We start from the raw sequence: 112,839 nt of genomic DNA, 5'->3' as shown, positions 1-112,839 counted from the left end.
CTCCTCTCCCTCCGGCGTCCAGCCGAACAGGTCAGGCTTGGCCCTTGCCTCGATCAGGTGCAGGCAGGTCACCACGATCTGCTTGACGCGCGGCACCTTCAGCTTGCGCTCACACTGCGCCCACAGGTCATCGGAGGCTTCCAGCATGCGAAAACTGTCCGAGGTCACGGCGAAACGCGTGGCCGCCTCCAGCCGCTCGCCATTCGCACCGCGCAGGTATAGGTGCAAGCCACCGCATTTATAGCCCATACGCCGCAGCCGTGATCCACACTTGGCCGTCAGCCGCCGGGCCACGCCGCGTGCGTGCTCGGCCGGCCGCAATTCCTTTGCCAGCACATGACCGTGGGTGATACTGGCCCGGTGAGTTTCGATCTCCGGCGGATCGGTGCCATGCAGCGCATACCAGAAGTTTTCTCCCATGATACCGCGCCAGAGCTGACGCATCCGCGAGGGCGACAGATCCCACAGCTGCCGGACCGTATGAATACCCGCGGTGTTGAGCCGGGTCTTCATCGAGCGTCCGATGCCTGCGAATTCGTCGATCTCCAGATCGAGCAGCGCCCCTGGCAATTCATCTTGACGCAGCACGGTCAGGCCCAGCGGCTTCTTCATGTCCGCCGCCGTCTTGGCCAGCAGGCGCGACGGCGCAACGCCGATGGAGGCCGTCAGGCATTCACCGACATTTTCCAGGATGCGCCGCTGGATGCGATGGCCCAGAGCCCGCGCCGGCGCCTCCAGCCGTTGCGGGCCCATCAGCCGGCACGCCACCTCGTCGATCGAGCAGACTTTCTCGACGGGGATGACCTGATCGATCTGTTCCAGGATCTTGTTATGCACATCGACATAGCGATCCGGCCGGGCTTCGCGGACAATCAGGCCGGGGATCTTCTCCCGCGCCTCCTTCACCTGGGTGCCGGTCTTAACACCGAACGCCTTGGCTTCGCGGCTGGCAGCGATGGCGCAGGTGTAGTCCGACATGACCGGCACCACGATCACCGGCCGGTTGCGGATCTCTGGCTCATCCTGCTGGGCGCAACTGGCGAAGAAGCTGTTCATGTCGAGATAGAGCCAGCGCAAGTCGCCGCCATCTCTCCAGCGAGGATCAAGATCCGTCATGTCTGCTTTCTGCGCCATAACGGAACATAACAAGAACATTTTAAAAGAGTCAAGTCACAGGCTTCACGCACTCGCGATAAAGAAACTGTCGCAATCGACGGCAAATCATTTATAACCCCCGTCATGGCCAAACCCGATACCCGCATTGCGTCCACGGACGAGTCCTTGCTGTCCGAACCGGATCAACTGCGCCTTGTCGAAGAAGATGCCCAAGAAAACGCCAAAGAAGACGAAAGCGATACGCGCACCTTTTTTCGCGGCCGCCTGCTGCGCAAGGTACGCCTGTTCCTGAATGAAAACGGCCCCCTGGCCGCCATGTTCGCCGTGGTTTTCGTCAATCTGGTCGGCTTCGGCATTGTCGTGCCGCTGATGCCCTTCTTCGCCCAGAGCCTGCAGGCCCAGGCATGGCAGGTGACCCTGATGTTCACCACCTACTCGCTCGGCCAGTTCTTCGCCGAGCCCTATTTCGGCCGGCTTTCCGACCGCATCGGCCGCAAGCCGATCCTGATCGTCACCACGGCGCTCAGCGTTCTCTTCTATATATTGCTGGCCTTCGCACCGAATATCTGGATCGCCATCCTGATCCGCTTCTTCAGCGGCCTCAGTTCCGGCAATATCTCGACCATCCAAGGCTATGTCTCCGATGTTTCCCCGCCGGATAAACGCGCCGGCCGCATGAGCCTGATCGGCGGCGCCTTTTCGCTCGGTTTCATCATCGGGCCCTTTATCGGCGGGATACTGAGCCATGAAACCACCGCCGGCGGCAACCAGTTCCGCCTGCCGCTGATGGGCGCCGCCACGCTTTCGGCCTTCGCCACGCTCGGCGTCATGCTGTTCATTCGTGAAAGCCGTCAGCGAAAGACCAAGGTCGAGGCCGCGCAGCCCAATATCCTGAAAACGGCGCAGGAGGCCCTGCAGAGCCCGGTAATCCTTCGGCTGATCCTGTCCACCCTGTGCTACATGATGGCCTTCGCAGGACTGGAATCGACCTTCGGCCTGTGGGCGGAAGCGCGCTTCCACTGGGGGCCGAAAGAAATCGGCGCCATCTTCCTGCCGCTCGGCATTGCTGCGGCCCTGATGCAGATGGTCTTCATGCGGCCGCTAACCCGGCGCTACGGTGAAAGCCGGGTGCTGGCGGCAGGGCTGTTTGTCTTCGGCCTGAGCTTCGTCCTTCAGGGCATGAACCCTTTCGGCTGGCTAATCACCCCCATTGTCATGCTGGGCGCGCTCGGCCAGGCCGTCATCTTCTCCTCGATCTGCGCCATCATTTCGCTGTCGACCCCGCCGGACAAGCAGGGCGCCATGCTGGGCCTGAACATGTCAACCGGCGCCATCGCCCGCATCACCGGCCCTATGTTCGCCGGCTATGCCTTCAGCCTGTTCGGCCCGGACGCCTCGGTGTGGATGGGCGCGATTACCACCCTGCCCGCCGCTTTGCTGGCCCTGCAGCTCGGCAAGTACCAGAAGCGAAAAGCGCATGGATAATTTTGAAGCCGACTGGCTGCGTTTTCATCCCAACAGCCAGCCGGTCGGGCACCTGCTGCGCGAGGCCGAAGGCTGGAACCTGACGCGCTTTCACTTCCTGCCCAATGACCGCCGACTGGCCGCCGACCATGACGAACTGCGCGCGGTGCTGGAGCGTTTCAACCGGGTCGCCACCGCCACGCTTGGCGAAGACGCACCCTGCTGGCTCGTCATCCTGCAATCGCCCAACCAGGATCGCCGGCTGGGCCAGCGCCTGGAACGGATCAAGTCACGCTACAGCCTGACGCCTGGCTGGTCCTTCTTCAATCCGGTCGATAATCTCAGCTATCAGGCCTGCGCCGGCGAAATCACCTGGCGGACGGATGGCTTCAATCGCCTGCTGCTGCATGTTTACCAGACCGAGCTGTGGGACGTGATGTGGATGAATAAGGAAACCGGCGCGGTCTTCAGGCCCTATGACGCCGGCGCCGATATCTCGCAACCGACGCCCAATGACCTGATCGCGCGCATTGCCAGCTTCTACGGCTGGATGCCGACCGATGGCCGGGGCTATATCCATTTCAATGCCGCCCAGATGGCGACGGCGAAATTCCAGGTCACCAAGCCCTGCGCCGAAGCGATCCAGAAGGTTATCGCAGCGGAGAAGAGGTAAGGCGGCACTCTCTTTGCGATTCAGTCCTTGCGCTGCCAGGCCTTTTCCTGTAACAGCCTCCGTTCTTGCGCGGCGCTCTACCGCTCCGCTGCTTGAGAGCTTCGACCCGCCGGGCCAAAAGGCATGCCTGGGCGAGTCTCAATCCTTATAGAGGGCGGCTTTAATCCAGCCGTACATGAAATGCCCAAGCTGAAGACCAAGTCGGGCGCCAAGAAGCGCTTCCGCATCACTGCCTCTGGCAAGGTGAAGGCCGGCGTCGCCGGTAAGCGTCACCGTCTGATCTCTCACAATTCGAAGTACATCCGTCAAAACCGGGGTACCGAAGTAATGTCCGGCCCGGACATCGTGAAGATCAAGTCCTACATGCCGTACGCCTAAGGAGACAGTGAACAATGGCTCGCGTTAAAAGAGGCGTAACTTCCCACGCCAAGCACAAGAAGGTTTTGAAGCTCGCCAAGGGTTTCTATGGCCGTCGCAAGAACACCATCCGCACCGCCAAGGCCGCCGTCGACAAGGCCGGCCAGTACGCTTACCGTGACCGCAAGGTCAACAAGCGTAACTTCCGCGCCCTGTGGATCCAGCGCATCAATGCCGCTGCCCGCCTGGAAGGCTTCACCTATTCGCAATTCATCCATGGCCTGAACGTGGCCGGCATCGACATGGACCGTAAGGTTCTGTCCGATATCGCCATGCACGACGCCGACGGCTTTAAGGCCGTTGCCGAAAAGGTGCGCGCGGCTCTGGCCTAAGTCTCTGGGTTGATCGCAGATCGGTCCTGAACAAAAGAACCCCGCACCTTTACCGGTCGCGGGGTTTTTTGTGCTTTATCCCCGGCGGCCTTTCGCCTAAACACACCCATCCGTTTTCTGTGAAGATAAGCCTGATGACCGCCTATACCGACCTCCAGACCGAAATCGAAGGCGAGATCGCCGCCGCCTCAGACCTGGCCGCCCTTGACGCCGTGCGCGTCTCGGCCCTGGGCAAGACCGGCCGCATTTCCGGCCTGCTCAAGACCCTGGGTGCCCTGCCGCCGGAAGAGCGCAAGACCACTGGCGCCGCCATCAATGCCGTGCGTGACGCTGTTTCCGCCACTCTGGAAGCCCGCAAGGATGTGCTCGAAGCCGCGCACCTGGCCGAGCGCCTGGCGAAGGAACGCATCGATCTCTCCCTGCCCTCGGCCCCGCGTCCGAAGGGCGGCGTCCACCCGACCCTTCAGGTCATGGACGAAATGATCGCCATCTTCGCCGACATGGGTTTCGAAGTCGCCGAAGGTCCGGATATCGAGGACGACTTCCATAACTTCACCGCGCTGAACTTCCCGGAAAAGCATCCAGCGCGCGAAATGCACGACACCTTCTTCTTCAACCCGGATGAAAACGGGGTCAGGAAGCTGCTGCGCACCCATACCTCACCCGTGCAGATCCGCTCGATGATCTCCGGCAAGCCCCCCTTCCGCCTGATCGTGCCGGGGCGCGTCTTCCGCTGCGACTCAGACCAGACCCACACGCCAATGTTCCACCAGATCGAAGGCCTGGTGATCGACAAAACCGCACACATGGGCCACCTGAAATGGGTGCTGGAAACCTTCATTTCGCGTTTCTTTGAAACGGACAGCGTCACCACCCAGTTCCGCCCGCACCACTTCCCCTTCACCGAACCCTCGGCGGAGATGGATGTGCGCTGCTCGTGGGAAAAGGGTGAGCTCAAGGTCGGCACCGGTGACTCGTGGCTGGAAATCCTCGGCTGTGGCATGGTCCATCCGAACGTGCTGCGCGCCTGCGGCGTCGATCCGGATGAATACCAGGGCTTTGCCTGGGGCATGGGCGTCGATCGCCTGACCATGCTGAAATACGGCGTGCCGGACCTGCGCGACATGTTCGCCGCCGATACGCGCTGGCTTCAGCATTACGGCTTTAGCGGGTTCAATGCGCCGAACAGCGCTTCCGGCCTCTCCTAAGATTTAAGGCAAGGAGGCCCATTCTTCTTAGGAAAGATTGGCTCCTTGACCTCATGACAAAGACAAGAACATGAAATTCTCGCTCTCCTGGCTTAAAGACCACCTCAAGACCGACGCCACCATCGATGAGGTGGCGGCCGCCATGACCATGGCCGGTCTCGAAGTCGAAGACATCCATGATCCCGCCAAGGCGCTTAAGCCCTTCTCGGTCGCCAAGGTCATCGAGGCCGCCCGTCACCCGAACGCCGACAAGCTTCAGGTGCTCCAGGTCGATACCGTCGACGGCCGCAAGGAAATCGTCTGCGGCGCTCCCAATGCCCGCGCCGGCATGACCACCATCTATGCCCCGATCGGCGCCTATGTGCCCGGCCTCAGCGTCACGCTGGTCGAAAAGCCGGTGCGCGGCGTCGTCTCCAACGGCATGATGTGCTCGGGCGCCGAACTGGAACTCGACAGCGACGCCGACGGCATCCTCGACCTGCCCGACAGCCTGGCCGTCGGTACGCCGGCCGCCGAGGTCTTTGGTGCCGAACCGGTCATCGACTTCGAAGTCACCCCCAACCGTCCCGACTGGCTGGGCGTCCACGGCATTGCCCGCGATCTCGCCGCCACGGGTCTTGGCACTTTCACCGAGAAGACGATTGCGCCGGTTGCCGGCACCTTCCCCTCCTCCATCACCGTCAAGGTCGATGGCGACGGCTGCCGCCATTTCACCGGCCGCGTTATCCGCGGCGTGAAGAATGGCCCCTCGCCCAAGTGGTTGCAGGACAAGCTCAAGGCCATCGGTCTGAAGCCGATCTCGACCCTCGTCGACATCACCAACTACCTGTCTTACGACCGCGCCCGCCCGCTGCACGTCTATGATGTCGCCAAGCTGTCCGGCACCACGCTCGAAGCGCGTCTCGGCCACCACAACGGCGTGCATGACGAACAACTGATCGCGCTCGATGGCAAGACCTATGACATCGGCCCGGACATGTGCGTCATCGCCGACGCCGATGGCCAGCGCCCGATCGGGCTGGGCGGCGTCATGGGTGGCGAGTCGACCGGCGTCGATGAGACCACCACCGAGGTCTTCCTCGAATCCGCCTGGTTCGATCCGATCCGCATCGCCCAGACCGGCCGCACCTTGAGCCTCAATTCTGATGCGCAGTACCGCTTCGCGCGCGGCGTCGATCCGCAATCGACCCGTCCGGGTCTGGAACTGGCCACCCAGTTGATCCTCGATCTCTGCGGCGGGGAAGCCTCTGAGGTTGTTGAAGCCGGCACGCCGGTTGAAGGTCGCGCCGATGTGAGCTTCGATCCGGCCTATGTTGGCCAGTTGACCGGCCTCGATGTCCCGACCGACAAGATCGCCGAAATCCTGACCGCGCTGGGCTTCGGCGTGACCAAAGGCACCCCATGGACCGTTACCGTGCCGTCATGGCGCCGTGATGTCGATGGCAAGGCCGATCTGGTCGAGGAGGTCGCCCGCATCTACGGCTTCAACCAAATCCCGGCCACGCCCCTGCCGGTCGTAGGCCTGCGTCCCGGTGGCGTGCTGACCGGCCAGCAGGCCAAGGCCCGCATCGCGCGCCGCGCTCTCGCCGCCTTTGGCTATAGCGAAGCCGTCACCTGGTCGTTCATGCGCCAGGACTGGGCGAAGCTGTTCGGCGGCGGTGACGATACGCTCGTCCTTGCCAACCCGATCGCTTCGGAACTGAACTGCATGCGGCCCTCCAGCCTGCCGAACCTGCTGGAAGCCGCCGGCCGCAATGCCGCGCGCGGGTTCTCGGGCGTGCAACTGTTCGAGATCGGGCCCATCTACCAGGGCCTGGAACCGAACGACCAGAAGACCACCATCACCGCGATAAAAGCGCCGGACAAGTCGCGCCATTGGTCCGCCCGTGGCGAAGACGCCCTGTTCGCGCTCAAGGGCGACCTGATGGAACTGCTGGAAGCCATGGGCGCGCCGGTGGTCTCGCTGCAACTGGTTCAGGGCAACAACAATGGCTGGTGGCATCCCGGCCGTTCAGCCCGCCTGCAACTGGGCCCGAAGCAGATCGTCGCCGAGTTCGGCGAACTGCATCCGGCCGTGCTCAAGGCGCTGAATCTCGACGGCGCTCACGTCGGCTTCGAAATCCGCCTCGACCTGCTGCCCTCGCCCAAGGCGAAGTCCGGCAAGTCCAAAGGCGCGCTGACCCTCTCCAACCTGATGCCGCTGACCCGCGACTTCGCCTTCCTGCTGCCAGCCGAATCCGCTTCCGGCGATCTGGTTCGCGCCATCAAGGGCGCCGACAAGGTGCTGATCGGCGATGCGCAGGTGTTCGACGTCTATACCGGCGCCGGCGTCCCCGAAGGCCAGAAATCCCTGGCCGTCGAGGTGACCCTCACCCCGACCGACAAGACCCTGACCGAACCGGAGATCGAGGCCGTCAGCGCCAAAATTATCGCCGCCGCCGGTAAGGCGGGGGCCATTTTGCGCGCATAAGGCGAAACGCCAAAGCCTTTTGCACCAATTTGCATATATGCAGATGGCCTTGGCGATCACGATTCTGTTTTTGGGAGAACAGAGTTTCGCGATTTAGGAAAACGTTAACACCTGGACAACATAGGTTTGTTTCACGCCCGACACAGGGCCTGTAACAAAGTAACCTCTTGCCGGGGCACAGACACGTGGATTTACAGGATACGCGACCCGAAACGCACGATGAACCGATCCCTGTCCCCGCCGCGGCACAAACGCCCGCCCCAGATCCCGTAACCACTCCGTCCGTCGCCGGGCTTGGCCTGCTGGGTGCCCTGTCGGTGGCGCTTTCCGCCTGCGGTGGCGGCGGTGGCGGCAGCAGTTCCAGCGGTGGCGGTTCGACCACGCCGGTCAGTTACAACTATCCGCAAGCCGAAGCCGCCCGCTTTCTGCTGCAGACCCAGTTCGCCTTTGAGGACAGCGACCTCACCACGCTCAATTCCAAGGGCTATGACGGCTGGCTGACGGCCCAGTTCAATACGTCAGCCACCCAGACCGGCGTGGCCTGGCTGAATTCCCAGGGTCATAATGTACCCAATTCCGGCGGCAATTATTTCGATTCAACGCCCACCGACTACATGATCTGGCACGCGTTGATGACAGATACCGACCAGTTGCGCAAACGTTGCGCCCTGGCCGTATCGGAAATGATGGTGGCTTCGGTCAATCCGATCGGCGGCTGGTGGCCCGCCTATGTCATCACCGGCTATTGGGACATGCTCAATGCCAATGTGTTCGGCAACTTCCGCACGCTGCTTGAACAGGTCACGCTCAATCCGGCCATCGGCACCTTTCTGAATACAGCCGGCAATCTCAAGGAAGATACCGCCACAGGCCGCGAGCCCGACGAAAACTACGCCCGCGAGGTGATGCAGCTCTTCACCATCGGCCTGTATGAGCTGAATACCGACGGCACCCCCAAGACCGACCTTTTGGGCAACAAGACGGAAACCTACAAGCAAAGCGATATCTCCAACCTGGCCCGTGTCTTTACCGGTTATGACTGGGACTGGTCGAAAGTCACCTGGACGGATGTCAGCTGGCTCGATTACGACGTGCCGTCGACCGAGTTTGCCACAACGCCCATGACGTTCAACGCCGATGACCATTCGATGCTTGAAGCCACCTTCCTGGGCGTAACCATCCCCGCCAATACCTCCGGTCCGGATGCCCTCAAGATCGCCCTCGACACCCTGTTCAATCACCCGAACGTCGGCCCCTTCTTCGGCAAGCAGATGATCCAGCGGCTGGTGACCTCCAATCCGTCACCCGCCTATGTGTCCCGCGTCGCGGCCAAGTTCAACGACAATGGCTCCGGCGTACGGGGCGATCTGAAGGCGGTGTGGCGGGCCATACTGATGGATGACGAGGCGCGCACCCTGCCGACCAACACCACGGCGGGCAAACTGCGCGAACCGATGATCCGTTTCGTGCAGTGGGCGCGGACCTTCGATATCTACAGTTCGGACGGCTATTGGCAGATCTATGACCTGTCCAGCTCCGACTGGGGCCTGGGCCAGAGCCCGTTGCATTCGCCTTCGGTGTTCAACTTTTTCCGGCCAGGCTATGTGCCGCCGCAGACCGAAATCGCCGCCGCCGGGGATGTGGCGCCGGAATTCCAGCTGCACAATGAGACCACCGTCGCGGGCTATATCAACTTCTTCACCTCCACGATACGCGACGGCTACGGCAATGTGAAACCCGACTACACGGCCATCCTGGCCAAGATCAGCGACTCGCAGGCCCTGCTCGACTGGATGAACCTGCGCCTGAGCGCCAACCAGGTTTCCGCCGCCACCATTGCCCGCATCAAGACGGCGATTGACGCCCATCCGATCACTTCCACCAGCACGGATGACGACAAGCTGGACCGCATCTGCAACTGCGTTCTGCTGCTGATGACCTGCCCCGAATATTTGATCCAGAAATAGGGAATTCACATGTACAACAGCCGAATTCCCGACCTCAGCCGCCGTGCCTTCCTGAAAAGGGCTGCCGCAATGGCCGGCCTGGGCGCCGCTGCCCCAATGGCCATGAATCTGGCCAGTGTCGGCGAGGCCGCGGCCATGACCGCCACCGATTACAAGGCGATCGTCTGCTGCTTCTTCTATGGCGGTAATGACTATGCCAATACCGTTATTCCCTACGACCTGACCAATTACGATCTCTACAGCGCCATTCGCGGCGGCGCGGCCGGCCGCCAGCGCGGCGGGGTGGCGCTCGGCCGCAGCGAACTGGACGGCACGGCCCTGACCACCCTGACTTCGCAGACCCTGACCAATAATATTCAATACGCCCTAGCGCCGGAACTGACCGGCGTGGCCTCACTGTTCAATTCCGGCAAGGCGGCCGTGCAGCTCAATGTCGGCCCGCTGGTCGTGCCGCTCACGCTCGCCCAGTATGAAAGCGGCAGCAAGTCCTATCCCCTGCCGCCCAAGCTGTTCTCACACAACGACCAGCAATCAATCTGGCAGTCGCTCAGTTCCGAAGGCTCGACGGTCGGCTGGGGCGGCCGCATGGGCGATCTGGCCCTGTCGTCCAACGGCCAGAGCCTGATGACCTGCATCTCGGCCTCCGGCAATGCGGTCTTCGTCTCCGGCAATAACACCCTGCAGTACCAGATCAGCACCGATGGCGCGATCCCGATCTGGGCCTCCAAGGGCTGGATGTTCGGCTCCGCCGAAGCCTCCAACCTGCTGCATGACCTGATTACCGAGACGCGCACCCACGTCATGGAAAACGCCTTCAATGCCGTGACCAAGCGGTCGATCGACATGGAGACCGTCGTCAACGCGGCGCTGGCCCCGATTACCCTGACCACCACCTTCGACCAGACCAACTACCTGGCCCTGCAGTTCCAGATCATTGCCAAGCTGATCGCCGCGCGCAACACGCTCGGCAGCAAGCGGCAGGTTTTCTTCGTCTCTATGGGCGGTTTCGACAATCATGACGGCCTGATGACGGACCATCCTGCCCTGATGGCGGCCTTCAATTCGGCCGTGACCTCCTTCTATAACGCCACTGTCGAACTGGGCGTCGCCGACAAGGTCACCACCTTCACGGCTTCCGATTTCGGACGTACCCTGGCCTATAATGGCGATGGCTCCGATCACGGCTGGGGCGGCCACCATTTCGTCATTGGCGGCGCGGTCAAGGGTGGCCAGTATTACGGCACGGCGCCGCATATCTCGCTGGAAACCGATGATCAGGTTGGCCAGGGTCGCCTTCTGCCCTCGACCTCGGTCGATCAGATGGCCGCTACGCTTGGCAAATGGTTCGGCCTGTCGAGTTCGGAAATCACCTCGGTCCTGCCCAATATCGGCAACTTCGCCACGGCGGATATGGGCTTTCTCGGTTAACGACGCTTAACCGCATTTCTAAAAAAATCCTTAATTTTCAGCGCGCATACTGTGGATATGTCCGCTATCAGCACCGCCACATCCGGGATGATTTCCGCCTCGCAGCGTTTCGATCAGGCTGCCACGAATACCGTGCGCGACGCATCGAACAACCAGGATGTGCTGTCGGATCTGGTGGCGCAGATCAATTCGCGTAATGCTTTCGAGGCCAATATCAGCGTCATCAAGACCGCCGATGAGATGCTGGGTAAGGTTATCGATATCAAGGCCTGAATTTCCAGGCGTGTTCCTCCCGCCCCTGAACTGAAAAGCCCGCCGGTTGTCCGGCGGGCTTCTTTGTAAGCTTTGGGGAAGATATCAATAATCTTCGTCTTCTTCCGGTTCCGAGCGCTTGCTGCTGCCGGCGCCGAAAACGTCCTCGACCGACAGGTCGCCCTTCTTGCCGTAGGGGCTGTCCTCTTCCTCGTCAAAGGCCGGCTGGACGGTGACGGCCGGCTTCAGCGACGGATCGTCAAGCGGGATACCCAGCTTTTCGGCCTGTTTGCGCTTAACTTCCGCGGCCTTGCGCACGGCGGCATCGAGTTCGATCTGGCCGATCAGGCCCAGCGTCACCGGATCGACCGGCTTGATATTGGCCGAGTTCCAGTGCGTGCGGGCACGGACCTGCTCGATGGTCGACTTGGTGGTGCCGAGCAGCTTGGAAATCTGCGCATCGGTGACTTCCGGATGGTTCTTGACGAACCACAGGATGGCGTCCGGACGATCCTGGCGGCGCGACACCGGCGTATAGCGCGGCACCTTCTTCGAAGGCTTCAGCAGTTCGGCATGGCGCGACACCTGGGCCTTCATGCGGTACTTCGGATTTTCCTCGGCACGGGTCAGTTCTTCGCGCGTCAGCTGGCCATTGGCGATCGGGTCGGCGCCGCGGATATCGCGCGCCACTTCGCCATCGGCGATGCCTTTGACTTCCAGCGGATGCAGGCCGCAGAACTCGGCGATCTGGTCGAAGGCCAGCGAGGTGTTGTCGACGAGCCAGACGGCGGTCGCCTTCGGCATCAGGATATCGGACATAGGCTTATCCTTTATTCGGGGTCTGCGCCCCTCCAGAAATGGCTACGCCCGGCCTTTTCGGCCGGGCGCGGGTGTTGTGGGGGATGGTATAGAGCGATTTCGAGCCGAAGGGAAGCCTGTTTGATGGCCCCACTGGTGGTTGCGCAAAATCATGCCTATCTAAGGGGTTATGAGCGACCTGCCCGTGCCCCACATCGACCTGACGCCGCTGTTTTCGGCCTTCGACCTGATACCCGAACGCCGGGGGGACTGGTGGCTGGTTGATGGCCTCTATCCCGCGCTCCGGGTCCAGGTCACCGGCCGCGCCCTGACCATAGATCTGGCCCTGACCGAAGACATGCAGGTCAGCGAAACCTATCCGGCGGAGGACGGCCTGTCGCTGTTTCGCGACGGCGCCCTGTCGCTACTGCTCAGCGCCTTCTGGAGCCGGCACAATCCTGGCCAGGTGACACGCCAGATCATCCGGCGCGCCGATGGCCCGTGGCAGGTCCTGACCGGCCGATATCTGCGTCAGGTGGAAAGCGGCGAACGCCCGCCCGTGCCCTATCTGCTGTTCGGCGCCATAGAGGCCTTCCTGAAGGATGCGGTTCTGGCGGGCGATATTCACTGGCTGTCCATCGGTGTGTCGGTGGATGAAGACGGCGCCTATGCCGATGCCCGGCTCAATGGGGCCCGCCAGCCGGAACTGGAAGCCACCCTCCGCGCGCTCGACTGGCTGTACGACGATCGTGACTACAGGCTGCGCCTGGCCGTATTGATGATGAAGGTCTAGGGATAAAGCGGACTGTGAAAAGCAACCGCAATAGAAAGGACTTTGCCACTAACCGACATTGAGCAGAGCGCTCGAAGTCCTATGGCACGTATCCTCTTCCTGATAATCCGGAAGGTGGAGGCAGCGAATGCAGCCCATCGATATTGGCGGCACTTTTGTCAGGCCGAGCGCCCTGAGATCAGTCCGACATAGGAGAGTACACGTTCAAATTCTCCGGCGGGGACGGGTTTGCCAAACAAGAAGCCCTGACCTTCCTCGCAACCCTTGGCCTTTAACCACTCTCGTTGCTTAACCGTCTCGACGCCCTCAGCGACAACGTCGAGACCGCAGCCACGCGCCATGGCGATCAAAGCTGAAACGATGGCGTCGTCCTTTGACGCTTCGCACATTGTGCTCACAAACGACCGGTCGATCTTGATGCGAGTCAAAGGGTAGTGTTTGAGAAGACTCAACGAGCCATAACCGGTGCCGAAGTCGTCAAAGGCCACGCCCACGCCCGATGCGCGGAGTCTTTGCAGAGGCTCAAGCACCAGATCATCACGATCGAGTATGATGTTTTCCGTAATCTCAAGCTCCAGCAGGTGCGGCGGAAGCGCATATGTTCTGAGGGCCGCCATGACCCTAGAGACGAGATCATCGGCGCGGAACTGAGCCGCAAAGAGATTGATGCCCATGCGGATCTGATGACCCTGTCGCTGCCACAGCGCTGCCTGAGCACATGCCGTTTCAAGGACCCAGGTGCCGACCGTTGCCGCAAGGGGGCTCACCTCAAGAGCGGGCAAAAACGCGGAGGGAGGCAACAACCCGCGTTCTGGATGCCGCCAGCGTATGAGCGCTTCCGCGCCAACCAGCTTTCGGTCGCTGAGGCGGATCTGTGGCTGATAAAACAATTCGAACTCGTCATTTTCAACCGCGCGATGAAGCTCAACATCGTACATGCGCCGCGCCTGTGCGGCCATCCGCATGGCGGTTACAAAGACGCTAATCGATCCATGGCCGTTCTTCTTCGCCTCAAACAATGCCAGGTCGGCGTTTGCCAGCAGCTCGTCCGGATCGTTCGAATGGGCAGGATAGATGGCCACGCCGCAGCCGGCAGTGACACGAACCTCATTTCCGTCGATCACTATCGGCTCAATGAGCGCCGCCATGACGTCATTTGCACCCGAGGTGGCGCTAAAGATATCCCCGACACCGGACAAGAGGACGCCGAATGTATCGCCGCTCATACGGGCAACGAGATCGCAATCTCTGAGAACATTATTTAGCCGATCGCCGACTTCCTGAAGAATGGCGTCGCCGATGCCGTAGCCAAGCGTGTCGTTGATGTCTTTGAAGCCGTCAATGTCGATCACGAGAACTGATGCAGGCATGGCTGCCTTTACATGATTGGCCAGTGTATCGACGAAAGCCGCGCGGTTGGACAATCCGGTCAGATCGTCGAAAAGCGCAATGTGACGCAAAGCGTCAGCCTGCCGGCGGCGTTCGCTAACGTCCAGCAACATGGCTCCAAAATGAAGTCCGTCCGTCTCCTCCCAGCAAGACGGCGAAAACTCGATCGGGAACTCCGTACCATCACGCCGAAGCCCGGTCACTTCCTTGACAGCGGCGTCGACGGCGGCGACACCCGACGCAACGATCCGGTCGATATCCTGGTGGAAAGATAGGTGGTCGTCTTTAGGCATAAGGATCGTGACGTCTTGCCCGATGGCCTCGGCCTCCTGGTAGCCGAACATGAGTGTGGCGGCTTTATTCCAGGCTGTAATTACGCGGTTTTGATCAAAGCAGACGATGGCGTTCGGCGAACTCACCGCAATTTTTTCGAAGTTGGACTTTCCCGTCTCAGTGGCGACTTCAAGACGGCGGAGTTCAAGCTTGTCGACGGCAAGGCCCGCCAGGCTCTTCAGGTTTTCGCGTTCCTGCGGAGACAAGGGTTTGCGCGGTTGCCCATCGATGACACACAATACGCCGATGGCGTGACCATCGGGCGAGCGCAGGGGCACACCGGCGTAGAAGCGGATGTTGGTAGGGCCGGTCACAAGCGGATTGTCATGGAAGCGTTCGTCGAGACGGGTATCTGGCACCACCAGCACATCGTCCTGTGTAATGGCGTGAGCGCAAAAGGAGACATCCCGGCTGTTGTCGAAGGCGCCAATGCCATGATTAGCTGCTAAAAAGACTGTTTCACTGCCGATCATGTTCACCGCGGCGGCGGGAATATCGAACATCTGAGCAGCGATACGGACGACCGAGTCCAGGCTTGGGAGCAAAATGCCATCGGCAAGGCCATATTCCTTAAGCGCCAGCAGGCGGTAAGCCTCGTCTTCGATTTCGACCGGACAGCGCATTGTTGACCTCCGCTTTTTTGCATCATCCCCTGCGACGCCGCTGCTGGAAACAGGGGTCTTATCAAACCTTAGCGTGAGTTTATGATTGACGAATTAACAACCAGGGCGGATACAAATATTTACCTTGGGTTGTCAAAACGGATCGCATCCGTTGAGTCGGCTGACATGGCAGAACCGAAATAGGTCATCGCGTGGTCTTTGCTACCAATCGTTTCTAATGACCGCCTTGGGAGCAAAGCCGAAAGTGTATTATTCTAGGCCTGATGGCTGATGCGACCCTATATGCGACAAACCGCGCGCCGATCGCTAATGGCTTGCGTCTGCGATAATCTTTGCCAGTTGCGGAAGGGCCTTGTCGCTTTCAAGGATTAACAGGACTTCGGAAATCCAGCCTTGATCATTGCGTGTGCCGAAGACCTGGATCTGGACCTTGCCACCAAATGGCAGCAGCGCCCGGCTATCGATGATTTTATGACTCGCTGTGTTGATGCGTTCTATATCCGACACGACGATAAAATAATCGTCCAGCGCATGCAGAACCCTGGCGATCTTCTCTCGCCCCCGAAGGGGCGCCTTCAGCAGGTTTGATATCAATATCGCATCGTCCGTCAGTTCGGGCAGGACGGCCAGCCCATCGACTTGAGGCGGTTGCATGGCGCGGTGTTCCTCTGGCGAGTGACGGGCTCAGTGTGCGCCTGAATAAATCAGTATGCCATTCGAACGTCTGGATGACGCGCCCAACCCCACACGGGTCAACCTGATTTACGATCCGAACGCGGCGCGTGCCCGTTTTCTGGCCTTGAATGACAGATCGTGGTCAACGATCAGTTCGCTGATCCAGCCGCTCTGATCCCGCAGGGCGACGGTAATGGTTTCCAAGGGCTCATTATCGCCAACGGAGCCGTGGCAGATCAGAATGTCGCGCCGGTCGTCGTGATATTCGAACACAATCTGCTGCGCGCCGAAAAAGCGGTTCATGCGCTCCAGGGTGGACATGATCGCTTCGGCCCCTGTGACCGGCGCCTCCAGTATATCGGTCTTGAGCCGACAGTCGTCGTTCGTTTCGGAAAGGAAAGCGATACTACTGACCTTGAGCGGGGCCATGGCACATCTCCCTATATTACCTTTTTCCGCGCTTACGCCCATACGTTGTAAAAAAGCGATATCGGTCTTTGCCGTTGAAGACGGCGACCGGCGGGTCGATGAACGATGCCCTCAGATGGGCCGGCGGTCCGCACCGGTCGACGCTTGATCTGTTAAAAGGCGGGCAATCCTGGCTATGAGCCGCCCACTCAGTACTGACATTGCTTTTGCACCCAGTGACCGCCACTGTTGATACAGGCGTCATGCGGGTCGAACACCTTCGCCATACCCGCCGCCGCGCCGGCGATAATCACCACAGTCAGGCCCAGCCAGATCATCCATTTCTTCATAGCGCACCAAAATTGAACAATGTTCAAATCCTTATATCATGAGGAAACGCGGAGCACAACCTTGCCCTTATGATCGCCCGCCTCCATCCAGGCATGGGCCTGGGCCGCCTCGGCGAAATCGAACTCGGCCGCCAGGATCGGCCGGATGGCGCCGCTTTCGATCAGGGGCCAGACGCGTTCATGCACCTTCGCCGTGATCCGCGCCTTCTCCTCCGGCGAACGTGGCCGCAGCATGGAGCCGGTGACAATCGCCTGCTTGGCCATGATGCGGCGCAGGTCGATCTCAACGACGGCGTCCTTGCCAAAGCCGACCTGAACAATGCGCCCGCCCATATTGAGGGCGGCCAGGTTTTTGGCGAAGAAATCGCCGGCGACGATATCGAGCACCACATCCGCTCCGCCCACCGCCTTGACCGCGGCCACGAAATCCTCGGCATCGCTGTCGATCACCAGATCGGCGCCCATCTCCTTAGCAAAGGCGCACTTGTCCGCGCCGCGCGCCGTGGCGATGACCCTGGCGCCAAACGCCTTGCCCACCTGGATCGTCATGGCGCCGATGCCGGAATTGCCGCCATGAACCAGCACGATCTCGCCCGCCTTCAACGCGCCATGCTCCATCAGATTGGCGTAAACGGTCAGGATATTCTCCGGCAGCGAGGCCGCCTGCGCCATAGATAGCCCCTTCGGGACAGGCAACAAATGACGAATATCAACCGCCACATATTCCGCATAACCGCCGCCATTGACCAGGGCGCAGATTTCATCCCCAATTTTCCAGCCAATATCATCCCCATAGTTCACGGGCGGGTTCAGGCTTTCAATCACACCCGAAACCTCCAGCCCCAGGATCGGCGAGGCGCCCGCTGGCGGCGGATAATGGCCGCGCCTTTGCAGGATATCCGGGCGGTTTACCCCGGCGTAACGCGTACGGATCAGGGCCTGGCCCGGCGCCAGATCAGGCCTTTGTGTATCATTCAGGTATAGATCGGACGGGTTTTGTCCGTCTGCGCGGATGGCGATGGCTTTCATGACTGATTCGTTTTCCTTGATTTCTTCGCGCAAGAGGCGTTTCATCTGTGGCCGGACGATGGCGCGGATCGCGGCCTGGTGTCCAGACAGGATAGATAAGCATGGCGATATTCGATGACAATGAACCCTTGGCGCCGCGCAAGGCCGGTGCGTTGCAAACCCTGGTGCGCGAGGACCTCGATCCTTATAGCGTCGAGGACCTGGTCGTGCGCATAGACTTGCTGCAAGCCGAGATCATTCGCGCCACCGAGGCCATGGACCGCAAAAAAAATCGCCGTTCCGCGGCCGATGCTTTATTCTCTTTTAAGGATAATTAACGCTTAATAACCGTCATGCGATCTTGATAATGGCACAGGCGTTGCAGGTGCTTATGAAAGGTTTCCATGATGGCACGCCCGGCAGCAAGGTCTGCCAGGCCCCGCAGGTCAGAAGAGACCTCCGCCGTAAGTTTTCAGCATAAGGCTTTTCGTATATGTCCGACAGCACCGCTCCCGCCAATATCCGCGTCTCCATCGTGCGGGATTTCGCCTCATCCGATCTGTTCGATCGCACCTTCAAGGAAGGCATGGCGCTGGTCGAGGAAACGGCCGCCTATCTCGATGGCGACGGTCGCCGCGATTCCCGCCTGCTGCCGCGTGAAGACGCCCTGCTCTATGCCGGCGAAAGCATGCGCCTGACTACCCGCCTGATGCAGATCGCCTCATGGCTGCTCGTCCAGCGCGCCGTGCGCGAAGGCGACATGCCGGCCCAGGATGCCTGCGATGAAAAATACCGCATTGCCGCCCTCAAGGCCGAAGCCGCCGATGCAGCCGCCACCCTACCCGGCGGCCTCCTGAGCCTGCTGGACCGCTCCAACCGTCTCTATGAGCGCATCTCGCACATGGACAAGCGCATGTTTGTCGATGGCGAAACCGAGGAACTGGAAATCAATCCGGTCATGAACCAGATGGCCATGCTGCAAAACGCCTTCTCCGCAGGCGGCCTGGCCGGCGGCTTTGGCAGCCCGGAAGCCTGATCCCGTTTACAATCTTCAGGAAAAGCGCGCATCATCCGGTGCGCGCTTTTTTGCTGCACCGCATCACGATTATTTGACAGCGCTGTTGCCAGTTCCCCTTTTATCGCCTGTGTGACGGGCGTAAAATACCGGGCAGTCCCAAGTCGGACCTGAGGGGATTTCGGGCAAGGCCCTTACCGCAACACGTCTTCACCACACATTGCCGCGCCTGCCCCGCCGACTGCCCGTCCCTTGTCGTCAAACACCACCAGAGACACCGCCCGTGCTGTCGCGCGCTGCCGTGTGCGGCTCTGGAGGCAACCATGGCTATCGCCGACACTTTGCACGGCTATATCGACAAGATCACCGATGGCACCCTGCGCACCACGCACGATCTGTGCGCGGCAGATCGTGAACGCCTGGGCTATCTCTGCAACGAAACCCGCACCGGCTTCCTGCAGATCGCCAATACGGACCTGCCGGACAAGACGATCGATGACTATAAGCCCATCGTGATGGATGACGGCCAGTGGGAGGCCTTTCGCCAGGCGCGGCTCGATCCCTTTTTCGCCGAAACGATCGACCTGTCGCCCGGCAGCCGCCAGATGACGCCGGAAACCCTGATCCGCCTGTCGCTGGGCCGCATCGAAAGCCAGTTTCCCGGCGGACTGGAAACGGCGGCCGACGCAATCGCCGCCTTTGGTGACCAGGATGTGCGCGATCTGATCGCTGCCAAGGGCTTGGTCGTCTATGCCAACCATATCCATCTTCACCGCTCGCGCCGCGACAATATCCGCAAGCTTTATCGCCATGCGCTCGTAACCGCCGCCGGCCTCCTCGCCTGGACGCTGGTGATAACCCTGCTTGGCGACCCGCTGGCCGCCTGTGGCCTGTGGGCGCTGGCGCCCGTGCCCGCGGTCCTTGTGCTGTCTGTGGCCGCTTTCCATATCCGCAGCGTACTGATCCGGCGCCGCCACAATGCGCTGGCCGACCAGTTCAACGCCGCCACGCGGCTCTCCTGTGCCACCGTCAGCAAGTGTGCCATTCTCCGGCAGGATCACCTGATCCATGCCTGCCACGCCATGCTGGAACTGACCAACAGCGGCAAGGAAGATTACTGGGCCGAAGGCCGCCTGCGGCGCTGGACCGAGGTCAACGCCAAATGGTGCGAACTGATCTTCTGGCTCAATGGCCGGATCGCCGCCAATGCCGCCTTCGCCTTCCTGCGCGCCAAGATGATCGGCATGACGCTGGAAGGCCTGACGGCGCAGGCCCGCTTTCTGGCCCTGAAAATGACGGCCGGCGCCCTCGCCGCCCTTGGCCTAATGGCGCTGGCCGGTTTGGGGCTGCTATTCGTCAGCCTGTGGCAAAATATCCTGCCGATTCCGGCACTTGGCCTGCTGATGGGTTGCGTCTATCTGGGTTGGCAAACCCTGCGCCTGCATGCCCTGCTGCGCCCGGGCGAGCCCCCGCAGGCCGTCAACGAAATCCTGCACGGCGATTCCCTGCAACGCATGAAAAGCGACAAGGACGCCCGCCTGCACGAGGACATGGCACGCTTTATGAAGCGCGAGAAGCTGAAGCAGCTCTATGCCGAGCGCACCCGGCTCTATTCAGGCGTGACCCAGGATCTGGGTCAGGAAACCGTCATGACATAATTCCCCTGCACGCCGACTTATCAACGCCTGTTTAAACGTGTGGCACGAGTTGTGAAACCTATAAGGCGAGCTGTTTCACATTGAGACAGCGCCACGTATCTGTTTAGGGGTTCCATCCATGGCCACCGATATCGATCTGCATCTGGGTAAGCGTCTGCGTCGTCGCCGTCGTCTGCTCGGTTTGACGCAACAACAACTCGCGCTGGCGGTCGGCATCCGCTTCCAGCAAATCCAGAAGTACGAATGCGGCGCCAACCGCATCTCGGCCGCCCGCCTGTTCCAGCTGGCCAAGGCGCTGGAAACGCCGATCAACTATTTCTACGACGGCCTGTCCGATGACAAGACCGAAGTGGCCGCCATCAATAACGAAGGCATCGAAGTGTTCTCGCGCAAGGAAACGCTCGACCTCATCCAGGCCTATTACCGCCTGTCGGAGCGTCCGCGTCGCCGCCTGCTGGACCTGGCCAAGTCACTGAACGGCGATAACGAACAGGCGGCTTAAGCCGCCTGATTCTTCCATAAGAGACTGCCTCGCAACAGCTCGGGCGCGCACGACCTCCCGCAGGTGTGGTGGCGGGGCTTCTTACATCTCCGGCCCCATAAACATCTGGACCCGCATGGCCGCGCAGGCTATGCGGGTCTTATGTCTGAAAATGCCCCCGATTACACCGCCCTCGAAGCCTTCGCGCTGGATCTGGCCGCCGCTGCGGCCGCTGTCGCCGTGCCGCTGTTCCGCCAACGAGACTTAAGCGAGATCAACAAGGGCAATGCCAGCCGCGCCGATGTCCATTTCGACCCGGTGACCGAGGCCGACAAGGGCGCCGAACGCGCCATCCGCGCCCTGATCAACCAGCATTACCCCGACCACGGCATCATCGGCGAGGAATATGGCAGCGAGAATGCCGATGCCGATTTTGTCTGGGTGCTCGATCCGGTCGATGGCACCCGCGCCTTCATTGCCGGCCTGCCCGTGTGGACCACCCTCATCGGCCTGCGCTACAGGGGCAAGGCCATGCTGGGCGTGATCGCGCAGCCGGTCCTGCAAGAGGTCTATCTCGGCTCCCCGCTCGGCTCGCGCCTGGTAACGCCCATGGGCAGCACGCCGCTAAAGGTGCGCCCCTGTGAGGCACTCGACAATGCCGTGATCGGCACCACCGACCCGCATCTCTATGCCGGCGCCGAGGTCGAGGCCTATGCCGCCCTGCGCACCGCCACCAAGCTGGTGCGCTATGGCTGCGACGCCTATGCCTTCGCCATGGTGGCGGCGGGCACCATGGATATCGCGCTGGAAACCGGCCTCAAGCCGTGGGATATCGAGGCCATCATCCCGGTGATCGAAAATGCCGGCGGCGTGGTAAGCAACTGGCGCGGCACCGCCATCGGTCCGGAAGCCGGACAGGTCATCGCCGCCAGTTCACAGGCCCTGCTCGAACAGGCCCTGGCTCATCTGACGCCTGCGGCAAACTGACGACACTTTTTTCAGGCGCTCTTTTGGCCTTCCGGATCGGACAGGTCTGGCGTGCCTTCCTCCGCGATCAGGCTTTCCGGCGAAATCTCCTGCGGCAGCTCGGACGCCACCTCGGCAACATCGGCCGCCATCAGGCCAAAGGCCTGGCCGGCATGGTTATCCTGCACGGTATTCTGCGCCGCCTGGCCGATCATGTGGGGCGCCACGAAATTCGCCAGTTCGTCGAATTCGTTCATCGCCTGCACGCGATACTCGTCCATCTCGATCAGCACCTCATGCTCGGCGCCGGCCACTTCGATATACTGCCCGCTGCCCAGCTTCTTGGTGAAGGCGCGCGACGGCTGCTTATTGATGACATGATCATCGCCGGAACAGACGATGCTGATCGGCATTTTCAGCTTCTTCAGCACCTTGGCCTTGTCGAGCAGCAGGCTCTCGCCAAGCTTCAGCGCGAATTGCAGCCAGCCCCAGGTCGGAGACCCCACCGCCAGGTGCGGGCAAGCGAACAGCTGCTCGTGCCAAACCGCATAGCGGTCGCGGTCGTGCGTCAGGGCATCGTCCTCGAAGGTGTGCATGAACGGGTCGTCGAACAGCTCCGGCACATATTCCGAACCGCGGCCGTGATTGACCTGCCAGTTGACCTGGAAATTGACCGACCACAGGCTGTGCTTGCCCGTCTTTACCCGCAGCATCGGATTGGTGAAGAAGGCGCCGGAGATGCGCTGCTCGCCCTTAGCCAGGGTGGCGAGATTGAGCGCCGCGCCCATGGAATGCCCCAGCATGAGCCACGGCTTGGGGGCGCGGTCCTCGAAGGTATCGAGCAGGCGCTGGTAATCGTCGAGAAATTCATCGGCCGAACGCGCGTGGCATTTCAGCCGGTCAGGCAGCAGGCGGGCGGAAAGCCCCTGCCCGCGCCAGTCATGCGCCACTACGCAGAAGCCGCGCGCCATCAGATCACGAATGATCTCGTAATATTTTTCAATCGGTTCGGAACGCCCCGGCGAGATAAAGACCGTGCCGCGCACCGAGCGGGAATCGCGCCTTGGCGGCTGCCAGAAGCCGAGGCGCAGGCGAAGGCCGCCCGCGCCGCGATACCATTCGCCCACACCGCCTTCGGGCACGCGCGATTCCGGCGTGAACATCAGCGGTGCGCTGGTTGAAAGGGCGGCTATCCGGCTCACGTGTGCAATTTCCCCATTGATCGCAGTCCGATAAGGTGGATACCACCTTTCGGATAAATTGCGCGACAAAATCTATTGCGGCTTCCTGAACTTTAGCGTCATGCGGTCGCTCTCGCCAATCGATTCGTACAGGCTGCCATCGAATTCCGGATTAGGCGCCTGTCCGCGCGGCGCTGTCAATCTCTGAGGCGGCAAAGTCCACACGCCGAACGGGTGATCCTTGTCATCCTTGGGATTGGCGTTCATCTCGCTTTCGGCCACGAACTGAAAACCGGCTTCGGAGGCCATCTGCTTGACCAGCGGTTCCTGAACATAGCCCGTGGTGGCGCCGGGGTCCTGCACATTGCCGATATCGGCGCGATGCTGCTCCACCCCCAATATGCCGCCGGGCCGCAGGGCGGCAAAGGCATCGGCGAAGGCCTTTTCGGCAATGCCCTTGGCGATCCAGTCATGGATGACGAGCAGGAACAGCACGCAGTCGGCGCTGCCGGCCTCGACCAGCGGGCCACTGGTTTCACCAAAGGCGGCATAGGTCAGATCGCCATAGAGCTTGTGATCGCCGTCGAAATGCGCCTTGTAGGTCTGTTCCAGCGAGGCTGCGGCCGCTTCGGGTGGATCGCCCGGCTGAATCAGGGCCGCCACGTAATTGCCCTTGCCCTCGTTGAGATAGGGCGCCAGGACCTCGGTCATGTAGCCGGCGCCCGGCCACATATCGACCACCGTATCCTTCGGCTTGACCTCGAAGAAGTTCATCATCTCCAGCGGATGACGATACTTGTCGCGGGCCTTGTCGACCGCGCTGCGCCAATGACCGCTGACCGCCCATTCCAGCGTGCCAGCCTGCGCGGCCAGCTTCGGATCGATGGCCTCGCCGGGGGCGGCATCCGGATCGATGATCACGTCTTCGTCGGACTTGCGGCCGCAGGCCGCAAGTCCCGAACCAGCCAGCCCAAGGGCGCCAGCCAGACCCAGCCCCATAAACCCTCTGCGGTTATAAACGCTCAAAAGACCCGTCCGCTCACTTCATCGCTGCGATGTGCGGCGGCACGTTAGGAGGTTCGCCTGAAAAGGTAAAGGCGCTTTATAACAGGTTGTTAACCCTCGCCTTCGATTTCCTTCATGGCGCTCTGGATGTAGTTGGCCTCGCCCATCAACTTGATCAGGCCAAGCTGGGTTTCCAGGAAGTCGATATGGTGTTCGGTGTCTTCCAGGATCTTTTTCAGAAGTTCGCGGCTGACATAGTCCTTGACGTCTTCGCAGTGCCCGACACCGGCCACCAGTATGCCGTGGCCATACAGTTCGACCTTCAGGTCGCATTCCAGGCATTCGGTGATGGTCTCGCCGATCTTCAGCTTGTTCAGGTCCTGCAGATTGGGCAGGCCGTCGAGGAACAGGATGCGCTTGATGAGCAGGTCGGCGTGCTTCATCTCCTCGATCGATTCTTTGTAGACGATGCGGCCGAGGTGATACATGCCCCAGTTCTCGATCATGCGGGCGTGCAGGAAATACTGGTTGATGGCGGTCAGCTCATTGGTGAGCACCTTGTTCAACAGCTTGATGATTTCGGGTTGGCCCTTCATGATGCACTCCTGCCTTTAAATAAGTCAGCTTGCATCCTACAGCGGCACCCTAGCGCTGTGAAGCTATTTTTTCGAATAAAAACAAAAACTTGTGCGAATGATAATAAGATTGAATCGCACGTTTAAATGATAGATTTAAAAGATTATTCCGCCGCCATGGCCATGGTAATGCTAGCATCGTCGATCATCTGGCGGATATCGCAGACGCACTTGGCACACTGGGCACGGGTCTGGCAATGATCGAAAACCGCCTTGACCGTGCAGGCGCCCGACTCGATCGCGGCATGGGCATCACGTTCACGGATGGCATTACAGTTACAGACGTACACGGCAATCTCAGGCAGGATGACAATGCGAATGCGTCTCAGATAACACGACGCCGATTCAATTGCAAGTCATTCGCACAGCAAGACACCTGAATGAAGGCCCCCTCCGGTATGAACCGGAAGGGGCCTGAATGCCTTAGTTATTATTATACCCATAGGCCGAGGCGCTGGTCTCGCGCCAGCGGCCGTCGCTATCACGGTAGCCATAGGCCTGAAGCTGGCCTTCATGCCAGCGGCCCTTGCTGTCCTTCCAGCCAAAGGCGACCGGACGGCCCTCATGCCAGGTGCCGTTGTCATCGCGCCAGCCCTGGACACCCTGATTATAAGGGGTCGAATTGTAGCCGCCCTGATTATAGGCATAGCCGCCATTGCTGTTGTTATTGTAGCTGTAGGCCGGGCTGGTGTGACGCTGAGTGTCGTAATAGACGACATCGTACATCTTGGCGTCCGGGCGCGACTTGTAATAGACGACGTCATAGCCATCGGGCGCATAGGACGGCGTATAGGACCCGCTCTGATAGGAATAGTATTCGCCATTCAGGCACTTGTCATTGCTCTTGGCAACCTTGTTGCCGATGACGCCGCCGAGCACCGCGCCGGCCACAGTGCCGAGCCCGCGCTCGTTCTTCGATACCTGGCTGCCGATGGCGCCGCCGGCCACGGCGCCGACCACGGTGCCGGTGGTGTTCGAGCCCTTTTTGACGTAGCAGTAGCCGTCATATTGCGTTTGCGCCTGGGCCGCCATCGGCGCACCCGCCGCCAGGGCCAGAATAATCGCGGTCCCCGCCGTCACTGTCTTTGTATTTAAAGCCATAGGGAAATCTCCGTTATGTGCGTTTCTGCCGCCCGCCAGAGGTCCGCCATTCTAGTCTTCGGTCGGCATGAAGCCATTGGAAAGGCTGGCCTTCCGGTAAAATGGAGATAAGGCGTGAGCCTTAGCCTTTCCTTGCACCCGGGGCCCATTTCCCGACTTCCACCTTGCGTCTTCGCCCGATTTCGGCCAAAGACCCGCGAATGAATACCCATCAGGCCCGCCTCTATCTGATCACCCCGCCGGTTATCACCGATGTGAACGCGTTTGCGCGTGAACTGGAAGCCGCGCTCATGGCCGGCGATGTCGCGGCCCTGCAGATCCGCCTGAAGGACCTGAACGACTACGACCTGATTGCCCTCACGAAGGTCATCGCCCCGATCGCTCAGAACCTCGGCGTCGCCGTGCTGATGAACGACCGCGTGCAACTGGTAAAGTCGCTGAAGCTCGACGGTGCCCATATCGGCCAATCGGACATGCCGCTGAAGGAGGCCCGCGCCCTGCTGGGCAAGGACGCCATGATCGGCGTCACCTGCCATAACAGCCGCCACCTGGCGATGGAAGCGGCGGAAAACGGCGCGGATTACGTTGCCTTCGGCGCCTTCTACCCGACCACCACCAAGACGGTGGAGCACATGGCCGAGCTGGAGACCCTGAATATCTGGCAAGAAACCATGGAAGTGCCCTGCGTCGCCATCGGTGGAATCACGGCTGAAAATGCCGGCGAAGTGGCCGCGGCGGGCGCCGATTTCATTGCCGTCAGCGGGGCCGTATGGAACCATCCGGCCGGCGCGGCAGCGGGTGTAAACGCGCTAATGGCGGCCCTTTCCTCAACCTGACAGGGTTGCCGCTTGGCAATTTCAGGAAACATGGCAGTGTGCGCCGCGAACTGGCGGGAGCCACGGATGAATTACAAGTTCAAATATATGCTTGGCTTCGCGGCGCTCGGTGTCTTCTTCGTTGCCGGCATGGTGCTGGCGGCCGGCCTGCTGTCCTATTGATCGACATCCTCGTCTGTCTCCGCTTTCGGCTTTGGCCAGCCGACCGACATTTCCTGCACCACCGGATTGGCGGCGATCACCGCCGAATCGGTTGATAGAAGCGTCCGCTCGCCCAGAATGGCCTCCGGCGCCGGTCCGCCATTTTCCGGCAGGCCCAGGCGCAGGCCGAAGGTGCAGCCCCCCTTGACTTTGGCCAGCCTGCCGCGATTCAGGTCGGTGACATAGCCGCCGTAATCCCATCCGAACCCGCCAAGCTTGAACGGCTTTTCATTGGCCGCCGCGATATCGGCCAGGGTGCTGTTAAGATGCAGCCCCTTTGGGCCGCTCCACTGGGAATCGCCGCGGATCAGCACGGTCGAGACCTGGGTCAGGGCGTCATCGAAGAAGAAGACCTCGACGCGGCGGCGCGGATCATTGCCATAAATCACCACACCCTTTTGCGTGATGCCCTCTGCGCCGGGAATATCCGCCACCTGCGCATAACTCTTATAAATGGCCAGCAGGCTTTCGGCGGTGTCGGTCTTTTTCACCGGCCAGTCACAGGTCATGACATTGGCGAGCGAGGTGTAATCCGCCGGCGCCAGGCTGGAGACAACAGCCTCTTCGGATGCTGCTTCGGAGGCGGCTGGCGTCTCTGCGGGTTTCTGCGGCGAACAGGCAACTACCGCCAACAGGCCGAGAAGCGCAGTGCTCGCCAGATAACGTGACATGATATTCCCCCAGACAGAGATCAGGCCCGTACCCTAGATCAGGATCACGGGCCTGACCAGCCTGCTTAAACGTACACAGGCTGGGTGGCGCGCATGGCTTTTGCCGCTTCTACCAGACGTTCCAGCGCCGGCTTCGTTTCCGCCCAGCCGCGCGTCTTCAGGCCACAATCGGGATTGACCCAGATCTGTTCCGGCTTCAGGCGCTGCACCGCCCGGGCCAGCAGCCGCACCATCTCTTCGGTTTCCGGCACGCGCGGGCTGTGGATGTCATAGACGCCCGGCCCGACCTCGTTCGGGTACTTGAAGTCGATGAAGGCTTCCAGCAATTCCATGTTCGAGCGCGAGGTCTCGATGGAGATGACATCGGCATCCATCGCCGCGATAGCGCGGATGATATCGTTGAACTCCGAATAGCACATGTGGGTATGGATCTGGGTTTCATCCGCCACCCCGGCCGAGGCGATGCGGAAGCTGTCCACCGCCCAGTCGAGATAGGCCGGCCATCCGGCCGGATCGATCGGCAGGCCTTCGCGGAAGGCAGCCTCATCTATCTGGATGATGCGGATACCGGCGGCTTCGAGATCGAGCACCTCGTCACGGATGGCCAGGGCGATCTGGCGGCAGACCGTGCTGCGCGGCAGGTCATCGCGCACAAAGGCCCATTGCAGCATGGTCACCGGCCCCGTCAGCATGCCTTTCACCACCTTGTCGGTCAGGGATTGCGCATAGACCGCCCATTTCACCGTCATCGGCTTGGTGCGCGACACGTCGCCGAAAATGACCGGCGGCCGGACATAGCGTGAGCCGTAGGACTGTACCCAGCCATGTTGCGTAAAGGCATAGCCTTCCAACTGCTCGGCGAAATACTGCACCATGTCATTGCGCTCGAATTCCCCATGTACCAGCACATCGAGCCCGATCTCTTCCTGCCACCCAATGGCCTTTGCCGTTTCAGCCTTAAGGAAGGTGTCGTAATCGGCATCGCTGAGCTGTCCCTTGCCGTGCTGCAGGCGGGCGGCACGCACCTCGGCCGTCTGCGGGAAAGAACCGATGGTCGTGGTCGGGTAAAGCGGCAGGTTCAGGCGCTGGCGCTGCTTCAGGATACGCTCGGCGAAGGGGCTCTGGCGTTCCGACATCGGCGGGGTCAGGCCGGCGACGCGCGAGGCCACCGCCGGATTATGGATGCGGGCCGAGGTTTTGCGCGCCGCTATGGCGGCAGCGTTTTCCGCCAGCTTTACGCTGACATCTCCGCCCGCAAGCGCCGATTTCAGGATGGCCAGTTCTTCCAGTTTCTGCTCGGCAAAGGCCAGCCAGGATTTCAGATCACTATCGAGCTTTTCTTCTTGTCCCAGATCGATCGGTACATGCAGCAGCGAACAGGATGGCGCCAGAATCACCCGGTCAAGCTGGCTCACCACCGGCTTCAGGCGCGCCAGCAGGGCGTTCAGGTCGGCCTTCCAGATATTACGGCCGTCGATCACGCCAAGCGAAACCGTCTTATCGCCCGCCAGCGCCGGCAGCTTCTCCAGCACGTCCGGGCTGACGGTCAAGTCAACGTGGACGCCTGCCACCGGCAGGGAAAAAGCCAGGGCGAGATTGGCGTCATGGACATCGAAATAGCTGGTCAGCATCAGGTGCAGGCCCGGCACTTCGCGCGCCAGATGGGCATAGGCCTCTGTCAGGGCCAGGGCGATCTGGCCGCTCGGCGCATTCGCCAGCACCGGCTCATCGATCTGCACCCAGTCGGCGCCCGTGTCCTTCAGGGTGCGCAGCAACTCGGCATAGACCGGCAGCAGGCGCGGCAAAAGGCTGAGCGTATTGAAGCCACCAATCGCCGGCTTGGACAGGGCCAGGAAGGTCACCGGCCCGACCAGCACCGGACGGGTCTGGTGGCCTAGCGCCTTCGCCTCGTTATAGTCGCTGAGCGGCTTGTTGTGCGCCAGCTCGAACACTTGGCTGGGCTTCAGTTCGCTCAACAGGACGTGATAGTTGGTGTTGAACCACTTGGTCATTTCCAGCGCCGTAACGCCCGTATGATTATGTCCGCAGGCCGAAATCTCGCCGGCGCCGCGCGCCATGCGGAAATAGGTGTCGAGATCGCCGCCCGTTTTGTAAGCCTCCGGAATGGCGCCGACCATGAAGGCCGTATCGAGCAGGTGGTCGTAGAGTGAGAAATCGTTGGACGGCAGGATATCGGTGCCGAGGTCCTTCTGGCGCTGCCAGTTGCGTGCGCGCAAGGCCGCGGCCGTTTCGCGCAGGGCGGCTTCGTCGCTCTGGCCGGACCAGAAGGATTCGAGCGCGGTCTTCAGTTCGCGCCGCTTGCCGATGCGCGGAAAACCGAGATTGGCGGTTTGGATGATGGTCATGTCTTGATCCCGAAAACAGGGAGCAAGGGTTTATTGAACGCAAGAGGACAGACGCACGGGTGCGCCCGGTATCGATGCGCCCACCGGAACCCCCGCCCGTGGTGAATATGAGAACTGGGGCAGGTCTCCTGGCTCGTGCCTCATAACCGCAATGCGCCTTCCCAGGCTGTCACCCAGTGGACCTTGCTTTGCCGCTCTTCACTTACAGTTGCGGGAACAGCGCCGGATTCGCACCGGCTTCCCTCTTAGCTTCGGAGACGCAAACGCCTCCGAAGACCTCAGTCACAGGTACGACTACCCCATGATCGAGGCAGAGTCAATAAAGATATAAAGATATCTTTATATGATTATATTATCCAACATAGCCCAGCATCCGGGCGATGGCCATGTAGGGCGCGATCTGCGGAGCGTGGAAGGCGGTCACATGGATCAGGACCATGGCAACCAAGGCTGCCACGTATGGCGGCAGGATCTTTTTATGTTTCAGGAAATCGTAGGTCAGCAAGGCCACAAGCATCAGTTCGACCAGGATATAGGCCGTTTGCAGGCCGTCGATCAGCCCATGGCTCCACGGCCAGCGGATACGGCCCACCGCCGGGATCAGGGCGAAGGCCAGGGTGCTGGTCATCAGGCGGTAGTGCAGGTCGATATTGCGCCGGAAGGCATTCCAGATGGCCATGCCATAAAAGATCGCGAACAGCGGCAGGGTGGTGACATCGCTGAAACCGAGGATCAGGGCCAGTTTGCCGGGCATGCCATGCGCCACCGAGTCGGTCAGCATGACATGGACCATGGCGATCGCGGTGACGACCAGCGCCGCTACCCAGCCCATAGACAACCGGCCGATCAGGTGGTGCGCCTTCACATGGCCATGGTGGATCAGCCAGGCCTGCGCGATCAGCATCAGCATCCAGCCGGTGGCCAGCGTGCCATGGACGATATGCAGCCAGTCGTTCTGCGCCGGATTGGAAAAGAAGCTTGGCCAAAAACCGATGACGGTCAGCAGGAGTGCCGCCAGAAAGCCATAGACAATGCGCATATCCGCCCCCCGAAAATAACACCGTTAGAATAGTGTGCATATATGGCGGATGGTTACAAGCGTGACAGGGTGAAACGGCCTGTTTTCGGTCCCCCTTGCCTTTGACGCCCATTCCGAGTAGGAACGCCGCCAACTCAAACTGAAATTGACAAGTTGTATCCATGCCGAAAATCAACGCCAACCAGATCAAGCCCGGTCAGGTGCTCGAATATCAGAACGGTCTGTGGACCGTGGTCAAGACCGAACACGTGAAGCCCGGCAAGGGCGGCGCCTTCGCCCAGGTCGAACTGAAGAACCTGATCACCGGCACCAAGCTCAATGAGCGCCTGCGTTCGGAAGAGACGGTCGAGCGCGTCACGCTGGAACAGCGCGATCACTCCTATCTCTACGAAGACGGCGACATGCTGGTTTTCATGGATCAGGCCAATTACGAGCAGATCAGCCTCAGCAAGGACTGGGTCGGCGAAGACCAGGTGCAGTACCTGCACGACGGCATGATCGTCACCATCGAATTCCATGAAGAGCGCGCCATCGGCATGAGCCTGCCGGATACCGTCGTGCTGGAAGTGATGGAAACCGAGCCGACCATCAAGGGCCAGACTGCCTCGTCCTCCTACAAGCCCGCCAAGGCCTCCAACGGCATGCGCGTCATGATCCCGCCGTTCATGGGCGTGGGCGAGCGCATCGTCGTCTCGACCGAAACCGGCGAGTATATGAAGCGCGCTGACTAAGCTTCAACTGATTTCAGGGGGATGGCGACATCCCCCTTCTACATTGTAAATCCCGTTTAAAAGGCCCGCCCCATGGTGACCGTACTTCAATCTTCACTCATTCAGGTTATGGTCGGCGCCGTGCGCAAGGCCTGCAAGGGCGTGGCCCGCGATTTCGGCGAAGTCTCCGAACTCCAAGTCTCACGCAAGGGACCGGGAGATTTCGTTACCGCCGCCGACAAGCGCGTCGAGGCCGCCCTGCTGGAAGAACTGACCCGCGTCCGCCCCGGCTACGGCTTCCTGGGCGAGGAATCGGGCGAAGTCATCGGCACCGACAAGACCCACCGCTGGATCGTCGACCCCATCGACGGCACCACCAACTTCATGCACGGTATCCCGCATTTTGCCTGCACCATCGCGCTGGAGCGCGAGGGCGAGATCGTGGCCGGCGTCACCTTCAATCCGGTGACCAACGACCTCTACTGGGCCGAAAAGGGCAAGGGCGCCTATCATAATGACCGCCGCCTGCGTGTTTCCTCGCGCAAGACCCTGGACGACGCTCTGGTCGGCACCGGCCTGCCCTTCATCGGCAAGCCCGGCCACGCCCAGGCGCTGAAGGAACTGCACCAGATCATGCAGCGCACGGTCGGCATCCGCCGCAATGGCGCCGCCTCGCTCGATCTCGCCTGGGTGGCCGCCGGCCAGCTCGACGCCTTCTGGGAACGCGGCCTGAAGCCCTGGGACATGGCGGCCGGCCTGCTGTTCATCCATGAAGCCGGCGGCAAGTTCGGCTCGATCGACAATGACGAGCGCAGCCCGCTTCTCACCGGCGACCTGATCTGCGGCAATCTGGAACTCTATCCGCTGCTGCTGGAAAAGCTGCAACTGGCGAAATAGATTCCCCGGATACGTACAAAAAATGGCGGACAGTGACCCACTGTCCGCCATTTTTGTTTTCAGGCGCCCAACCGGTCAGGCCATCACCAGACTATGGTCGAGATAATCCAGGATCGCTGTCCAGCCGCGGATATGTCCGTCACGCGCCTCTTCGCTGCGGAACTTCACCTGTTTCAAACTGATTTCGGTCTGGCCGGGTGCCGGTTCGGCAAAGTCAATGGTCACCACACTGTCATCCAGCGAATGCGGCGACTCCCAGGTGAAGGATAGCCGTGAACAAGGCGTCACTTCCAGATAGGTGCCGCTATGCGGAATCTCGCGCTCTGGCGTCACCATGACGATACGGAAGCGCCCGCCTTTCACGGCGTCAGTGGTCACCTCGCGCGCCTCGACCCCGTCGGCGGCCGTCCGCATGAATTTCGCCAGGGTCACCGGTGACAGCCAGGCATTGAACACCGCCTCGCGCGGGGCGGCGATGATACGCGTTACTGTCAGTTCCAACTCACTCATTAGGCTTCTCCTTTGAAACGAGTACATCTTCCAGCGCCATGAGGCGCAAATCCCAGATCGACTTCAACTGCCCGAACCAGGTTTCGGTCAGCCTCAGCGGTTCGAGCGCCGCGGAAATAAAATGTTCGCGGCCTATGGTCTGCCGGGTGACAAGCCCCGCTTCCTCCAGCACTTTGATGTGCTTGGAAACAGCATTGAGGGACATGTCGAAATAAGCGGCGAGCGCCGTCACCCGCATCGCGCCTTCCTGGACAAGGCGCGTCAGAATCTGCCGGCGCGTGGTGTCGCCAACAGCCTTCAGTATGCGTGACAGAGCTTCATCGTTCATTATTCACCCATTTAGTTGAATATAACGGCGCATCGAAATAGTCAACCATTTGGGTGAATATATTCGGTCTATTCGGTTTATTTCGACAGCCTCAATCCAATGCTGGAGCAATCCGCTTCACAGGTGCGTGGTCGGGCAGAACTGAAAACCATCAATCTTCCGGGCTATACCAGTCTGCCGGGAAGCGCGAATAATAGAGAGCCTCAGCGCGTACTTCCCTCGCCTCTACAGCTTTTATTGTCTTCTGGCTGCCGAACGATCCTTTCGATGGGCTGGGCAACTTGCCTCGCGCTTCAGGGTAATAACGCCAGCCAATCGTTTGCGGCAGAGACTTGATCTTAACAATGTTCGAGGCGGCAATCCGGCATGGAATAATGACCTCAACTCCGTCGCCTTGCTGCTTCATGAAGCTCGAAACAGCTTCGGCGGCGCTTATCAGGATATGAGCCTGACGATAACGCCCCAGATAAACCGGTTCGTTATCTTTTAAGCGAAAATAAACAGCGACAATTTTAGCGCCCGGCTGCCGTGCCAGCTCACGCAGCCACTGATGGCTCTTGTAAAAGTCTGGTGTCACGGGCGTTGCAAAGACGCCGCGTGCAGGTGTTATATTTTTCGACCATCTGGTAGCCGCAATGCCGTTTCGCCGTATAAGCGCTACATTCGTCTCAGAAGTCAGATGAACGAAAATTGCCATCAGCTATTGAACTGCAACGACGCCAGCCGTTGGTAAAGTCCGCCGCGCGACACCAGTTCGTCATGCGTGCCGACATCGACCACCTTGCCAGCATCCATCACCACAATACGGTCGGCTTTGAGCACGGTGGCCAGACGGTGGGCGATGACCAGGGTGGTGCGTTCACTCATCGCCTCATTGAGCGCCATCTGGACCAGACGTTCGTTCTCGGCATCGAGCGCCGAGGTGGCCTCGTCCAGCAGCAGGATCGGCGCCTGACGCACCAGCGCGCGTGCGATGCTCAGGCGCTGCTTCTGCCCGCCGGAAAGCGATTTGGCGCGTTCGCCCAGCGGCTGCTTGAAGCCTTCTGGCAGGGCCTCGATAAAGGCGCGCGCCTGGGCCTTGTCGGCGGCAATGCGGATTTCGGTATCGGTGGCGTTTTCGCGGCCGAAGCGGATATTGTCTTCCGCCGAGCCGGAGAACAGCGCTGTATCCTGCGCCACCAGCGACAGGCGCTCACGCACATCCCTGGGATCAGCCGTGCGGATATCGACACCGTCGAGTTCGATGCGCCCTGCGGTATAGTCATAATAGCGCAGCAGCAGCTTGAAAACAGTTGACTTGCCAGCGCCGGAAGGCCCGACCAAGGCCACGGTTTCGCCCGGCTGCACGATCAGCGAGAAGCCATCGAGCACCTTTTGATCCGGCCGCGAGGGATAGGCGAAATGGATATCCTGGAAGCGAATCTCGCCACGCGCCGGCACCGGCAGAGCAATCGGGTTTTCGGGGACGATGATGGTGGGATGCGAATCCAGCAGTTCATCGATACGCATCATGGCGCCCGCCGCCTTCTGCACATCGCCCCAGGTCTCATTCAGATTGGCCACCGAACCGCCGGTCAGTACCGCCAGCATGACGAACTGGACCAGCGTGCCGTTGGTCATCCGGCCGTGCAGCACGTCCTGCGCCCCCAGCCACAGCACGAAGGCGATGCCACTAAAAACGAGGGTGATCACCATGGCGGTCATGGTGGCGCGCGTCGCCATGCGCCCGACCGAGGTGCGGTAGGTCTCCTCGACCGCTTCATCGAAGCGCTTGCGCGTGAAGGCTTCGCGCACAAAGGCCTGCACGGTCTCCAGCGCATCGAGCGATTCCGTGGCGAAGCCGACGGCGCGGGCGAAGCGATCCTGCGTGTCGCGCGTCGCCTTGCCGACCTGGCGGCCGAAGACGATCAGCGGCACCAGCACGAAGGGGAAGGTGCAGAAGACCATCAGGGTCAGTTTCGGACTGACAAAGCTCATCATCACCAGCCCGGCGATAAAGGTCAGCAGGTTGCGCAGGGCGATGGAGATGGACGAGGACACGAGCGTCTCGATGATCTGGATATCGGCGGTCAGGCGCGAGATCACCTCGCCGGTGCGGATTTTCAGGAAATAGGCGGGATCGAGCTTGAGGATGTGGGCGAAGACGTCTTCGCGCACATCGGCCACCACGCGCTCGCCCATGCGGGTGATGCAGTAGTAGCGCAGGGCGGTGGCGAAGGCCATGACCAGGGCCACGGCGCCCAGCACCAGGAACCACTGGTTCAGCACGGCGGTATTGCGCGAGCCGAAGCCTTCATCGATCAGCTTCTTGGCGACAAAGGTCATGGAGGGCGTGGCCGCCGCCGAGATCAGCAGAAACAGGATCATCCCCGCCCCGATGGCCTTTTGCCGCCACAGATAGGGCACGAGCCGCGCCAGGGGCTTCAAATTGCGCGTCTTGCCGCGTGTGCCCGCAACCTGACGGATATCGGCGGCCAGTTCGGCGCCTGTGCCTGGACGGCCTTCGGGGGTATCTTGCGTATCTGACATATGGGGAGCTTTATACAGTCAGGACTTGCCTCGCAAGGCGGCTTCCTGTATGAGCCGCACCTTCGGCACTCCTGCCTCATATTTTTTATCGCGTCCGCACGCTGCTGGCCGGACGTATAAAGGAACAGATCGATGAAAAAAGAAGGTCACCCCGACTATCACTGGATCACCGTCACCCTGACCGACGGCTCGACCTACCGCACGCGTTCGACCTACGGCAAGGCAGACGCCGTGCTCAACCTCGACATCGATCCGCGCACCCATCCGGCCTGGACGGGTGGCACCGGCACCCTGCTGGACCGCGCCGGCCGCGTTTCGCGCTTCAACAACAAGTTCGGTGGCTTCCTCAAGAAGTAAGGTGTCGCGGACACCTCTTGAGTTTGTCAGAGTTTGGAAATCCGGTTTGGGGCAACCCAGGCCGGATTTTTCTTTGTCGTTCCGCGTGCTAGAACCGCCGTATGCATACCCCCTATGACGGTTCCCACAAGCTTTTCACCATTGGCGTAAAACCGCTCGATCCAGCCGAGTGGATCGATGTCGATGACAGGCTGCTCAGCTATCTGGATGAAAAGGATCGCCTGGCCGAGCGCGTACCGGATAAAATCTTCGTGGCCGAACCGGGCACGGAGGCGGCGCAAGGCGAGGTGCTGACCCTGCTGGCCGATCACCTGCCCGAGCGCTTCCCCGATATTTATCAGCGCCTGGGTCCGCAGATCGATATCCTCTCCGCCTTCCGCCGCGTGCGGCTGGATACGCCCTACCCGCCCCTGCTGGTGGCCGGCGGACTGGTGCAGGAAGACCTGGTGCTGATGCGCCGAGGGCAAAATGGTTGGCGGCTGGCGGCGGCCCACCTGTGTTTCCCTTCCTCCTGGCGGCTGCATGAAAAATTCGGCAAGGCGCTCCAAGAAATCCATGCCCCAGTGCCGGATTTTGGCCGCGACACCCGCAACGCCAATGTCATCGAGCGCATGTTCGACAATCTGCGGCCCGAACAGCCGGTCATGCGCTGGAACTGGTCGTTGCATGCCGATGACGTGCTGCACCATCCGCATTCCGCCGGGCAGTGGCGCTTCGGCGACGAAAAGATAGACAGCCTCTATTTCCGGCTGGAACGCCAGACCCTGCGCCGGTTGCCGGAAAGCGGCGATATCCTCTTCACCATCCGCATCTATCTTGATCCATTGGCCGCCATGGAGGCGCAACCCAATGCCGCCGAACTGGCCCAGGCTCTGATCAGCCAGCTTCAGGCCTATACGCCGGCCCAACTGGACTACAAGGGCCTGACGCTGGAACGCGACCGCCTGATTGCGCGTCTCGGCGAGATAGCGGCGCGCTGACCCTCACATTGTTTGCTTACACATCGCCATGATAGTTTTGCGCAAATCCGCGCGGGACCTCTCATGACGAAAACGCTTTGGCCTGTTGTTTTGCTTGTGGTTTTAGGCGCCTGTCACAAGCCGACACCGGAAGAAAAAGCGGCGGCCGCCTTCACCGTCAGCCCGCTTCAGCCGGGCGATGGCGCCGACCTCACCGGCTGCATTACGAAAGTGGCCCGCGCCGGCCCCAAGCCATCCTACCTCCTGATCGAGGATTCCCTGCAGGGTGGCGCTACGGGCTATATCCGCATCGATGGCCGACTGGTGAAGATCGTCATGACCTCCGGCGGCTCGGACAGCATTCACAGTGTCCGCAGCTTTGTCGATGCCGCGAACAGCCTGTCAGTGGTCGAGTCCTACGACATCAAGGACGCCGCCCTCGGCCAGACGGTGCGTCCGCTTACCGGACAACTGATCGTCACCTCGAAAGGCGGCACCCAGACCATTCCCATAGGCGGCGCCAGGGCCTGTATCGATGCGCCTTGATGGTGTATGGTAGCTTGAAAGCCAGGGGGGAAATAATGCGTGCTTTTTTTTCGCAAGCCTGATTACCATGCCATTGCCAGCAATAGCGGCTGATTTTCATATCGATGACATCAAACCCGGCGAAGGCGCTGAAAGCGATTGCTTCACAGCCTTTCAGAGACCGGAAGCCAGACCATCTTCGAAAGATCAGACAGCCCCCAATATTTTCGAAGCAGTCAGCGATTACGCCTTTATCAAGATCGATGGAAAGGTATACCAGCTCACCCTCTCGTCAGGAGGCGCAAAGCACACCACGATGGCGCATTACACTGCCCCGAGCCTGGACGTTCAGGAAGCCCATCAGGTAACCCGCGTGGATAAGTCTTCAGAAGGCGATACCTACCATCTGAAAGGCAATCTCCAGGTTATCTATCAAGGGCAAGTGCAAACCCTGAAAGTCAAGGGCACCAGCTTCTGCTACAGCGGCCCGGATTAAGCCGCCAGTTGTTCCTTCACACGTTCGGCCAGGGTCTTGATATCCAGCGGCTTGGGCAGGAAGGAGATGTTCTGTTCCTCTTCCAGCAGGTCGGAGAATTCCGATTCCGCGTAGCCGGAAATGAACATGACCGGCACATCGCCCAGGATCGGACGCGCCAGTTTCAGCATCGAAGGCCCATCCATGCCCGGCATGATGACGTCCGAAATCAGCAGGTCGAACCGGCCTTCCTCGGCTTCAATGATGGCCAGGGCTTCTTCGCCATCCTCGGCCTCCAGCACCTCGTAGCCGCGCTGGCGCAGCAGGTGCGCCGCGATGCCACGCACGATCTGCTCGTCCTCGACGAACAGGATGCGGCCGACCCCCGACAGATCCTTCGGCACCGGCTTGGCGGCGACTTCCGGCTTAGGCGCCGCCAGCTCCTTCTCGGTTTCGATCCAAACAGGCAGGAAGATGCGGAAGGTCGCGCCCTTGCCCGGCGGTGAGACGATCTGGATATGGCCACCCGCCTGGGCGACGATACCGTGAACGGTCGAAAGCCCCAGCCCCGTGCCCTCCCCCAGCGGCTTGGTGGTGAAGAAGGGCTCGAAGACCTGAGCCAGGATTTCCGGCGGGATGCCGGGGCCGGTATCGGACACCTCGATCAGGGCCGCCCCCTGCGCCGGCGCTTCCGGCCAGCCATAGTTACGCGCCTCGTCCTGTGCCATGCTGGCGGCGCGGATATTGACCTTGCCGCCCCCCTGGGCGCGCATGGCGTCGCGCGCATTGACCACCAGGTTCATCATGACCATTTCCATCTGCCCCTTGTCGACATGGACATTGGGCAGGTTGCGGCCATAGGCGGTTTCCAGCTTGACGTCCTCGCGCACCAGACGGCGCAGCAGGACCTCGGCTTCCGAGACCATCTCGCCGACATTGAGCGTGACGCGCTTGACCGTCTGCTTGCGGGCGAAGGCCAGCAGGTTGCGCACCAGGTCCTCGGCGCGGGCGATGATCTGGCGGATGCCGTTCAGGTCCTCGTAAGACGGATCACCAAGCGGGTGATTGAGCAGCAACTGGTCATTGCGGAACTTGAAACCGGTCAGAAGGTTGTTGAAATCGTGCGCCATGCCGCCGGCCACCTGACCGATGGCCTGCATCTTTTGCGACTGGACCAGGGTCTGTTCCAGCTTCTTCTGCTCGGAGACATCGAACAGATAGAGGCTGTAGCCGCCGGAGACCTGCGAGACATAGATCTGCAGGGCGCGGTCGGACTTGACGTTCAGGACGATATCGAACGGCCCGCTTTTATTGGCGACCAGCTTTTCAGCCAGGGCGGCGCGGGAATTTTCCGTCACCAGGTCGCCGAAGACCATGCCGGTCAGGGCGTCGGGCACTCGCTCGGTCAGGGCGGCGAAGACCGTATTGAAATCATTGACGCGGGCGGTGAAGAGATCCTCTCCCATCACCAGAGCGGCGCCGAAGGGCGCGGCCTCGGCGAAGGCATCCATCACCGCTTCCGGCAGGTCGGGCCTGATTTCCGGCGCTTCCGGCAGGAAGCCGGAGTCTTCCACGGCGTGCGGCGTTTCGTGCTTGAGCATCAGGCCATTGCCGAGCACGCCCTGCGAGGCCGCGCGCACCAGAACCAGGTCTTCGCCGAGGCGCGATACCACCATTTCGTAATCGAAGCCGCCGAGCCGCACCAGCGCGCGGCCTGTGCCTTGCGCCCTGGCTTCGCGCAGGGCCACGAACAGGGCCGGCGCATGCTCGCCCTGCGGCAGGCGGCGGGTACCGCCGCCGGCATCGCTCCATGCCGGATTGACCGCCAGCACATGGCCATCGAAAGCCGCCACGGCGGCAGGTTCGCTGAGCGACTTGACGATATCCGCCGCCTTGAAGCCTTCATGGCTCAAGACTTCGGTTTCGCCCGAAAAGGCGAACATGCCCATCAGGACCACCCCGGCCACGGCGGCGAGCAGGATGCCCAGCACGATCCCAGCCGGCAAGCGTCCGGCCACCAGCCAGACGGCGGCGCAGGCGCAGACCACGATGACGGCGACGATGCCGATCGTCCACCAGTTCAGCGTGCCGCGCAACCGGCTGAGCAGGGCATTTTCGGCAGTGGGAGCGGTCTTTGGGGTAACGGTCTCTGGGGTCGAGGTCTGGACTGCGGGCAAGGCGCACCTTTGAAATAAAGGGCGACGCGAATCACCCTGAAAGACTGATTTATTCTATGCCAGCTATGCCGTTTAACAAATCCCTTACAGAACAAGGTTCTGGTGCGCTCCGAAGACGATTTTTCGTCGTCTTCGGCAAGGGCGCCCGCCCGAGCCTTTGCGAGAAGCCTCGCGGCGTTTGAGCGCTAGAATGCTCTCCGTTTCCTCGAGAGGACGAAGCTGATCAGCTTGGCCACCGCGGCGAAGTGCTGTTCGGGGATGACCTCATCGATATCCATGCTGCCATAGAGGGCACGGGCCAGCGGCGGGTCTTCGACGATCGGTACATTGTGCTTGGCGGCTTCCTCGCGAATCTTCAGGGCCACGGCATCCGCGCCCTTGGCGACGCACATCGGGGCGGCCATCTTGCCCATTTCGTATTGCAGCGCCACGGCATAGTGGGTCGGGTTGGTGACGACGACGGTGGCGTTCTTGACGTTTGCCATCATGCGCTTGCGGCCTTTTTCGATGCGCAAGGCGCGCAGCTTGGCCTTGATGTGCGGATCGCCTTCAGTCTGCTTGTATTCTTCCTTCTGCTCCTGCTTCGACATTTTCATGCGCTGCATGAAGCGAAACCTCTGCAGGGCGTAATCGGCCGCGCCCTCGACGAACAGGAAGATGCACACCGCCATGGCCAAAGCGACGAAGGCCTCGTGGGCATAGGGCAGAATCATCATGGGCGAGACGGCGGCAAGCCCCACAATGTCGGTCAGGCGGTTCTTCAGTACCGACCAGACGATGAAGCCGGTGATGATCAACTTGATCAGGGTCTTGCCAAACTGGATCATGGCGTCGAGCCCGAAAATCTTCTTCAGGCCGTTCATCGGATTGAACTTGCCGAAATCCGGGGCCAGCTTCGACGGGGTGAACAGCAGGCCGGTCTGCATCACATTGCCAAAGACGCCCAGCGCCATTGAGGCGCCCATGATCAGAAGCAGGATGGGGATGATATCCATGACCACGGCGCGGGCCACGCCCATGCCGCCATCGCCTTCCAGCGAGCCCAGGAGTTGTTCCGGATGGGCCAGGAAGGGCAGCAGGTCGCCGGTCAGGGTGCGGCAAAGCTCGGGGCCTTTCATGGCCACGATCGCGCAGGCGCCGATCAGCGAGAGGGCTTGCGGCAGGTCGCCGGATTTGGGGACTTCGCCCTTCTCCCGCGCCTGCTGGAGTTTCCGGGCCGAGGCCTCTTCTGTTTTATCTTCGCCGTCCGCTTCTTCAGCCAACACGGCCTCCCTTGATCTCCAAATCGGTTACGATTTGGCAAGCGCGAGCGGTAACCGGCGTGGCGCCCGTCCGAGCCGTTACGAGGAGCCTCACCCAATCTGTCAAAGCAAACTGGGCTAATTCCGAGAAAAAATTCGAACGTGGCCAAGCCACATTCGTGGGCCTCTGAGCGCATAAATTATTCATCGCGGCCTCGCGATGAATACTGCGAGGAGTTCCTGGTAATGATCAATGAAGACCATGCCCAGGGTGCCAAGCGACAGGGCCAGCAAGGACAGGCCAATCAGCACGCTCAGGGGCGCCACGGCGAAGTAGACCTGGAAGTTTGGCATCATGCGGCCGACAAAGCCGGTGGCGATGTTCAGCACCAGGGCAAATACGATGATCGGCGCCGAAAGCTGCAAGGCCAGGACCAGACTCTCGCTGACCGTACGAACCATCAGGGTGAGCGCATCGCCGATCATAACGGTCCTGACCGGCGAGAATATCTGGTAGGAATCGATCATGGCCCGGATGAACAGATGGTGGGTATTGGTCACCCAGATCATCACCATGCCAAGGACGGACAGGAAGGAGGCGATGCTGGTGCTCGACTGCGCCTCGGTCGGGTTGGCCGTCTGGGCGTAGGATAACGAGGTCTGGATCGACATGATTTCCCCGGCGGTCTGCAAGGTGAAGATCAGCACGCGCATCAGGGTGCCGATCATCAGGCCGATAATGGTTTCGTGCAGTATAATGCCTGTCAGCGGCCCCAGCTTATCCGGCATCGGCGGCAGGACCGGCCCGACAATCGGCGTGATCATCATGGCCAGCAGCAGGCAGAAACTCAGGCGCAGGCGCGGCGGCACCGAGGCATCACCGAGTCCCGGTATCAGCATGATCATGCCAGCCAGACGAATGAAGATCAGGCCGGTGGCCCACAATTGCGCGGACGTGCCGAAAAAGGAGGTGAGGTCGTCACCGGCCGCAGGCAGGCTGGTCGAAAGACCGGAGCGCAATTGGGCTGCCTGCACCAGCCACATGCCTATATGGCCGCGATCTTGTTGACGATCTCGTGCATGAAAGTGGCCAGCAGCGATCCCATCAACGGCAGGAGCAGCAGCAGGGCCAGAAAGACGGAAATGATCTTCGGCGCGTAGATCAGGGTGGCTTCCTGAATCTGGGTCAGCGCCTGGAACAGGCCGATCACCACGCCAACCACCAGGCCGACCAGCAGGATCGGCAGGCAGAGCTGGATGGTCAGCCAGATGGCATCACGCCCAATTCCCAAAACTTCAGCACCCGACATACTCTTAAATCCATCATAAAATTGAACCGCAACCCGGCAATATTTGCCGCATGAAGGGTTAATTTGCCCTTAACCTATGAGGAGATTCTCGTCCGGCTTAAAGCCCGAAATTATAAGGTAAATTATTTCAGCATTAACTATGGTTAAACCCCGTTCAGGCAAGTTAACGGGAGATGAGTCGAAACCGTCAGACGCCTGATATGACCGCCGGCGCCGCCGGCAGTGCGCCCGCTCCCCAGCGGACGCTCGATCGTGCGCGCGACCTGCTCGACGCCCCGCCCCAGCCTTCCATCCCGGCATCCCGGCAGAAAGCCCTGCGCACCACCGCCATCTTCGCGGCCACCTTGTGCATGGGCATGGCCACCCTGGCGCTCGGCGATACCATTCCGCCCATGCAGGTGGCGCCGCGCTCGGATATCGATATCCGCGTCGGGCGCAACAAGTCTTCCGGCCGTATCGAAATCTATGGCTCCATCGGCAGCCGCGCCTCGGTGCGCCGCGAAAAGGGACAGGTGGTCATCCGCCTGCCCGGCCAGAAAAAACCTGATCTCGGCGATATCCGCTCCAACCCGCCGGTCGGCATCAAGGCGGTCGATCTCAAGTCCGACGCCCGTGCCAGCGAACTGTGGCTGACGGTCACCGACGGTTTCGACACCCATTTCGGCCGCGAGGATGGCGCGGTCTTCGTGCAGATCGACCCGACGGCCGTCGATGACGCCAAGCCAGATGACGGCAAGAAGGACGGCCAGATCACCGTCAACCTGCAGGATGTTCTCAAGGGCGAGGCCGCAAAGTCCGCCACCACAGACACCGCGGAGGCTGCCGGCGCGCGCGTCAGTAAGGCCGCCAATGTGCCGGTCGTGGCGCTGGAAGTGGCCGATGCCGATGGCGGCAAGGATGTCACCTTCCCGTTCGATGGCCCCGTGGCCACCGCCGTGTTCCGCCGGGGCGATTCGGTATGGATCGTCTTCGATTCCGAGGTCGACCTGCGCCTGCCGCCGGAGCTGAAGGACGGCGCCATCATCCAGGACGCCCAGTGGACGCGCAATGATGGCTTCACCGCCCTGCGCCTCACAGCCCCGACCATCGGTTCGCTGTCGGCGATCAATGACGGCCTGGTCTGGCGCGTGCGCCTCGGCGGCAAGCCGCTGGACAACAAGGCCGTGGATGTCGATGTGGTGCGCGATGACAGCACCGGCGTGCCTAGCCTGAACATCAACCTGCCCGGCGCCACACGCGTCGCCTGGATACGCGACCCCAGCGTCGGCGACCGTATGGCCGTCATCCCCGCGCGTGGCCCGGTGAAGAACCTGGCCAATGCCCGCACCGTTCTGGAAGCCAGCCTCGCCTCCACCGCTCAGGGCGCCGCCGTCTTCCACATGACGCCGGACGTCAAGGTGGCCGTCTCCGGCGACCTAGTCGAGATCACCCGGCCCGATGGCCTGACGCTTTCGACGCTCGATCCCAATGCATCGCCGGATGACGACAAGCTGGCCTACAAAAACGCGCTCTATCCCGGCCTGATGAATGCCGACTGGTCGGCCGCGCCGCCGGAAGGGTTCCTGGTGCGTTATAACCGCCTGCAGGTCGCCGCCGCCGACGAGGCCAGCCAAGGCTCGACCGCCCCCACCAAGGCGCGCCTCGCCCTGGCGCGTTTCCTGGTCGGGCAGAACCTGAGTTTCGAGGCGCAGGGCGTGCTCGACCTGCTGATCAAGGAAGCGCCACGCGCGCAGGACGATCCGCAGATTCGCGGCCTGCGCGTCGTGGCGCGCATGCTTTCCGGTCGCTATGCCGACGCTACTGGCGACCTGTCGTCTTCGCAGTTGATCAACGATCCGGCCTCGCGCCTGTGGACCGGCTATGCCGAAATGCAGTCCGGCCACCATGCCGACGCGGTCAAGGATTTCAAGTTCGGCCTAAAGGCACTCGACCAGTTCCCGCCGGAATGGCGCGCCAAGCTTGGCTCGGCCTATGCCTATTCCGCCCTCCAGCAGAACGATCTGACCACGGCCGAGGCGATGATCACCTATGCCATCGCCCAGGCCACCACGCCACTGCAGAAGCTGCAGGCCTATCTGATCGATGCTCAGATCATCGAGGCCCAGGGCGACAAGGCACGCGCCTTCAAGGTCTATCAGGCGGTGGCGCGCGCATCGGACGACAGCATCGCCGCACCGGCCGCCATGCACGCCGCCATGCTGGCCTACGACCTCAAGAAGGCGACCTCATCCCAGACTTTGGCCGCGCTCGATTCCCTGCGTTTCCGCTGGCGCGGCGACGATACCGAGATGAAGCTCATCAACGACATGGGCACCATCTATCTCAGCGAAGGCCGTTATCGCGAAGCCCTGATGGTGCTGAAGGGCGGCGGCCAGACCTTCATGAACGACCCGCAGTCGATCCAGATCCAGACTACGCTGAACCAGGCCTTCCGCGGCCTGTTCCTCGGTGGCATGGCAGATGGCCTGCAGCCAGTGGAAGCGCTGGGCCTGTTCAACGACTTCAAGGAACTGACACCGATCGGCGCCGATGGCGACGAAATGGTGCGCCGGATCGTGCGCCGGCTGGTCGATGTCGACCTGCTCGACCAGGCGGCCGACCTGTTGCAGTATCAGGTCAGCAACCGCCTCGACGGTGTGGCCAAGTCGTCGGTCGCTTCCGACCTCGCCGCCATCTATCTGATGAATCACGATCCCCAAAAAGCGCTGCAGGCCCTGTGGAGCACGCGCACCACCCTGTTGCCGAAAACGGTCATGGCCGAGCGTCGCCTGCTGGAAGCGCGCGCCCTCAGCGAACTGAACGAGCCCGACAAGGCGCTGGATGTGCTGGGTAATGACAACTCTCCGGACGCGCAGGATATTCGCGCCGACATCTTCTGGAACCAGCAGGACTATGCCCATGCCGGCGCCATGCTGGAAAAGCGCCTGGCTGACCGCTGGAAGACCGATGCGCCGCTCAGCCAGGCCGACGAAGGCCGTCTGCTGCGCGCCGCCGTGGCCTACAGCCTGCAGAAGGATCAGGATTCGCTGACCCGGCTCTCTACCCGCTTCGGTAAATTCGCTGATACCGCCGCTTCGGGCGACGCCATCCGTGTAGCCCTGGCGCCGCTCGATGGCGGCACGCTGAGCGCCAAGGATTTCGCCGCCTCGACCGCCGCCAATGACAGCTTCGCCGCCTGGGTGACCGGCATGAAGAAGAAGTTCCGCGAAAAGGACGACGCCGCAGCCAAGGCTGCCGCCAATGCGCCGAAAAGCAAGACGGCTTAGTATTGCCCACGCTTTCGAGCGCAAAGTCACATCCATGTGATCATTGTCGTGTTTCGCTTTAAGGACAGGCGACAAACCTGTAATATATGCAGGTCCCCAAGATTTGGGGGATGTAAAACAAATGAAGGAAAATGATCGTCAGTTAAGTCAGGCATAGCCGCAAGTTTAATGCGCGGCCATTCGTCGAAATCTCGGCACCAGCCCATATTTGCTCTTACGCGATCAAGCCCTCCCCGAAACCAAGACTATTGTCACTCTCCTTCGTGAGAGCGCGCATTTGCTTGTTCTGTTTTGTTTTAAACTCAACCATGAAAGGTCGGGGGACCTGAGCCGCGTTCGTACTGGCCGCAGCCCTTGAAAATCACATATATGAACATGAATAATCTCCGCTCAGGCGTTTCCCTGCCCGGCAAATGGAAAGTGCTTATCCCGGCAGGCGCGGTCGCCGCCCTGGCGCTGTTTTCGCTGGTTTCGTGCGGCCAGACGGTGCAGCCGGGCAATGTCGGGGTCAAGATCCGCACCCTGGGGCCCAATGCCGGCGTCGACGCCACGCCCGTGCCTTCAGGCTGGCACCTCAACCTGCTGGGCGAGCGCATCGCCGAGTTTCCGGTGATCCAGCGGACCTACACCTATACGCGTGAGGCCGACGAACGCGGGCCGGAAAACGAGGAGATCACCTTTTCCGACAACAACGCCCTGCCGATGACGGCCGACGTCCAGCTGGTCATGCGCATCGATCCAGCCAAGGCGCCGGCGCTTTATAAGCGTTACCGCCTGAGCTTCGACCAGATGTTCGAGGGCCCGATCCGTAACGATGTCCGCTCGGCCGTCGCTGCGGAAACCGAACTGGTCAGCGTCGAGTTCCTCTATCGCGGCGGTCGCCAGCAGGTGATCCAGAGGGCGCTGAACCGCGTCAACCGCAAGTGGGAGCCACAGGGCGTCAATATCAGCCAGCTCGACTGGATCGGCACCATCCGCTACCCGCAGGTGATCCTCGATTCGATCCAGGCCAAGACCAAGGCCGACGCCGATGCCGCCGCGGCCCAGGCGCAGGTGGCCGTCGCCAAGGCACAGGCCGATGCCCTGATCGAACAGGCGCGCGGTCAGGCGGAATCGAACCGCCTGCTGGCCGTGTCGATCAGCAGCAATCCGGAGGTGGTGCAGTTGCGCGCCATCGAAAAGTGGGACGGTCATCTGCCGACCACGACCGGCGGCGCAGTGCCGTTTATCGATGTCGGTAAGCGGTAAGCATGGACGGGAGGTCCCATAATGAAATGGCAGCCTCCCTTTTTCTTTATCCCCCGCCGGTCACCGCCGGGTGGAAGCTCTGCACCAGAGAGCCGGCGACCAGATGCCAGCCATCGACCAGCACGAAGAAGATCAGCTTGAACGGCAGCGATATAGTGGCCGGCGGCAGCATCATCATGCCCATCGACATCAGCACCGAAGCGATGACCAGGTCGATTACCAGAAAGGGCACGAACAACATGAAGCCGATCTCGAAGGCCTTTTTCAGCTCCGAGATCATGAAGGCGGGCGTCACCACGCGGATTGGCAGGTCCATCTTGTCGGCCGGCATCTCCAGTTTCGACAGGCCGACAAACAGGCCAAGGTCCTTAACATCGACCTGGGCCAGCATAAAAGCCTTGACCGGCTGGCTGGCGGCATCGAAGGCCTGCGGCATCTCCATTTCCTGATCCATCAGCGGCCGGATTCCCTGGCTGTAGGCCGCCTCCCAGGTAGGCGCCATGACCACCGCGGAAAGGAAGAGAGCCAGCGAGACCAGCACCGCATTGGGCGGACTCTGCTGCAGGCCCAGCGCCGTGCGCAGCAGGGACAGCACCACGGTGATGCGGATGAAGGAGGTGGTCATGATGACGATCGATGGCGCCAGAGACAGCACCGTCATCAGGCCGATCAGTTGCACCACGCGGGCGCTTAAGGAACCGCCCTTGCCGAGATCGACATTCACCGATTGCGCCAGCGCGCCATAGGGTATGATCATCAGAGCGAAAGCGACGGCAAAGACCGCCAGCACGATGAGATTCATCGTCCTGGGGCCAATCGGCTTGCGCGCCTTTATGTCGGTATCCGGAGCACGCACGTCAGAACAGGTCATCATTGGGGTCCACGGATGTCTTTACGGAGGACGCATTCACGGCAGATTTGCCGGGCAGGCCTTGCGCATCAAGCTCGCGGCCCTCGCCCAGCAGGACCAGGCGTTCCTTGTCATCGAACCGGACCAGCACCAGCCGGCGCGCCGGATCGAGCACCAGGGTCTCGATCACTTCCAGCCGCCGGGCGCCACGCTGCGCCTGCAGCTTCGCCATCAGGCTGGGCGCATAACGGCGCAGCACGAAGGCCAGGCCGAGGATCAGCCCGATCACTATAGACAGGCCGAAAAAGGCCCGCAGGATTTCTACCAGACTCATCTCATCCTTCTGCGCCCGTGCCGGTTAACGCGGCGTTTACTTAAAGCCTTCGTTAACCAAAAGGTGGGCATAATTTGCCTCGTATCTGTGGCATAACCCTCATTAGGTTGAGTCGCGGGGTTTCGGAAAGGCTTGAGCATGGCGAACGAAGGCATAGGGTTTCTGAACGCGCTGCAATCGCGCATGAGCTGGCTGAACGACCGGCAGAAGGTCGTGGCCCAGAACGTCGCCAACGCTTCGACGCCAGGCTATAAGCCGCATGATTTGATGGGCCAGGACTTCGGCAAGCTGATGGCCGGCCAGGACGACTCGTCAAATGGCGTCGGCATGACCATGACGAATGCGATGCACATGGCCGCGCCGGAAGGCGGCGCCACGCGGGCCAAGGAAATCGTCTCGCTCGATTCGGAAACCACCATGGACGGCAACAGCGTTGTGCTTGAGGAGCAGATGCTCAAAATGGCTGAAAGCCGCATGCAGTTCCAGGCGGCGGTCTCCTTCTACGAAAAGTCTATGTCGATGCTGCGCACCGCCGCCAAGGCGCCGGGTAAATAGGAGCTGACCCATGATCAATAATGACAAGCCGACCCAGTCCAGCCAGACCATGGCCGTCGCCGCCTCTGCCCTTAAGGCGCAGCAGGCACGCATGCGTGTCATCGCCGAAAACATCGCCAACGCGGATTCGACCGGCCGCACACCGGGTGCCGACCCTTACCGCCGCCAGACACCTGTCTTTACCTCGGCCAAGGTCGATGGCGCCACCGGCGTCAAACTGTCCAATGTGGTGCAGGACATGAGCGCCTTCCAGCAGGAATATGACCCGACCCATCCGGCGGCCGATGCCAGCGGCTACGTCAAGAAGCCGAACGTCGATCCGCTGATCGAAACCATGGACATGCGCGAGGCCCAGCGTTCGTACGAAGCGAACCTGAATATTATCGAGACGGCCCGCGCCATGACACAGAAAACCCTCGACATCCTCGAAAAATAAGGCCTGACCGATGGACCCCTTATCCGCCGCACGCGCCTATGGCGCGGCCATCAAGCAGGCACAGACCGCCGCCAGGGAAGCTGGCAGCGACACGGGCAGTGCGACCGGCGCGACCACTTCGCCTGACTTCGGCAAGATGCTGCAGGGCGCGCTCGAACACACGATGAAGACGACACAGGGCGCCGAGGACATGATGGTGCAGCAGTCGCAGGGCAAGGCCGAGCTGATCGACGCTGTCACTGCCGTATCGAGCGCCGAGACGAGCCTGCAGACGGTTATCTCCATTCGCGACCAGGTGATCAGCGCCTATCAGGAAATCATGCGGATGTCGATTTAGAGCACTTAGAACCGGCTTCAAAAAAGCCTTCCCGATCGCTGATCGGGAAGGCTTTTTTGTGCGCGTTTATCAGCTCTTTTTCGTGCCCGACGCAGGCGGCTTGGCAGCGGCCGCAGGCGTTGCGCCCGGCGCGGAAGGCCCGCCGGCCGTCGTCTTGTTGAGCTGCTGCTGCAGGCTGTCGGCGCGCTGCATGCGCTTGGCCAGCTTCTCGGTCAGGTCCTTGGCGGCATCGGCCGACATGGCGCCGAGAACGGCGGCCAGCGCGCGATCCTTCATCTTCGAGGCGATCGGCAGGCGGACATCGTCGCTCATGATGGTCATGGCGGCGGCGGCATCCTTCGGCTTCATGGCCGAATAGACCGCGACCAGGCGCGTCGTATCGTCGTCCTGCACCTTGGTTGCCTGATCGATCAGGGTCTGGATCTGGGTCTTCAGGTCAGCCAGCTGGGTAATGCGGGCATCGAGCTTGGAATCCGCTGCCTCGATCAGCTGGGCGCGCGAATTGAGCTGCTGTTCGCGCTGGTCGAGCTGGGCCCGGCGCTGGCCGAGGCTCTGCAGGATATTCAGTTCATTCGGCGACATGCCGGCCTGCTTGGCCAGGTCATCGACCGAGGTGGCGCAGATCGGCGTCATCGGCGCCGTGGCGGCCGCGTCCTTGGCCTGGGAGGCCGCATCCGCCGCCTTCAGCGCCGGATCGACACCATAGCTCTGGGTCGGGTCGTCCGGCTGGTCAACCTCCCCTTTGCCCGTGCTTTTGGCAGCCGCCTTCTTTTCGGCCGCAGGTTTATCGGTTTTCTGGCCGTTTTTCTGGTCGGGCTTTTGCGCGCTGGCGGCAAAGGCCGTAGCGGCGTGAAACACGTCCGGCATCACCTCAAGGCTGGTGATCGCCTTGAGGGCAAGCACGCCGCCCGCGGCGACGGCAACAAGCGGCAGGAAACGGGGTAAGGCCATCTATCAGGGTCTCTTGACGGTAAACTGGCGCGGGCGGCCCCTGGGGGTATCCAGGGAGGCGTCCGCTGCGGTACGGGTAGTGTCTTCGCGGCCGGCGCCGCCGAACAGGTCGTCTTCAACGGAAGACGCCTGCCTGGTGGGCAGGTTGAGGCTGCGGATCATTTCATTGAGATTGGCGACGACCAACTCGGACATCTGGACCTTGTCGATCATCTCGCCCTCATCCTCCGGTTCGAAGTCCGGCAGGAGACTGCGGCCCTTGCGCACATAGGGTGTCTGGGCCAGGGGCATTTCCTTGGGGCGTTCATGACGGCTGGCCAGGGTTTCCGGCTCATAATGCGCCGGACGGATGATTTCAGGCGTCTGGCGCGGGGGCAGAGGTGGCTCGGGACGCGGCTCAGGCAGGCGCTCCGGTTGGCGTTCCGGTTGGCGTTCTGGCAAGGTCTGGCGAAGGGCGCTGTAGCTGGCCATGCCCTTTTCCATCTCCGTCTGGACGCGTTCGGCGCGGGTCACCTGCAGGTCGAGCTTTTGCAGCACATCGCGGGCCGCCAGAATGCGGCCATGCAGCAGGTCCTGCGATTCATCGGCATGGCCACGCAATTCCTTCAGCGAGTTGTGGGCGCGGATGGCGGCGTCATCGAGATCGTGAACCGCCTTTGCAAACCCTTCGTGGGCGGCGCGCAAAGCCTTCAGGCGCTTGTCGAGGCGCATGCCGAACATCAGGGCCGCCGCCAGCAGCACCATCAGGATCACATTCATGACGATGTTCACCATGCGCCCGCCTATTTCTTCTGCTGCATCAGGCGGCGCTTGGCCGCAGAAGCCAGCGGGGAATCGACGCGCACGGCGATGGAATGGCCCTTGCGCCCCATCCGGCCGGTGGTCAGGGGAATGGCGCCGCACTTGATCTGCACGGGCGATTCCGCATTGGCATTGAGCACGATGGTTTCGCCGACCTGCAGATTGAGCACCTTGGAAAGCGGCATCTGCTGCTCGTCGAGCACGGCGCTGACCTCCATCTGGGTGGTCCAGATTTCGGTGGCCAGGTGGCTTTCCCAGATGTTGTCACGGCCGAACTTCTCGCCCATGAACTGCTGGAGCAGCATCTTGCGGATCGGTTCCAGGGTGGCATAGGGCAACAGCAATTCAACGCGACCGCCCCGGTCTTCCATGTCGATGCGCAGCTTGACCAAGATCGCCGCATTGGCCGGGCGGGCGATGGCGGCAAAGCGCGGATTGGTTTCCAGGCGGTCGAGGTTGAAATTGACCGGGGTCAGCGGCTCGAAGGCCGCCTTGGCATCGGCGAGGATGACCTCGACCATGCGCTGCACCAGCACGCGCTCAATCGTGGTGTAGGGCCGGCCTTCGATACGCAGTGCCGCCGTGCCGCGACGGCCGCCCAGCAGCACGTCAACGATCGAATAGATCAGGTTGGAATCAACCGTCAGCAGGCCGTAATTATCCAGCTCCTCGGCGCGGAAGACCGCCAGGATCGCCGGCAGGGGGATCGAGTTCAGGTAATCGCCAAAGCGGATCGAGGAAATGTTGTCGAGCGACACTTCGACGTTGTCGGACGTGAAGTTGCGCAAGCTCGTCGTCATCAGGCGCACCAGGCGGTCGAAGACGATTTCGAGCATCGGCAGGCGCTCGTAAGACACCATGGCCGAATTGATGATCGCCCGGATGCCCGAGCGTTCGTTATAATCGTCTTCCGACAGGTCGAAACCGAGCAGGCTGTCGATTTCATCCTGGTTGAGGATACGCTCGGCGCCGGCGGGCACATTGAAGCGCTCGCCCCCCATGCCGCCCCCGCCGACCATGGCTTCCCATTCGGCCGCGAGATCGCCGCCGGCGTCACCGCTGCCACCGGCGCCACCGCCACCTGAACCTCCCGTGGCGGCCTCGGCTTCGGCGGCAAGCTCCGCCTCCCAAGCCGCCATCATGGCTTCCTGATCGACCTCGTCGGACATTAGGTAATCAACATCTCTTCGATAAGAACGGCGTTAATCTTGTGGGGCGCCAGCACGAGATTGACCCGGCGCAGGATTTCGAGGCGCAGCTGGTAATTGCCCTGGGAGCCCGACAGGTCTTCCGGACGCAGCTCGCGCAGGAAGCCCTGCAGCACGTCATTGATGCGCGGCAGGCTTTCGGTAATAGCATCCGAAGTGTCCTCGTCCGGACACTCGAAGGTCAGCTTCAGCTTGAGATATGAGGCATGGCCGTCCGGCGACTGGATATTGGCCACCATGTTCGGCAGTGAAAGATAGGTCGTGCCGTTCGGCCCTTCCGAAGCGACCGGCTGGGTGGCCGGATCGACCTTGGCGTCGCCGCCTTCCTTCTTGTCGCCGTGGCCGCCCTTCTTGTCGTCCTTTTTCTTCTCGTCCTTCTTTTCGCCTTCCTTGCCATGTTCGCCAGCCTTGGCGGCGTCGGCCGCCGCAGGTGGCTTCTTGGGAGCGAGGAACAGGAAGTAGGCCGCGGCGCCGCCGCCGCCCAGCAGCAGCACGACCACGGCGATGATAACGATCAGCAGGGGAAACTTCTTCTTGGGCGCGGCCTCGCCTTCACCGCCTTCGGCACCGTCTACCGGCGGCGCTTCCGCATCCTTAGGCTTCTTCTCTTTCTTGGCCAAACTGCCCACCCATCGATAATACGCGACAGAGATGAACCTTAAGTCTAGGCCCAACTCTTAAACAAACCTTAAGCGCCGTCCCGAGCCACGGCCCGGAATGGCGAAAGCGTTAACGGCACTATCGCCAAACATGGTTAACGATTGCTTGTTATCCGCGCCCCGTGCGGCATTTTTTGCCGCCCCCTCCATGTGCAAAGATTCGGCGCGAACCGTCAACTTCCTTTTAAATCAAGGCTTTGATGAATTTTCAGCGGCATGGCACAGGGCTTGCATCTTCCCACAACATGGTTAACGGCGCATCTGAGGGATTCGCGACGCTGGCCACTAACACCTTGAACCTGAACCTTTAATTGGGAGCTGCTGACATGGATAATGCCAACTACGTCGCCTTGTCGCGCCAGATCACCCTGCAAAGAGAGCTGGACATCAGCGCCAACAACCTCGCCAACATGAATACCACGGGCTACAAGTTCGAGGAACTGCTGGTCAATGCCGAGCCCGGCGCCCCCGCCGTCAACGATCCGATCCGCACACCGGCCAATTTTGCCTATGACAACGGCGTCGGCCGTAACTTCACCCAGGGCACGCTCAACCAGACAGGCGCGCCGCTCGATCTGGCCCTGAACGGCGAAGGCACCTTCTTCACCGTCACCGGCAAGAACGGTCAGCCGGCCTATACCCGCGATGGCGCCTTCACCCTGAACGGCGAAGGCACCCTGGTGACCGCCGAAGGCTACGAAGTCCAGGGCGACGGCGGCCCGATCACGCTCGATCCGCAGAAAGGCGAGCCGACCATCTCCGCCGATGGCATCATTACCCAGAGCTTTCAGGGCCAGTCCGAGCGCGTCGGCAAGATCAGCGTCGTACGCATCGCCAATATGAGCGACCTGTCGAAGAACGGCGACGGCACCTACAGCCTGACCAGCAACGCCACGCCGATACCGGCCGCCGATGCCACCGTTCGCCAGGGTTTCCTGGAAGCCTCCAATGTCAATCCGATGACCGAGATCACCAACCTGGTGCGCATCAACCGCGCCTATTCGACTCTCGCCAACATCATGGAGCAGAACAACGAGATGAACCGCAGCGCCGTCGAGCGCCTCGGCAAGGTCGCGTGATCACCATGACAGGTATCACCATCACGTCTTTTCTTTTGCGCTCAGCGCCGCGCGGACTTTCCCCGCAACGGCCGGGACGCGCAGTCGCGCCTGCCGGATCGCGGAACGATCCGGAAGCCGTCATTTGTTTGAATTTGGGAGCGTAGTCCTATGAGAGCCTTACGTACCGCGACCACGGGCATGGCTGCCCAGAACATGAATGTGGAAGTCATTTCCAACAACATCGCCAACATGAACACGGTCGGCTTCAAGAAGCAGCGTGCCGAGTTCCAGGACCTGATGTACCAGAATGTGGAGCGCATGGGCGCCCAGTCGTCGGATTCCGGCACGGTGGTACCCACCGGCATCCAGGTCGGTTCCGGTGTGAAGACCGGCAGCGTCTACCGCATCATGACGGATGGCACCGCCACCCAGACCGACAACGACTACGACGTCATGATTCAGGGCCGGGGCTATTTCCAGGTCCAGATGCCTTCCGGTGAAACCGCCTATACCCGCGCCGGCAACTTCTCGCTTGACGATCAGGGCCGGCTGGTGACGACGGATGGCTATCTGGTGCAGCCCAGCATCACCATTCCCACCGGCACGACCGCCGTGACCATCTCCAGCACCGGTGAAGTCCAGGTCACGACCTCCGGCTCCGGCACCACCACCCCGACCGTGGTCGGCCAGTTGCAGCTGGCCACCTTCGCCAACCCCGCCGGTCTCGACGCCCAGGGCGACAACCTGTTCCTCGAAAGCGGTTCTTCCGGTGCCCCCAACGTTTCCACGCCGGGCGACACCGGCTACGGCACCATCCTGCAGGGCTACACCGAATCCTCGAACGTCGACGCCGTGTCGGAAATCACCTCCCTGATTGTGGCCCAGCGCGCCTATGAGATGAACTCCAAGGTCATCACCACGGCAGACGAAATGCTCCAGACCACCAGCGCGCTGGCGAGGGCCTAAGCTATGAAAATGCTTCCGCTCCTCGCGGCCCTGCTGCTTGTCGCTCCCGCCATAGCGCAGGCCCAGACCTCGCCCGTGCCGCTCATCCTCAAGAGCAATGTCACCGATGGCGACGGCCGCATCACGCTCGGCGACGTGTTCGACAATGCCGGCCAGGCCGCCAATGTCCTTCTCGGTTACCGCAAGGGCGCCACCGCCATACTGGATGCCGCCATTGTCCAGACCATCGCCGCGCGCAATGGCCTCTACTGGGATAATGCCCGCGGCCTGCGTCGCATCATCGTCGCCGCCGGCCCGGAAACTGCCTCCGGCAGCGCCCAGCAACTAGCGACCATAGACGACGGACAGGCCCCTTCCGGCTGGACGCCGCAGATGACCAGCGGCCCAATGGCCGTCAAGCGCTCGGAAATGGTGGCCGTCACCTGGACCCAGAACGGGCTGAGCCTGACCCTTTCCGCCATCGCCCAAAAGGACGGCGCGATCGGCGACGTCATCCAGGTGCAGAACACCGCCTCGAAGAAAATTATCGACGCCGTCATCACCGGACCCGGCCGCGCCGTTTCCGGCCCGGCGGCCGCCCAGCTCCGCAATCAGACCTACCTCTCCGCCCGTTAAGTTTCAGACCCTTTTCTCAAGGTGTTGATCATGTCCCGAGTTCTCCTTTCCACCCCCATTCTCCTGGCCAGTGTGGTCGCACTCAGCGGCTGCGCCTCCGTCCACGAGGCCGTCAATGCCCCCAGCCTTTCGCCCATGGCCTATCCCGCCGCGCTGGTGCCGCAGCAGCAGGTCATCAACTATCCGCAGACCAGCAATACGCCCGCCTCCAGCAATTCGCTGTGGCGCGTCGGCGCGCGCACCTTCTTCAACGACCAGCGCGCCCGTGCCGTTGGCGACATCCTGACCGTTCAGGTCGATATCGACGACAGCGCCCAGACCAGCAATGCCACCGACCGCTCGCGCACCAACGACTTCACCGCCGCCACGCCCTCCTTCTTCGGGCTGGAATCCACGCTCGGCAAGATTCTGCCCGGCGCCTACGATTCCTCCAAGGCCATGGCCAATTCGAGCAGTTCCTCCTCGACCGGCTCCGGCACCATCAAGCGCTCTGAAAAGATTTCCGTCACCGTGGCCGCTATCGTTACCGGCGTGCTGCCGACAGGCAATTTGATCATCCAGGGCTCGCAGGAGGTGCGCACCAATCGCGAAGTTCGCGTACTGACGGTCGCCGGCATCGCACGCCCGGAAGATATTTCCTCGACCAATACCATCAAGCACACCCAGCTGGCCGAGGCGCGCATCTCCTATGGCGGCAAGGGCGATGTCACCAATATGCAATCCCCGCCGGCCGCGCAGGCTCTGATGGAGAAATACTCTCCTTTCTGATTTTCAGCTCAAACGCCGGACCAGCCCCCCATGACTTCGGCCGCTTGCCCTTGCCAAAATCCATTTTTGGATTTTGGAGGCGGCCCTTGACCTTATATTGAGACTTATCGGCTAAAAGTGGCGGTCAACGAATACCCGATCGCCATTTTCAGGTCCGATGTCCGCTTCCGCGTCACGCACTGCCGCCTCCCGTTCTGCCGACATCCGGCAAGAATTGCCGATGGCTGCCCAACCGGTGGACCGGCTGGCCAGGGCCATTCTTTACGTCGAAATCGGCCTGACCCTCTTCTGCCTGCTGCTGTTTTCCAACGCTCTGGTCGGCCCGCTGTTCGCGCCGCAGACCGCAGACGGCGTGGCGGAAAGCGAATCCGCTATCCTGCGTCTGATATGGCCGCCGGTTTATGCCGTGGTCCTGCTGCTGATCGGGGTTCGCGTCACCCGACTGATGCGCATATTGCCCGCCCTCTTCATGATCGGGCTTCTGGTCGGGCTGTGTTTCGCCTCCACCTACTGGTCGATCGCCCCGGATATCACCAGCCGCCGCACCCTCGCCGTGGGTATGACCTCGCTGTTCGGCCTTTACCTCGCCAGCCGGTACCGCGGCGAACAGCTCGTTCAGATCATCGCCCTGGCCTTCGCCGTGCTGGCAGCCGGCTCCTATTTCGTCTGTATCTGCGTGCCGCATCTCGGGATTCACGATGATATCAATGCCGGTGCCTGGAAAGGCCTGTGGTACGAAAAGAACCAGATGGCCGCCATGATGGTTCTGGGTTTCATTGCCACCTGCGCCTCCGCCTATATTTCGCCTGAGCGCCGTAAGGCTTGGATCGGACTGGCGGTGATGATCTTCCTGCTGGTCCTGCTGTCGCGCTCGAAAACCTCGCTACTGGCCTGCCTGGCCAGTGCCGGCGCCATTCCGGTCCTGATCGCCCTGCAGCGCGGCGGCATACTCAGTGTTATCTTCGTCTGGCTGGCCGCCACGGCCGCCATGATCAGCTGCGCGACGTTCTACATAGCGCCCGACGCCGTGTTCAAGATGCTCGGCAAGGACCCGACCCTGACCGGCCGCACCGAGATCTGGGCCTCATTGATGCGGCTTTCCGACAAGCATCCCTGGCTGGGCTATGGCTACAAGGCCTTCTGGACACCGACCTCGGTTCCGGCCTCAGTGGTGCGCGCCGAAACCCACTGGGAGGTGCCTTCGGCGCATAATGGCTGGCTCGACCTGCTGATACAGTTGGGCTGGATCGGCGTCGTGCTGTTCGGCACCGTCCTGGCCATCGGTTTCTTCTGTGCCCTCTTCCGCTTCGCCCGCGTCAAGGATGGCTTCTTCTCGGTGCTGATCCTGATGCTGTTCAGCTTCCTGATCATGTCGGAGAGCTTTATCCTGTCGCAGAACTCGCTGATCTGGGCGCTGTTCGTCTGCGCCCTGGCCCGACTGACCGCCAACGAGACCGAGACTTAAGCGTCGGTCCCCACCGCTTCGGATACCGAGCGGAAGCCGTCGGCCTTCAGGCGCGCCACCAGATCGCGGCGGATGGCATCGGCCAGGCGCGGCCCCTTATAAACCAAAGCCGAATAGAGCTGGACCAGCGAGGCGCCGGCCCTGATCTTGGCATAGGCCTGGGCGCCGCTCGATATACCGCCGGCGCCGATCAGGGTCAGCTTGCCATCGGAAGCCGCCCGCGCCGTCTTCAGCACTCGCGTCGACATCTCGAACAGGGGCGCCCCCGACATGCCGCCGGATTCCCCACTTTGCGCCGACACCAGCCCGTCACGTGACAGGGTGGTGTTGGAAACGATCAGGCCGTCGAGTTTATGATCGAGCGTCGAGGTCACCGTATCGGCAATTTCGGCCTCGGTGAGATCCGGCGCGATTTTGAGGAAGATAGGGCAATTGCTGCCGGAGACCTTCACCAGCGCCGCGCGGGTCTCCGCGATCTGGCCCAGCAGGTCATCGAGATAGGACTTGCCCTGCAGGGCGCGCAGGCCCGGCGTATTGGGCGAAGAAATATTGATGGTGAAATAGCTACCCTGCCCCCACAGGCGCTTCAGCCCGGTGAGATAGTCAGCCATCCGGTCGGTCGCGTCCTTGTTGGCGCCGATATTGAGCCCGATCACCGCATCCTTCTTGTGGGCGTTGATATGCTCCAGATGGCGCAGGAAGACATCCAGCCCCTTGTTATTGAAGCCCATGCGGTTGATCACCGCCTGGTCCTCGGTCAGGCGGAACAGACGTGGCTTCGGATTCCCGCCCTGTGGCAGGGGGGTGACCGTGCCGCATTCGGCAAAACCGAAACCGGCGCGCACCATGGCCAGAGGCACGTCGGCATTCTTGTCGAAACCCGCCGCCAGGCCGATACAGTTGGGGAAGCGCAAGGTGCCGCCATCATAGGGCACCTCGACCGCCAGTTCCGGCGTGCTGAGAGACGAAATGGGCCCCAGCCCGGCCTTGAGCAGCAGGATGGTCAGGGTGTGCGCGTCTTCAGGCGGCAGAATATGCAGGGCGCGTGTGGCTACCGAATACATCATTTCGCGAGATATATACCATCATAGATCGGCCGGCCGGCGGCATCGACATCGAAAACCGTGGCGGTGGCCGTCGGATAATTGCCGCGCACCTTGTCGGTGATGTCCGCCCCCGCCGCGCCTTCGAACAGATATTCGGCGACCAGATACTGCACACCAGGATTATGACCGACCACCAGCACGCACTGGCCGTCATTTTCATGCGCCTCGATGGCCCGGCGCAGCGCCTCGGAACCGGCGTTGTAAAAATCCTTCGAGACCAGGGCCGGAATATCGCCCAGCACCGCCTTCACCTCATTGAAGGTGCCCTGCGTGCGCGCCGCGCTGGAAACCAGGGCGAAATCGGGTTTCACGCCATAGGCCCTCAGGGCCTCGGCCACCGTGCGGGCCTCCTCGCGGCCGCGATCGGCCAGCACGCGATCGAAATCCTCACCGGACTCGGCGTCTTTTTCCGCCTTGGCATGGCGCATGATGATCAGTTGCTTCATGCTTCACCCTATGACGCAGAATCTCCCGCAGGGTCAAGCCTGCCTTAGGCCAGCTCTCGCGTCACCGGCGTCGGCGTGCGTGAGGTTGGCACGGGTTGCTGCGCGGGGGTCAGCACACCGCGCAGTTCCTGGAGGATCGATTTCTGCGCCCGCGCCGTATGGGCGATAAACGGCCGCCGTCCCGCCTCCATCAGGATCAGGCCGCCGGTGATCGGCCACATGCGCGGCAGGATCTTCTCCAGCGCGCCCGACCAGCGCAGCAGGGCATTGAAAGGCGGGGCATAGAGGGCATAGGACCAGGCAAGCGGCTCCAGCTCGGCCTCGCGCAGCACGCCTTCGAGCTGCATCCGGCTATAGGGCTGGCCATAGCCGAAGGGCGTCTTTTCGGCATGGGCCCAGAAGCCACCGCGCGCCGCCACGCCCAGGATCAGCCGGCCATTAGGCGCAAGCAAGCGGGAGGCTTCCAGCAACAGCCCCTGCGGCAGGGGCGCTTCCTCCAACACATGCATCATCAGAATGCGATCGAACAGGGCGGTGGGGAACGGCAGGGCCTCTTCCTCGACCAGAACCGTGCGCACGCGCATGTCGGCCGGCCAGATCTCCGCGCCCTGCGAGGCCGGCATGGCCGAGAGCACGCGCCGGGCTTCATTGAACTGGCCGAGATAGGGCGAACAATAGCCGATGCCGAGCACGTCCAGTCCGCGCACATCCGGCCATGCCTCGGTCAGCTTGCGGCCGATCAGGCGCTTTGCCACGGCACCTTCCGGCGACTGATAAAAGCGATTGAGGTCTTCGACCGGACGACGCAATGAGCTTTCCCTTACATACGACAAAACCTATATAGACCCAATCCGGCAAAATATCAGAGTGAAAAGCAAAATGAGTCTCAAGGTCGATACCTTCCCGGCGCTGAAGGACAATTACGGCTTCATTCTCCGCGACGAGGCCACAGGCAGGATCGCCATCATCGATGCCCCCGAACCGCGCGCCATCAGCGAGCGCCTGTCGGCTCTGGGACTGGACCGGCTCGACTATATCCTCAACACCCACTGGCACCCCGATCATGCCGGCGGCAACGCCCTGCTGAAAAAACGCTATGGCGCGGAGATCTTCGGTCCGCGGGAGGTGACGCGGATCGCGCCGCTCGATCATGTGCTGGCGCCCGGCGATGTGTTTCGTCTGGGCGAAACCGCTCTGGAGGTGATCGATCTGGGCGGCCATACACTCGGCCATATCGGCTATTACGACCGCGCCGGCGGACAGGCCTTTGTCGCCGATACGATCTTTCCGCTCGGCTGCGGCCGTCTGTTCGAGGGCACGCCGCAGCAGATGTGGGGGGCGCTGCAACGCATCACGACCCTGCCCGATGAGACAATCCTTTACAGCGCCCATGAATATACGCTGTCCAACCTGAAATTTGCCGAGAGTCTGGGGAGTGATGCCGCGCTTGAGGCACGGGCAAAGGTCATCCGGGAAAAGCGGGAACGCGGCGAAGCGACGGTGCCATCGACCGTGGCCGAGGAAAAGGCGACCAATCCGTTTCTGGTCTATCCGCTGCGGGAAACAGATTTTGCCGCGCAGGCCGCAAAGTTCGGTGAACTGCGGAAGGCGAAGGATCAGTTCTAGCGACGGGCCGTACTGCCGACCGGGGCCGAGGTCACGATCACATTGAGGATGCGGCGTGAGGACGGGCGGCCGGTCCAGTCACCGCGCGAGACATCGAGCTTGAGCACCAGCACCCCGTTTTGCAGGGTGGCGCTGGGCGGGCGGCCTTCGATGAACTGAACCCCCCGGATCGGTGCCATGATCTGGCGGCCACCGGTCTGCTGCGACGCCTGAACCATGGCTTCGGCCGTTACGCTGGCTGCATCGGCATAGAGGAAATCGGCACCCGGCGTCACATCCGGCGCATCGAAGCCGATGGTACGGCCGACCGCCAGGCTGACGCGGCGGCTGGCATGAACCAGGGACTGGAACAGCAGGCTGGGCGACAGACGGCCCGGCGTGAAGGCGTCGGCCTTGCCAGTGACGGCGGCGGGATCGCCCATCGGCCGGTCGTCACTGAACAGGATCATCCCGCCCCAGCGCGTCGATTTGAGTACGGATTCGCCGACATCGTTCTTGTAGACGACATCGCCCTTCGGCCCCTGGGTCGGGGTCAGCAGCCACACCTCATCGTCGCCATCGAAGCGCATGAGGCTGCGGTTGCCGGATTCATCGAGAATGAAACCCTGTCCATCTTCGGATTTGAAATGCGCAACCGGCGGGCGGGAGGGCGAGCGATTATCGTCCGCCTTCTTGCCGAACATGGCTTCCTTGAGCGATCGCGGTCCGTCGGCCAGCGCCGTTCCGGATTCCGCCAGGCAGAATACCAGGACAAGAGCAGCCAGGAAGCGCGCCAAAGGATGTGCCAAAGTCTTGTTCATTGCGCAGAGGTTTACGGAGCGACTTGGGCAGATTTAAGACGCGCAACCAATTTAAACCGCCGTAATCCGGACGCAAAAAAGCGCGGATGCCACCACCCGCGCTTCTTAATACTTTTGCATTTTCGCGACTTTGACTGCGCTATCAAGCCGATGGGGTGAGGCGAAAATAGTCAGCTTTTGAGACCCGCAGCGCAGCGTACTTTTGGGTACGTGAGCAACGGAAGCTCAAAAGATGACGATTTGCAAACCACCCCAGCGCGCCTGGAGCCAATCAAAGCATGTGTTGTCCGCCGTTGACGGCTATGGTCGCCCCCGTGATGAACGACGCCATGTCCGAGGCCAGGAAGGCACAGATTTCGGCGACTTCTTCCGGCGTGCCCAGGCGGCCGACGGGGATGCCAGCCACGATCTTGTCGAGCACGGCCGGGGCGATGGCCGAAACCATTTCAGTGCTGGTATAACCCGGCGCCACGCAGTTGACCGTAATGCCCTTGTTGGCCGATTCCATCGCCAGGGCCTTGGTGAAGCCGATCATGCCGGCCTTGGCGGCGGAATAGTTGGTCTGGCCCGCCTGCCCCTTCTGGCCATTGATCGAGGAGATGTTGATGATACGGCCATAACCGCGCTCACGCATGCCTTCGATGACCTGGCGCGTCATGTTGAAGACGCTGTCCATATTGGTGTGAATGACTTCCTGCCACTGTTCCAGCGACATCTTGTGGAAGAAGCCATCGCGCGTGATGCCGGCATTATTGACCAGCACATCGATAGGGCCCAAGGCCGCTTCGACCTCCTGAGCGCAGCGCTTGCAGTCGTAGAAGTTATCAACGCTGCCCTTGACGATGAAGACGCCCAGTTCTTCGGCAACCTTCTTGGCGTTTTCCTCATTGCCGGCATAACCGGCGGCGACTGTCAGGCCAGCATCTTTCAGGCGCTTAACAATGGCCTTGCCAATACCGCGCGTACCACCGGTGACCAGTGCAACTCTACTCATGGATATCCTCCCTCGAAAAACTTTTTAACGCTTAGATAGCTTCAACCGCCAAAGCCACGCCCATACCCCCACCAATGCAAAGAGTCGCTACGCCCTTCTTCGCACCGGAGCGCTGCATTTCGAACAGCAGGGTGGTCAGAATGCGGGCGCCGGACGCACCGATCGGGTGGCCGATGGCAATGGCGCCGCCATTGACGTTCACCTTCGATACATCCCAGCCCAGTTCGCGGTTGACGCTGATGGCCTGGGCGGCGAAGGCTTCGTTGGCCTCGATCAGATCGAGATCGCCAATCGACCAGTTGGCCTTTTTCAGCGCCTTCTGCACGGCCTGGATCGGGCCGGTGCCCATGATCGCCGGATCGACGCCAGAGATGCCCGAGGAGACGATGCGGGCCAGCGGCTTCAAGCCGCGCTTGTCCGCCTCGGCACGCGACATCAGCACCACGGCGGCCGCGCCGTCATTCAGGCCGGACGCGTTGGCGGCGGTGACTGTGCCGTCCTTGGAAAAGGCCGGACGCAGGCCGGAAATGCCATCGATGGTCACGCCATGGCGGATGAATTCGTCCTTGTCGAACACCACGTCGCCCTTGCGGCCCTTGATGGTGTAGGGCGCGATTTCGGCGTCAAACTTGCCGGCCTTCTGAGCGGCCTCGGCTTTATTCTGCGAGGCGACAGCGAATTCATCCTGCTCCTGGCGGCTGATGCCGAACTTGCTGGCGATGTTTTCGGCCGTGGTGCCCATGTGGTAGTTATTGAAGGCGTCCCACAGGCCATCCTTGATCATGGTATCGACCAGCGACAGGTCACCCATCTTCTGGCCGGCGCGGACATAGGCGGCATGGGTGGACATGGACATGCTTTCCTGGCCACCGGCCACGACAATGGCGCTTTCACCGAGCGCCACTTGCGCTGCACCCAGCGCGACCGCGCGCAGGCCGGAGCCGCAGATCTGGTTGATCGACCAGGCCGGGGAATCGTAAGGGATGCCGGCCTTGACCGAGGCCTGGCGGGCAGGGCCCTGGCCTTGCGCAGCCTGCAGGACCTGACCGAGAATGACTTCGTTGACGTCAGCAGGCGCCAGGCCGGCGCGTTCGACCGCCGCCTTGATGGCGTGGGCGCCGAGATCATGGGCCGGAATGGCCCCCAGCGTGCCGAGGAAGGAGCCTACCGGCGTACGGGCGGCAGAGACGATAACGACTTCATTGACGGACATTTCCGGTTTCCCTTGTAGGCGTCTTGAAAAGACTGGCTTAATCGCGACTTAAGGCACCCGATGGGTGAAATCAAGTTACGCGGTTATGTGCAGTCCTGAATACTGGTTTCACTTTATGACCGCATAGGTGCCCCAACGTGAACGCCGCGTCACGCCATAAAAGCGGCCGATATCGCAGCTTTCATTCAACTTTTTGTGCGCAGCATGGATTGCAAAAAGACTTGTGCGCGATTTGCGCAGGACACAATAATGAAAACCTTTTGAGACAAGGGATTCGCGGCATTTTAGCGCACCCTCTTTACGCAACGGCAAAAAAGGGCTTATGTTGTGGGTGCGAAAAGAACCCGGACATATAACCGGTACGCTCATCCCAGGCAGAGGACAGGAGACTACACGAAATGGCAGAAGCAAAGCCAAGGGCAAAACGCGGCGAAGGCGATCGCGTCGTTATCAAGAAATACGCCAACCGGCGTCTCTATAATACCGCCACCAGCTCGTATGTAACGCTGGACAACCTGTCCGACATGGTGCGCGAAGGCGTGGATTTCGTGGTGTTCGACGCCAAGACGGGCGATGACATTACCCGCGGCGTCCTGGCCCAGATCATCTTCGAAGAGGAAAGCCGCGGTCAGAACCTGCTGCCGATCCAGTTCCTCCGCCAGCTGATCAGCTTCTATGGTGACAGCATGCAGAACCTGCTGCCGACATATCTCGAAATGTCGCTCGATGGCTTCGCCAAACAGCAGGAGCGCTTCCGCTCGCAGTTCTCGCAGGCCTTCGGCGCGGCGCCGGGCATCGGTTTCTTCGATGAGCAGGTCTCGCAGAATCTGGCCATGTTCGATCGCGCCATGCGCATGTTCTCGCCCTTCTCCTTTGCAAGCACCGGTGCAAGCGGCGCCGCGGCTGCGACACCTTCACCGGAACCCGCCGCCGAGCCGGCCGGCAAGCCCGAGACCGACCAGGTCCGCGAACTGCGCGAGCAGATGGAAGCCATGAAGGCTCAGATCGACCGCCTGGCGCAAAAGGGATAAGGCAGACGGCGGTTATTTTTGCGAATAGCCGCCCTTTTTCTCTTTGTCTTAACGCAAACAGCTTAGATTTGGGCCATGAGCGGAAATTATCCTGACAACAAGCTGCCTGTGCCTGCCGGCCCCGTCATTGACAGGGGATCGGATGGAGCGCCCCGCCGTTCAGGCGCCGGGCGACGAAAGGCGGAGCCGGATGACGCCACCTATGCCGCACAGCTCCTGAGCGGCGGGGAAAAGCGCGGCCTGCGCGGCGGGCCGGAGACGCTGGAGCGGGCAAAATCGACCTATCTCAAGTCAGAATATTCCGGCCCGAATGACCGACGCCCCGCGCCGGGACGTGTGACTAAGACTGAAATCTAACAGAAAATTCGCGGCACACTTATTGCAGCCAGGAAGGGTCCTTCACTGTGGAGCCCTTCGTGCTGTCCTTTTCCAAAGCCCACAAAACCCGTCCGGCCTGGACGCGCTACGCCACGCGCGCCTTCGATATCTTCGCGGTAACCTTGATCTTTGCCGTATTTGGCTAAGTCGCTCTTTCAAGAGTAAATCCCGGTCTGTACGCGCACCGTTTTATATGAAAAGGCCCGTCGAAAATTCCGACGGGCCTTTTCATCATCAGTGACCGAAGTCGATATCTTTCCGTGCCGAAACCGCCGTAACGATAAAGCCTGCCAGCACATCCATCAGGGTCATGAAGGTCAGCAGAAAAAAGGCCGAGGTGGCGAAAGGCCGGAACAGCAGGAATTCGACGAGACAGACGATGAACAACACCATCGACAGCGAATGATTGACTATGGCCACCTTGTCGGACTTGGTCGACTTCAGCAGCTCGAAGAACAGGCAGATCAGGGCGCCGAACAGGATGACATCGCCGACGCTGACCGACCAGTGCGTATTGGGAGATGGCATGGGCAGGTTGAACAACACCTGGTTCACGGCATTGAAGGCCGCTTCCTCGGTGCCGCCCAGCGAAAACAGGGCCAGGATATTGTAGACGATGAACGGGATGACGAGTAGCGGAAACGCGGTAATCAAGCTGAACCCCCTTTGTTGATTATCAGCCGGCTGCCGGTCAAACATGCCGATGGCAGCTTCCTTGGCGATAAGATCACGATCGATAGCCATAGCAACTTCGCTCCTGAAACCGTCGCCTACACCTCGCTTTCGGTGACCTTGCCGGGCTGGCGTAAACGACTGTTTAACCACATTACACCGGGCAGGTCCGTCAAGGCTACAGCTAAACGTCCGATATTGGTATATTTGGACTGGCCTGTGGTGCGCAGACGATCTTCCACGGACTCAAATAAAATTTCAAAGCCTTCCCGCGTCACCAGGGATGGCAGATAGCGGTGCATCTGGTCGAAATAGGGCAGGCGCAGGAAGACCTCGCGCCGCAGGGCCTTCAGCCCGCAACCGGTATCGTCAGCCTTGTCATTCAGCATGGCCTTGCGGATGCGGTTGGCCCAGCGCGAGGCCACCTTTTTCGACGAGGTGTCCTGACGATTACGGCGCTGGCCGGCCACCATGCCGACCTCGGCCGGTGCGTCATGCAGAATGCGCGACATGCGGGCGGCATCGGCAGCCGGGTTCTGGCCGTCGCCATCGAGCGTCACCACCAGCGGCGCCCTGGCGGCGAAGATACCTGTGCGCATGGCGCCGCTCTTGCCGACATTGTTTTCATGGCGCAGCACGCGGAGGGACGGAATATCGGGTTGCGCCGCCACAATGCGCGCGAAGGTGTCGTCCGAGCTGCGGTCGTCGACAAAAACGATCTCGAAACCTTCCGGGCCGAAAACCTCCGAGAAGGCTGTCTCGATTTCCCTGGCGACTTGTACGGCCGCGCCTTCTTCATTATAGACGGGCACCACGGCGGAAACGATAAGAGACATGATCTGGCGGGCTCGCTGTATTGTGGGCAGAAGCCCAACTCAAAGGCCTCGCAAAGGCCCTAGTCAAAGGATTGAAACCCATTGGGTTTTATGCCTCATAGACCGTTTGCATTTCAGCGTAAATAGGGACCGCGATGGGTTCGATACCGGCCACCACACAAAGTTTGATCCAATCCCTGCTGCAGTTCGGGCGGACCCACTTCGCGCGACTGGTCTCGAAGGGCCGGCGCGGACCGCTGATCGCCGCTCTGCTGGCCATTGCTGTGGCCATCCCTTGCGCACTCATGATGCCGCCGCTCGACCGCGATGAGTCGCGCTTCATCCAGGCCTCCGCCCAGATGATCGAGACGCATGACTATATCAACATCAATGTCCAGGAGGTGCCGCGCTACAAAAAGCCGGTCGGTATCCACTGGCTGCAGGTCGCGGCGGTAAAACTCACCTCCAATGTCGCCAAGCGCGATGTCTTTGCCTTCCGCTGGCCGTCGATCCTCGGCGCCGCCCTGGCTGCCTTCGCCTGCGCCTGGGGGGCTTCCTACGCTTTCGGCACCCGTGTCGGCACCAAGGCCGGTATCCTCCTCGCTGTCACCTTTATGCTGTCGACCGAGGCCTTCATCGCCAAGACCGACGCCGTGCAATGCGGCTTCATCACCCTGATGATGGCCGCCCTGGCGCAGGTCTACCTGCGTACGCGTGACCTGGGAAAGGACGATCCGCGCCCGAAAATGCCGTGGGTCAAGCTGATCTTCTGGCTGGGCCTCGCCGGCAGCATCATGATCAAGTTCATCATCGGCCCCATGATCCTGGCCACAACCCTGCTGACCCTTTGGGCGCTGGACCGCCGTATCCGCTGGGCGCGTAATCTCGGCTGGGGTTGGGGGCTGATACTGGTCGCCCTCATCTGCGGCCCGTGGATCATGGCCATCACCGTCACCACCGATGGCCAGTTCTGGGTCGGTGCGGTCGGCAAGGATTTCGCCGACAAGCTGAAGGGCGGCTCGGAAGGCCATTTCATGTGGCCTGGCTATCACCTGGCCCTGCTGCCGATCACCCTATTCCCGGCGGCCTGGTTCCTGGGCGGCGCTCTGCAGACCGCCATTGTCCGTCGTCATGAAGCGGCCATCCGCTTCGCCATCGCCTGGTTCGTCCCGGCCTTCCTGATTTTCGAACTGTCGCCGACCAAGCTGCCACATTACACCCTGCCGACCTTCGCGGCCCTGGCCTGGCTATGCGCCCTGTCGCTCGACGTGCCGCTGAAGCTGTGGGCACGTATCTTCAACGCGGCCATCGGCATTATCGGCGGCCTGGTCCTGAGCATTCTCGCCATCGCCGGCTATGTGCTTTACGGTACTGGCCCTGCCCTTGTCTTCATGATTGCCGTCATCCTGTCGGCCGGGGTGCTGGGCGGTCTGGGCGGCTGGCTGATGTGGATCAATCGTCAGCGCACCGGTTTCGCCTTCATCCTGGCCGCCGGCATCCTCGCGCACCTCAGCTTTGTCAGCGAACTGGCGCAACTCAAGCCGTTGTGGATTTCCAAGCAACTCGAAGCCGCCCTGGTCTCAAACCACCTCGATCCGCGCCACGACCTGCGCACGCCAGGCCCCGTGGCTATCATCGGTTACTCAGAGCCGAGCTTCGTCTTCGCCATGGGCACCAAGACGCAACTGCTCAACGACGATGTGAAAGGCGCCGTCCAGGCCCTGCGCGAAGGACGGCCGCTGTTCGTGGAATCGCAGTTTGAAAAGGCTTTCCAGACGGAAGCGGCGACGCAGGGGCTGAAACCTCATGCCGTCACCCAGGTGAAAGGGCACAATTACAACGGCCATGACCAGGCGCTGACGCTTTACGATAATCCGCCGGCGGAATAGCCGCGGCGCCGGCATAATGCAGCCTATCCGGGCAGCCTATCCGGCCGGCAGTTCATCCTCGTCATCGCGCAGGCGATCGCGGAACATGGCGCGCATAACGGAGACACCGATGATCAGTGGGGCCAGCAGGCGGACATAGGCCATCCGCCAAAAGCCTTTGCCCCTGGCCCGCTTGTTGAAATAATAGATCAGGCCATTGCCCTTGTTGCGCTCGACGAACACCGGTTCGACGCGCGAGGTATGGCCCTCATGCACCACTTCGGCCTTGGGATGGAAAAGCACCGCACCGCCCATTTCGCGCGCACGCCAGCACAGATCGACATCTTCGACATGCAGGAAGAAATTGCTGTCAAAGCCTTTCAGGCGGCTGAAATCCTGACGCGACACCGCGAAACAGGCCCCTGAGATCGTTGGCACGGCGACCGGTGCTTCTGGCAGAGGCTGGTCTTCGTAATGGATTTCATACTTCTGCCAGGCCGGCACATATTTATGCAGATGCATAAGCGACACCAGGGTGGTGAAGGGCGTAACTTCCCCCCGCCGAGCGCCACGTTGTTCCGTCATGTCCGGATTGAGCAGCCGCGCCCCGACAATGCAGGGACCGTCGGGATTAAGCGCCTTCTGCGCATTGGCGGCCTTGACCAGCTTGCGGGCGCAATCGGGCTGCAGCAAGGCGTCAGGATTGAGGAAAACCAGCCAGGGCTGGGTGGCCAGATGAGCCCCCAGATTGGCACCCTTGGCAAAGCCGATATTGCCCTGTCCCTGGATCAGCAGGATATGATCATGTTCTTCCTTCAGCTCGTTCAAGCGCTCTTCCACGCGCTCCGAACTGCCGTTGTCGATAATGATGAACTGCTTGACGCACGGATCGTTCAACACCCGGCCGATGCTGTCGAACAGCACGCGGCCGGTGTGGAAAACGACCATGACCACCGTGATGCCGTCCTTGTCGTCGCAAGGCGCGATCTCGTTATGCTGCATGAAGTAGTGCGCTTCGCTGGTGGCCAGCTTGCGTTCCTTGAGCATCTCGATGATGGACGGCGGCAGGGCGGTCATCAGCTCTCCTTGAGATCAGGTGGCGTGGCGTCTTCAGCCAGCTTCTTGACGGCATCGGCGATGCTGAGAATGGTCTGGCCTTCGGAACCGAGGAAGCGCAGGGCCACCTCGCCGGTTTCGGCTTCCTTGCGGCCCACGACGGCAATCACCGGCACCTTGGCCATGGAGTGCTCGCGGACCTTGTAGTTGATCTTTTCGTTGCGCAGGTCGGCCTCGACACGCAGACCAGCCTTGCGCAGCGCCTCGACGACGCTTTCGGCATAGGGGTTGGCGTCCGAGGTGATCGGCGCGACCACGACCTGCACCGGGGCGAGCCACAGCGGGAAGCGGCCGGCATAGTTTTCGATCATGATGCCGATAAAGCGCTCGAACGAACCCAGGATGGCGCGGTGCAGCATGACCGGACGCTGGCGCGAGCCGTCTTCCGCGACATATTCGGCTTCCAGGCGTTCCGGCAGGACATAGTCGAGCTGAAGCGTGCCGCAGGTCCATTCACGGCCAATGGCGTCCTTGACGATGAAGTCGAGCTTGGGAGCATAGAAGGCGCCATCTCCCTCGGCAATCACCGGCTCAACACCGGCGGCGCGGGCGGCTTCGGCCAGCATACCTTCGGCCTTGTCCCAGAACTCATCCGAGCCGGCACGCGTTTCCGGGCGCGTGGCCAGGTTGATATAGGCGGTTTCCATGCCGAGATCGGCGTGGATCATCTTGGTCAGGCGAACGAATTTCTCCGTTTCCTCGACGATCTGGTCCTCGCGACAGAAGATGTGGGCGTCGTCCTGCGTGAAGCCGCGCACGCGCATCAGGCCATGCAGCGAACCGGACGGCTCGTAACGGTGGCACGCACCGAACTCGGCCATGCGCATCGGCAGCTCTTTATACGACCGCAGACCGACCTTGAAGATCTGGACGTGACCGGGGCAGTTCATCGGCTTGAGCGACAGGGTTTCCCCCTCAACCGTTTCGCAGACGAACATGTTCGGGCGATACTTTTCCCAGTGGCCCGACTTTTCCCAGAAGGTGCGATCGAGCACCTGAGGCGTCTTGACCTCGACATAGCCAGCCGTATCGAGGCGGCGGCGCATATAGGCCTCAAGCGTGCGCCACAGTTGCCAGCCTTTCGGGTGCCAGAAGACCATGCCGCGGCCTTCTTCCTGCATGTGGAAGAGGTCCATGGCGCGGCCGAGCTTGCGGTGATCGCGCTTCTCGGCTTCCTCAATACGGGTGATATAGGCTTCGAGATCGGCTTCCGTGGCCCAGGCCGTGCCGTAAATGCGCTGGAGCTGGGCATTGTTATGGTCACCGCGCCAATAGGCGCCGGCCAGCTTGGTCAGCTTGAAGGCCTTGCCGATGAATTTCGATGACGGCAGGTGCGGCCCGCGGCACAGATCCTTCCAGGCGTCGCCATGGCGATAGACAGTGATGGTTTCCGTGCCCGGCAGATCGCGGATGATCTCGGCCTTGTAAGCTTCGCCTATGCCTTCGAAATGCTTGATGGCGTCGTCGCGGTCCCAGACCTCGCGCACGATCTTCTCGTCGCGATCGACGATTTCCTTCATCTTGGCTTCGATCTTCGCGAAATCGTCTGTCGAGAACGGCTCATCGCGGGCGAAGTCGTAATAGAAGCCATCCTCGATCGAAGGCCCGATGGTGACCTGCGTGCCCGGAAACAGTTCCTGCACCGCCTCGGCCAGGATGTGGGCCGTGTCGTGGCGAATGACTTCGAGCGCCTCAGGGGCGTCACGCGTCAGAATTTCCAATGCCCCCCCCCGGTCAAGCGGTCGATCCAAGTCCAGCAAAGCTCCATCGAGTTTGATAAGGACTGCCTTCTTCGCCAGAGATTTTGACAGGCTCTCGGCAATGCTTCTGCCGGTTGTCCCCGCCTCAAAGCTACGAACGGCGCCATCGGGGAACGTCAAGTCTATCATCATCTCAGTCACTTTTAGCTGGCGACCTGTAGCCCTTACGGCGGGCTTCATCGCGCAATAATTTAAATAAGGATTCGATGCGATCTTGAAATATGCCACACCCAACCCGGTTCTGTGTGCCGTAAAAGACACGCAGACCTTACTCTTGTTTGACGCGCATCTTGGTCCGAAAAGTGCGTCACACTTTTCGGGATGCGCTCTATGTTTCCCTTCCCGGAACCGGATCGTAGCCAGTGCCTCCCCCCGGACGGCAGCGACAGATCCGCTTGATACCCAACCACGACCCTCTAAGGGGCCCATGTGTGATCAAAGCTTCGGCCATATATTCGGAGCAGGTTGGCCGGAACCGGCAGGCCTGCCCGATATAGGGCGACAATGTGAGCTTGTAAGCCCGCAACGCCGCACGCACGGAACGTTCATAAAGAGCGGTCATGCGTCACCGAATGAAGAAAAAGCCGAACGGCGTCAACCCCCCGCAGCCTTCCCCTCACCTGCCAGGTCATAGGAAAATATTTCGCAGCCTTTGGCAAGTCGGAAGCGCTTCCAGTATCGTTTTAGTTTATTTTAGTGACGAAATAGCCGCACTGGTTGCTTCAAAAGCCAGCAAGGTTGAGGCATGCCGGGCCGGAAAATCCTTGACCGAGGCCAGGATTTGCAGATCGGAGAAGCGGTCCGGGAAATCGGCCGGTTCGCCCTTGAGTAGATTGCGTAGCGCATCGCGGGCCGCCATCACTTCCCCGGCCGTGGCGCCGATCACATGCTGACTCAGGATCGCCGCGCTGGCCTGCCCCAAGGCACAGGCCTTCACCTGCTGGGCAAAATCGCTGACCACGTCATCCCGCATGTTCAGCTCGACATGGATGGTGCTGCCACACAGCTTCGCCACCTTGTCGGCCACGGCCTGCGGGTTCGCCAGGTGCCCTACATGCTGAAGCTGCGTGGTGCGGCGCAGGATTTCGCGGGAGTAAAGATCGTCGATCATGAGTACCACATGGTCGTGATGGCGGTGCGGCACAAGGCCTTACTTCTTCTTGCCCCAGAAATGGGTGCCGTGCCAGTTCGGGCGCGGCTTGTTCAGCGGGTCATCCTTCGGCACCGGCGGCACGAGGACCGAGGAGGCATGCGGATCGGCGGCATATTTCGCTTCCGCTCGTTCCTTCAGCGCCTCGCCGAAGGCTTCGAACCCCCGGCGGATCGGCTCGCGGTAAGCCTTGCCCTCGCGCACTGACAGAAAGCCGCTGAACAGGGCGCCTATGGAAAAGCTGCTGCCGTATTCGGACAGGGCGTCGAATTCGAAATAGCGGACCAGGCTGCCGGCATAGAAGGGCTTGGGCACAGAGATATGGATGTGCGACAGGGGCGACCAGTCGGCAATCGCGCCATCGGTTTCCCAGGTGCCCAGGCCCTCGAAATATTCCTCCAGATGGACGGGCGCACCGAAATGCAGGTCGCCGCGCGCCGCCTTGTGGATCGGGCTCCATTCCGGCCAGGCATTGATATCGGCGATCACCTCATAGACATCGTCAATAGGGGCGGCGATGCCGACGCGTTTTTCGATCTTAAGCGCCATTATGCCTTGCCTTTCAGTTTCCAGGTCGCGCCGGCCGGGCCATCCATGACCTCGACATCGAGCGCATTGAGCGCATCGCGGATGCGGTCCGATTCCGGCCAGTTCTTCGCGGCGCGGGCAGCCGCACGCTCAATCAGCAAGGTTTCGACCTGGGCCGTCAGGTCATCAGAAGCCCCTTGCTTGAACCAGGCTTCGGCATCGCCCTGCAGCAGCCCCATGACCGCGCCGGCGGCCAGCAGGTAAGACTTGGCCATCATGCGCCCGGCTTCCGAAGTCGCCGTTTCGAGGGCCTTTGCCAGCAAGGACAATTCCGCTAGCACCTGAGGGGTATTGAGATCGTCGCAAAGGGCGGCCATGACGCCTTCCGGCACCACGACCTCGCGCACCGCCACATCGGCAAACTTGCGCAAAGTGCCATAGAGGCCATCAAGGCGCGACCGCGTCTGGCTGATCAGTTCCGGCGTCCAGTCGAGCGGGGCGCGATAATGGGCCGACAGCAGGGCCAGGCGCAGCACCTCGCCCGGCGTGTCCTTGATCAGGTCATGGACCAGTTTCACGTTGCCGAGCGACTTCGACATCTTCTCCTTGCCGAAATCGAGGAAGCCGTTGTGCATCCAGTAGCGCGCGTAGGATTCCCCGTCATGACTGTGGCCATGCTGGGCGCAGACCCCTTGCGCGATCTCGTTTTCGTGGTGCGGGAAGATCAGGTCGTGGCCGCCGCCATGGATATCGATCGGCAGGCCGAGATTGGCCTCAATCATGGCCGAGCATTCAATATGCCAGCCCGGACGCCCGGCGCCCCAGGGCGCCGCCCATTCGGGCTCGTTTTCCTTTGAGGGCTTCCACAGCACGAAATCCTGCGGATTCTTCTTGTAGGGCGCCACTTCCACGCGCGCTCCGGCGATCATGTCGTCCAGCGAACGGTTGGAGAGCGCGCCATAGGCCTTGTAGCTTTCGACATCGAAGAGGACGTGCCCCTCAGCGGCATAGGCGTGGCCATTGTCCATGATGGCTTTAATCTGCTGGATGATGGCGTCCATATTGTGGGTGACGCGCGGCTCAAGCGTCGGACGCAGGGCGCCCAGGGTCGCCATGTCGGCATTATAGATGTCGGCATAATGGTTGGTGATGACCGAGATATCGACGCCCTGCTCGGCCGCCGCCTTGTTGATCTTGTCGTCCACATCGGTGATGTTGCGGGCGTAGATCACATGGCTTTCGCCGTAAAGCGTGCGCAGCAGCCGGAACAGCACGTCGAACACGACGACTGGGCGCGCATTGCCGATATGGGCGTAGGAATAGACGGTCGGTCCGCAGACATACATAGTCACGCGTTCGGGATTTTTCGGCGTAAACTCGACTTTTTCACGCTTGAGCGTGTCATGTATGTGCAGTGTCATCAGCGCTTTTTGCAGAATTTCAGTTGTAATCAAAGGGCTCTCTCCCATATAGACACCGGCGGACCTTTGCACCACGGAAAATCTTGCCCGAAATGATCCAATTTCGGCGCGGATGTAGTATAAGGGACTGCCTGCTGCGTGTTTCGGCCGCCGCCACTGCCTGATGACAGGATCTGGCGTGCGCCCTGACACAATGCCATGTGAGGGATGTCACGCGTCATTCCGGAACCGTCGTTCCGGCGCCACTCGGCCCTCTGGGAACTGTATTTATAATGGATAGCCTTGATCCTGTGTCGAACCTGACCTCCACTGAAAACAGCCTGCTCAACACCTCCAAGCCCAAGAGCGTCGTCACCTTCACCAACCGCCCGTCGCGCGAAGAAGCGATGAAGGCCGTCAAGACCCTGCTCGCCTGGGCCGGTGACGACCCCGAGCGCGAAGGCCTGATCGATACGCCGAAGCGGGTGGTCGATGCCTATGAGGAATGGTTCCAGGGCTATCAGGCCGATCCGGCCAAGGAACTGTCGCGCACCTTCGAGGACGTGCAGGGCTATGACGACATGGTCATGCTGCGCGAAATCGATGTCGAATCGCACTGCGAACACCATATGGCGCCCTTCCTCGGCAAGGCGTGGGTCGCCTATATGCCGACCTCCAAGGTCGTCGGCATCTCCAAGATCGCCCGCGTGGTCGAAATCTTTGCCAAGCGCCTGCAGACCCAGGAAACCATGACCAAGCAGGTGGCTGACGCCATCGAGGAATCGCTGGCCCCGCTCGGCGTGGCGGTTATGATCGATGCCGAACACCAGTGCATGAGCACACGCGGCGTTCACCACAAGAACGTCACCACGGTCACGACACGCTTCACCGGCGTCTTCAAGACCGATATCTCCCTGCAGGAGCGCTTCATGCGCCTTACTCAACGATAAATGGCGCAGCGATAAGACTGAATTCCGTATGTTTCCGATAGAGGCGGCACCGTTCCGGCGGGGCCGCTTTTTTATTATGCCAAACCCGGCTTTCATTTTTTTATATACCTTGCTTTACAAAGCATAATGTAAGGCATAAATTATGGTGACGCAATGGCAAACGCAGGAGGCAAACATGGCCATGAAACTGGGCGGCGGCAGCGGCCGCTACACGATCGCGCAAAACGCGGATATCAATGTCACGCCGTTCGTCGACGTCATGCTGGTGTTGCTGATCATCTTCATGGTGTCGATCCCCGCCGCCACCGTCTCGATCAAGCTCGACATGCCGCCGGCCGACGGCAAGGCCTCCAAATCGCATACCCCGGTCTTCATCTCGGTCATGGGGCCGGATGACATCTATATCGGTGCGCAGAAGACCAGCCGCGACCATCTGATCGGCGACGTGGCCGCCGCCCTGCGAATCGCCGATCCGGAAACTCCGCCCGCCGAACAGCGCGTCCTCGTGCGCGGCGACAAGGACATTGCCTATGCCGATTTCGTGCAGGTTATCAACGAGCTCCAGCAAAATGGCTACAAGAAGATCGGCCTGATCAACGAGGACATCGGATAACAACGTCCACATTCCGGCATAACGCCGGATGCCGAAAGGTTTCCGGAAAGTTTCCGGCCCTTTCTCCGTCAAAAGCCCCGCCGCGCATGAAATATTCTTAATATTGCTCCGCAATGGATGGCTTTCAGGCTTTACATTTAGCGAAGACTTGTCCTAAATCGCTTTCGACCGGCAAAGGACGGCGCAGCTCTGCGCGGTCTTCGAGCCGATGGCATAATTGTTCTTCCCTGCGGGCTGTGCGCCTGCGGTGGTTTAAAGGGAGTTAGACTATGGGCGCTAAGCTCGGCGGCGGCGGCGGTGGCCGGTATACCATCGCACAGAATTCGGACATCAACGTCACGCCGTTCGTCGACGTCATGCTCGTCCTTCTCATCATCTTCATGGTGTCCATCCCGGCCGCCACGGTGTCGATCAAGCTCGACCTGCCACCCGCCAAGGCCCCGCCTTCGAGCGAAAAGCGTCCGGACCCGGTCTTCATCTCCATCATGGGCCCCGATGACATCTATATCGGCCCACAAAAGACCAGCATGGATCGCCTGATCGGTGATGTCGCTGCCGCCCTGCGCGTCACCGACCCGAACACCCCGCTCAACGAACAGCGCGTCCTGATCCGTGGCGACAAGGACATCACCTACGGTGACTTCGTGAAGGTGATCAACGAGCTGCAGCAAAACGGCTACGTCAAGATCGCTCTGATCAACGAAGACATCGAGTAGGTTTCGCCCTCGACTGATTTCAGAACCTCCGCAGGGCAAGCCTTGCGGAGGTTTTTTATTAGGCGTGCCGGCTGTCCGGTGTTATGGCCCTGCGCATGACCGCTGCCGATACCCTGGATGATGACGACTTCCTGCCCGATGACGCGCCCGATGGCGACGGCGAGGCGCAAATACTGACGGCCGAGATAGATGCCACGGAACTGGGCGATCGTCTCGACCGCGTCCTGACCGGCCATTTCCCCGACCTGTCGCGCGCCCGCCTGCAGGCCCTGATCGCCGAAGGCCGACTGAGCCTGGATGGCCATGTCATCAGCGACGGCAAGCACAAGGCTCGCGCCGGCACCTATACCCTCAGCATCCCAGCACCGGTGGCCGCCAACCCGCAGCCGCAGGATATCCCGCTCGATATCCTCTATGAAGACGCCCATCTGATCGTGGTCAACAAGCCCGCCGGCATGGCCGCCCATCCGGCGCCCGGCACGCCGGACGGCACCCTGGTCAATGCCCTGCTGTTCCATTGCGGCGATACGCTCTCAGGCATCGGCGGCGTATTGCGCCCCGGCATCGTGCACCGGCTGGACAAGGATACCTCAGGTGTTCTGGTCGCCGCCAAGTCAGACGCAGCGCATCGCGGACTGAGTGATCTCTTCTCGCGCCACGATATCGACCGCGAATACAAGGCCCTCGTGCGCGGCGCCCCGCGCTACATGTCCGGCACGGTGACCACGCGCCTGGGCCGTTCGCACCATGACCGCAAGAAGATGGCCGTATTGCGCGGCGGCGGGCGCGAGGCCATCACCCACTACCGGCTGGAAGAGGTCTATGGCGATAACAAACCGCTGGCGGCCCTCCTGACCTGCCGGCTGGAAACCGGCCGCACCCACCAGATCAGGGTCCATATGGCGCACCTCGGCTGCCCCTGCCTGGGCGATCCGGTCTATGGTTCCGGCGCCCCGGCACGGGAAGTGCAGGAAATTCTCAAAGAACTGAATTTCACCCGCCAGGCGCTGCATGCCGGCCTGCTTGGCTTTGTACACCCGATCACCGGCGAGAAGCTGAAATTCAAGGCGCCCCTGCCCGAGGATATGCAGGCGCTGACCGACGCCCTGGCGGATATGTATGCTTGATTTTCCGGATGCCGCGCCTCCGGCAAGGGCAAGCGCCCGCCCGAGCTGTTGCGAGGAGCCCAGCGGCGTCTGAGCGGCAAAGAGGCAATAGAAAACCGCAACGCGGTTTCTATTGCACCGCACTCACCTAAGTGTGATCCTGTAACAGCGCCGAATATGGTACATCCCGACCATAAATTCGCATCAGGACGCCAGATTTTTTGCGATTCCGCAGTTTAAGGCTCTTTAATTCGCGGAATGGCTTCCTAAATTTAAGTGCAGTTGTCGGGCATGGGGGTGGATACCCTGTGCGCCAGTCTGTGCTTCCCCCTCACTGACAAGGCGCTGGTCCTCATGCCCGATAACTCTTCCTATTCTGATCTTTCGTCAGATCCCCGGCCAGAAAGCGATAAACAGATGAGCAATTCCCTTGCCCTGACGTCCTCCTCGAACCTCTCGACGCGCGAAGGCACCCTGCCGGCCCTGACGCCGGACGGCGGCCTGAACCGGTATCTGTCTGAAATCCGCAAGTTCCCGATGCTGGCCAAGGACGAGGAATTCATGCTGGCCAAGCGCTGGCAGGAACACCAGGATCCCAAGGCCGCCCATCGCCTCGTCACCTCGCACCTGCGCCTCGTCGCCAAAATCGCCATGGGTTATCGCGGTTATGGCCTGCCGGTCGGTGAAGTCATTTCCGAAGGTAATGTCGGCCTGATGCAGGCGGTCAAGAAGTTCGACCCCGATCGCGGCTTCCGCCTGGCCACCTATGCCATGTGGTGGATTAAGGCCTCGATCCAGGAATATGTCCTGCGCTCGTGGTCGCTGGTCAAGATGGGCACCACCGCCGCCCAGAAGAAGCTGTTCTTCAACCTGCGCAAGGTGAAGTCGGAAATCTCCGCCCTGGAAGATGGCGACCTGCGCCAGGATCAGGTAGAGCAGATCGCCACCAAGCTCGGTGTGCCCGAAGCTGATGTCATCAGCATGAACCGCCGCATGTCCTCGGCCGATTCGTCGCTGAACGCGCCGCTGCGCGCTTCGGAAGGCGAGTCGGAATGGCAGGACTGGCTGGTGGATGACACGCAGCAATCCCAGGAAACCGTTCTGGCCGATAACGAAGAATACGGCCAGCGCATGGACCTGCTCCAGACCGCCATGGGCGAGTTGAACGACCGTGAAAAGGAAATCCTGACGGAACGCCGCCTGAAGGACAGCCCGACCACCCTGGAAGAGCTGGCCGAGCGCTTTGGCGTGTCGCGCGAACGCGTCCGCCAAATCGAGGTCCGTGCCTTCGAGAAGCTGCAAAAGGCTATGGTCGCGGCTTCGCAAGCAGCGACGCCGGTTTCAGTCTAAGCTATTCAATTAGCTGATTTAAAGAACGCGGCCCGAGCGATCAGGCCGCGTTTTCTTTTTTAGCCGCATCGTCGATACGGAACATCTTGGCCAGAGATGCCACGGGTTCCTTGAGCATCTGACCGGACATGTTGCCGGACTTGTAGGCCGCGAAGATTTCACTCACAGCCGCCTTGAACTTGGGATCGGTGATCGCCTTGCACGCCGGCACCAGCACTTCCAGCTGAGCCGTGATGGCACGCTTGGCCTGCTTGCGGTCGGTTTCGAACTGATCGGCGGCGGCGCGCAGGATGCGCACGCTCTGCTCCAGCTTCTTCATGCCATCCGACATGTTTTCCGGCGGCCGAGATGCCGCCCCGCCGAGGCCGGAATTGAAGCGCCGGCGATCGGGGCCGACATACATCACCGCCTCGATCCACGGGCGCGACTTGGAAACCACGTGATCGAGCCGCTTGAGCAGATCACCCGAGGCGAACGGCTTCTTCATGATTTCGTCGCTGCCGCAGTCACGCGCCGCCTTCAGCGTATCGGGCTCTTCGTTGGCGGCCATCATGATCACGGGAATCTTGCGGCACTTGAGATCCGACCGGCGCAGGCCGCTGACAAAATTCGCCCCTTCGACCTGGGCGCCCTTTAGATCGCAGAAGATGATCTGGGGGTCGAAATCCTCGCAGATCATCATGGCGCGGCGGTCATCGGTCTCGACCTGAACCCGCTCGGCGCCCAGCACTCGCAGCATATCCATTAGGATGCGCGCATAGGCCGGATTGCTCTCAATGACCATCACCCGTTTAAGGTGCGGCTTGAGTTTGGCCTCCAGCTTGGGGTCGAGCGAAAACAAGAACGGATTCTCCGCAAATGATTTATTGCAGAGAGCTTACACGTCATTCGTAAAAATAGATTTTATTCCGCGCTGCAAAATTACGGCACGTTCGCAAAAGAAATGTATGCGAATACCTAGTCCTGGAACGGGTCCCGCATCAGAATCGTATCTTCGCGTTCAGGTGAGGTCGACAGCAGGGCCACCGGCGCGCCGATCAGTTCCTCGATGCGGCGGACATATTTCACAGCATTGCCCGGCAGGTCCTTCCACGAACGCGCGCCTTGCGTGCTTTCGCTCCAGCCTTCCATCTCCTCATAGACCGGCTCGATGCCCTGCTGGTCCTTGAAGCTGGCCGGCAGATAATCGAGCACCTTGTCACCGACCTTGTAGCCAACACAGACCTTGATGGTCTCGATGCCATCAAGGATGTCGAGCTTGGTCAGGGCGATGCCGTCGATGCCGTTGATGGCGATCGACTGGCGCGCCAGCACGGCATCCAGCCAGCCAACGCGGCGGGCGCGGCCGGTAACGGTACCGAACTCATGGCCGCGCGTAGCGATGCCCTGGCCGATCTCGTCGAACAACTCGGTCGGGAACGGGCCGGAACCGACGCGGGTGGTATAGGCCTTCAGAATGCCCAGCACGTAGCCCACGCTCTTCGGTCCCATGCCGGAACCTGCTGCGGCCTGGCCGGCGACCGTGTTGGACGAGGTGACGAACGGATAGGTGCCGTGATCGATATCGAGCAGGGCGCCCTGCGCGCCTTCGAACAGGATGCGCTTGCCCTCGCTCTTGGCCTTGTCCAGCACATACCAGACCGGCTTGATGAAGGGCAGCAGGCGCGGCGCCACGGCCTTCAGCTTTTCAGTGAGCGCGGCCACATCGACCGGATCGAGGCCCAGGCCGGCGCGCAGTGCGTTGTGGTGGGCCAGCAGGCGTTCGATCTTGGCGTCCAGCGCATCGAGATCGGCCAGGTCGGCGACGCGGATGGCGCGGCGGCCGACCTTGTCCTCATAGGCCGGACCGATGCCGCGGCCAGTGGTGCCGATCTTGCCGGCACCGGCGGCGGCTTCGCGGGCGATATCGAGTTCCGAGTGAATCGGCAGGATCAGGCAGGCATTGTCGGCGATGACCAGCAGGTCCGGCGTGATGCTGAGGCCCAGGGCCTCGACGCGGGCGATTTCATCGAACAGCGCCCACGGATCGATGACCACGCCATTGCCGACGATGGACAGCTTGCCCTGAACGACGCCGGAGGGCAACAGCGACAGCTTGTAGACCTTGCCATCGACCACGAGCGTGTGGCCCGCATTATGCCCGCCCTGAAAGCGCACGACGACATCGGCGCGATTGGACAGCCAGTCAACAAGCTTGCCCTTGCCTTCGTCGCCCCACTGAGCGCCAATTACGGTTACGTTTGCCAAGATGATTGCTCCGGTCACAGAATATTGCCGCGCGGGTCTGAGCCAAGCGCGTATTAGCCGGTGGCACCCTATAGAGGATGAATCAGGGCTTGTAACCCTCTAATTTTGCCTGATCGCTAATGCCGGCTTAAGTATGGAAGAAGATCACGGAAAGACACTGAAACAGGATAAAAAATCTATCCTGCTGGAAGGGCTTTCATTTGCGCGTGCCGATATAAACGCGTCAGGAAGGCGCTTCACGTAAAAGATATCACACAAAGAATTCGGTGTAGTTCCGCCTTCTTCAGTGCCTTTCCGTGATCTCCTTGCAGGAGGCTAGGCCGCTGCCAATACGCTTTGCAATGCCTCGGCATAGGCCCATTCCAGCCACGGCAGCAGCGAATCGATATCGTCCGCCTCGACCGTGCAGCCGCACCAGATGCGCAGGCCCGGTGGCGCGGCGCGATAGCCATTGATATCGAAGGCCACGCCCTCGATCTCCAGCAGAGAGGCCATCTTGGCCGCCAGTTTCGCCTGCACCTCGGCCGGTTGCGACTGCACCAGCGGATCGACGAACTTCAGGCACACCGAGGTCGTGGAGCGCGTATCCGTCGCTTCGGCAACGAAGTCTATCCATGAGGTGGCCTCGACCCATTCGCGCAGAACCGAGAAATTGTGATTGCAGCGATTGATCAGGCCTTCCAGCCCGCCTTCCAGCGAGGCCCAGCGCAGGGCATCGAGATAGTCTTCGATCACCAGGAAGGAATAGGTGTTGATGGCGTCCCCACCGATAACCTTCATATCGGCGGCACCTTTGGCCTTCAGGCGCAGCACCTTGGGGATCGGACGGCCCGATTCCCAGCTGTTCAGGCGTTCGATGGCCTTGGGCGACAGCACCAGCACGCCGAAACCGGCCTCGCCGCCCAGCGCCTTCTGGAAGGAGAAGGTGGCGACATCGAGCTTTTGCCAGGGCAGCTCCATGCAGAAGGCCGCTGACGTGGCGTCGCACAGGACCAGCCCCTCGTGACCATCAAGGAAATCCGAATTGGGCACGCGCACGCCGGAGGTGGTACCGTTCCATGGGAAAACCAGATCGGCTTGCGGATCGATCCTCGACAGGTCCGGCAACTGACCATAGGGCGCCGAAAGCACCTCGCAATCGAGCTTCAGATGGCTGACCGCGTCATCGGCCCACAGCTGGCCAAAGCTTTCAAAGGCCAGAAGCTGCACCTTGCGCTGGCCCAGCAGGTTCCACATGGCCGCCTCGAAGGCGCCGGTGTCAGAGGCCGGCATGACCAGCACCTGATAGTCCGTCGGGATCTGCAGGATCGAACGCGTCAGGTCGATCGCCTGGTTGAGGCGCCCGACCGTCACCTTGGAGCGGTTCGAGCGGCCCACCGGCGCGCTGGTCAGGGCCTGCACGCTCCAGCCCGGGCGCTTGGAGGTCGGACCCGAGGAAAACCAGGGGCGTTCCGGTGCGCGTGCGGGTTTGTTGGCGGAAAACGAAGACATGCGGAGCCCCTCGGATGCGGCGAATTTCCCCCGCTCTTTGCGCTTTCGGCCTTGCCAGGGCAAGCCTTTTTTCATCACCGGCGGTTACTGGCGGCTGATAATGCGCGCGACCGAACAAAATCGCATTTTTTTCTCGCCCGTTTTAACATCGTCGACACGTCGAAAATTATCCATTTGATTTAAAATGATATTTTTCGAAGCCATGAACCGAAGATGAACCGCGCCGTTCAGGTCGGGCTCAGGGGGCGCGTGTTTATATAGGCCCATCGCTGCCAAACAGCGAAAACACAACAAGGAGAAAGACGATGAAAAAGACCCTGATTATCCTGGCCGCTTCCGCCGCCGCCCTGACCAGCCTGTCGGCCCCTGCCATTGCCAGCGCCCGTCCGGCGCATGTCGTCGCCGTTGTCGATCATCGCGGCCCCGGCCATGCCTCGGCACAACTGAACAGCCGCATTGCCACGCTCGATGCCCGCATCGACCAGGGCCGCCGCACCGGCCAGCTCAGCCCGCGCGAAGGCCGCCGCCTCAACAAGGAACTGAACCTGATCTCTTCGCAGAAGCGCAGCTTCGAACGCTCCGGTCGCGGCCTCAGCGCCCAGGAAGTCAGCCTGATCGATAACCGCCTCGATCGCCTGCAAGGCCAGATCCACTTCGAAAAGCACGATTTCAACAATCGTCGCGGCTAAACGCTGAATTCCGTCTCATCCCTCAAGGCGCAGGACTCCGGTTCTGCGCCTTTTGGCTGCCTGAGCATAAGTTATTGTGAAAATTAATTATTTTTCATCCTGAATGTCATTGATCAATCTCAGATGCATATATCATCAGCGACACAATCCTGCCCTCGGCACCCCTTACAAAACCAGGCTTTAAGCCAGCCCAACCATAAATCGGGCCAAAATCAGGCCATTACATGAATACCGTCTGAAACGCATTGTTCAGCAAGGCCTCAGCTTCACGGGCCTAGATTGGAGTCATCGCTGAACAACCAGCGAGGCACTCAACCAAAGGAACACGACAATGAAAACCGCCTCCACAGCTAAAGCCCTGATCGCCATGATTGTCATGAGCGCGGGCCTGACCACCATGAGCCTGCCTGCCCAGGCTGCCCCGCAAGGTCACGCCCCTGCCGGCGCCGTCCAGCAGCCCTATGGTGTCGAAGCCGGCCGCAAGATCGATTCGCGCATTCAGGACATTCGGGAACGTATCGCCGAAGGCAAGGGTTCCGCCCGCATCAGCCGCGCCGAAGGCAAGCGTCTGACGACTTCGCTGAACGCCATCGTTTCGCTGAAGCGTCAGTACGAAAAGTCCGGCCACGGCCTGAGCCAGCCGGAGATCAACACCCTGAACGCCAAGCTCGACACCCTGTCCGGCAAGGTTCGCGTTCAGTCGCACGATAATAACAGACGCTAAGCGTTCAGAGGCCGCGCAGGCGCACGCAAACATGCGCGACGGGCAGTCACCTTGCCAAAACGCCTTGCGCTTTGGCGCTTATAGCAGCCAGTTATGCCGCAGCGGTCCGTGGCCTTCCCCCAGACCGGGGGCGCTCAGGATCGCCCCGCCGACATAATCGCGCGCCAGCCCGACCGTTTCTTCAAGCGGTCGGGCTTCGCGCGTCAGGGCCGCGCAGGCGGAGGCCAGCGTACAGCCGGTGCCGTGCGTATGGCGGGTATCGATGCGCTCGGAGGTAAAGCGGTGTTCGCCCTGGCGCGTGATCAGCAGGTCGACGACATCGGGCGTATCGATATGCCCGCCCTTGATCAGGACATTTTTCGCGCCCATGGCCAGCAGGGCCTCACCAGCCTTGCGCATGTCGTCCTCGGTCTCGACCTTGAGACCGGTCAGCGCCGCTGCTTCCGGCGCATTGGGCGTCAGCAGATCGGCCAGGGGCAGCATCAGGGCCTTCATGGCATCGACCGCATGATGATTCATCAGGGCATGCCCGCCCTTGGCCACCATCACCGGATCGATAACCGTAAAGACCCGGGCGCCTTCGATCACCAGCGACACCGCCTCCATGACGGCAATATCGGCCAGCATGCCGGTCTTGATGGCATCGGCGCCGATATCATCGAGGCAGGCCTGGGCCTGGGCGGTAATGATATCCGGCGGCACGGCCATGACATCGGAAACGCCAAGCGTATTCTGTACCGTCAGTGCGGTGATCGCGGTCATGGCATACCCGCCCAGGCAGGTCACCGTCTTGATATCGGCCTGAATGCCGGCGCCACCCGAAGAATCGGAACCGGCAATGATAAGAACACGCTGCATGGACTTTCCTTGACCGCCGAATAGGCTCATAGAGGAGATGAACTTCCGGCCGATTCTTCAGCCGGTAAGGGCGCCACATTTAGGACGATTGGCCGCCGCCGCTAAATACGGCGAACCAAGTGGTGCTTGAACTCTCAAATAGGAGGGGTGGATGCCCCTGACAACCTCGTTTTACAAAAGCGCCCTGCCGCGCGGCACTTATCGCCATTACAAGAACAAGCTTTACCGCGTCTTCGGCACCGTCACCCATTCGGAAACCGAGGAAGATCTGGTGCTTTATGCGCCTATCGGCCAGACCGCCGGTGAGGCGCGCCTGTGGGTGCGGCCGCTGTCCATGTTCACCGAAACGGTCATGACCGAAAAAGGCTCCGTGCCGCGCTTTGCCTTTGTCGAGGCCTTCCCCGATGCGGAAGAGGTCCAGTGACCCGTAAGGCAGGCGATTCTGATAAATGGACGGAACTGGACCCGGAGGCCTTTGCCGACAGGCGCCATCCCATCTTGCGTGCCATGCGGGGGACCCTGATCCTGGTGCGCCTCAACCAGATCGACGCCAATGACGAGATGATCAGTTTTGAAATCCTGGCTGGACGGCTGGTGCGCGCCAATCGTTCCGAAGGCTTCGTGCTGTCGCTGGTCGGCAAGAAATCCGGGCAGGAACTCTGCCTGCCGCTGGTGCCTGCCGCCTTCAATATGCTTGGTCCTGGCCGTTACCAGCTCAGCTGCGGCTCGGTGATCGAAGACCCGGCCTTCCTGGGCGCTTTCGATATTCACCGGCCATGATCGACAAGATGCTCCACGATCCGTTCTTGCTGATCTGCGGCGGGCTGTTTATCGCCATCGCCGGTCTGATGCTGGTGCAGAAGCTGCGCAATCGTTCCTAGAGCACTTTCCGAAAAGTGCGTCAAAGCAAAGAATTAGAGCGCCGATCTGATACAACCAGATCGGAAAACGCTCTAATGATCATCGTGGCGGATGCCGTCCCACGGCTCTCGCCTGACCACATATTGCAGCGGCCAGACATTCTCACGCGTGCGGCCGCAGCGCGGGCAGTTCGTCTCGTGCGGCTCGAACACCCCGTAGAAGAAGTTGCCGCGGTCGGCGCCCTTGGTATCGACGTGCTTGCCGCAACGCGGGCACAGGAAGAAGAACTGAGAGATAGCAATGCCGAGAAAGGCGAAGGAGAAGGCCAGCGGCGCGGTATCGCCCAGCGCACCGATCAGGCAGATCGGCAGCAGGATCAGATAGATGATGGCGCGCGTGCGATAGCTCACAGTTTGAGCACTTTCCGAAAAGTGTCACGCACTTTTCGGACTAAAAAGTGCGTCAGAGATGTCCTTGGAGCGCGCTCCATACCCGCAAGGCCTGCCTCATGGCAAGCACATCATGGACCCGCACCATTTTAGCGCCGCTCGCAATGGCGTGCAAATGCACCGCCAGGGTGCCGCCGATACGCTCGCCTGCGCCGGAAGGCAGGCCCCCTTCCCGCTCCTCCAGCGCGGCGATAAAGCGCTTGCGCGAGGCCGCCATCAGCAACGGAAAGCCATGCGACGCCAGCCGGTCGGTCGCGCGGATCAGGGCCAGGTTATGGTCGAGCGTCTTGCCGAAACCGATGCCGGGATCGAGCCAGATGCGCTCGCGCGCCACACCGGCCAGGACGGCGGATACAGCCCGTTGCAGCAGATATGACTCCACTTCAGCCACCACATCGTCATACCGCGGCGCTGACTGCATGGTGCGCGGTTCGCCCTGCATGTGCATCAGGATCACATCGCCGCCCAAATCCGCTGCCACGTCCAGGCTTTCCGGCGTATGCGAGAGGGCCGTGACATCGTTCCAGATAGTCGCACCGGCCTCAAAGGCAGCACGCGCGACATTCGGCTTCAGGGTATCGATGCTGATGGCGCCCGGCCACTCGGCGGCGATGGCGGCAATGACGGGCACCACGCGGGCGATCTCCGCTCCGGCGCTGACCGACTCCGCGCCCGGCCGGGTCGATTCCCCACCGATATCGAGCACATCGGCCCCTTCGGCGATCAGCCGCCGGGCCTGGGCCAGGGCATCATAGGCGCCGCCATCGGAAAAGCTGTCGGGCGTCACATTGACGATGCCCATGATCAGCGGGGCTTTGGCGGTAGTACGGTCGAGAAGCATCATACCTGCCCCCTATGCCGGCTTGCCGATCCGCTTGATTTCCCAATGTAGATCGATGCCCAGCTTGGTCATAACGTCAGCGCGGACGGCCTCGCCCAGGCCTTCCAGTTCGGCCGCTGTGGCGTCGCCGGTATTGATCATGAAATTGGAATGCAGTTCCGAGAACTTGGCCGCACCAAACAACTTACCGCGCCAGCCCGCCTCATCGACGCATTGCCAGGCCGACTTGCCCTCGGGGTTTTTGAACGTCGAGCCGCCGGTCTTTTCACGGATCGGCTGGGTCTGCTCGCGGCGGGCGGTGATGGCTTCCATGCGCTCGGTAACCGCCGCCGCATCGTCCGGCGTGCCCTGGAACAGAGCACCAGTATAGATCACGCCTTCCGGTTCCGAATGGCGATAGCGGAAACCCATATCGGCATTCGAAATGGTAATGCGTTCACCAGCACGGGTAATGGCATAGGCCTCGACCAGCACATCCTTGGTTTCAGCGCCATAACAGCCGGCATTCATGGTCAGGGCCCCGCCAATGGTGCCCGGCACGCCGCGATAGAATTCCAGACCGGCAATGCCATTTTGCGCCGCCACCTTGGCGACGTTGGCATCCAGCGCCGCCGCCCCGGCTTCGATGCGATTATCGCCACGCGGGGTGACATCGGCGAAGTTGCGGCCCAGACGGATGACCACGCCATCGATGCCGCCATCGCGCACCAGCAGGTTTGAGCCAACGCCAATGGTCAGGACCGGAATGCCGGGATCGAGGTTCTTGAGGAACTCACAGAGATCAGCCGGGTCTTCAGGCAGAAAAACGACATCGGCCGGTCCGCCGACACGAAACCAGGTAAAAGGCGCCAAGGCGGCACGGGTCATCATCTTGCCGCGTACCGGCGGCAGGTCGGCGATCCAGGCGTGGGAATCGTGGGTCATGTTATTTTGTCCACAAACGGAGCTATTATCAGAGTTTTGGCGTGACGGTTTGCTTCATTGTCACCCCACTCCGCCTTCAATTGACGCATAAGGTTTTCTTGCAAAAGAAACCACTGACGCCGCGAGTCCTGCCCTTCAATTCGATGTTCACTCTCAAATCTGATAGCCATTGCTCGGGTAATATCCGAAAAAATGCGTTCTAGGACTGCATCCAAGCTACGTGTTTCTATGAGGATTTCAGTATTATCCCGCTCTCGGTACATGTACCTAAAGACTTGATGGTCAGCCTCAACCCACAGGCAGTCATACTGATTATTATCGAAAGCTAAAGGTATCAGGCTTTCAGGCGCATCAATTTCATACGCCCTTAGAGCTAATTCCTGAAGCAATGCAGTTAGTGGCATTAACAGTCCTTCAGCGCCTCAAGCTGCCCCGGCAGCGCATAGGCCCACTGGGTGATATCGCCAGCGCCGAGCAGGACGACGATATCGCCCGGTTTTGCTTCCGCCGCTACGAGACCCGCCAGATGCGCCGGCGCATCGAGCGCCACGGCATTGCGATGGCCGAAACGGTGCAGGCCTTCGACCAGATGCGCCTTGTCGACGCCCTCGATCGGCTGTTCGCCCGCCGAATAGACATCGGCCACAATCACCATATCGGCGTCATGGAAGCACGAGGAAAACTCGTTCATCAGGTCGCGCAGGCGGGTATAGCGGTGCGGCTGGACCACGGCGATGACGCGTCCCGTGGTCACCTGACGCGCGGCCTTGAGCACCGCGGCGATCTCGACCGGATGGTGGCCGTAATCGTCGATCACGCGGATGCCGTCGACCACGCCGGTGGTCGTGAAGCGGCGCTTGACCCCGCCGAAACCGGCCAGGCCCTTGCGGATGGCGTCCTCACCGATGCCCAGTTCGCGGGCAATGGCGATGGCCGCGGTGGCATTGGAGACATTGTGATTGCCGGTCATCGGCAGTTTCAGTCCGGCCCAGGTAAAGGGCTCAATACCCAAAGGCGAGAAGACGACATCGAAGGTCGCGCCTTCCGGGCCAAATTCGATATTGGCGCAGCGCACCTCGGCCTGCGGGCTGACGCCATAAGGGATCAGGCGGCGGTTATCGATGCGCGCGGCCAGGGCCTGCACTTCGGGATGGTCGATGCAGACGGCGGCGAAACCGTAGAAGGGAATGTTCTCGATGAAGTCGCAGAAGCCCTTTTTCACCGCGTCGAAATCGCCCCAGTGATCGAGGTGCTCGGCGTCGATATTGGTGACGATGGCCAGGGTCGATTTCAGGCGCAGGAAAGAGCCATCGGATTCATCGGCCTCGACCACGATCCAGTCACCGTCGCCGACCTTGGCATTGGTGCCGTAGTTATTGATGATGCCGCCATTGACCACGGTCGGGTCGAGCCCGCCAGCATCGAGCAGGGCCGCCACCATGGAGGTGGTCGTCGTCTTGCCATGCGTGCCGCCGACCGCGATGGAGAACTGCAGGCGCATCAGTTCGGCCAGCATCTCGGCGCGGCGCACCAGCGGGATGCGGCGGCGGCGCGCCTCGATCATTTCCGGGTTGTCCTGCTTCACCGCGGTCGAATAGACCAGCGCGCAGACCCCTTCCGAGACGTGCGCCGCCTCGTGGCCGATGAAGATCTCCGCCCCCAGCTTCTGCAGGCGTTCGGTATTGGCCGAGGCCTTGGCATCCGAGCCCTGCACCTTGTAGCCGATCTTGATCATGATTTCGGCGATGCCGCTCATGCCGATGCCGCCGATGCCGACAAAATGAACGGGGCCGAGATCGAAGGGTGTCGGGCGGCGGGATTGCAGAGTCATGATCGTTCGCAGTCAGAAATAGAAGTGGGATTCGGCTTTAGACCATCGCAGTCAGGCTGTCACGAAGCTTTATCCGCCTTCGGCTTGAGCATGCCTTTGAACGGCTTCTCTCCCTTTTCCTTCGTCACATCCTCGCCGGTGTAGAGCCGGCGTAACAGGGTGTAGATGATCACCGTCAGCGGCATGGCGAACAACACGCCCATCGCCCCCAGCAGGCCGGCAAAGCCGATGACGGCAAACAGGGTCACGATCACCGGGATCGAGGCGATGCTGCGCTGGACCATCGGCGTGATGAAATTGCTCTCCATCTGCGAGACGCCGACATAAATAATCAGCGCCCAGACCAGTTTCTGCCAGCCCAGCACTGCCGCCAGCAGCAGCCCCGGCGCGGCCGAGATCACTGGCCCCACGATCGGCACAAACTGCGCCAGACCGGACACCATGCCCAGGGCCAGGGCCGAAGGCACGCCGAGGGCGGTCAGGCCGATGCCGGTCAGTGTGCCGACCAGCACCATTGAGATGAACTGGCCGACAAACCACAGGCGCAGGGCGTGGCCGGCCACATTCATGGCATCACGCACCTTTTCCTTGTGTTCGTCGGCAAAGAGGAAGACCACGCCGTCACGGTATTTGCCGGGATTGATGGCCAATATGATGCCGGCAATGGTGGCCACCAGCAGATTGGCCAGGGCACCAAAAATATTGCCGGCGATGCTTGGCAACTTGGAAGCCACGCCCCCGGCCTGCTGCCCCAGGCTTTGCATCTGCTTCTGCACTTCGTCGTTCAGTCCCAGCACCTGCAGGCGATTCTGCAGGGCTGCCCAGGCCATCGGCAGCTGTTCGGTCAGATTATGCGTCTGTTGCACCAGTTCGTAGCCGAACAGTGTGAAAGTCACCGAAATAAAAGCGAGTACCAGAACCAGCACGCTCAGCACGGCAAAGGTATCGTTGAGCGGGGTGTATTTGATCAGAGGCTCGGCAAGCGCCCGCAGCACGGTGGCAATGACGATGGCGCCGAAGATCAGCAGCCACAGGCCCAGTAGTTTGAAAACCAACAGGGCCGCCGCCACGGCGAGGATGACAAACAGCACCCGTTGCATGAAGCCGATATCGAGTGCTTTGGCGATCATCGTCTATCCCTTGATTCGTTTAACCGTGCGTTCGACAAGGTCGGCCAGCAATTTGGCGGCATCGGGGCGCGCCACCGATTTCGCCGCGCTGGCGCGCATGGGCAGGAGCGCCGCCCCTTCGATCAAGGCGCGGATCTCGCTGCACAGTTTTTCCGCCGTTACGTCGTCCTCGCGAATGACCACGGCGGCCTTGGCGGCTTTCAGCACCTCGGCATTGTAGGTCTGGTGGTCGTCAGCGGCGATCTTGAGCGGGATGAGGATTGAAGGCTTGCCGGCAACGGCCAGCTCGCAGACCGTCGAGGCCCCAGCCCGGCCAATGACGATATGGGCGCGGCCCAGGCGATCGGCCATATCGGAAAAGAACGGCGCCACCTCGGCCTCGATCTCGGCGTCCTTGTAAATCTTCGCCGCCATTTCCAGCTGGTCGGCGCGGGTCTGCTGTTCGACATGCAGGTTCATGCGCAAGCTGACTGGCAGAAGGGCCAGGGCTTGCGGCACGGTTTCGGACAGGATTTTCGCGCCCTGAGACCCGCCGGTCACCAGGATGCGGATTGTCGGATTGATCAGCGGATAGGGTTCGTCATAAAGCGCGCGAATATCCGGCCGTACCGGATTGCCGACCACCTGCACCCGACCTTCCATCTCGGCCGGCGCCATGCGCAGCACCGGGAAGGCGCAGGCCACGGCATCGACCCGCGTGACCAGTTGCCGGTTGGAGCGGCCGAGCACCGAATTCTGTTCGTGAATAAGGGTGATGTCCTTGCGGCCCAGCGCCGCCATCAGGGCCGGATAGGAGGGATAGCCGCCGAAACCGATCACCGCCCAGGGTTTCAGACGTTTGAAAGCCTTGCGCGCCTGCATGATCCCGAGGCCGATCTTGATGGCCGCGCTGGCCATGCCGATGGGATCGCTTGTCTTGAAGGTTGCCGCCTCAAGCGACAGACGTTCGATGGCCGGGAAATTTTCCGCATAGGCGGCACCGCGCTTGTCAGACGCCAGGACTACATCCCAGCCGCGCGCGATCAGTTCGCGCGCCAAGGCCTCCGCCGGAAACATATGGCCGCCCGTGCCGCCAGCGGCAACGACGGCAAGGGGTTTTTCGGAAAAGGACGACGCTTTGCGTCTCGGTTTGGCTGTTTTAGCGGGGGCCATTTCATGTCCGGCTTAGGCGTACTCAAATTCGCACATATCACGTTAACGGTATTCACGCAAAAAGCTAAATGGTTTCTACCATTTGGCTACCATTTCGTTGGGTCGTCCTGTGGAATTTCTTCCTGCCGGCGCCGGGTCAGCGCCAGGATGAAGCCGAGCGTCAGCCCCATGGCCAGCATGGAAGAGCCGCCGTAGGAGATGAACGGCAGGGTCATGCCCTTGGGCGGAATCAGGCCCAGATTGACCGACACATTGATCAGCACCTGCATGCCCAGCATGATGTAGAGCCCCGAAGTGGCGATCTGGCGGAAGGGATCCTGCATGGCCATGGCCTTGATCAATCCGCGAATGATAATGAAGGCGAAGATACCGATGATGATGAGGATCAGCCACAGGCCGTATTCCTCCGCCACCACCGAATAGATGAAGTCGGTATGCAGATCGGGAATATGGCGCTTCATGGTGCCTTCATTGAGCCCCACGCCCCACAGGCCGCCATTGGCGATGGCCGCCTTCGCCTTGGCCACCTGGAAGCCGGAATCGGCGTCCGGCGCGATGAAGCCCATGATGCGGGTGCGGAAGTGCGGCTGTATGAAGAACAGCCCGACCAGACCGGCCGATGCCACGCCTAGCATGCCGAGAATCCAGCGAAAAGGTACGCCGGAGATGAAGAAACAGGCCCCGAATGCGATGGTGATCAGGATGGACTGGCCGACATCGGGCTGGATCAGCAGCAGCATGATGGCCAGGGCATAGAGACAGAAGGCGACGGTCACGCCAGGCACGCCCTTGCCTTTCTGCCCTTCACAGAACATCCAGGCGATCAGCACAATCAGGGCGGGCTTGAGGAATTCCGATGGCTGCAACGCAATCGGCCCCAGTTCCAGCCAGCGCCGGCCGCCCTTGGCCGAGTGGCCGATCAGCGGCAGGAGCCCCATGATCGATATCGCCCCGGCATAGACCAGAACGCTGACCCGCTTGATCCCTTTCAGGGAAAGCATTGAGATGGCGGTCATGCCCGCCGCCGTCATCAGCGCGAAGACGAAATGGCGCTTGGTATAGTAGAAGGTGTCATAATGGCTGACGTGCGGCGCCGCCACCGGCGACGACGAAAACGAAAAGAAAAAGCCCAGAACGAGCAGAATCAGCGCCAGGGTCAGGGTGACGCGATCGAGCGTCCACCACCAGATGGCGGTGGGAGAACGATCAGTGCGCGTAAAAGGATGGGCGTAAGCGTGGGCCATAGACGAACCTTGGCGGTCAGGATGACGGGATACCAGTCTATCAGGATTCACCAAATCGTGGTTAAGATCATCTTAAGTCAGGCCGCTATTCGTAAGAGAATCTTAAGTGCCTGCACAAGACGTACAATGACGCCTACTCGCCTGAGACTTCATTGCCGAGCCCGCCGGGTATATTCTCTGTCGCCTTTTGCCCACCGCGTGACGACAGCCAGATTATAAATACCAGTCCGGCCAGGGAAGCGCCAGCGCCGGCCAGAGCCACAGCCGGATACCCCAGACCGCCCGCGATCACGCCACCGCCGATGGCCGCACCGATCGCATTACCAAGATTGAAGGCACCGATATTGACCGAGGAAACCAGGTTCGGCGCGGCCTCTGCCGCCGTCATGACACGCACCTGAAGCGGAGGCACCAGGGCGAAGCTGGCCACGCCCCACAGGAAGACAAGCATGGCAGTCGGCGCCGCAAACGGCATCACGAAGGCAAAAGCGACCAGGATCGCGGTCAAGGCCGCCAGGGTGACCATAAGCGTGCGATCGACAGACCTGTCGGCAAAGCGCCCGCCCAGCCAGTTACCGACTGTCAGGCCCAGCCCATAGGTCACCAGCATGGCCGTGATGAAACCGAGCGAGGCATGCGTCTGCGATTTCAGAATGGGAACGATATAGGTAAAGACAGTGAACATTGCCGTGGATCCCAGAACCGTCAGAGCCAGTGCCCCCAGAACGCGCGGCTGGACAAGCACGCGAATCTCGGCAAGGGCACGGCCACCCGCCGGTGCTGGCAGGACCGGCAAGGTCAGGCGCAACGCGGTCATGGTCAGCACGCCCAGGCCGGCAATGCCCCAGAAGGAGGCCCGCCAGCCCAGATGATCGCCGGCCCAGGTGGCCAGGGGCACCCCGACCACATTGGCGATGGTCAGGCCCATGAACATAGCGGCAACTGCCCCCGCCTTGCGTTCCGGCGGCACAAGGCTCGCGGCGACAATCGATCCGACTCCGAAAAAGGCGCCATGGTTCAGCGAGGTGATGACCCGGGCGATCAACAGCATGCCGTAGCTATTTGAGACGGCAGCCAGCAGGTTACCGACGGTAAAGATAGCGGCCAGCAAGATCAGCAAGGTGCGACGTGGCACCCGTCCGGTGGTCAGTGTCATCAGTGGCGCCCCGATCATGACCCCCAGCGCATAGGCACTGATGAGTAGTCCCGCCGAGGGAATCGACACGCCCAGATCCGAGGCAACCAGAGGCAGGAGACCCATCGGAGCAAATTCCGTCACGCCGATACCAAAGGCGCCAACGGCCAGGGCGAGCAGAGCGGGATTGAGTTTCATGGAAATATCCATTCTTGCAATTACGATTTCCGTGCATAAATGGGTGACGAAAATAGGCGACACTAGTGGCTATTTAAACGAAGGATCTTTGCATTGGACGCAAAAGCGATGGAGGGCACCGATCGCGCGCGAGCGCTGGAAACCTTCGTGGCCGTCGTGGAAGGCGGCAGTTTCTCCGCGGCCGGACGCCGCCTCAACCTGACGCCTTCGGCGGTCAGCCGCCTCATCGACCGGATCGAAGCGCGCCTTGGCGTGCGACTTCTGTTGCGGTCAACGCGCGCTCTGATTCTGACGGCGGAAGGCCGCGCCTACCTGCAGGCGGCCCGACGCATACTGGCCGATCTCGATGATGTCGAGCAGCAGATCGCCGATCAGGGCCATCCCCAGGGACGCCTGAGGATCAGTGCTGCCCTGTCTCATGGCCGGCTGTGCGTGGTGCCGCTGCTGGGTGAGTTCGCGCAACTTTATCCGCACATCCTTGTCGATATGGCGCTCAGCGATGCCATCGTGGATGTGTCCGGCGGTCAGGCCGATGTGGCCATCCGGTTCGGCCCCCTCGCCGACAGCAGCCTTACCGCGCGAAAGCTCGGGGAGACCGGCCGGGTCATTGTGGCTTCTCCCGATTATCTGGCCCGCAGGGGAATACCTCAGGCACCGGAAGACCTGCATCATCACAATTGCCTCAATTTCAACTTTCGTCGTGCCGAGCCGGTCTGGCCGTTCCGGCGCGAGGGACATGACTTCGCCCTGTCCGTAAAGGGCAGCATAGAGGCGAACAATGGCGAAACCCTGGGTCAGCTGGCCGCGCAGGGCGTCGGCATCACCCGTGTCGGGCGTTTCAGCGTCGGCCCGGAGTTACAGTCGGGCGCACTTGTGCCTATCCTGGAGGCCTTCAATCCGGGAGATGTCGAGCAAATCCATGCCGTTTTTGTCGGCGGCACCAATGTGCCGGCGCGAGTACGGGTGTTCGTCGACTTCCTCGTGGAAAAATTACGCTAAACCTTCTCGCCGGTCACGCCCAGCTTGATCTCGCTGACGGCATCGCGGAAGGCATCGCCGCGTGCCTCGAAGTCGGTGAACTGGTCGAAGGAGGCACAGGCCGGCGAGAACAGCACCACCTCCTCCTTGCCGGTCTTTTCCGCCTCGGCATAGGCCTGGGCCACGGCGGTAAACAGCAGGCGCGACTGGGTGCAGGGCGCGGCCTTGCCAATGGTGACCTCGAACAGTTCCGCCGCCTCGCCGATCAGGTAGGCGTGCTTAACGCGGCCGAACAGGTCGCGCAGATCGTCGATGCCGCCCGTCTTGGCCACCCCGCCGGCGATCCAGTAGAATTTATCGAAGGACGACATGGCCTGACGCGCCGCATCGGCATTGGTCGCCTTGGAATCGTTGATAAAGCGCACATGACCGATACGGCCGATTTCCTGCATGCGGTGGGCAAGGCCCGGGAAGGTGCGCATGCCGGCGACGATCTCGTCCATTTCAAGGCCCAACGCCTTGCAGGCCGAATAGGCGGCCGCCGCGTTCTGCCAGTTGTGACGGCCGGTCAGGGTACGCACAGCCTTGAGATCGATCACCTGGCGGGCGCGCATCGAGGTGCCGTCATAGAGCACGCCATTCAGCGCATAGACGCCCTGACCCAGGGTTCGGCGGGCCGAGATCGAGATCAGCTTCACCGGTGAACTGACGCGCATCTCGCTGATCAGGGCGGCTGTGTAGTCGTCATCGGCGCCGATTACCGCCGTCTGACTGGAGCCCTGTGCCATGAAGATGCGCTTCTTGGCCTTGATATAGCCGGCCATGCCGCCGTGGCGATCGAGATGATCGGGCGTGATGTTCATCAGCACCGCCACATCCGGCGCGAAACTTAAGGTCAGGTCGAGTTGGTAGGACGAGGTTTCGATAACGTAGATGGCACCTGCGTGCATTTCCGGCAGGTCCAGGATGCCGATGCCGATATTGCCGCCGACATGGACATCGCGGCCGGCGCTTTTCAGGATATGGCCGATCAGGGCCGTGGTCGTGGATTTGCCGTTGGTGCCGGTGATCGCCACGGTGCGCGGGCGCTTGTGTGCCGGCAGGCAGGCCAGGGTGCGGGCGAACAGCTCGATATCGCCCAGCACCGGCACATGAGCGGCATGGGCCAGCTCGACCGTCCAGTGCGGCACCGGGTGCGTCAGCGGTACGCCCGGAGAGAGAACGAGCGCGGCGAATTCCGACCAGTCGGCAGTCTTGAGGTTCTCGACCGTGAAGCCTGCCTTCGTGGCGGGCAGCAGGTTCGACGGCTTGTCATCCCACAGGATCGGCTCAGCGCCGCCGGCCTTCAGGGCGCGCGCCGCCGAAAGCCCGGACCGGCCCAGTCCGAAGATGGCGACCCTTTTGCCTTCAAAGCCTTTGACCGGGATCATAGCAGATACTTTCTAGCGTAGTTTCAGTGTGGCCAGACCGACCATGGCCAGCATGGCCGCCACGATCCAGAAACGGATCACGACGGTCGATTCCGCCCAGCCGAGCTTCTCGAAATGGTGATGGATCGGGGCCATCAGGAAAACGCGTTTCTTGGTCAGCTTGAAATAGCCGACCTGGATCATGACCGACAGGGCTTCCATGACGAACAGGCCGCCGATGATGGCCAGCACGATCTCGTGCTTCAGCGCCACGGCCACGGCGCCGAGACCGCCGCCCAGAGCCAGCGAACCGGTATCGCCCATGAAGATCTTGGCCGGCGGGGCGTTATACCACAGAAAGCCCATGCCGCCCCCGATAATCGCGGCCAGCAGCACGGCCACTTCACCGGCGCCGGGCACGAAATGGATGATCAGATAGTTGGCGAACTTGGCATTGCCGACGAGATAGGCGATCAGGGTGAAAGCGCCCGCGGCAATCATTACCGGCACAATGGCCAGGCCATCGAGACCATCGGTCAGGTTGACGGCGTTCGAGGCGCCGACGATCACTACAGCACCGAAGATGATGTAGAAATAACCGAGATTGAAGATGAAGTTCTTGAAGACCGGCACCACAAGGGAGGTGCTGAGGTGCGGCGCATCGGCCGGCTGCGGCGAGTAATACATCAGCACCAGAACGGCCACCACGGCGATGAATATCTGGGCAATCAGCTTCTGGATCGAGGTCAGGCCCGCCGAGGTCTGCTTGGTCACCTTGGCATAGTCGTCGATAAAGCCGAGCAGACCGTAAGCCATGGTGACGCCGAAGACGACCCAGGCGGCGGCCGAATGCGGATCGACCCACAGGACGGTGGCGACGGCGATGCCCGCCAGTATCATCAGCCCGCCCATGGTGGGCGTGCCTTTCTTGGTCAGGAGGTGGGTCGAGGGACCATCCTCGCGGATGGGCTGGCCCTTGCCCTGCCTGGCGCGCATCCAGCGGATAAAGCGCGAGCCCATGGCGACGGCGACGATCATGGCCGTGATCATGGCCAGAAAGATGCGCACCGTCTGATATTTCATCAGATTGATCAGGGGCCAGTGCTGGTGCAGACTGGTGACGTGCTCGTACAGCAGGTAAAACATAAAGTGTGTCCTAGGCGAGAGCCAGAAGGGTCTTGGCGATCAGTCCGGCTTTCGAACCGTTCGAGCCCTTTACCATAACCACATCCCCCCCTTGCAAGCCCTCAATCAGGGCCGGGGCCAGATCAGTGGCGGTTTCGGCGTAGGCGCCGCGCAAAGCTTGCGGCAGGGCGTCCCACAGATGCTTCATCAGGGGGCCTGCCAGATAGGCCTTGTCGATGCCTTCCGCCTCGATCACCGGCGCCAGTCCGGCATGCAGCGCCGCCTCATCCGGCCCCAGTTCGAGCATGTCGGTCAGCACGACAATTTTTCGTGAGTCGGCGGATCTGGCGCGCGCGCCCAGCGAGGTCAGGGTGGCGGTCATGGAGACCGGATTGGCGTTATAGCTCTCGTCGATCAGGGTGATCTCGCCGCCCTTGAAGGCCTTGCGCGTCACCTTGCCCCGGCCGTCGAGCGCGGCAAAGCTTTCCAGCGCCAGAAGCGAGGTATCGAGATCGACATCGAGCGCTTCCAGCATCAGCAGGGTGGCAAGGGCATTGACCGCCTGATGCTTGCCGGTATGGGCCAGGCTGAAGAGGATGTCGCGGCCATGGAAGCGTGCCGCCACCGAAGCCCTGTCCCCATTGACGCGATGCTCGATCAGTTGCGCATCGACGCCGTTATGCTCACCGAACGCCGCGATCAGCGCCCCGGCGCCCCGCGCCTGCTGGCTGAGGAAATCGAACCATTGATTATCGGCATTGAGAATGGCCAGTCCGCCGGGCAGCAGGCCATCGAAGATTTCCGCTTTAGCGCGGGCGACGCCGGCATCGCCATCGGGGAAGTTCTCGGTATGGGCCCCGCCGACCGTGGTGATGATCACCGCATGGGGCGCGACGAATTCCGACAGGGGGGTGATTTCATCGGCGTGGTTCATGCCGATCTCAAAAACGGCGCGCTCGGTATCCGCCGGCATCCGGGCAAGCGTGAGCGGCACGCCGATATGATTGTTGAAGCTCTTGATCGCGGAATGTGCCCGCCCCGCCTGGCTCAGCCCCTGCATCACCATCTGGGTCACGCTGGTCTTGCCGACGCTGCCGGTCACCGCGCCGCGCTTGGCCTTCACGGCGCGATCACGGGCAAAGACAGCCATGTCTTCCAGCGCCTTTTGCACGTCCGGCACCAGCAGGCAGGGCCCGCCCTCGATCGGCCGGCGGGTTATGGCAATGGCCGCGCCGGATTGAAAGGCCTGTGGCACGAAATCATGACCATCGCGCACGCCCTTCAGCGCCAGAAAGACATCGCCGGGCTGGAGCGCACGGCTGTCGAAATTGACGCCGGTGGCGGCGCGTACGCTCCCCTCGCCCGCGCCGGTCAGTGTGCCGCCGGTGGCCCTGGCCAGTTCGTCGAAAGTCCAAAGGGGAGTGTCGGCCATATGTCACACGCGCAGCAAAAGGAAAACGCCATTGAACCCGACTCAGGGATTTAGGCAAGCGCGAGTGTGTTAATCTGCAGGCAGATTTATTGGCAAATGGAACGCATTCCGATGTTAGTAAACCGGGCAATTCATCCAGCGATAGGCCCGCGCCCAACCGATGCCCATGGACCGGACAATGACAAAACCCCTGGAGTCCGGCGGCCCATCCGTCACTTGCGTGCACCTGTTCATATAAATGCCAGACGGATCGAACGAATCCAGCCGACGCGCCGACAGGCTGTTATCCTTGTTCAGCATCACCTCGGCCACGTCATAGCTGACATAGCCGCCGGGATAGAGATGATCGTCCGGACGAGCGCGATCGTTCAGGACCACAACCACAGCATTGGTGCGCCGGATACGGCGCAGGTAATCGCCCGCCGCATCGAAGCACTCGGCGGCCTGATCCCCCTGGGCTTTACCTTGCGCATCCTTGCCGCGCGGACGCCCCTTGCGCCAATCGCCACGACCTTCTCTGGCGCAATCGACAATGAAATAGTCATCGCCATAGGCTTCCCAGATTTCGGCCGGCACCGGCGCCGGTGGCGCGCCACAGCGGTTCAATGCCTTTTCGGTGATGTAGAGCCCATCCGGACGCCCCGTCACCCACCAGCCAATATCCTCGACCGGCGTGCAACCATCCACGGCCGTCATATAGGACTTGTCGACCCAGCGGCTGTCGACCTTGTATTTGTTGCTGCCCTTGCGCTTGAGCACCCACTGATCGGTTTCGGCCTTGGTTAGCACATCCCCCGCCCGGACATCATGGCGAGCGGCGACAAGATCGAGCTCCTTCTCGTCCGGATTGGCCTGCATCCAGGTGATGGCCGGCTGCGCGCACCAGGTCGTCTTGACGCTATACTGCGGCTCGCACGCACCCGGCGTCGCCAGATAGCGCATGGCCCCTTCAACGCGCTGGGTCTCGGTCACGTGCCACAGGCCATTGTTCCCCGGCGTCAGGGGCGGGCCTTCCGGCGTATAGGGGCCGGTCGGCTGACGCGGTCCGCCGCCACAAACCACCGTCTGGTGCTCGACCGCCACATCGCCCGTCTTGCGGTGTTCGATAGCGTAACCCACCGGTTCGCTGGCCAGAGAGAAACAATCGCGCGGCACGGCGACGCCGGAAGTCTCAAACGCCAGTGCCTCGGCGTGAATCCCTTCCGCCACCGGAAACAGATCATAGAGCCGGAAATCACGGCCATAGACGCCGGACACCCAGTCGCCCATTCCGGGTTTAAGCACGGTCAGCACGCGGGTCGGCCCCAGGCTGGCCGGTTTAAGCGTCACCTTGTCGAAACAGGGCCCATCCGCCAGGGGCTGGAACTTCGCCGGACAACCGGTGCGCGGCGCAGCGATGGCGATCTCATCGCCCAGCACTTCGTGAATGGAACCGAACTGGGCCTCCCGAACCAGCCGGGAGGGCTGGGGCTGGGCCTGCGCTATCAACGGAACGACGACGCCCATGAACGCCAGACCGACCAGCCATTTGCCCAATGCCATTATCCCTGCCCCTGAAATGCCCGCAGACAGATAACGTCATATCCGCCAGAGGATCAAGCCGCAGATAACAATGTTTTCAAATATTCAGGCTCTCTCAGGCGTTCAGGGCTTCGCGCACCACGCTGGCGTCATCGAACGGCAGGACGGTGCCCGCCACGATCTGGCCCTGCTCATGCCCCTTGCCGGCCACCACCAGCACATCGCCGGTCTTCAGGCCCGCCACCGCCTCGAAGATCGCCTGACGGCGATCGCCGATCTCGACAGCGCCCTTCGCCATACCCGCCAGAACCTCGACGCGGATCGCCGCCGGGTCTTCCGAGCGCGGATTGTCATCGGTAACGATGGCGCGGTCGGCCAGTTTCTGGGCAATACCGCCCATCAGCGGACGCTTGCCGCGGTCGCGGTCGCCGCCGCAGCCGAAGACGCAGACCAGCTTGCCCTTGGTATGCGGGCGCAGGGCATGCAGCACGGTTTCGAGGCCATCGGGCGTGTGGGCGTAATCGACATAAACCTCGGCGCCATTGCCTTTGGAGCCGACACGTTCCAGCCGGCCACGCGCGCCTTTCAGCTTCGACAGGGCGTCGATCACCGCACCGGGCTCCTCGCCCGTCGCGATGGCCAGGCCGGCAGCCACCAGTGCATTGGAGGCCTGGAACAGGCCGGCCAGGGGCAGCTTGGTTTCGTACTTCTTGCCGTGATATTCGAGATAGAGGATCTGGCCATCGACCGTCAGGTCACGGCCGGACATCCACAGGTGGCGCGAACGCTCGCCGACGCTCATCACGTTCAGGCCGGACATGATCGACAGGGCGGCGAAGGCATTATAGGCGTCGGAATCGGCATTCAGCACCGCCGTCTTGCCGCGCGGCAGGAGCTGGTCGAACAGGCGCAGCTTGGCCGTCCGGTAGGCATCCATGGTGGCGTGGTAATCGAGATGGTCCTGGGTCAGGTTGGTGAAACCCGCCGCCGTAAGCGACACCCCATCGAGACGGCGCTGGTCGATGCCGTGCGAAGAGGCTTCCAGCGCCAGATGCGTGATGCCATCCAGCGCCAGATCGGCCAGGTGTCTGGCCATATCGGCGGCATCGGGCGTGGTCAGGCCAGGACCGGTAATGGCGTTTTCCGTGCCGTCCGGGTTTTGCGTCACGACGCCCAGCGTCCCCATGCTGGCCGACTTGTGGCCGAGGCTGGCGAAAATCTGCCGGCAAAAGGTGGCAACGCTGGTCTTGCCATTGGTGCCGGTAACGGCGATGCATGTCTTCGGCTGGGCGCCATAGAAGGCCTTGGCGGCCAGGGCATAGGCACGACGCACGTCAGACACATTGACGATGACAGAGCCTTCGGCAGCGGTGCCTTCGGGGGCCAGGATGGCGGCGGCGCCCTGCTTGATGGCCTGCGGAATGAATTGACGACCATCGACCGCGCTGCCCGGCAGGGCGCAGAACAGCACGCCCTCGCCCACCTTGCGGCTGTCGGCGGTGACGCCGGTCACGACCGGGTCCTGGTCGAGATCGCGCCGCAGAATGTCCGAAAGCCGCCGGTCACTGATAGTCTGGGCAGTCATCAGTGGTCTCCGGTTACATCTTCGGCGGCAACGGGCGCCTTGTCCCATCCCGGTCCGGTAAACTTGTCTTCCTTGCGCGCCACGCCGAGGAAGGGCGCGATGCGTTCGATCACGTGACCCGCCACAGGCGCCGCCACCGGGCCGCCCATGCGTGAGCCACCGCTTTCAGGCGCACCTTGCGGCGAGTCGAAGGTAACCAGCACACTATATCTGTCGCCATCCACAGGTCCGTCGACCGGGAAGACCGCCAGGAAGGACGACACGTCCTCGCTGGTATAGCGGCCATTGCCCGGCTTCTGCGCCGTGCCGGTTTTCCCGCCCACGCGCAGGCCAGGGGCATTGGCGCGGGTGCCGGTGCCCTTGAGCACGTTCTGGCGCATCAGTTCCAGCATGGTGCGGGTGGTCGCGGCCGAGAAGACCTGCGTGCCCGGCAGGGGCGAATGGCCGTCATACTTCTTGATGGTCAGCGGGCGCAGATAGCCGCCATTGAGCGTGGCATTGGCCGCCTCGATGAAGCTGAGCGGCGTGATGGCCATGCCCTGCCCGAAGGCGGAGGATGCGAGAGAACTGTCGGACCATTTCGACGGCAACAATGGCGAGGCCGGTTCGCTCAGTTCGATATCGGCCGAGCGGAACAGGCCCAGCGCTTCATAATAGCGCGTCATGGCCGTGGCCCCGACATCGAGCGCCACACGCGAGGTGCCGATGTTGGACGATCTGATGAAGACATCGGTCAGGCTCAGCAGTTCGCTGGAGGCGTGTTCGTCATGGATCAGGCGTGAGCCCAGTTTCAATGGCTGGCGACCATCATAGGTGGAGCTAAGCGACGCCGTGCCGGTATCGAGACCGACCGAGATCGAGATGACTTTGAAAATCGAGCCCAGTTCGTAGCGGTCGACGGCGGCATGGTTACGCTTGTCGGCATCGCTGAAGGCGCCCGGCCGGTTCAGGTCGAAATCCGGCCAGCTCGCCAGGGCCAGCACCTCGCCGGTGCGGACATTGGTGACGATCCCGATGGCGCTCTGCGCCTTCTGGGCCTCGGCCATCATGCGCAGTTCGTTTTCCATCGCCCCCTGGATACGCAGGTCCATGGCGAGGGTGACGGGCTGGTCGGAAGCGGCATTGGCGGCGATCTGGTCCTGCAGGGCCTTTTCGGCGCCTGACATGCCCTCGCCGCCGCGCTGGGTCATGCCGATATAGGCCGAGCCCGTATTGGCCAGCGGATAATCACGCACGCGCACGGCCTCGAAGCTGATGCCCGGCAGACCGTAGTTCAGGATCTGGTCGCGCTTCTCGGCCTTGATATTGTTGGTCAGCAGCATGCGCCGGCCGGTCTTGAAGGCCTTGTCGACCTGTTCGCGCGGCAGGTCCGGGAAGATCTGCAGCAGGGCCCGGCGCACGAAGGACCGGTCATCGCCGGTCATGTCGTTCGGATCGACGAACAGGCTGTAATCATTGACGTCGCTGGCCAGCAGCTGGCCGTTACGGTCAACCAGCTGGGCACGGGCATTGGGCTCACCGCTCAGGGCTGCCACCTGCTCATGCCCTTGCAACGAAGCTCGCGTGGCAAAGCCGGCCAGGCAGACATAGGCAAAGCTCATCCCCACCAGTATCCCGAAGATGCGCATTCGCGCGCTGGACGCCTTGGCATTCGAAGCATTGGCGCGTTCGAAGGCATGCTCGACTTTCCAGACCCGATCCGCCACCCACTGGAAGCCGGATTGCGTCGTCTCTAAGAGGGAGAGGCTCATCAATGCGCCTCCGTGATCAGGTCATCGGACACGGCGGCGGGTGCAGGGACCGGCGCGGCAGCTGGTGCGGCCGGGGCCGGTGTCGGCGTGGTCGCCACGGGACGCGACCCGGTGCGCGAAATTTCCGGCAGCGATTCCAGCTGAGCCTCATGGTTCGGATCGGTGCGCTGCATGCCCAGCACCTGCACGGCCAGAGCTTCCAGGCGGCCCGGGCGCTCAAGCTGCGCCACCTTGATACGCAGGCCATCCACCGCCTGCTGCTCATCGGCGATCTGGCGGTCGAGATCGTTCATGCGCCGGACATCCTCGCCCTCGCGCGCCTTGCTGGCGCAGACCCACAGGATCAGGGCAAACACGAGCACCAGCCCGACCAGCTCGATCAGGCGAATGCCGCGGACGCGTTGTTCGAACAGGCGCACGAAACCCTTCATGATCTCACCTTCTTGCGCGAGGACAGGGGGACAGGCGGTGTTACGGGGGCCGTCGTACGACGCACGGCGCGCAGCTTGGCCGAACGCGAGCGCGGATTGGCGGCGATCTCGGCGGCGGAGGCCTGCACGGCCTTGGGCGTCACCAGGCTGTAGACGTTATGGCGGATCTCAATCTTCTGCGGCGCATAGCGCGACCCAGATGGAAGCTTACCGGCGCGTTCGTTGAAGAAGGTCTTGACGATGCGGTCTTCGAGCGAATGGAAGGTCACCACCGCCAGCACGCCATCGGGCTTCAGCAGGGTTTCGGCCACGTCGAGCGCGCGCTCCAGTTCGCCCAGTTCGTCATTGACCGCAATGCGCAGGGCCTGGAAGGTGCGTGTCGCCGGATGGACCGGTGCGCCGCGACGTCCGCCCAGCGCGCGCTCGACCACCTCGGCAAGATCAAGCGTGCGCTCGAAGGGCTGCGCCTCGCGGCGTTTGACAATGGCGGCGGCGATACCGCGCGACTTGTGTTCCTCGCCGTAAAGCCAGATGATGTGAGCGATCTCGTCCTTGTCGTCCTCATTGACGATATCGGCGGCGCTGCGGCCATCGACGCTCATGCGCATGTCGAGCGGGCCGTCGCGCATGAAGGAGAAGCCGCGATCGGCCTCATCCAGTTGCATTGAGGAGACGCCGATATCGAGCACGATGGCATCGCACGAGGCGTGGCCCAGTTCCGCCAGGCCTTCCTTCATCTCGGAGAAGCAGCGGTTCACCCACTGGAAGCGATCCGGGTAATCCGCCTTCAGGGCATCGACATAGGGCCTGACGCGGGCATCGCGATCGAAGGCGATGACACTGGCGCCGCGCTCCAGAATGGCGCGCGAATAGCCGCCGGCACCAAAGGTGCCGTCGACCACCAGCTTGCCGGCCACATCGCCGAGCGCCGTAAGCACTTCGGGCAGCAGAACGGAGGCATGGACGTCTTGACTCATATCAGGGCCTCGCGTTTGGCGAAGGCGGCCTCAACCAGCCGGTCCTGTTCGGCGGCATAGGTCGCATAGGCATCCGGCGCCCAGATCTGGAAGCTTTCACCCAGGCCGGCAATGACCACGTCACTGGACAGGCCAAACTGTTCGCACAGCTTTTCCGGCAAGGTGATGCGGCCGGCCGTATCGAAGCCGAGGCGGTGCATCGAGGCATAGAAGCGGCGCTGCATGGCGGTGCGCGTGGGAGACATGGGCGGATACTCGTTGATCACGTCACGGTACATGGCAAAAAACGCGGCCCCGCCGCATTCGAGACACGCGGCGTTGATCGCAGCAAAACAATACACCCCCTCGAACGGCTCAACGCCTTCGTAAGGCGCCAGTGCGGCGGCGCGGAAATCCTGCGGGACCAGAAGTCGCCGTTTGGAATCCAACTGCTTCTCATGCGTCGAGAGAAACACGCACCCACCACAGACCGTTTTGGTCCGCTCCCTTTCGTCCAAAATCCCTGATCGGCCTTCCCGTCCAGGTCATTTCGGGATGCATATAGGGTTAACATGGGATTAAATGGGATGCAACGACTCTGAATGACACCAACTGGGGATTCTGAGCACAAAAATGCCCAATCGTGGATAAGTACAGAACAAAAAGAAAACATCTTATACTTATGCCTGAACACTTACACTGTACGCTACGGGAATACTGGAATCATAAACGCGACCCGCGGTCTGGAAGACCGCAAATCGCGCTTACGATACCTCAAGTTGTAAACAACTATGCTTAATGGCGTATTAAAGCCGCGTCACATTGCGGCGGGATTGGGGCGCGCTCAAACCGCCCCTGAAATGAAAATTGGACCAGATGACCTGTAAGCCGGGTTCTGTTCAGGGATTGCTCCCCTTGGCGATCATTCCTCTTGGCCGTCCATTGCTGGACGGCTCACGCGACCTACCCGAACGGTCCGGGGCGGTAATGCCCTGCTCCGGTTGCCCGGTCGCGCGCCGTTCCTATTTGGTCTTGCTCCGGACGAGGCTTGCCATGCCGTCCCCGTTACCGGGAACGCGGTGCGCTCTTACCGCACCCTTTCACCCTTACCGGGCCGAAGCCCGGCGGTCTGCTCTCTGTGGCGCTATCTCTGGGGTCACCCCCGGCGGGCGTTACCCGCCGTCCTATTACCGTGGAGCCCGGACTTTCCTCAGGCGCCCCGAAGGACGCCCGCGATCACCCGGTCATCTGGCCCGCAGGGGTTTTGCTCGTTTATCGACATAAAATCAAGACCTCCAAAGAACGTCTTCGTTCTTTGGCAAGGGCGACCACCCGCCGCCGCTGATGCGACGCCCCTTATTTACTTGGAAGACATTAACGGAGCAATGACCAGGGCCAGCCACCCCAGGATCGCCACCCCACCGCCAATCGGCGCCAGAGCAGGCAGGACAACGCCGGTCGTGGCGTGAATGATGATCTCGAAAGCGAACAGGCCGCTGCCCGTCAGCATCAGGGCCATGGGCAGGGCGCGTCGCCAACCGGAAATCAGCGAGGTCGAGAGAATAGCGATCACTGCCACCGCATGGAACAACAGGAACTGCCCGCCAATCGCCAGAATACCGGTCTGCGGCGGATGCGACCCGGAAGCCAGCATAACGACACCGGCCAGTCCCCACAGGGCGGCAATGGCAAGAATGATGCGTTGGCCGGTCGGGTTCATATGCGGCTCCTTGTCTCACGGATACCGGCAATGGACACCTGTTCGGGATAAAAAAGCCAGCCTTTTCCGCTAAGCCAGCGCCTAATTCAACCTAACCGGCCACTGGCGGATAATGATGTGACTGGCCTCGGCCGCCGCCAGCACGTCCGGCCGCTTCTTGAGCGCCAGCAGGGCGGCGATGAAGGCATCGTCGCGGTTACTGACCGAGATCGGCGGCAGACCGTTCTGCATGAAGGCAATCATGGTGTCGCGCGAGTCCGGATTGGCCATGGCCGCGATCATCGCCCTGGCGGCATTGTCCGTATCGCCGGCGCAGAGATAGGGCTTGATGCGCATGATATCGGCGCCTTCGAGCTGCGCCATGCTGGCGGCAAAACCGGCCTGGTCCCCCAAATAGCCCTGGGCGCAGGCTTCGGTGGCAACCTGAGTGGCGGCCTGGGCCCCATCCAGAGCGTACAGGCGGCTTTTGATCGCTAGGCCGGCCTGGTCCTGGCCGCGATCGACCAGAAAATTCATGTAGGACAGCAGGATATCGTTCGATTTTTCTGCGCCCAGCTTCGTGGCCCCCGCCTCATAGGCCTTGCCCGCCTCGATGACATTGCCAGTCCTGGCATAGAGCTCGGCCTTGTGCGTCAGCAGGTCGGGATAGGACTCCGGCGAGGAAAACTTGTCGAGGCCGTATTGATCGACGAGATCGAGAATGCCACCGAGCTGGGTCAGCGCCAGGGCGTTCTGGTCGTTCACCTGTTCCAGATTCATCAGGTAATTCAGCGCCAGGAGATTGGCCGGATTGGCGGTGATGACGGCCTTCACAGCCTCGATCTCGCCATTCAGCACCGGCCTGACCGGGGCGGCCGGCACATCGGCCCGGCTGATGTTCCCATCGCCCTGGCTGAGGATATAGAACAGGGCATTAGTCTTCAGGTCGGCACGATATAGATCGGCATGAGGCGCATCCGCCGTGCGTACGGCGGTGCGCAGGCCTTCCAGCCGCAGCATGCCCATCAGCGGATTGGCGGAAAGGTCATGGACCTGCCAGTGCGTCTCTTCGAGGTGGTTGAGCAGGGCCTGACCACGTTCGGGATTGCCTTGCAGCGCGATCAGCACACCGAGCACGCTCATGTCGCTGAAGTTCGGCGCCTGGCCGGGGAAGTGCGTCAGTCCGGCATCCAGCGTATCCGCCGCTCCGGCCGTATTGCTGGCCATCAGCTGCAGGAAGACGTGGAAATCGTAGGCGTTGACATCATAGGCGCGGGTGAGGTTTTCCGTCGAAAGCGCCAGCGCCGCCGGCAGCCCTTCCAGCTGTGCGGTGCAGGCGATCAGCTGAAGGCGGAACTGCGCGGCCGTCGACGGATCGTTTTGCTCGAGATAGGGATCATGCCAGAGCAGGTTCAGCGGGTCCTTGGCGGCCTTGCAATCGCCGGCCTGCAAGGCCGCGGAAGCCTGCATGATGGCGATGGCCGTGCCGCCACTGCTGGCGGGCGCCGCCATGACCTGCGCCGTTATCAGGCTCAGGCCCAGGCCCAGGCCCAGCACCGCAAGGCCGGTTTTAATGTTCAGATGTACGCGCATAAGCCCCCCAGCCCGACTGCCCACCGGCCGTTAACAGAGATTAACGGTAATCTGCTGCGTCACAAGTGGAATCTGAGATATCCCCCAATGCTCCCGCCTCTGTGGTAGAACGCACACAGATTGACGATCACGGTTTCGTGATCTAATCTTCTTGCGACCGGGGACACGTCATGCGCCTGCTGAGCTTACTTCTCGTCTCTACTACCTGGCTGGGTCTCGCCCTGTCCGCATGCAGCACGCTTCCTATTGGCCCCGATCTGGCCAAAGCGCCCACGCCCTTCGGTGATGCGCCACTCATTCGCCTGATAACGAATGATCCGGAAACACCGCCCATCGAGATCAGACATACGGATACCGGCGACAGCGCCATATTGCCGGTCAGCCCGATGAGCAAAGACAAGCCATTCAACGCCACGATCACCTATTATGGTTTCACGGCGAATACAGATGATCATCAGGATTACTGGTTGGCAGGCGCCAATATATTCCAAACGGCTGATCGCTCAGCTTATGCTGTTATCCGCTATCCGCATGGCGCTGAGTTTCAATCTGGAAGCCATACCAATGGGGAAATGTTGATTGTCACCTGCGCCATGAGAGGCGTCTATCCGCCACTCACAAGACCACAGAAAGAAGATACCCCCAATGACGCGACGGCTTCAATTTCTTCGGATCATCAGGATGAAAGCGGATTGAACATTACGCCATTGGCATCAGACGATAAGGCGTGCGATTTCAATTCACAGGATGAACTGTATGCTTTCCTCCTACAACTTGTCCGCGCAGCTGCTGATGAAGCGGCGAGCAACAAGAAGAAGAGTGAAAACGACCGGTCTTCGGACTACGAATGGCAAACCATCCGCATCGTTATTCCTTAGGCCGTCACCAGTTTGAGGCCGACCAGGGTGAGAACCGTCGCCAGCAGGCCACGCAGCACCTTTTCCGGCACCTTGGCGGCAAACATCGAGCCGACGATGATGCCGGGGATCGAGCCGATCAGCAGCGAGACCAGCATGCTGACATCGACATTGCCGATGAATAAATAGCCCATGCCGGCCAGGAAGGTCAGCGGCACGGCGTGGGCGATATCGGAGCCAACGATCTTCACGGTCGGCAATTGCGGATAGAGCATGATCAGGGCAGTCACCCCCAGGGCGCCGGCGCCGACCGAGGACAGTGACACCAGGAAGCCGAGCACCAGGCCGGTCAGAACGGTCAGGACCGCACGTCGGCCGGTATGGAGCGGTTTGTGTTCCTCGATCGCCTTTTCCTGACGCTGTTGCGCCAGTTTGCGGATCAGGCCGCGCAGCAGCAGCAGGGCGGCGGTCACGAACAGGGCATAGCCGAGCACATGGGTGATCAGGGACGACATGGCATCGGACTTGCCGAAGTGATGAATAGCATAGAGCGTGGCGGCGGTGGCCGGAATAGAGCCTAAAGCCAGCAGGCCGACGATCATCCAGTTGACGGTGTTCTTGAAGCCGTGAATGACCGTGCCCACCCCCTTGGTGATCGAGGCATAGAGCAGGTCCGTGCCTACGGCCGTGGCCGGGTGTATGCCGAACACCAGCACGAGCAGCGGCGTCATCAGTGAGCCCCCGCCGACACCGGTCAGGCCGACCAGCAGACCGACCAGCAGGCCGGAGAGCGAATAGAGCGGATTGATATGAAGGCCTGAAACCAGATGGGTCAGGTACGCGGGCAGGTCAAACTGGGTCATCAGGCGGCGGCTGTCCCGTGTAGGCTGAGCTTTCGATAGGGCGCACCATAAGGCCGCCGCCGCCAGAGACAAATCATTTAAATTGCCCCTACCCGTTAGAGGGGCTTACGGGTAAGGAAGAGCTTTAACGCAAAGATGAAGCGCCATGACCGTTACCCGCCTGACCGTGCCGCTTTCGCCTGACCTGCTGGGCGCCCTGCACGGGCTGAACGAAGACCACGCCACGGAGCTGTCATCGCTCACTCCGGAAAAGTTGGAAGGCCTGATCGGTTCGGCCTTTTTCGCCGCCACGGTCGACGCGGGCGACGGCCTGGTCATCGCTTGCGATCAGGACACACCCTATGACAGCCCGAACTTCCTGTGGTTCCGCAAGCGGTATCCGCGCTTCGTCTATGTCGACCGGGTGGCGGTGAGTTCGTCACGCCGAGGCGAAGGCCTGGCGCGAAAGCTCTATGACGCGGTCTTTGCCGCCGCCCGTAAGGCCGGCCATGAGATCATCGTGTGCGAGGTCAATTACGACCCGCCCAATCCGGCGTCGGACGCTTTCCACGAAAAGCTGGGTTTTGCAGAGGTCGGGCGCGCCGTGCTCGAAAACGGCAAGGGCGTGCGGTATCTGCGACTTGACTTACGGGGTTTGGGGGCCGCGACCCCAAGCCTTTCCTGATCAATAAAAAAGCCCCGCCTGAAGGCGAGGCTTTTTTATTGATTGGAAGATGTGGGGGCGCAAGAAACGTTCTTTGCCCCCCCCATTAGCTATCGAGGAACGACCGCAGCTTGCGCGAGCGGCTCGGGTGCTTCAGCTTGCGCAGCGCCTTGGCCTCGATCTGGCG

Annotated in this window: 117 protein-coding genes, 1 other RNA gene and 1 riboswitch (1 of these 119 only partly in view); of the genes, 48 read left to right on the top strand and 70 right to left on the bottom strand. The window is 61.2% G+C overall.

Annotation, left to right across the window (positions count from 1 at the left end):
- Positions 1–1,116: the 5' portion of a Y-family DNA polymerase gene (locus QM647_RS12505; RefSeq protein WP_414995858.1), read on the bottom strand. Its footprint begins 159 nt before the window's first position; the window shows 1,116 of its 1,275 coding nt (coding positions 1–1,116); its start codon is at positions 1,114–1,116; its stop codon lies off the left edge, out of view.
- A gap of 123 nt (positions 1,117–1,239) precedes the next feature.
- Here QM647_RS12505 and QM647_RS12500 point away from each other — a divergent pair, with 123 nt between their 5' ends.
- The 9 genes from QM647_RS12500 (at position 1,240) to QM647_RS12460 (ending at position 11,348) form a co-directional block, all read left to right on the top strand.
- Positions 1,240–2,601, top strand: coding sequence for an MFS transporter (locus QM647_RS12500; RefSeq protein ID WP_414995857.1), 1,362 nt, complete (start codon positions 1,240–1,242; stop codon positions 2,599–2,601).
- Entirely contained in the window at positions 2,594–3,253 is a 660-nt protein-coding gene (locus QM647_RS12495) for a hypothetical protein (RefSeq protein WP_414995856.1), read from the top strand. Before QM647_RS12500 ends, QM647_RS12495 begins: the two co-directional genes overlap by 8 nt.
- 180 nt (positions 3,254–3,433) lie before the next feature.
- Positions 3,434–3,631 (top strand): 50S ribosomal protein L35, encoded by a 198-nt coding sequence (gene rpmI / locus QM647_RS12490; protein WP_414995855.1) that lies wholly within the window; start codon positions 3,434–3,436, stop codon positions 3,629–3,631.
- A 14-nt stretch (positions 3,632–3,645) separates the two neighbouring features.
- Positions 3,646–4,002, top strand: a complete 357-nt coding sequence (gene rplT, locus QM647_RS12485) for a 50S ribosomal protein L20 (RefSeq protein WP_414995854.1) — start codon at positions 3,646–3,648, stop codon at positions 4,000–4,002.
- 134 nt (positions 4,003–4,136) lie between these two features.
- Complete coding sequence (pheS, locus tag QM647_RS12480) at positions 4,137–5,210, top strand: phenylalanine--tRNA ligase subunit alpha (RefSeq protein WP_414995853.1); 1,074 nt, start codon at positions 4,137–4,139, stop codon at positions 5,208–5,210.
- Positions 5,211–5,280: 70 nt separating this feature from the next.
- Positions 5,281–7,680, top strand: coding sequence for a phenylalanine--tRNA ligase subunit beta (gene pheT, locus QM647_RS12475; protein WP_414995852.1), 2,400 nt, complete (start codon positions 5,281–5,283; stop codon positions 7,678–7,680).
- 185 nt (positions 7,681–7,865) lie between these two features.
- Entirely contained in the window at positions 7,866–9,647 is a 1,782-nt protein-coding gene (locus tag QM647_RS12470; protein WP_414995851.1) for a DUF1800 domain-containing protein, read from the top strand.
- 9 nt (positions 9,648–9,656) lie between these two features.
- Entirely contained in the window at positions 9,657–11,075 is a 1,419-nt protein-coding gene (locus QM647_RS12465) for a DUF1501 domain-containing protein (RefSeq protein WP_414995850.1), read from the top strand.
- A gap of 57 nt (positions 11,076–11,132) precedes the next feature.
- Complete coding sequence (locus QM647_RS12460; RefSeq protein WP_414995849.1) at positions 11,133–11,348, top strand: flagellar basal body rod C-terminal domain-containing protein; 216 nt, start codon at positions 11,133–11,135, stop codon at positions 11,346–11,348.
- 84 nt (positions 11,349–11,432) lie between these two features.
- Here the strand turns inward: QM647_RS12460 and QM647_RS12455 are convergent, their stop codons facing one another.
- Positions 11,433–12,146, bottom strand: coding sequence for a DUF1013 domain-containing protein (locus QM647_RS12455; RefSeq protein WP_414995848.1), 714 nt, complete (start codon positions 12,144–12,146; stop codon positions 11,433–11,435).
- A 169-nt stretch (positions 12,147–12,315) separates the two neighbouring features.
- On the opposite strand from QM647_RS12455, the gene QM647_RS12450 reads away from it, so the two are divergent.
- Positions 12,316–12,918, top strand: a complete 603-nt coding sequence (locus tag QM647_RS12450) for a DUF6348 family protein (protein ID WP_414995847.1) — start codon at positions 12,316–12,318, stop codon at positions 12,916–12,918.
- A gap of 158 nt (positions 12,919–13,076) precedes the next feature.
- Here QM647_RS12450 and QM647_RS12445 read toward each other — a convergent pair whose 3' ends face one another.
- The 5 genes from QM647_RS12445 to QM647_RS12425 form a co-directional block, all read right to left on the bottom strand.
- Positions 13,077–15,263 (bottom strand): putative bifunctional diguanylate cyclase/phosphodiesterase, encoded by a 2,187-nt coding sequence (locus QM647_RS12445; RefSeq protein ID WP_414995846.1) that lies wholly within the window; start codon positions 15,261–15,263, stop codon positions 13,077–13,079.
- A 306-nt stretch (positions 15,264–15,569) separates the two neighbouring features.
- Entirely contained in the window at positions 15,570–15,917 is a 348-nt protein-coding gene (locus QM647_RS12440) for a hypothetical protein (protein ID WP_414995845.1), read from the bottom strand.
- A gap of 108 nt (positions 15,918–16,025) precedes the next feature.
- Positions 16,026–16,367 carry a hypothetical protein gene (locus tag QM647_RS12435; RefSeq protein ID WP_414995844.1) on the bottom strand — a complete coding sequence of 114 codons (342 nt, stop codon included), beginning with the start codon at positions 16,365–16,367 and terminating at the stop codon, positions 16,026–16,028.
- Between the two features lie 188 nt (positions 16,368–16,555).
- Entirely contained in the window at positions 16,556–16,696 is a 141-nt protein-coding gene (locus QM647_RS12430; protein ID WP_414995843.1) for a hypothetical protein, read from the bottom strand.
- 36 nt (positions 16,697–16,732) lie between these two features.
- Entirely contained in the window at positions 16,733–17,725 is a 993-nt protein-coding gene (locus QM647_RS12425; protein ID WP_414995842.1) for an NAD(P)H-quinone oxidoreductase, read from the bottom strand.
- A 101-nt stretch (positions 17,726–17,826) separates the two neighbouring features.
- Here QM647_RS12425 and QM647_RS12420 point away from each other — a divergent pair, with 101 nt between their 5' ends.
- The 5 genes from QM647_RS12420 to hisN all read left to right on the top strand — a co-directional run bounded on the left by QM647_RS12420 (position 17,827) and on the right by hisN (position 21,845).
- Positions 17,827–18,042 carry a DUF1192 domain-containing protein gene (locus tag QM647_RS12420; RefSeq protein WP_414995841.1) on the top strand — a complete coding sequence of 72 codons (216 nt, stop codon included), beginning with the start codon at positions 17,827–17,829 and terminating at the stop codon, positions 18,040–18,042.
- A gap of 155 nt (positions 18,043–18,197) precedes the next feature.
- Complete coding sequence (locus tag QM647_RS12415) at positions 18,198–18,740, top strand: DUF1465 family protein (RefSeq protein ID WP_414995840.1); 543 nt, start codon at positions 18,198–18,200, stop codon at positions 18,738–18,740.
- 302 nt (positions 18,741–19,042) lie between these two features.
- The gene (locus QM647_RS12410) at positions 19,043–20,377 is read left to right on the top strand and encodes a hypothetical protein (protein ID WP_414995839.1); all 1,335 of its coding nucleotides are present in this window, start codon (positions 19,043–19,045) and stop codon (positions 20,375–20,377) included.
- 118 nt (positions 20,378–20,495) lie between these two features.
- The gene (locus QM647_RS12405; protein WP_414995838.1) at positions 20,496–20,879 is read left to right on the top strand and encodes a helix-turn-helix domain-containing protein; all 384 of its coding nucleotides are present in this window, start codon (positions 20,496–20,498) and stop codon (positions 20,877–20,879) included.
- A gap of 141 nt (positions 20,880–21,020) precedes the next feature.
- Positions 21,021–21,845, top strand: coding sequence for a histidinol-phosphatase (hisN, locus tag QM647_RS12400; RefSeq protein ID WP_414995837.1), 825 nt, complete (start codon positions 21,021–21,023; stop codon positions 21,843–21,845).
- Between the two features lie 11 nt (positions 21,846–21,856).
- On the opposite strand, the gene QM647_RS12395 is transcribed toward hisN, so the two are convergent.
- The 5 genes from QM647_RS12395 to QM647_RS12375 all read right to left on the bottom strand — a co-directional run bounded on the left by QM647_RS12395 (position 21,857) and on the right by QM647_RS12375 (position 25,746).
- The gene (locus QM647_RS12395; RefSeq protein WP_414995836.1) at positions 21,857–23,026 is read right to left on the bottom strand and encodes an alpha/beta fold hydrolase; all 1,170 of its coding nucleotides are present in this window, start codon (positions 23,024–23,026) and stop codon (positions 21,857–21,859) included.
- Between the two features lie 72 nt (positions 23,027–23,098).
- Positions 23,099–24,004 (bottom strand): class I SAM-dependent methyltransferase, encoded by a 906-nt coding sequence (locus QM647_RS12390; RefSeq protein ID WP_414995835.1) that lies wholly within the window; start codon positions 24,002–24,004, stop codon positions 23,099–23,101.
- Positions 24,005–24,120: 116 nt separating this feature from the next.
- Positions 24,121–24,606, bottom strand: a complete 486-nt coding sequence (gene bfr, locus QM647_RS12385; protein WP_414995834.1) for a bacterioferritin — start codon at positions 24,604–24,606, stop codon at positions 24,121–24,123.
- A gap of 143 nt (positions 24,607–24,749) precedes the next feature.
- Complete coding sequence (locus tag QM647_RS12380) at positions 24,750–24,935, bottom strand: bacterioferritin-associated ferredoxin (protein WP_414995833.1); 186 nt, start codon at positions 24,933–24,935, stop codon at positions 24,750–24,752.
- Positions 24,936–25,068: 133 nt separating this feature from the next.
- The gene (locus QM647_RS12375; RefSeq protein WP_414995832.1) at positions 25,069–25,746 is read right to left on the bottom strand and encodes a glycine zipper 2TM domain-containing protein; all 678 of its coding nucleotides are present in this window, start codon (positions 25,744–25,746) and stop codon (positions 25,069–25,071) included.
- A 200-nt stretch (positions 25,747–25,946) separates the two neighbouring features.
- Between QM647_RS12375 and thiE the strand changes: the two genes are divergently transcribed.
- On the top strand, positions 25,947–26,582 hold the full coding sequence (gene thiE, locus QM647_RS12370; RefSeq protein WP_414995831.1) for a thiamine phosphate synthase: 636 nt from the start codon (positions 25,947–25,949) through the stop codon (positions 26,580–26,582).
- Positions 26,583–26,737: 155 nt separating this feature from the next.
- Here thiE and QM647_RS12365 read toward each other — a convergent pair whose 3' ends face one another.
- From QM647_RS12365 to QM647_RS12355, 3 genes are all read right to left on the bottom strand, one after another.
- Complete coding sequence (locus QM647_RS12365) at positions 26,738–27,454, bottom strand: hypothetical protein (RefSeq protein ID WP_414995830.1); 717 nt, start codon at positions 27,452–27,454, stop codon at positions 26,738–26,740.
- 65 nt (positions 27,455–27,519) lie between these two features.
- A complete protein-coding gene (gene metE, locus QM647_RS12360) occupies positions 27,520–29,820 on the bottom strand; it encodes a 5-methyltetrahydropteroyltriglutamate--homocysteine S-methyltransferase (protein ID WP_414995829.1) in 2,301 nt (766 codons plus the stop codon).
- Positions 29,821–29,920: 100 nt separating this feature from the next.
- A riboswitch (cobalamin riboswitch) is annotated at positions 29,921–30,116 on the bottom strand.
- A 56-nt stretch (positions 30,117–30,172) separates the two neighbouring features.
- Entirely contained in the window at positions 30,173–30,859 is a 687-nt protein-coding gene (locus QM647_RS12355; protein ID WP_414995828.1) for a hypothetical protein, read from the bottom strand.
- 161 nt (positions 30,860–31,020) lie between these two features.
- On the opposite strand from QM647_RS12355, the gene efp reads away from it, so the two are divergent.
- Entirely contained in the window at positions 31,021–31,590 is a 570-nt protein-coding gene (gene efp / locus QM647_RS12350; RefSeq protein WP_414995827.1) for an elongation factor P, read from the top strand.
- Positions 31,591–31,662: 72 nt separating this feature from the next.
- Positions 31,663–32,466 (top strand): inositol monophosphatase family protein, encoded by an 804-nt coding sequence (locus QM647_RS12345; protein ID WP_414995826.1) that lies wholly within the window; start codon positions 31,663–31,665, stop codon positions 32,464–32,466.
- Between the two features lie 75 nt (positions 32,467–32,541).
- Here the strand turns inward: QM647_RS12345 and QM647_RS12340 are convergent, their stop codons facing one another.
- The 4 genes from QM647_RS12340 to QM647_RS12325 form a co-directional block, all read right to left on the bottom strand.
- Entirely contained in the window at positions 32,542–32,976 is a 435-nt protein-coding gene (locus tag QM647_RS12340) for an SRPBCC family protein (protein ID WP_414995825.1), read from the bottom strand.
- Complete coding sequence (locus QM647_RS12335) at positions 32,969–33,304, bottom strand: ArsR/SmtB family transcription factor (protein ID WP_414995824.1); 336 nt, start codon at positions 33,302–33,304, stop codon at positions 32,969–32,971. The genes QM647_RS12340 and QM647_RS12335 overlap by 8 nt, the downstream gene beginning before the upstream one ends.
- A gap of 151 nt (positions 33,305–33,455) precedes the next feature.
- A complete protein-coding gene (locus QM647_RS12330; RefSeq protein WP_414995823.1) occupies positions 33,456–34,001 on the bottom strand; it encodes a hypothetical protein in 546 nt (181 codons plus the stop codon).
- A complete protein-coding gene (locus QM647_RS12325) occupies positions 34,001–35,833 on the bottom strand; it encodes an ABC transporter transmembrane domain-containing protein (protein ID WP_414995822.1) in 1,833 nt (610 codons plus the stop codon). The genes QM647_RS12330 and QM647_RS12325 overlap by 1 nt, the downstream gene beginning before the upstream one ends.
- 132 nt (positions 35,834–35,965) lie before the next feature.
- Here QM647_RS12325 and rpmE point away from each other — a divergent pair, with 132 nt between their 5' ends.
- The 4 genes from rpmE to QM647_RS12305 all read left to right on the top strand — a co-directional run bounded on the left by rpmE (position 35,966) and on the right by QM647_RS12305 (position 38,170).
- A complete protein-coding gene (rpmE, locus tag QM647_RS12320) occupies positions 35,966–36,190 on the top strand; it encodes a 50S ribosomal protein L31 (RefSeq protein ID WP_414995821.1) in 225 nt (74 codons plus the stop codon).
- A gap of 101 nt (positions 36,191–36,291) precedes the next feature.
- A complete protein-coding gene (locus QM647_RS12315; protein ID WP_414995820.1) occupies positions 36,292–37,170 on the top strand; it encodes a heme-dependent oxidative N-demethylase family protein in 879 nt (292 codons plus the stop codon).
- 63 nt (positions 37,171–37,233) lie between these two features.
- Positions 37,234–37,695 carry a hypothetical protein gene (locus tag QM647_RS12310; protein WP_414995819.1) on the top strand — a complete coding sequence of 154 codons (462 nt, stop codon included), beginning with the start codon at positions 37,234–37,236 and terminating at the stop codon, positions 37,693–37,695.
- 67 nt (positions 37,696–37,762) lie between these two features.
- Positions 37,763–38,170, top strand: a complete 408-nt coding sequence (locus tag QM647_RS12305) for a hypothetical protein (RefSeq protein ID WP_414995818.1) — start codon at positions 37,763–37,765, stop codon at positions 38,168–38,170.
- Here the strand turns inward: QM647_RS12305 and cckA are convergent.
- The 4 genes from cckA to fliQ all read right to left on the bottom strand — a co-directional run bounded on the left by cckA (position 38,167) and on the right by fliQ (position 42,877).
- Positions 38,167–40,326, bottom strand: coding sequence for a cell cycle histidine kinase CckA (gene cckA / locus QM647_RS12300; protein ID WP_414995817.1), 2,160 nt, complete (start codon positions 40,324–40,326; stop codon positions 38,167–38,169). The genes QM647_RS12305 and cckA overlap by 4 nt on opposite strands.
- A 185-nt stretch (positions 40,327–40,511) precedes the next feature.
- Positions 40,512–41,591, bottom strand: a complete 1,080-nt coding sequence (gene flhB / locus QM647_RS12295) for a flagellar biosynthesis protein FlhB (RefSeq protein WP_414995816.1) — start codon at positions 41,589–41,591, stop codon at positions 40,512–40,514.
- A 180-nt stretch (positions 41,592–41,771) separates the two neighbouring features.
- The gene (fliR, locus tag QM647_RS12290) at positions 41,772–42,611 is read right to left on the bottom strand and encodes a flagellar biosynthetic protein FliR (RefSeq protein WP_414995815.1); all 840 of its coding nucleotides are present in this window, start codon (positions 42,609–42,611) and stop codon (positions 41,772–41,774) included.
- Between the two features lie 2 nt (positions 42,612–42,613).
- Positions 42,614–42,877 (bottom strand): flagellar biosynthesis protein FliQ, encoded by a 264-nt coding sequence (fliQ, locus tag QM647_RS12285; RefSeq protein WP_414995814.1) that lies wholly within the window; start codon positions 42,875–42,877, stop codon positions 42,614–42,616.
- Between the two features lie 200 nt (positions 42,878–43,077).
- Between fliQ and QM647_RS12280 the strand changes: the two genes are divergently transcribed.
- Together QM647_RS12280 and QM647_RS12275 are read left to right on the top strand one after the other, a co-directional pair.
- A complete protein-coding gene (locus tag QM647_RS12280) occupies positions 43,078–46,143 on the top strand; it encodes a tetratricopeptide repeat protein (protein WP_414995813.1) in 3,066 nt (1,021 codons plus the stop codon).
- Positions 46,144–46,518: 375 nt separating this feature from the next.
- A complete protein-coding gene (locus tag QM647_RS12275; RefSeq protein WP_414995812.1) occupies positions 46,519–47,391 on the top strand; it encodes an SPFH domain-containing protein in 873 nt (290 codons plus the stop codon).
- Positions 47,392–47,437: 46 nt separating this feature from the next.
- Here the strand turns inward: QM647_RS12275 and fliP are convergent, their stop codons facing one another.
- Positions 47,438–48,265 (bottom strand): flagellar type III secretion system pore protein FliP, encoded by an 828-nt coding sequence (fliP, locus tag QM647_RS12270; protein WP_414995811.1) that lies wholly within the window; start codon positions 48,263–48,265, stop codon positions 47,438–47,440.
- Entirely contained in the window at positions 48,249–48,575 is a 327-nt protein-coding gene (locus QM647_RS12265; protein WP_414995810.1) for a FliO/MopB family protein, read from the bottom strand. The genes fliP and QM647_RS12265 overlap by 17 nt, the downstream gene beginning before the upstream one ends.
- Positions 48,576–48,713: 138 nt before the next feature.
- On the opposite strand from QM647_RS12265, the gene flgB reads away from it, so the two are divergent.
- From flgB to fliE, 3 genes are read left to right on the top strand one after another with little or no spacing between them, the layout of a single operon-like run.
- Positions 48,714–49,130, top strand: coding sequence for a flagellar basal body rod protein FlgB (gene flgB / locus QM647_RS12260; RefSeq protein WP_414995809.1), 417 nt, complete (start codon positions 48,714–48,716; stop codon positions 49,128–49,130).
- A 10-nt stretch (positions 49,131–49,140) separates the two neighbouring features.
- On the top strand, positions 49,141–49,566 hold the full coding sequence (flgC, locus tag QM647_RS12255) for a flagellar basal body rod protein FlgC (RefSeq protein ID WP_414995808.1): 426 nt from the start codon (positions 49,141–49,143) through the stop codon (positions 49,564–49,566).
- Positions 49,567–49,576: 10 nt separating this feature from the next.
- On the top strand, positions 49,577–49,903 hold the full coding sequence (gene fliE, locus QM647_RS12250) for a flagellar hook-basal body complex protein FliE (RefSeq protein ID WP_414995807.1): 327 nt from the start codon (positions 49,577–49,579) through the stop codon (positions 49,901–49,903).
- Between the two features lie 69 nt (positions 49,904–49,972).
- Here fliE and QM647_RS12245 read toward each other — a convergent pair whose 3' ends face one another.
- The 4 genes from QM647_RS12245 to QM647_RS12230 are packed head-to-tail and all read right to left on the bottom strand — an operon-like array spanning position 49,973 to position 53,483.
- Entirely contained in the window at positions 49,973–50,854 is an 882-nt protein-coding gene (locus tag QM647_RS12245) for a MotE family protein (protein WP_414995806.1), read from the bottom strand.
- Between the two features lie 3 nt (positions 50,855–50,857).
- The gene (locus tag QM647_RS12240; RefSeq protein WP_414995805.1) at positions 50,858–51,628 is read right to left on the bottom strand and encodes a DUF6468 domain-containing protein; all 771 of its coding nucleotides are present in this window, start codon (positions 51,626–51,628) and stop codon (positions 50,858–50,860) included.
- An 8-nt stretch (positions 51,629–51,636) separates the two neighbouring features.
- Positions 51,637–52,824, bottom strand: coding sequence for a flagellar motor switch protein FliM (gene fliM / locus QM647_RS12235; protein ID WP_414995804.1), 1,188 nt, complete (start codon positions 52,822–52,824; stop codon positions 51,637–51,639).
- Complete coding sequence (locus QM647_RS12230; RefSeq protein WP_414995803.1) at positions 52,824–53,483, bottom strand: flagellar basal body-associated FliL family protein; 660 nt, start codon at positions 53,481–53,483, stop codon at positions 52,824–52,826. The genes fliM and QM647_RS12230 overlap by 1 nt, the downstream gene beginning before the upstream one ends.
- Before the next feature lie 365 nt (positions 53,484–53,848).
- Between QM647_RS12230 and flgF the strand changes: the two genes are divergently transcribed.
- The 5 genes from flgF to QM647_RS12205 all read left to right on the top strand — a co-directional run bounded on the left by flgF (position 53,849) and on the right by QM647_RS12205 (position 58,397).
- Complete coding sequence (gene flgF / locus QM647_RS12225; protein ID WP_414995802.1) at positions 53,849–54,601, top strand: flagellar basal-body rod protein FlgF; 753 nt, start codon at positions 53,849–53,851, stop codon at positions 54,599–54,601.
- Between the two features lie 150 nt (positions 54,602–54,751).
- Positions 54,752–55,549, top strand: a complete 798-nt coding sequence (gene flgG / locus QM647_RS12220; RefSeq protein ID WP_414995801.1) for a flagellar basal-body rod protein FlgG — start codon at positions 54,752–54,754, stop codon at positions 55,547–55,549.
- A 3-nt stretch (positions 55,550–55,552) separates the two neighbouring features.
- On the top strand, positions 55,553–56,164 hold the full coding sequence (gene flgA / locus QM647_RS12215) for a flagellar basal body P-ring formation chaperone FlgA (protein ID WP_414995800.1): 612 nt from the start codon (positions 55,553–55,555) through the stop codon (positions 56,162–56,164).
- 30 nt (positions 56,165–56,194) lie between these two features.
- The gene (gene flgH, locus QM647_RS12210) at positions 56,195–56,932 is read left to right on the top strand and encodes a flagellar basal body L-ring protein FlgH (RefSeq protein WP_414995799.1); all 738 of its coding nucleotides are present in this window, start codon (positions 56,195–56,197) and stop codon (positions 56,930–56,932) included.
- 220 nt (positions 56,933–57,152) lie between these two features.
- Positions 57,153–58,397, top strand: coding sequence for an O-antigen ligase family protein (locus QM647_RS12205; RefSeq protein ID WP_414995798.1), 1,245 nt, complete (start codon positions 57,153–57,155; stop codon positions 58,395–58,397).
- On the opposite strand, the gene QM647_RS12200 is transcribed toward QM647_RS12205, so the two are convergent.
- From QM647_RS12200 to QM647_RS12190, 3 genes are read right to left on the bottom strand one after another with little or no spacing between them, the layout of a single operon-like run.
- Entirely contained in the window at positions 58,394–59,464 is a 1,071-nt protein-coding gene (locus QM647_RS12200; RefSeq protein ID WP_414995797.1) for a quinone-dependent dihydroorotate dehydrogenase, read from the bottom strand. The two genes, QM647_RS12205 and QM647_RS12200, sit on opposite strands and share 4 nt — an antisense overlap.
- Positions 59,461–59,949: a SixA phosphatase family protein gene (locus QM647_RS12195; RefSeq protein ID WP_414995796.1), complete on the bottom strand. Its 489-nt coding sequence runs from the start codon at positions 59,947–59,949 to the stop codon at positions 59,461–59,463. The genes QM647_RS12200 and QM647_RS12195 overlap by 4 nt, the downstream gene beginning before the upstream one ends.
- Before the next feature lie 44 nt (positions 59,950–59,993).
- A complete protein-coding gene (locus tag QM647_RS12190; protein ID WP_414995795.1) occupies positions 59,994–60,758 on the bottom strand; it encodes a class I SAM-dependent methyltransferase in 765 nt (254 codons plus the stop codon).
- A gap of 70 nt (positions 60,759–60,828) precedes the next feature.
- Here QM647_RS12190 and gloB point away from each other — a divergent pair, with 70 nt between their 5' ends.
- On the top strand, positions 60,829–61,575 hold the full coding sequence (gloB, locus tag QM647_RS12185) for a hydroxyacylglutathione hydrolase (protein WP_414995794.1): 747 nt from the start codon (positions 60,829–60,831) through the stop codon (positions 61,573–61,575).
- Here gloB and QM647_RS12180 read toward each other — a convergent pair.
- From QM647_RS12180 to QM647_RS12170, 3 genes are all read right to left on the bottom strand, one after another.
- Positions 61,572–62,363 carry a DUF4908 domain-containing protein gene (locus QM647_RS12180; RefSeq protein WP_414995793.1) on the bottom strand — a complete coding sequence of 264 codons (792 nt, stop codon included), beginning with the start codon at positions 62,361–62,363 and terminating at the stop codon, positions 61,572–61,574. The two genes, gloB and QM647_RS12180, sit on opposite strands and share 4 nt — an antisense overlap.
- A 283-nt stretch (positions 62,364–62,646) precedes the next feature.
- Positions 62,647–63,369, bottom strand: a complete 723-nt coding sequence (gene phbB, locus QM647_RS12175) for an acetoacetyl-CoA reductase (protein ID WP_414995792.1) — start codon at positions 63,367–63,369, stop codon at positions 62,647–62,649.
- A 31-nt stretch (positions 63,370–63,400) separates the two neighbouring features.
- Positions 63,401–64,582: an acetyl-CoA C-acetyltransferase gene (locus QM647_RS12170; protein ID WP_414995791.1), complete on the bottom strand. Its 1,182-nt coding sequence runs from the start codon at positions 64,580–64,582 to the stop codon at positions 63,401–63,403.
- A 398-nt stretch (positions 64,583–64,980) separates the two neighbouring features.
- Between QM647_RS12170 and phaR the strand changes: the two genes are divergently transcribed.
- Positions 64,981–65,613, top strand: coding sequence for a polyhydroxyalkanoate synthesis repressor PhaR (phaR, locus tag QM647_RS12165; protein ID WP_414995790.1), 633 nt, complete (start codon positions 64,981–64,983; stop codon positions 65,611–65,613).
- 75 nt (positions 65,614–65,688) lie between these two features.
- Positions 65,689–65,970: a hypothetical protein gene (locus tag QM647_RS12160; protein WP_414995789.1), complete on the top strand. Its 282-nt coding sequence runs from the start codon at positions 65,689–65,691 to the stop codon at positions 65,968–65,970.
- 255 nt (positions 65,971–66,225) lie between these two features.
- On the opposite strand, the gene QM647_RS12155 is transcribed toward QM647_RS12160, so the two are convergent.
- Together QM647_RS12155 and QM647_RS12150 are read right to left on the bottom strand one after the other, a co-directional pair.
- On the bottom strand, positions 66,226–66,735 hold the full coding sequence (locus tag QM647_RS12155) for a hypothetical protein (RefSeq protein WP_414995788.1): 510 nt from the start codon (positions 66,733–66,735) through the stop codon (positions 66,226–66,228).
- 26 nt (positions 66,736–66,761) lie between these two features.
- Complete coding sequence (locus QM647_RS12150; RefSeq protein ID WP_414995787.1) at positions 66,762–67,499, bottom strand: glycosyltransferase family 2 protein; 738 nt, start codon at positions 67,497–67,499, stop codon at positions 66,762–66,764.
- A gap of 134 nt (positions 67,500–67,633) precedes the next feature.
- Between QM647_RS12150 and QM647_RS12145 the strand changes: the two genes are divergently transcribed.
- A complete protein-coding gene (locus QM647_RS12145; RefSeq protein WP_414995786.1) occupies positions 67,634–69,367 on the top strand; it encodes an ArnT family glycosyltransferase in 1,734 nt (577 codons plus the stop codon).
- Between the two features lie 36 nt (positions 69,368–69,403).
- Here the strand turns inward: QM647_RS12145 and QM647_RS12140 are convergent, their stop codons facing one another.
- From QM647_RS12140 to cysS, 6 genes are all read right to left on the bottom strand, one after another.
- Positions 69,404–70,423, bottom strand: coding sequence for a glycosyltransferase family 2 protein (locus QM647_RS12140; protein ID WP_414995785.1), 1,020 nt, complete (start codon positions 70,421–70,423; stop codon positions 69,404–69,406).
- On the bottom strand, positions 70,423–72,351 hold the full coding sequence (gene thrS / locus QM647_RS12135; protein ID WP_414995971.1) for a threonine--tRNA ligase: 1,929 nt from the start codon (positions 72,349–72,351) through the stop codon (positions 70,423–70,425). The genes QM647_RS12140 and thrS overlap by 1 nt, the downstream gene beginning before the upstream one ends.
- A 199-nt stretch (positions 72,352–72,550) precedes the next feature.
- Positions 72,551–72,784: a membrane protein insertion efficiency factor YidD gene (gene yidD, locus QM647_RS12130; protein ID WP_414995784.1), complete on the bottom strand. Its 234-nt coding sequence runs from the start codon at positions 72,782–72,784 to the stop codon at positions 72,551–72,553.
- 126 nt (positions 72,785–72,910) lie between these two features.
- A complete protein-coding gene (locus tag QM647_RS12125; RefSeq protein WP_414995783.1) occupies positions 72,911–73,333 on the bottom strand; it encodes an iron-sulfur cluster assembly scaffold protein in 423 nt (140 codons plus the stop codon).
- Positions 73,334–73,372: 39 nt separating this feature from the next.
- Positions 73,373–73,921 (bottom strand): SRPBCC domain-containing protein, encoded by a 549-nt coding sequence (locus QM647_RS12120; RefSeq protein ID WP_414995782.1) that lies wholly within the window; start codon positions 73,919–73,921, stop codon positions 73,373–73,375.
- Complete coding sequence (cysS, locus tag QM647_RS12115; protein WP_414995781.1) at positions 73,921–75,321, bottom strand: cysteine--tRNA ligase; 1,401 nt, start codon at positions 75,319–75,321, stop codon at positions 73,921–73,923. The genes QM647_RS12120 and cysS overlap by 1 nt, the downstream gene beginning before the upstream one ends.
- A 272-nt stretch (positions 75,322–75,593) precedes the next feature.
- Here cysS and folE point away from each other — a divergent pair, with 272 nt between their 5' ends.
- From folE to rpoH, 5 genes are all read left to right on the top strand, one after another.
- Positions 75,594–76,250 (top strand): GTP cyclohydrolase I FolE, encoded by a 657-nt coding sequence (gene folE / locus QM647_RS12110; RefSeq protein ID WP_414995780.1) that lies wholly within the window; start codon positions 75,594–75,596, stop codon positions 76,248–76,250.
- 175 nt (positions 76,251–76,425) lie between these two features.
- The gene (locus QM647_RS12105) at positions 76,426–76,863 is read left to right on the top strand and encodes a biopolymer transporter ExbD (protein ID WP_414995779.1); all 438 of its coding nucleotides are present in this window, start codon (positions 76,426–76,428) and stop codon (positions 76,861–76,863) included.
- Positions 76,864–77,132: 269 nt separating this feature from the next.
- Entirely contained in the window at positions 77,133–77,579 is a 447-nt protein-coding gene (locus QM647_RS12100; protein WP_414995778.1) for an ExbD/TolR family protein, read from the top strand.
- 95 nt (positions 77,580–77,674) lie between these two features.
- Positions 77,675–78,706 carry an RluA family pseudouridine synthase gene (locus QM647_RS12095; protein ID WP_414995777.1) on the top strand — a complete coding sequence of 344 codons (1,032 nt, stop codon included), beginning with the start codon at positions 77,675–77,677 and terminating at the stop codon, positions 78,704–78,706.
- Between the two features lie 462 nt (positions 78,707–79,168).
- Positions 79,169–80,035, top strand: a complete 867-nt coding sequence (gene rpoH, locus QM647_RS12090; protein ID WP_414995970.1) for an RNA polymerase sigma factor RpoH — start codon at positions 79,169–79,171, stop codon at positions 80,033–80,035.
- Between the two features lie 40 nt (positions 80,036–80,075).
- Here the strand turns inward: rpoH and QM647_RS12085 are convergent, their stop codons facing one another.
- From QM647_RS12085 to QM647_RS12075, 3 genes are all read right to left on the bottom strand, one after another.
- Positions 80,076–80,876: a response regulator gene (locus tag QM647_RS12085; protein WP_414995776.1), complete on the bottom strand. Its 801-nt coding sequence runs from the start codon at positions 80,874–80,876 to the stop codon at positions 80,076–80,078.
- A 116-nt stretch (positions 80,877–80,992) separates the two neighbouring features.
- Positions 80,993–82,282, bottom strand: a complete 1,290-nt coding sequence (locus QM647_RS12080; protein WP_414995775.1) for an adenylosuccinate synthase — start codon at positions 82,280–82,282, stop codon at positions 80,993–80,995.
- A 315-nt stretch (positions 82,283–82,597) separates the two neighbouring features.
- Entirely contained in the window at positions 82,598–83,773 is a 1,176-nt protein-coding gene (locus tag QM647_RS12075) for a phosphoserine transaminase (protein WP_414995774.1), read from the bottom strand.
- A 305-nt stretch (positions 83,774–84,078) separates the two neighbouring features.
- On the opposite strand from QM647_RS12075, the gene QM647_RS12070 reads away from it, so the two are divergent.
- Together QM647_RS12070 and QM647_RS12065 are read left to right on the top strand one after the other, a co-directional pair.
- Positions 84,079–84,462, top strand: coding sequence for a hypothetical protein (locus QM647_RS12070; RefSeq protein WP_414995773.1), 384 nt, complete (start codon positions 84,079–84,081; stop codon positions 84,460–84,462).
- A gap of 331 nt (positions 84,463–84,793) precedes the next feature.
- Positions 84,794–85,186 (top strand): hypothetical protein, encoded by a 393-nt coding sequence (locus QM647_RS12065; RefSeq protein ID WP_414995772.1) that lies wholly within the window; start codon positions 84,794–84,796, stop codon positions 85,184–85,186.
- 78 nt (positions 85,187–85,264) lie between these two features.
- Here the strand turns inward: QM647_RS12065 and thiD are convergent, their stop codons facing one another.
- A complete protein-coding gene (thiD, locus tag QM647_RS12060) occupies positions 85,265–86,044 on the bottom strand; it encodes a bifunctional hydroxymethylpyrimidine kinase/phosphomethylpyrimidine kinase (RefSeq protein WP_414995771.1) in 780 nt (259 codons plus the stop codon).
- A 151-nt stretch (positions 86,045–86,195) separates the two neighbouring features.
- Here thiD and QM647_RS12055 point away from each other — a divergent pair, with 151 nt between their 5' ends.
- On the top strand, positions 86,196–86,468 hold the full coding sequence (locus tag QM647_RS12055) for a DUF1653 domain-containing protein (protein ID WP_414995770.1): 273 nt from the start codon (positions 86,196–86,198) through the stop codon (positions 86,466–86,468).
- Positions 86,465–86,824 carry a hypothetical protein gene (locus QM647_RS12050; RefSeq protein ID WP_414995769.1) on the top strand — a complete coding sequence of 120 codons (360 nt, stop codon included), beginning with the start codon at positions 86,465–86,467 and terminating at the stop codon, positions 86,822–86,824. Before QM647_RS12055 ends, QM647_RS12050 begins: the two co-directional genes overlap by 4 nt.
- Positions 86,825–86,997: 173 nt before the next feature.
- Here the strand turns inward: QM647_RS12050 and QM647_RS12045 are convergent, their stop codons facing one another.
- The 9 genes from QM647_RS12045 to QM647_RS12005 form a co-directional block, all read right to left on the bottom strand.
- A complete protein-coding gene (locus tag QM647_RS12045; RefSeq protein WP_414995768.1) occupies positions 86,998–87,315 on the bottom strand; it encodes a hypothetical protein in 318 nt (105 codons plus the stop codon).
- A 52-nt stretch (positions 87,316–87,367) separates the two neighbouring features.
- Positions 87,368–88,198: a dihydropteroate synthase gene (gene folP / locus QM647_RS12040; RefSeq protein ID WP_414995767.1), complete on the bottom strand. Its 831-nt coding sequence runs from the start codon at positions 88,196–88,198 to the stop codon at positions 87,368–87,370.
- A 9-nt stretch (positions 88,199–88,207) separates the two neighbouring features.
- Complete coding sequence (gene murB / locus QM647_RS12035; protein WP_414995766.1) at positions 88,208–89,119, bottom strand: UDP-N-acetylmuramate dehydrogenase; 912 nt, start codon at positions 89,117–89,119, stop codon at positions 88,208–88,210.
- On the bottom strand, positions 89,116–89,523 hold the full coding sequence (locus tag QM647_RS12030) for an Imm63 family immunity protein (protein ID WP_414995765.1): 408 nt from the start codon (positions 89,521–89,523) through the stop codon (positions 89,116–89,118). The genes murB and QM647_RS12030 overlap by 4 nt, the downstream gene beginning before the upstream one ends.
- The gene (murC, locus tag QM647_RS12025) at positions 89,523–90,950 is read right to left on the bottom strand and encodes a UDP-N-acetylmuramate--L-alanine ligase (protein WP_414995764.1); all 1,428 of its coding nucleotides are present in this window, start codon (positions 90,948–90,950) and stop codon (positions 89,523–89,525) included. The genes QM647_RS12030 and murC overlap by 1 nt, the downstream gene beginning before the upstream one ends.
- A gap of 59 nt (positions 90,951–91,009) precedes the next feature.
- Positions 91,010–92,080, bottom strand: a complete 1,071-nt coding sequence (locus QM647_RS12020; RefSeq protein ID WP_414995763.1) for an AI-2E family transporter — start codon at positions 92,078–92,080, stop codon at positions 91,010–91,012.
- Between the two features lie 3 nt (positions 92,081–92,083).
- The gene (murG, locus tag QM647_RS12015) at positions 92,084–93,232 is read right to left on the bottom strand and encodes an undecaprenyldiphospho-muramoylpentapeptide beta-N-acetylglucosaminyltransferase (RefSeq protein WP_414995762.1); all 1,149 of its coding nucleotides are present in this window, start codon (positions 93,230–93,232) and stop codon (positions 92,084–92,086) included.
- Between the two features lie 86 nt (positions 93,233–93,318).
- Entirely contained in the window at positions 93,319–94,476 is a 1,158-nt protein-coding gene (locus QM647_RS12010; protein ID WP_414995761.1) for an FtsW/RodA/SpoVE family cell cycle protein, read from the bottom strand.
- A 133-nt stretch (positions 94,477–94,609) separates the two neighbouring features.
- Positions 94,610–95,809 (bottom strand): MFS transporter, encoded by a 1,200-nt coding sequence (locus QM647_RS12005; protein WP_414995760.1) that lies wholly within the window; start codon positions 95,807–95,809, stop codon positions 94,610–94,612.
- Between the two features lie 93 nt (positions 95,810–95,902).
- Here QM647_RS12005 and QM647_RS12000 point away from each other — a divergent pair, with 93 nt between their 5' ends.
- A complete protein-coding gene (locus QM647_RS12000) occupies positions 95,903–96,808 on the top strand; it encodes a LysR family transcriptional regulator (RefSeq protein WP_414995759.1) in 906 nt (301 codons plus the stop codon).
- Here the strand turns inward: QM647_RS12000 and murD are convergent.
- From murD to QM647_RS11940, 12 genes are all read right to left on the bottom strand, one after another.
- Positions 96,805–98,217 (bottom strand): UDP-N-acetylmuramoyl-L-alanine--D-glutamate ligase, encoded by a 1,413-nt coding sequence (murD, locus tag QM647_RS11995; protein ID WP_414995758.1) that lies wholly within the window; start codon positions 98,215–98,217, stop codon positions 96,805–96,807. The two genes, QM647_RS12000 and murD, sit on opposite strands and share 4 nt — an antisense overlap.
- A 12-nt stretch (positions 98,218–98,229) precedes the next feature.
- A complete protein-coding gene (gene mraY / locus QM647_RS11990) occupies positions 98,230–99,342 on the bottom strand; it encodes a phospho-N-acetylmuramoyl-pentapeptide-transferase (RefSeq protein WP_414995757.1) in 1,113 nt (370 codons plus the stop codon).
- A 10-nt stretch (positions 99,343–99,352) separates the two neighbouring features.
- Positions 99,353–100,753 carry a UDP-N-acetylmuramoyl-tripeptide--D-alanyl-D-alanine ligase gene (locus QM647_RS11985; protein WP_414995756.1) on the bottom strand — a complete coding sequence of 467 codons (1,401 nt, stop codon included), beginning with the start codon at positions 100,751–100,753 and terminating at the stop codon, positions 99,353–99,355.
- A 114-nt stretch (positions 100,754–100,867) separates the two neighbouring features.
- Positions 100,868–102,295, bottom strand: a complete 1,428-nt coding sequence (locus tag QM647_RS11980) for a hypothetical protein (RefSeq protein ID WP_414995755.1) — start codon at positions 102,293–102,295, stop codon at positions 100,868–100,870.
- Between the two features lie 94 nt (positions 102,296–102,389).
- Complete coding sequence (locus tag QM647_RS11975; RefSeq protein WP_414995754.1) at positions 102,390–103,859, bottom strand: UDP-N-acetylmuramoyl-L-alanyl-D-glutamate--2,6-diaminopimelate ligase; 1,470 nt, start codon at positions 103,857–103,859, stop codon at positions 102,390–102,392.
- On the bottom strand, positions 103,859–105,610 hold the full coding sequence (locus tag QM647_RS11970) for a peptidoglycan D,D-transpeptidase FtsI family protein (RefSeq protein ID WP_414995753.1): 1,752 nt from the start codon (positions 105,608–105,610) through the stop codon (positions 103,859–103,861). The genes QM647_RS11975 and QM647_RS11970 overlap by 1 nt, the downstream gene beginning before the upstream one ends.
- Positions 105,610–106,041, bottom strand: coding sequence for a septum formation inhibitor MinC (locus tag QM647_RS11965; protein ID WP_414995752.1), 432 nt, complete (start codon positions 106,039–106,041; stop codon positions 105,610–105,612). The genes QM647_RS11970 and QM647_RS11965 overlap by 1 nt, the downstream gene beginning before the upstream one ends.
- The gene (rsmH, locus tag QM647_RS11960; RefSeq protein ID WP_414995751.1) at positions 106,038–107,018 is read right to left on the bottom strand and encodes a 16S rRNA (cytosine(1402)-N(4))-methyltransferase RsmH; all 981 of its coding nucleotides are present in this window, start codon (positions 107,016–107,018) and stop codon (positions 106,038–106,040) included. The genes QM647_RS11965 and rsmH overlap by 4 nt, the downstream gene beginning before the upstream one ends.
- Positions 107,015–107,473, bottom strand: a complete 459-nt coding sequence (locus tag QM647_RS11955; protein ID WP_414995750.1) for a division/cell wall cluster transcriptional repressor MraZ — start codon at positions 107,471–107,473, stop codon at positions 107,015–107,017. Before QM647_RS11955 ends, rsmH begins: the two co-directional genes overlap by 4 nt.
- Positions 107,474–107,865: 392 nt before the next feature.
- Positions 107,866–108,249, bottom strand: an RNA gene (rnpB, locus tag QM647_RS11950) — RNase P RNA component class A.
- Positions 108,250–108,357: 108 nt separating this feature from the next.
- Positions 108,358–108,717, bottom strand: a complete 360-nt coding sequence (locus QM647_RS11945; protein ID WP_414995749.1) for a DUF423 domain-containing protein — start codon at positions 108,715–108,717, stop codon at positions 108,358–108,360.
- Between the two features lie 81 nt (positions 108,718–108,798).
- Complete coding sequence (locus QM647_RS11940; RefSeq protein WP_414995748.1) at positions 108,799–110,289, bottom strand: hypothetical protein; 1,491 nt, start codon at positions 110,287–110,289, stop codon at positions 108,799–108,801.
- Between the two features lie 170 nt (positions 110,290–110,459).
- Between QM647_RS11940 and QM647_RS11935 the strand changes: the two genes are divergently transcribed.
- A complete protein-coding gene (locus QM647_RS11935; protein ID WP_414995747.1) occupies positions 110,460–111,167 on the top strand; it encodes a hypothetical protein in 708 nt (235 codons plus the stop codon).
- Here the strand turns inward: QM647_RS11935 and QM647_RS11930 are convergent.
- Positions 111,164–112,009: a sulfite exporter TauE/SafE family protein gene (locus tag QM647_RS11930; protein ID WP_414995746.1), complete on the bottom strand. Its 846-nt coding sequence runs from the start codon at positions 112,007–112,009 to the stop codon at positions 111,164–111,166. The two genes, QM647_RS11935 and QM647_RS11930, sit on opposite strands and share 4 nt — an antisense overlap.
- Positions 112,010–112,154: 145 nt before the next feature.
- On the opposite strand from QM647_RS11930, the gene QM647_RS11925 reads away from it, so the two are divergent.
- Positions 112,155–112,673, top strand: a complete 519-nt coding sequence (locus QM647_RS11925; RefSeq protein ID WP_414995745.1) for a GNAT family N-acetyltransferase — start codon at positions 112,155–112,157, stop codon at positions 112,671–112,673.
- 85 nt (positions 112,674–112,758) lie between these two features.
- On the opposite strand, the gene QM647_RS11920 is transcribed toward QM647_RS11925, so the two are convergent.
- A partial coding sequence (locus QM647_RS11920; protein WP_414995969.1) for a hypothetical protein occupies positions 112,759–112,839 on the bottom strand: 81 nt, incomplete at its 5' end.

Origin of the sequence: Asticcacaulis sp. (genome assembly GCF_047605585.1) — a bacterium.
Taxonomy (GTDB): Bacteria; Pseudomonadota; Alphaproteobacteria; order Caulobacterales; family Caulobacteraceae; genus Asticcacaulis.
Note: the sequence above shows the minus strand (reverse complement) of the source record. Positions and strands in the feature narration are given on the sequence as shown.

Coding starts and splice junctions, on each gene's coding strand:
- QM647_RS12275 (WP_414995812.1), top strand. CDS start 46,519: ATGAATAATCTCCGCTCAGGCGTTTCCCTGCCCGGCAAATGGAAAGTG.
- yidD (WP_414995784.1), bottom strand. CDS start 72,784: ATGACCGCTCTTTATGAACGTTCCGTGCGTGCGGCGTTGCGGGCTTAC.
- QM647_RS12495 (WP_414995856.1), top strand. CDS start 2,594: ATGGATAATTTTGAAGCCGACTGGCTGCGTTTTCATCCCAACAGCCAG.
- flgF (WP_414995802.1), top strand. CDS start 53,849: ATGGATAATGCCAACTACGTCGCCTTGTCGCGCCAGATCACCCTGCAA.
- murB (WP_414995766.1), bottom strand. CDS start 89,119: ATGACCCACGATTCCCACGCCTGGATCGCCGACCTGCCGCCGGTACGC.
- QM647_RS12410 (WP_414995839.1), top strand. CDS start 19,043: ATGGCTATCGCCGACACTTTGCACGGCTATATCGACAAGATCACCGAT.
- QM647_RS11980 (WP_414995755.1), bottom strand. CDS start 102,295: ATGGCATTGGGCAAATGGCTGGTCGGTCTGGCGTTCATGGGCGTCGTC.
- QM647_RS12145 (WP_414995786.1), top strand. CDS start 67,634: ATGGGTTCGATACCGGCCACCACACAAAGTTTGATCCAATCCCTGCTG.
- murG (WP_414995762.1), bottom strand. CDS start 93,232: ATGGCCCCCGCTAAAACAGCCAAACCGAGACGCAAAGCGTCGTCCTTT.
- QM647_RS12100 (WP_414995778.1), top strand. CDS start 77,133: ATGGGCGCTAAGCTCGGCGGCGGCGGCGGTGGCCGGTATACCATCGCA.
- hisN (WP_414995837.1), top strand. CDS start 21,021: ATGTCTGAAAATGCCCCCGATTACACCGCCCTCGAAGCCTTCGCGCTG.
- QM647_RS11965 (WP_414995752.1), bottom strand. CDS start 106,041: ATGAAGGGTTTCGTGCGCCTGTTCGAACAACGCGTCCGCGGCATTCGC.
- thiD (WP_414995771.1), bottom strand. CDS start 86,044: ATGCAGCGTGTTCTTATCATTGCCGGTTCCGATTCTTCGGGTGGCGCC.
- QM647_RS12055 (WP_414995770.1), top strand. CDS start 86,196: ATGCCCCTGACAACCTCGTTTTACAAAAGCGCCCTGCCGCGCGGCACT.
- QM647_RS12445 (WP_414995846.1), bottom strand. CDS start 15,263: ATGCGCTGTCCGGTCGAAATCGAAGACGAGGCTTACCGCCTGCTGGCG.
- QM647_RS12105 (WP_414995779.1), top strand. CDS start 76,426: ATGGCCATGAAACTGGGCGGCGGCAGCGGCCGCTACACGATCGCGCAA.
- QM647_RS11935 (WP_414995747.1), top strand. CDS start 110,460: ATGCGCCTGCTGAGCTTACTTCTCGTCTCTACTACCTGGCTGGGTCTC.
- murC (WP_414995764.1), bottom strand. CDS start 90,950: ATGACTCTGCAATCCCGCCGCCCGACACCCTTCGATCTCGGCCCCGTT.
- mraY (WP_414995757.1), bottom strand. CDS start 99,342: ATGTTTTACCTGCTGTACGAGCACGTCACCAGTCTGCACCAGCACTGG.
- folP (WP_414995767.1), bottom strand. CDS start 88,198: ATGATGCTTCTCGACCGTACTACCGCCAAAGCCCCGCTGATCATGGGC.
- QM647_RS12365 (WP_414995830.1), bottom strand. CDS start 27,454: ATGTCACGTTATCTGGCGAGCACTGCGCTTCTCGGCCTGTTGGCGGTA.
- murD (WP_414995758.1), bottom strand. CDS start 98,217: ATGATCCCGGTCAAAGGCTTTGAAGGCAAAAGGGTCGCCATCTTCGGA.
- phaR (WP_414995790.1), top strand. CDS start 64,981: ATGGCAGAAGCAAAGCCAAGGGCAAAACGCGGCGAAGGCGATCGCGTC.
- efp (WP_414995827.1), top strand. CDS start 31,021: ATGCCGAAAATCAACGCCAACCAGATCAAGCCCGGTCAGGTGCTCGAA.
- rplT (WP_414995854.1), top strand. CDS start 3,646: ATGGCTCGCGTTAAAAGAGGCGTAACTTCCCACGCCAAGCACAAGAAG.
- QM647_RS12390 (WP_414995835.1), bottom strand. CDS start 24,004: ATGGGGCTGGGTCTGGCTGGCGCCCTTGGGCTGGCTGGTTCGGGACTT.
- fliQ (WP_414995814.1), bottom strand. CDS start 42,877: ATGTCGGGTGCTGAAGTTTTGGGAATTGGGCGTGATGCCATCTGGCTG.
- flgG (WP_414995801.1), top strand. CDS start 54,752: ATGAGAGCCTTACGTACCGCGACCACGGGCATGGCTGCCCAGAACATG.
- QM647_RS12435 (WP_414995844.1), bottom strand. CDS start 16,367: ATGGCCCCGCTCAAGGTCAGTAGTATCGCTTTCCTTTCCGAAACGAAC.
- folE (WP_414995780.1), top strand. CDS start 75,594: ATGGATAGCCTTGATCCTGTGTCGAACCTGACCTCCACTGAAAACAGC.
- QM647_RS12070 (WP_414995773.1), top strand. CDS start 84,079: ATGAAAAAGACCCTGATTATCCTGGCCGCTTCCGCCGCCGCCCTGACC.
- QM647_RS12420 (WP_414995841.1), top strand. CDS start 17,827: ATGGCGATATTCGATGACAATGAACCCTTGGCGCCGCGCAAGGCCGGT.
- pheT (WP_414995852.1), top strand. CDS start 5,281: ATGAAATTCTCGCTCTCCTGGCTTAAAGACCACCTCAAGACCGACGCC.
- QM647_RS12305 (WP_414995818.1), top strand. CDS start 37,763: ATGCCATTGCCAGCAATAGCGGCTGATTTTCATATCGATGACATCAAA.
- QM647_RS12450 (WP_414995847.1), top strand. CDS start 12,316: ATGAGCGACCTGCCCGTGCCCCACATCGACCTGACGCCGCTGTTTTCG.
- thrS (WP_414995971.1), bottom strand. CDS start 72,351: ATGATAGACTTGACGTTCCCCGATGGCGCCGTTCGTAGCTTTGAGGCG.
- QM647_RS12205 (WP_414995798.1), top strand. CDS start 57,153: ATGGCTGCCCAACCGGTGGACCGGCTGGCCAGGGCCATTCTTTACGTC.
- QM647_RS11975 (WP_414995754.1), bottom strand. CDS start 103,859: ATGACTGCCCAGACTATCAGTGACCGGCGGCTTTCGGACATTCTGCGG.
- cysS (WP_414995781.1), bottom strand. CDS start 75,321: ATGACACTGCACATACATGACACGCTCAAGCGTGAAAAAGTCGAGTTT.
- QM647_RS11940 (WP_414995748.1), bottom strand. CDS start 110,289: ATGCGCGTACATCTGAACATTAAAACCGGCCTTGCGGTGCTGGGCCTG.
- QM647_RS12440 (WP_414995845.1), bottom strand. CDS start 15,917: ATGCAACCGCCTCAAGTCGATGGGCTGGCCGTCCTGCCCGAACTGACG.
- QM647_RS11925 (WP_414995745.1), top strand. CDS start 112,155: ATGACCGTTACCCGCCTGACCGTGCCGCTTTCGCCTGACCTGCTGGGC.
- QM647_RS12405 (WP_414995838.1), top strand. CDS start 20,496: ATGGCCACCGATATCGATCTGCATCTGGGTAAGCGTCTGCGTCGTCGC.
- QM647_RS12355 (WP_414995828.1), bottom strand. CDS start 30,859: ATGCGCATTGTCTATGGCTTTCTGGCGGCACTCCTGCTGACCGTCATC.
- QM647_RS12345 (WP_414995826.1), top strand. CDS start 31,663: ATGGTGACCGTACTTCAATCTTCACTCATTCAGGTTATGGTCGGCGCC.
- QM647_RS12120 (WP_414995782.1), bottom strand. CDS start 73,921: ATGGCGCTTAAGATCGAAAAACGCGTCGGCATCGCCGCCCCTATTGAC.
- QM647_RS12245 (WP_414995806.1), bottom strand. CDS start 50,854: ATGGCCTTACCCCGTTTCCTGCCGCTTGTTGCCGTCGCCGCGGGCGGC.
- flgB (WP_414995809.1), top strand. CDS start 48,714: ATGGCGAACGAAGGCATAGGGTTTCTGAACGCGCTGCAATCGCGCATG.
- QM647_RS12500 (WP_414995857.1), top strand. CDS start 1,240: ATGGCCAAACCCGATACCCGCATTGCGTCCACGGACGAGTCCTTGCTG.
- flgC (WP_414995808.1), top strand. CDS start 49,141: ATGATCAATAATGACAAGCCGACCCAGTCCAGCCAGACCATGGCCGTC.
- QM647_RS12375 (WP_414995832.1), bottom strand. CDS start 25,746: ATGGCTTTAAATACAAAGACAGTGACGGCGGGGACCGCGATTATTCTG.
- rsmH (WP_414995751.1), bottom strand. CDS start 107,018: ATGAGTCAAGACGTCCATGCCTCCGTTCTGCTGCCCGAAGTGCTTACG.
- phbB (WP_414995792.1), bottom strand. CDS start 63,369: ATGAGTAGAGTTGCACTGGTCACCGGTGGTACGCGCGGTATTGGCAAG.
- rpmI (WP_414995855.1), top strand. CDS start 3,434: ATGCCCAAGCTGAAGACCAAGTCGGGCGCCAAGAAGCGCTTCCGCATC.
- QM647_RS12125 (WP_414995783.1), bottom strand. CDS start 73,333: ATGATCGACGATCTTTACTCCCGCGAAATCCTGCGCCGCACCACGCAG.
- fliM (WP_414995804.1), bottom strand. CDS start 52,824: ATGTCCGACGAGGTCGATCAGGAAGCCATGATGGCGGCTTGGGAGGCG.
- QM647_RS12340 (WP_414995825.1), bottom strand. CDS start 32,976: ATGAGTGAGTTGGAACTGACAGTAACGCGTATCATCGCCGCCCCGCGC.
- QM647_RS12280 (WP_414995813.1), top strand. CDS start 43,078: ATGACCGCCGGCGCCGCCGGCAGTGCGCCCGCTCCCCAGCGGACGCTC.
- QM647_RS12010 (WP_414995761.1), bottom strand. CDS start 94,476: ATGGCCCACGCTTACGCCCATCCTTTTACGCGCACTGATCGTTCTCCC.
- QM647_RS12265 (WP_414995810.1), bottom strand. CDS start 48,575: ATGAGTCTGGTAGAAATCCTGCGGGCCTTTTTCGGCCTGTCTATAGTG.
- QM647_RS11945 (WP_414995749.1), bottom strand. CDS start 108,717: ATGAACCCGACCGGCCAACGCATCATTCTTGCCATTGCCGCCCTGTGG.
- QM647_RS12140 (WP_414995785.1), bottom strand. CDS start 70,423: ATGACCGCCCTGCCGCCGTCCATCATCGAGATGCTCAAGGAACGCAAG.
- thiE (WP_414995831.1), top strand. CDS start 25,947: ATGAATACCCATCAGGCCCGCCTCTATCTGATCACCCCGCCGGTTATC.
- QM647_RS12030 (WP_414995765.1), bottom strand. CDS start 89,523: ATGCCACTAACTGCATTGCTTCAGGAATTAGCTCTAAGGGCGTATGAA.
- QM647_RS11985 (WP_414995756.1), bottom strand. CDS start 100,753: ATGGCCGACACTCCCCTTTGGACTTTCGACGAACTGGCCAGGGCCACC.
- QM647_RS12325 (WP_414995822.1), bottom strand. CDS start 35,833: ATGTCAGATACGCAAGATACCCCCGAAGGCCGTCCAGGCACAGGCGCC.
- fliR (WP_414995815.1), bottom strand. CDS start 42,611: ATGTGGCTGGTGCAGGCAGCCCAATTGCGCTCCGGTCTTTCGACCAGC.
- bfr (WP_414995834.1), bottom strand. CDS start 24,606: ATGAAGGGCCAACCCGAAATCATCAAGCTGTTGAACAAGGTGCTCACC.
- QM647_RS12430 (WP_414995843.1), bottom strand. CDS start 16,696: ATGAAGAAATGGATGATCTGGCTGGGCCTGACTGTGGTGATTATCGCC.
- QM647_RS12005 (WP_414995760.1), bottom strand. CDS start 95,809: ATGAAACTCAATCCCGCTCTGCTCGCCCTGGCCGTTGGCGCCTTTGGT.
- QM647_RS12075 (WP_414995774.1), bottom strand. CDS start 83,773: ATGTCTTCGTTTTCCGCCAACAAACCCGCACGCGCACCGGAACGCCCC.
- fliE (WP_414995807.1), top strand. CDS start 49,577: ATGGACCCCTTATCCGCCGCACGCGCCTATGGCGCGGCCATCAAGCAG.
- QM647_RS12150 (WP_414995787.1), bottom strand. CDS start 67,499: ATGTCTCTTATCGTTTCCGCCGTGGTGCCCGTCTATAATGAAGAAGGC.
- QM647_RS12415 (WP_414995840.1), top strand. CDS start 18,198: ATGTCCGACAGCACCGCTCCCGCCAATATCCGCGTCTCCATCGTGCGG.
- QM647_RS11970 (WP_414995753.1), bottom strand. CDS start 105,610: ATGAGCCTCTCCCTCTTAGAGACGACGCAATCCGGCTTCCAGTGGGTG.
- QM647_RS12335 (WP_414995824.1), bottom strand. CDS start 33,304: ATGAACGATGAAGCTCTGTCACGCATACTGAAGGCTGTTGGCGACACC.
- QM647_RS12160 (WP_414995789.1), top strand. CDS start 65,689: ATGAGCGGAAATTATCCTGACAACAAGCTGCCTGTGCCTGCCGGCCCC.
- QM647_RS12155 (WP_414995788.1), bottom strand. CDS start 66,735: ATGGCTATCGATCGTGATCTTATCGCCAAGGAAGCTGCCATCGGCATG.
- QM647_RS12315 (WP_414995820.1), top strand. CDS start 36,292: ATGCATACCCCCTATGACGGTTCCCACAAGCTTTTCACCATTGGCGTA.
- QM647_RS12020 (WP_414995763.1), bottom strand. CDS start 92,080: ATGATCGCCAAAGCACTCGATATCGGCTTCATGCAACGGGTGCTGTTT.
- QM647_RS12195 (WP_414995796.1), bottom strand. CDS start 59,949: ATGAAGCAACTGATCATCATGCGCCATGCCAAGGCGGAAAAAGACGCC.
- pheS (WP_414995853.1), top strand. CDS start 4,137: ATGACCGCCTATACCGACCTCCAGACCGAAATCGAAGGCGAGATCGCC.
- QM647_RS12455 (WP_414995848.1), bottom strand. CDS start 12,146: ATGTCCGATATCCTGATGCCGAAGGCGACCGCCGTCTGGCTCGTCGAC.
- QM647_RS12465 (WP_414995850.1), top strand. CDS start 9,657: ATGTACAACAGCCGAATTCCCGACCTCAGCCGCCGTGCCTTCCTGAAA.
- flgA (WP_414995800.1), top strand. CDS start 55,553: ATGAAAATGCTTCCGCTCCTCGCGGCCCTGCTGCTTGTCGCTCCCGCC.
- QM647_RS12095 (WP_414995777.1), top strand. CDS start 77,675: ATGACCGCTGCCGATACCCTGGATGATGACGACTTCCTGCCCGATGAC.
- QM647_RS12240 (WP_414995805.1), bottom strand. CDS start 51,628: ATGGTGAACATCGTCATGAATGTGATCCTGATGGTGCTGCTGGCGGCG.
- flgH (WP_414995799.1), top strand. CDS start 56,195: ATGTCCCGAGTTCTCCTTTCCACCCCCATTCTCCTGGCCAGTGTGGTC.
- rpmE (WP_414995821.1), top strand. CDS start 35,966: ATGAAAAAAGAAGGTCACCCCGACTATCACTGGATCACCGTCACCCTG.
- QM647_RS12065 (WP_414995772.1), top strand. CDS start 84,794: ATGAAAACCGCCTCCACAGCTAAAGCCCTGATCGCCATGATTGTCATG.
- QM647_RS12170 (WP_414995791.1), bottom strand. CDS start 64,582: ATGTCCGTCAATGAAGTCGTTATCGTCTCTGCCGCCCGTACGCCGGTA.
- fliP (WP_414995811.1), bottom strand. CDS start 48,265: ATGATGACCTGTTCTGACGTGCGTGCTCCGGATACCGACATAAAGGCG.
- QM647_RS12425 (WP_414995842.1), bottom strand. CDS start 17,725: ATGAAAGCCATCGCCATCCGCGCAGACGGACAAAACCCGTCCGATCTA.
- metE (WP_414995829.1), bottom strand. CDS start 29,820: ATGACCATCATCCAAACCGCCAATCTCGGTTTTCCGCGCATCGGCAAG.
- QM647_RS12330 (WP_414995823.1), bottom strand. CDS start 34,001: ATGGCAATTTTCGTTCATCTGACTTCTGAGACGAATGTAGCGCTTATA.
- QM647_RS12200 (WP_414995797.1), bottom strand. CDS start 59,464: ATGATGTATTCGGTAGCCACACGCGCCCTGCATATTCTGCCGCCTGAA.
- QM647_RS11930 (WP_414995746.1), bottom strand. CDS start 112,009: ATGACCCAGTTTGACCTGCCCGCGTACCTGACCCATCTGGTTTCAGGC.
- QM647_RS12310 (WP_414995819.1), top strand. CDS start 37,234: ATGACGAAAACGCTTTGGCCTGTTGTTTTGCTTGTGGTTTTAGGCGCC.
- QM647_RS12460 (WP_414995849.1), top strand. CDS start 11,133: ATGTCCGCTATCAGCACCGCCACATCCGGGATGATTTCCGCCTCGCAG.
- gloB (WP_414995794.1), top strand. CDS start 60,829: ATGAGTCTCAAGGTCGATACCTTCCCGGCGCTGAAGGACAATTACGGC.